General features: G+C 34.4%; 107 protein-coding genes and 1 riboswitch (1 of these 108 running past the window's edge). Of the genes, 37 read left to right on the forward strand and 70 right to left on the reverse strand.

The features are described 5' to 3' along the window. Positions 1-107: 107 nt before the first annotated feature. The 11 genes from LY01_RS05085 to LY01_RS05135 all read right to left on the reverse strand — a co-directional run bounded on the left by LY01_RS05085 (position 108) and on the right by LY01_RS05135 (position 9032). On the reverse strand, positions 108-548 hold the full coding sequence (locus LY01_RS05085; protein ID WP_104514758.1) for a hypothetical protein: 441 nt from the start codon (positions 546-548) through the stop codon (positions 108-110). Between the two features lie 232 nt (positions 549-780). Beyond that, positions 781-1662, reverse strand: coding sequence for a macro domain-containing protein (locus LY01_RS15360; RefSeq protein ID WP_317044684.1), 882 nt, complete (start codon positions 1660-1662; stop codon positions 781-783). A gap of 256 nt (positions 1663-1918) precedes the next feature. Beyond that, a complete protein-coding gene (locus tag LY01_RS05095) occupies positions 1919-2338 on the reverse strand; it encodes a DUF3592 domain-containing protein (RefSeq protein WP_104514759.1) in 420 nt (139 codons plus the stop codon). Between the two features lie 197 nt (positions 2339-2535). Continuing rightward, positions 2536-3213: a DUF4145 domain-containing protein gene (locus LY01_RS05100; RefSeq protein WP_104514760.1), complete on the reverse strand. Its 678-nt coding sequence runs from the start codon at positions 3211-3213 to the stop codon at positions 2536-2538. Between the two features lie 604 nt (positions 3214-3817). After that, entirely contained in the window at positions 3818-4480 is a 663-nt protein-coding gene (locus tag LY01_RS05105) for a hypothetical protein (protein WP_104514761.1), read from the reverse strand. A 151-nt stretch (positions 4481-4631) separates the two neighbouring features. After that, positions 4632-4937, reverse strand: a complete 306-nt coding sequence (locus tag LY01_RS05110) for a hypothetical protein (protein WP_104514762.1) — start codon at positions 4935-4937, stop codon at positions 4632-4634. Between the two features lies 1 nt (position 4938). Then, the gene (locus LY01_RS05115) at positions 4939-5190 is read right to left on the reverse strand and encodes a hypothetical protein (protein WP_104514763.1); all 252 of its coding nucleotides are present in this window, start codon (positions 5188-5190) and stop codon (positions 4939-4941) included. Between the two features lie 316 nt (positions 5191-5506). Next, positions 5507-6832 carry a cryptochrome/photolyase family protein gene (locus LY01_RS05120; protein WP_104514764.1) on the reverse strand — a complete coding sequence of 442 codons (1326 nt, stop codon included), beginning with the start codon at positions 6830-6832 and terminating at the stop codon, positions 5507-5509. A gap of 7 nt (positions 6833-6839) precedes the next feature. Further along, entirely contained in the window at positions 6840-7535 is a 696-nt protein-coding gene (locus tag LY01_RS05125) for an SDR family NAD(P)-dependent oxidoreductase (protein WP_104514765.1), read from the reverse strand. Positions 7536-7586: 51 nt separating this feature from the next. Then, positions 7587-8054: an SRPBCC family protein gene (locus LY01_RS05130; RefSeq protein ID WP_104514766.1), complete on the reverse strand. Its 468-nt coding sequence runs from the start codon at positions 8052-8054 to the stop codon at positions 7587-7589. A gap of 225 nt (positions 8055-8279) precedes the next feature. Next, positions 8280-9032, reverse strand: coding sequence for a hypothetical protein (locus LY01_RS05135; RefSeq protein WP_104514767.1), 753 nt, complete (start codon positions 9030-9032; stop codon positions 8280-8282). A 120-nt stretch (positions 9033-9152) separates the two neighbouring features. On the opposite strand from LY01_RS05135, the gene LY01_RS05140 reads away from it, so the two are divergent. Together LY01_RS05140 and LY01_RS05145 are read left to right on the forward strand one after the other, a co-directional pair. Next, on the forward strand, positions 9153-9338 hold the full coding sequence (locus tag LY01_RS05140) for a CsbD family protein (RefSeq protein ID WP_104514768.1): 186 nt from the start codon (positions 9153-9155) through the stop codon (positions 9336-9338). Between the two features lie 7 nt (positions 9339-9345). Further along, entirely contained in the window at positions 9346-9633 is a 288-nt protein-coding gene (locus tag LY01_RS05145) for a 4a-hydroxytetrahydrobiopterin dehydratase (RefSeq protein ID WP_104514769.1), read from the forward strand. Between the two features lie 72 nt (positions 9634-9705). Here the strand turns inward: LY01_RS05145 and LY01_RS05150 are convergent, their stop codons facing one another. From LY01_RS05150 to LY01_RS05180, 7 genes are all read right to left on the reverse strand, one after another. Then, complete coding sequence (locus tag LY01_RS05150) at positions 9706-10332, reverse strand: hypothetical protein (protein WP_104514770.1); 627 nt, start codon at positions 10330-10332, stop codon at positions 9706-9708. Beyond that, a complete protein-coding gene (locus tag LY01_RS05155; RefSeq protein ID WP_104514771.1) occupies positions 10329-10652 on the reverse strand; it encodes a translation initiation factor in 324 nt (107 codons plus the stop codon). Before LY01_RS05155 ends, LY01_RS05150 begins: the two co-directional genes overlap by 4 nt. A gap of 39 nt (positions 10653-10691) precedes the next feature. Beyond that, positions 10692-11243 carry a mechanosensitive ion channel family protein gene (locus LY01_RS05160; RefSeq protein ID WP_104514772.1) on the reverse strand — a complete coding sequence of 184 codons (552 nt, stop codon included), beginning with the start codon at positions 11241-11243 and terminating at the stop codon, positions 10692-10694. Further along, positions 11240-12157: a septum formation inhibitor Maf gene (locus LY01_RS05165; RefSeq protein ID WP_211289277.1), complete on the reverse strand. Its 918-nt coding sequence runs from the start codon at positions 12155-12157 to the stop codon at positions 11240-11242. Before LY01_RS05165 ends, LY01_RS05160 begins: the two co-directional genes overlap by 4 nt. Before the next feature lie 102 nt (positions 12158-12259). Then, positions 12260-14260 carry an excinuclease ABC subunit UvrB gene (gene uvrB, locus LY01_RS05170; RefSeq protein WP_104514773.1) on the reverse strand — a complete coding sequence of 667 codons (2001 nt, stop codon included), beginning with the start codon at positions 14258-14260 and terminating at the stop codon, positions 12260-12262. Between the two features lie 71 nt (positions 14261-14331). Continuing rightward, positions 14332-17322 (reverse strand): T9SS type B sorting domain-containing protein, encoded by a 2991-nt coding sequence (locus LY01_RS05175; protein WP_104514774.1) that lies wholly within the window; start codon positions 17320-17322, stop codon positions 14332-14334. 146 nt (positions 17323-17468) lie between these two features. Further along, the gene (locus tag LY01_RS05180; protein ID WP_104514775.1) at positions 17469-18530 is read right to left on the reverse strand and encodes a branched-chain amino acid aminotransferase; all 1062 of its coding nucleotides are present in this window, start codon (positions 18528-18530) and stop codon (positions 17469-17471) included. A 246-nt stretch (positions 18531-18776) separates the two neighbouring features. On the opposite strand from LY01_RS05180, the gene LY01_RS05185 reads away from it, so the two are divergent. The 3 genes from LY01_RS05185 to LY01_RS05195 all read left to right on the forward strand — a co-directional run bounded on the left by LY01_RS05185 (position 18777) and on the right by LY01_RS05195 (position 21569). After that, positions 18777-19331 carry a DUF4920 domain-containing protein gene (locus LY01_RS05185; RefSeq protein WP_104514776.1) on the forward strand — a complete coding sequence of 185 codons (555 nt, stop codon included), beginning with the start codon at positions 18777-18779 and terminating at the stop codon, positions 19329-19331. After that, on the forward strand, positions 19332-20015 hold the full coding sequence (gene mnmD, locus LY01_RS05190) for a tRNA (5-methylaminomethyl-2-thiouridine)(34)-methyltransferase MnmD (protein ID WP_104514777.1): 684 nt from the start codon (positions 19332-19334) through the stop codon (positions 20013-20015). A gap of 96 nt (positions 20016-20111) precedes the next feature. Then, positions 20112-21569, forward strand: coding sequence for an aminoacyl-histidine dipeptidase (locus LY01_RS05195; protein ID WP_104514778.1), 1458 nt, complete (start codon positions 20112-20114; stop codon positions 21567-21569). Between the two features lie 170 nt (positions 21570-21739). Here LY01_RS05195 and folE read toward each other — a convergent pair whose 3' ends face one another. Together folE and LY01_RS05205 are read right to left on the reverse strand one after the other, a co-directional pair. Continuing rightward, complete coding sequence (gene folE / locus LY01_RS05200; protein ID WP_104515187.1) at positions 21740-22402, reverse strand: GTP cyclohydrolase I FolE; 663 nt, start codon at positions 22400-22402, stop codon at positions 21740-21742. Then, on the reverse strand, positions 22395-22799 hold the full coding sequence (locus LY01_RS05205) for a MerC domain-containing protein (protein ID WP_104514779.1): 405 nt from the start codon (positions 22797-22799) through the stop codon (positions 22395-22397). Before LY01_RS05205 ends, folE begins: the two co-directional genes overlap by 8 nt. Positions 22800-22882: 83 nt before the next feature. Between LY01_RS05205 and LY01_RS05210 the strand changes: the two genes are divergently transcribed. Further along, positions 22883-23263, forward strand: coding sequence for a Fur family transcriptional regulator (locus tag LY01_RS05210; protein WP_104514780.1), 381 nt, complete (start codon positions 22883-22885; stop codon positions 23261-23263). 27 nt (positions 23264-23290) lie between these two features. On the opposite strand, the gene LY01_RS05215 is transcribed toward LY01_RS05210, so the two are convergent. The 3 genes from LY01_RS05215 to LY01_RS05225 are packed head-to-tail and all read right to left on the reverse strand — an operon-like array spanning position 23291 to position 26252. Beyond that, positions 23291-24052: an ABC transporter ATP-binding protein gene (locus LY01_RS05215; RefSeq protein ID WP_104514781.1), complete on the reverse strand. Its 762-nt coding sequence runs from the start codon at positions 24050-24052 to the stop codon at positions 23291-23293. After that, the gene (locus LY01_RS05220; protein WP_245890639.1) at positions 24052-25059 is read right to left on the reverse strand and encodes an iron ABC transporter permease; all 1008 of its coding nucleotides are present in this window, start codon (positions 25057-25059) and stop codon (positions 24052-24054) included. The genes LY01_RS05215 and LY01_RS05220 overlap by 1 nt, the downstream gene beginning before the upstream one ends. 41 nt (positions 25060-25100) lie before the next feature. Continuing rightward, a complete protein-coding gene (locus LY01_RS05225) occupies positions 25101-26252 on the reverse strand; it encodes an ABC transporter substrate-binding protein (RefSeq protein WP_104514782.1) in 1152 nt (383 codons plus the stop codon). 111 nt (positions 26253-26363) lie between these two features. Continuing rightward, positions 26364-26584: riboswitch (cobalamin riboswitch) on the forward strand. Between the two features lie 141 nt (positions 26585-26725). On the opposite strand from LY01_RS05225, the gene LY01_RS05230 reads away from it, so the two are divergent. Then, entirely contained in the window at positions 26726-28684 is a 1959-nt protein-coding gene (locus LY01_RS05230; protein ID WP_104515189.1) for a TonB-dependent receptor plug domain-containing protein, read from the forward strand. Between the two features lie 76 nt (positions 28685-28760). Here LY01_RS05230 and LY01_RS05235 read toward each other — a convergent pair whose 3' ends face one another. From LY01_RS05235 to LY01_RS05245, 3 genes are read right to left on the reverse strand one after another with little or no spacing between them, the layout of a single operon-like run. Next, positions 28761-29708 (reverse strand): alpha/beta hydrolase, encoded by a 948-nt coding sequence (locus tag LY01_RS05235; protein ID WP_104514783.1) that lies wholly within the window; start codon positions 29706-29708, stop codon positions 28761-28763. Between the two features lie 6 nt (positions 29709-29714). Beyond that, positions 29715-30341 carry a response regulator transcription factor gene (locus LY01_RS05240; protein ID WP_104514784.1) on the reverse strand — a complete coding sequence of 209 codons (627 nt, stop codon included), beginning with the start codon at positions 30339-30341 and terminating at the stop codon, positions 29715-29717. After that, a complete protein-coding gene (locus tag LY01_RS05245) occupies positions 30338-32101 on the reverse strand; it encodes an ATP-binding protein (RefSeq protein WP_104514785.1) in 1764 nt (587 codons plus the stop codon). Before LY01_RS05245 ends, LY01_RS05240 begins: the two co-directional genes overlap by 4 nt. A gap of 177 nt (positions 32102-32278) precedes the next feature. Between LY01_RS05245 and LY01_RS05250 the strand changes: the two genes are divergently transcribed. Beyond that, positions 32279-34300: a dipeptidyl-peptidase 3 family protein gene (locus tag LY01_RS05250; RefSeq protein WP_104514786.1), complete on the forward strand. Its 2022-nt coding sequence runs from the start codon at positions 32279-32281 to the stop codon at positions 34298-34300. Positions 34301-34369: 69 nt separating this feature from the next. Here the strand turns inward: LY01_RS05250 and LY01_RS05255 are convergent, their stop codons facing one another. Then, positions 34370-34591: a hypothetical protein gene (locus LY01_RS05255; protein WP_317044685.1), complete on the reverse strand. Its 222-nt coding sequence runs from the start codon at positions 34589-34591 to the stop codon at positions 34370-34372. 54 nt (positions 34592-34645) lie between these two features. Between LY01_RS05255 and LY01_RS05260 the strand changes: the two genes are divergently transcribed. Continuing rightward, positions 34646-35038: a pyrophosphohydrolase domain-containing protein gene (locus LY01_RS05260; protein ID WP_104514787.1), complete on the forward strand. Its 393-nt coding sequence runs from the start codon at positions 34646-34648 to the stop codon at positions 35036-35038. A 108-nt stretch (positions 35039-35146) separates the two neighbouring features. On the opposite strand, the gene LY01_RS05265 is transcribed toward LY01_RS05260, so the two are convergent. From LY01_RS05265 to clpB, 5 genes are all read right to left on the reverse strand, one after another. After that, a complete protein-coding gene (locus LY01_RS05265) occupies positions 35147-39883 on the reverse strand; it encodes a T9SS type B sorting domain-containing protein (RefSeq protein ID WP_104514788.1) in 4737 nt (1578 codons plus the stop codon). Between the two features lie 118 nt (positions 39884-40001). Next, positions 40002-40712 carry an SAM-dependent methyltransferase gene (locus LY01_RS05270; protein WP_104514789.1) on the reverse strand — a complete coding sequence of 237 codons (711 nt, stop codon included), beginning with the start codon at positions 40710-40712 and terminating at the stop codon, positions 40002-40004. A 57-nt stretch (positions 40713-40769) separates the two neighbouring features. Then, the gene (locus tag LY01_RS05275) at positions 40770-42113 is read right to left on the reverse strand and encodes an exonuclease domain-containing protein (RefSeq protein WP_104514790.1); all 1344 of its coding nucleotides are present in this window, start codon (positions 42111-42113) and stop codon (positions 40770-40772) included. Positions 42114-42218: 105 nt separating this feature from the next. Then, positions 42219-43997 (reverse strand): AMP-dependent synthetase/ligase, encoded by a 1779-nt coding sequence (locus tag LY01_RS05280; RefSeq protein ID WP_104515191.1) that lies wholly within the window; start codon positions 43995-43997, stop codon positions 42219-42221. Between the two features lie 646 nt (positions 43998-44643). Next, positions 44644-47250, reverse strand: a complete 2607-nt coding sequence (gene clpB / locus LY01_RS05285) for an ATP-dependent chaperone ClpB (protein WP_104514791.1) — start codon at positions 47248-47250, stop codon at positions 44644-44646. 232 nt (positions 47251-47482) lie between these two features. Here clpB and ytxJ point away from each other — a divergent pair, with 232 nt between their 5' ends. From ytxJ to katG, 4 genes are all read left to right on the forward strand, one after another. Beyond that, entirely contained in the window at positions 47483-47890 is a 408-nt protein-coding gene (ytxJ, locus tag LY01_RS05290; RefSeq protein ID WP_104514792.1) for a bacillithiol system redox-active protein YtxJ, read from the forward strand. Between the two features lie 4 nt (positions 47891-47894). Next, a complete protein-coding gene (locus LY01_RS05295) occupies positions 47895-48722 on the forward strand; it encodes a M48 family metallopeptidase (protein WP_104514793.1) in 828 nt (275 codons plus the stop codon). Positions 48723-48799: 77 nt separating this feature from the next. Beyond that, positions 48800-50149 (forward strand): MFS transporter, encoded by a 1350-nt coding sequence (locus LY01_RS05300; RefSeq protein ID WP_104514794.1) that lies wholly within the window; start codon positions 48800-48802, stop codon positions 50147-50149. Between the two features lie 132 nt (positions 50150-50281). Then, a complete protein-coding gene (katG, locus tag LY01_RS05305; RefSeq protein WP_104514795.1) occupies positions 50282-52519 on the forward strand; it encodes a catalase/peroxidase HPI in 2238 nt (745 codons plus the stop codon). A gap of 83 nt (positions 52520-52602) precedes the next feature. Here katG and LY01_RS05310 read toward each other — a convergent pair whose 3' ends face one another. Genes LY01_RS05310 through LY01_RS05325 form a run of 4 tightly spaced genes read right to left on the reverse strand, consistent with a single transcriptional unit; the run spans position 52603 to position 55542 of the window. Continuing rightward, positions 52603-53331 (reverse strand): head GIN domain-containing protein, encoded by a 729-nt coding sequence (locus tag LY01_RS05310; RefSeq protein ID WP_104514796.1) that lies wholly within the window; start codon positions 53329-53331, stop codon positions 52603-52605. Positions 53332-53364: 33 nt separating this feature from the next. After that, positions 53365-54468: a DUF4097 family beta strand repeat-containing protein gene (locus LY01_RS05315; RefSeq protein WP_104514797.1), complete on the reverse strand. Its 1104-nt coding sequence runs from the start codon at positions 54466-54468 to the stop codon at positions 53365-53367. Then, positions 54452-55063 (reverse strand): hypothetical protein, encoded by a 612-nt coding sequence (locus tag LY01_RS05320; RefSeq protein WP_104514798.1) that lies wholly within the window; start codon positions 55061-55063, stop codon positions 54452-54454. The genes LY01_RS05315 and LY01_RS05320 overlap by 17 nt, the downstream gene beginning before the upstream one ends. Next, a complete protein-coding gene (locus tag LY01_RS05325) occupies positions 55060-55542 on the reverse strand; it encodes an RNA polymerase sigma factor (protein ID WP_104515192.1) in 483 nt (160 codons plus the stop codon). Before LY01_RS05325 ends, LY01_RS05320 begins: the two co-directional genes overlap by 4 nt. 340 nt (positions 55543-55882) lie before the next feature. Here LY01_RS05325 and lon point away from each other — a divergent pair, with 340 nt between their 5' ends. After that, positions 55883-58339, forward strand: coding sequence for an endopeptidase La (gene lon / locus LY01_RS05330; RefSeq protein WP_104515193.1), 2457 nt, complete (start codon positions 55883-55885; stop codon positions 58337-58339). Between the two features lie 117 nt (positions 58340-58456). Beyond that, entirely contained in the window at positions 58457-58933 is a 477-nt protein-coding gene (locus LY01_RS05335) for a hypothetical protein (RefSeq protein WP_104514799.1), read from the forward strand. A gap of 163 nt (positions 58934-59096) precedes the next feature. On the opposite strand, the gene LY01_RS05340 is transcribed toward LY01_RS05335, so the two are convergent. Both LY01_RS05340 and LY01_RS05345 read right to left on the reverse strand, forming a co-directional pair. Next, a complete protein-coding gene (locus LY01_RS05340; protein WP_104514800.1) occupies positions 59097-59801 on the reverse strand; it encodes a hypothetical protein in 705 nt (234 codons plus the stop codon). 99 nt (positions 59802-59900) lie between these two features. Beyond that, on the reverse strand, positions 59901-60335 hold the full coding sequence (locus LY01_RS05345) for a hypothetical protein (RefSeq protein WP_104514801.1): 435 nt from the start codon (positions 60333-60335) through the stop codon (positions 59901-59903). 233 nt (positions 60336-60568) lie between these two features. On the opposite strand from LY01_RS05345, the gene LY01_RS05350 reads away from it, so the two are divergent. Further along, entirely contained in the window at positions 60569-62413 is a 1845-nt protein-coding gene (locus LY01_RS05350) for a hypothetical protein (RefSeq protein ID WP_104514802.1), read from the forward strand. A 108-nt stretch (positions 62414-62521) separates the two neighbouring features. Here LY01_RS05350 and LY01_RS15385 read toward each other — a convergent pair whose 3' ends face one another. The 8 genes from LY01_RS15385 to LY01_RS05385 form a co-directional block, all read right to left on the reverse strand. Next, the gene (locus LY01_RS15385) at positions 62522-62605 is read right to left on the reverse strand and encodes a DUF2905 family protein (RefSeq protein WP_394340828.1); all 84 of its coding nucleotides are present in this window, start codon (positions 62603-62605) and stop codon (positions 62522-62524) included. Between the two features lie 113 nt (positions 62606-62718). Further along, on the reverse strand, positions 62719-64554 hold the full coding sequence (locus LY01_RS05355; protein WP_104514803.1) for an ABC transporter ATP-binding protein: 1836 nt from the start codon (positions 64552-64554) through the stop codon (positions 62719-62721). An 87-nt stretch (positions 64555-64641) separates the two neighbouring features. Next, a complete protein-coding gene (locus LY01_RS05360; protein ID WP_104514804.1) occupies positions 64642-65541 on the reverse strand; it encodes an aldo/keto reductase in 900 nt (299 codons plus the stop codon). A 70-nt stretch (positions 65542-65611) separates the two neighbouring features. Then, on the reverse strand, positions 65612-66133 hold the full coding sequence (locus tag LY01_RS05365; protein ID WP_104514805.1) for a hypothetical protein: 522 nt from the start codon (positions 66131-66133) through the stop codon (positions 65612-65614). A gap of 121 nt (positions 66134-66254) precedes the next feature. Next, positions 66255-66974: a 3-ketoacyl-ACP reductase gene (locus LY01_RS05370; protein ID WP_104514806.1), complete on the reverse strand. Its 720-nt coding sequence runs from the start codon at positions 66972-66974 to the stop codon at positions 66255-66257. A 217-nt stretch (positions 66975-67191) separates the two neighbouring features. Further along, complete coding sequence (locus LY01_RS05375; RefSeq protein WP_104514807.1) at positions 67192-69036, reverse strand: hypothetical protein; 1845 nt, start codon at positions 69034-69036, stop codon at positions 67192-67194. A 229-nt stretch (positions 69037-69265) separates the two neighbouring features. Beyond that, complete coding sequence (locus tag LY01_RS05380) at positions 69266-69646, reverse strand: DUF6122 family protein (protein WP_104514808.1); 381 nt, start codon at positions 69644-69646, stop codon at positions 69266-69268. Between the two features lie 47 nt (positions 69647-69693). Next, positions 69694-70215 carry a hypothetical protein gene (locus LY01_RS05385; protein WP_104514809.1) on the reverse strand — a complete coding sequence of 174 codons (522 nt, stop codon included), beginning with the start codon at positions 70213-70215 and terminating at the stop codon, positions 69694-69696. A 460-nt stretch (positions 70216-70675) separates the two neighbouring features. On the opposite strand from LY01_RS05385, the gene LY01_RS05390 reads away from it, so the two are divergent. Continuing rightward, positions 70676-71515 (forward strand): oxidoreductase, encoded by an 840-nt coding sequence (locus LY01_RS05390; protein WP_104514810.1) that lies wholly within the window; start codon positions 70676-70678, stop codon positions 71513-71515. Between the two features lie 89 nt (positions 71516-71604). Beyond that, positions 71605-72582, forward strand: coding sequence for a polysaccharide lyase family 7 protein (locus LY01_RS05395; RefSeq protein ID WP_104514811.1), 978 nt, complete (start codon positions 71605-71607; stop codon positions 72580-72582). Positions 72583-72627: 45 nt separating this feature from the next. On the opposite strand, the gene LY01_RS05400 is transcribed toward LY01_RS05395, so the two are convergent. Next, positions 72628-74058, reverse strand: coding sequence for a hypothetical protein (locus LY01_RS05400; protein ID WP_104514812.1), 1431 nt, complete (start codon positions 74056-74058; stop codon positions 72628-72630). 162 nt (positions 74059-74220) lie between these two features. Continuing rightward, positions 74221-76110, reverse strand: coding sequence for a molecular chaperone DnaK (gene dnaK / locus LY01_RS05405; RefSeq protein WP_104514813.1), 1890 nt, complete (start codon positions 76108-76110; stop codon positions 74221-74223). Positions 76111-76448: 338 nt separating this feature from the next. Here dnaK and LY01_RS05410 point away from each other — a divergent pair, with 338 nt between their 5' ends. Then, on the forward strand, positions 76449-77897 hold the full coding sequence (locus LY01_RS05410) for an L-serine ammonia-lyase (RefSeq protein WP_104514814.1): 1449 nt from the start codon (positions 76449-76451) through the stop codon (positions 77895-77897). A 115-nt stretch (positions 77898-78012) separates the two neighbouring features. On the opposite strand, the gene LY01_RS15095 is transcribed toward LY01_RS05410, so the two are convergent. Beyond that, positions 78013-78162, reverse strand: coding sequence for a hypothetical protein (locus LY01_RS15095; protein WP_170034525.1), 150 nt, complete (start codon positions 78160-78162; stop codon positions 78013-78015). Positions 78163-78242: 80 nt separating this feature from the next. On the opposite strand from LY01_RS15095, the gene LY01_RS05415 reads away from it, so the two are divergent. From LY01_RS05415 to LY01_RS05440, 6 genes are all read left to right on the forward strand, one after another. Continuing rightward, complete coding sequence (locus LY01_RS05415) at positions 78243-78560, forward strand: hypothetical protein (protein ID WP_104514815.1); 318 nt, start codon at positions 78243-78245, stop codon at positions 78558-78560. Between the two features lie 106 nt (positions 78561-78666). Further along, positions 78667-79173, forward strand: coding sequence for a PH domain-containing protein (locus tag LY01_RS05420; protein WP_104514816.1), 507 nt, complete (start codon positions 78667-78669; stop codon positions 79171-79173). Then, positions 79166-80734 carry a PH domain-containing protein gene (locus LY01_RS05425; RefSeq protein WP_104514817.1) on the forward strand — a complete coding sequence of 523 codons (1569 nt, stop codon included), beginning with the start codon at positions 79166-79168 and terminating at the stop codon, positions 80732-80734. Before LY01_RS05420 ends, LY01_RS05425 begins: the two co-directional genes overlap by 8 nt. A gap of 194 nt (positions 80735-80928) precedes the next feature. Beyond that, positions 80929-81393, forward strand: coding sequence for a MarR family winged helix-turn-helix transcriptional regulator (locus tag LY01_RS05430; RefSeq protein ID WP_104514818.1), 465 nt, complete (start codon positions 80929-80931; stop codon positions 81391-81393). A 6-nt stretch (positions 81394-81399) separates the two neighbouring features. Continuing rightward, positions 81400-82032, forward strand: a complete 633-nt coding sequence (locus LY01_RS05435) for an NAD(P)H-dependent oxidoreductase (RefSeq protein WP_104514819.1) — start codon at positions 81400-81402, stop codon at positions 82030-82032. 6 nt (positions 82033-82038) lie between these two features. After that, positions 82039-82845 (forward strand): type 1 glutamine amidotransferase domain-containing protein, encoded by an 807-nt coding sequence (locus LY01_RS05440; RefSeq protein WP_245890640.1) that lies wholly within the window; start codon positions 82039-82041, stop codon positions 82843-82845. 72 nt (positions 82846-82917) lie between these two features. On the opposite strand, the gene LY01_RS05445 is transcribed toward LY01_RS05440, so the two are convergent. The 9 genes from LY01_RS05445 to LY01_RS05485 all read right to left on the reverse strand — a co-directional run bounded on the left by LY01_RS05445 (position 82918) and on the right by LY01_RS05485 (position 89780). Next, the gene (locus LY01_RS05445) at positions 82918-83544 is read right to left on the reverse strand and encodes a hypothetical protein (protein ID WP_104514820.1); all 627 of its coding nucleotides are present in this window, start codon (positions 83542-83544) and stop codon (positions 82918-82920) included. 34 nt (positions 83545-83578) lie between these two features. After that, the gene (locus LY01_RS05450) at positions 83579-84031 is read right to left on the reverse strand and encodes a hypothetical protein (RefSeq protein WP_104514821.1); all 453 of its coding nucleotides are present in this window, start codon (positions 84029-84031) and stop codon (positions 83579-83581) included. Then, on the reverse strand, positions 84028-84591 hold the full coding sequence (locus tag LY01_RS05455) for a hypothetical protein (RefSeq protein ID WP_104514822.1): 564 nt from the start codon (positions 84589-84591) through the stop codon (positions 84028-84030). Before LY01_RS05455 ends, LY01_RS05450 begins: the two co-directional genes overlap by 4 nt. 422 nt (positions 84592-85013) lie before the next feature. Beyond that, a complete protein-coding gene (locus LY01_RS05460; protein WP_104514823.1) occupies positions 85014-85580 on the reverse strand; it encodes a PsbP-related protein in 567 nt (188 codons plus the stop codon). 90 nt (positions 85581-85670) lie between these two features. After that, positions 85671-86858, reverse strand: coding sequence for a BaiN/RdsA family NAD(P)/FAD-dependent oxidoreductase (locus LY01_RS05465; protein WP_104514824.1), 1188 nt, complete (start codon positions 86856-86858; stop codon positions 85671-85673). A gap of 29 nt (positions 86859-86887) precedes the next feature. Continuing rightward, positions 86888-87112: a hypothetical protein gene (locus LY01_RS05470; RefSeq protein WP_104514825.1), complete on the reverse strand. Its 225-nt coding sequence runs from the start codon at positions 87110-87112 to the stop codon at positions 86888-86890. A gap of 102 nt (positions 87113-87214) precedes the next feature. Beyond that, the gene (locus LY01_RS05475; RefSeq protein ID WP_104514826.1) at positions 87215-87886 is read right to left on the reverse strand and encodes an RluA family pseudouridine synthase; all 672 of its coding nucleotides are present in this window, start codon (positions 87884-87886) and stop codon (positions 87215-87217) included. A 160-nt stretch (positions 87887-88046) separates the two neighbouring features. Continuing rightward, positions 88047-88997, reverse strand: coding sequence for an isopenicillin N synthase family dioxygenase (locus LY01_RS05480; protein ID WP_104514827.1), 951 nt, complete (start codon positions 88995-88997; stop codon positions 88047-88049). Between the two features lie 24 nt (positions 88998-89021). After that, positions 89022-89780 carry a phosphatase PAP2 family protein gene (locus tag LY01_RS05485; RefSeq protein WP_104514828.1) on the reverse strand — a complete coding sequence of 253 codons (759 nt, stop codon included), beginning with the start codon at positions 89778-89780 and terminating at the stop codon, positions 89022-89024. 107 nt (positions 89781-89887) lie between these two features. Between LY01_RS05485 and LY01_RS05490 the strand changes: the two genes are divergently transcribed. Genes LY01_RS05490 through LY01_RS05525 form a run of 8 tightly spaced genes read left to right on the forward strand, consistent with a single transcriptional unit; the run spans position 89888 to position 96930 of the window. Then, the gene (locus LY01_RS05490) at positions 89888-91888 is read left to right on the forward strand and encodes an alpha-ketoacid dehydrogenase subunit alpha/beta (RefSeq protein ID WP_104514829.1); all 2001 of its coding nucleotides are present in this window, start codon (positions 89888-89890) and stop codon (positions 91886-91888) included. 25 nt (positions 91889-91913) lie between these two features. After that, the gene (locus tag LY01_RS05495; protein WP_146080369.1) at positions 91914-92165 is read left to right on the forward strand and encodes a hypothetical protein; all 252 of its coding nucleotides are present in this window, start codon (positions 91914-91916) and stop codon (positions 92163-92165) included. A 34-nt stretch (positions 92166-92199) separates the two neighbouring features. Beyond that, positions 92200-93309, forward strand: a complete 1110-nt coding sequence (locus LY01_RS05500) for an NAD(P)/FAD-dependent oxidoreductase (protein ID WP_104514831.1) — start codon at positions 92200-92202, stop codon at positions 93307-93309. Continuing rightward, the gene (locus LY01_RS05505; RefSeq protein WP_104514832.1) at positions 93293-94012 is read left to right on the forward strand and encodes a methyltransferase domain-containing protein; all 720 of its coding nucleotides are present in this window, start codon (positions 93293-93295) and stop codon (positions 94010-94012) included. The genes LY01_RS05500 and LY01_RS05505 overlap by 17 nt, the downstream gene beginning before the upstream one ends. After that, on the forward strand, positions 94013-95065 hold the full coding sequence (locus LY01_RS05510; RefSeq protein WP_104514833.1) for a type III polyketide synthase: 1053 nt from the start codon (positions 94013-94015) through the stop codon (positions 95063-95065). Further along, positions 95059-95841, forward strand: coding sequence for an SDR family oxidoreductase (locus LY01_RS05515; protein ID WP_104514834.1), 783 nt, complete (start codon positions 95059-95061; stop codon positions 95839-95841). The genes LY01_RS05510 and LY01_RS05515 overlap by 7 nt, the downstream gene beginning before the upstream one ends. Positions 95842-95863: 22 nt before the next feature. Further along, positions 95864-96454, forward strand: coding sequence for a DUF6985 domain-containing protein (locus tag LY01_RS05520; protein ID WP_245890641.1), 591 nt, complete (start codon positions 95864-95866; stop codon positions 96452-96454). A gap of 35 nt (positions 96455-96489) precedes the next feature. Further along, a complete protein-coding gene (locus LY01_RS05525; RefSeq protein ID WP_104514835.1) occupies positions 96490-96930 on the forward strand; it encodes a 3-hydroxyacyl-ACP dehydratase FabZ family protein in 441 nt (146 codons plus the stop codon). A 50-nt stretch (positions 96931-96980) separates the two neighbouring features. Here the strand turns inward: LY01_RS05525 and LY01_RS05530 are convergent, their stop codons facing one another. Both LY01_RS05530 and LY01_RS05535 read right to left on the reverse strand, forming a co-directional pair. Next, positions 96981-97907: a DUF547 domain-containing protein gene (locus LY01_RS05530; protein ID WP_245890642.1), complete on the reverse strand. Its 927-nt coding sequence runs from the start codon at positions 97905-97907 to the stop codon at positions 96981-96983. A gap of 11 nt (positions 97908-97918) precedes the next feature. Then, a complete protein-coding gene (locus LY01_RS05535) occupies positions 97919-99184 on the reverse strand; it encodes a POTRA domain-containing protein (RefSeq protein WP_104514836.1) in 1266 nt (421 codons plus the stop codon). A 184-nt stretch (positions 99185-99368) separates the two neighbouring features. On the opposite strand from LY01_RS05535, the gene LY01_RS05540 reads away from it, so the two are divergent. The 3 genes from LY01_RS05540 (at position 99369) to LY01_RS05550 (ending at position 103631) form a co-directional block, all read left to right on the forward strand. After that, complete coding sequence (locus tag LY01_RS05540; RefSeq protein ID WP_104514837.1) at positions 99369-100655, forward strand: beta-ketoacyl-[acyl-carrier-protein] synthase family protein; 1287 nt, start codon at positions 99369-99371, stop codon at positions 100653-100655. 135 nt (positions 100656-100790) lie between these two features. Continuing rightward, positions 100791-101039 (forward strand): acyl carrier protein, encoded by a 249-nt coding sequence (locus LY01_RS05545; protein WP_104514838.1) that lies wholly within the window; start codon positions 100791-100793, stop codon positions 101037-101039. A gap of 27 nt (positions 101040-101066) precedes the next feature. Further along, positions 101067-103631 (forward strand): phosphoenolpyruvate carboxylase, encoded by a 2565-nt coding sequence (locus LY01_RS05550; protein ID WP_104514839.1) that lies wholly within the window; start codon positions 101067-101069, stop codon positions 103629-103631. Positions 103632-103760: 129 nt separating this feature from the next. Here the strand turns inward: LY01_RS05550 and LY01_RS05555 are convergent, their stop codons facing one another. From LY01_RS05555 to LY01_RS05570, 4 genes are all read right to left on the reverse strand, one after another. Beyond that, entirely contained in the window at positions 103761-104054 is a 294-nt protein-coding gene (locus LY01_RS05555) for a hypothetical protein (RefSeq protein ID WP_104514840.1), read from the reverse strand. 109 nt (positions 104055-104163) lie between these two features. Continuing rightward, a complete protein-coding gene (locus LY01_RS05560; RefSeq protein WP_104514841.1) occupies positions 104164-105129 on the reverse strand; it encodes a TerC family protein in 966 nt (321 codons plus the stop codon). A 75-nt stretch (positions 105130-105204) separates the two neighbouring features. After that, positions 105205-105606 (reverse strand): hypothetical protein, encoded by a 402-nt coding sequence (locus LY01_RS05565; RefSeq protein ID WP_104514842.1) that lies wholly within the window; start codon positions 105604-105606, stop codon positions 105205-105207. 1 nt (position 105607) lies between these two features. After that, on the reverse strand, positions 105608-105913 hold the full coding sequence (locus LY01_RS05570; RefSeq protein ID WP_104514843.1) for an HPF/RaiA family ribosome-associated protein: 306 nt from the start codon (positions 105911-105913) through the stop codon (positions 105608-105610). A gap of 232 nt (positions 105914-106145) precedes the next feature. Here LY01_RS05570 and LY01_RS05575 point away from each other — a divergent pair, with 232 nt between their 5' ends. Further along, positions 106146-106700, forward strand: a complete 555-nt coding sequence (locus LY01_RS05575) for a DUF4251 domain-containing protein (protein ID WP_104514844.1) — start codon at positions 106146-106148, stop codon at positions 106698-106700. 15 nt (positions 106701-106715) lie between these two features. On the opposite strand, the gene LY01_RS05580 is transcribed toward LY01_RS05575, so the two are convergent. From LY01_RS05580 to LY01_RS05605, 6 genes are all read right to left on the reverse strand, one after another. Next, positions 106716-108449 carry an efflux RND transporter periplasmic adaptor subunit gene (locus LY01_RS05580; protein ID WP_104514845.1) on the reverse strand — a complete coding sequence of 578 codons (1734 nt, stop codon included), beginning with the start codon at positions 108447-108449 and terminating at the stop codon, positions 106716-106718. Between the two features lie 5 nt (positions 108450-108454). Further along, entirely contained in the window at positions 108455-110959 is a 2505-nt protein-coding gene (locus LY01_RS05585; protein WP_104514846.1) for a heavy metal translocating P-type ATPase, read from the reverse strand. A gap of 52 nt (positions 110960-111011) precedes the next feature. Continuing rightward, the gene (locus tag LY01_RS05590) at positions 111012-111563 is read right to left on the reverse strand and encodes a DUF3347 domain-containing protein (RefSeq protein WP_245890643.1); all 552 of its coding nucleotides are present in this window, start codon (positions 111561-111563) and stop codon (positions 111012-111014) included. An 86-nt stretch (positions 111564-111649) separates the two neighbouring features. Next, complete coding sequence (locus LY01_RS05595; protein ID WP_104514848.1) at positions 111650-112216, reverse strand: helix-turn-helix domain-containing protein; 567 nt, start codon at positions 112214-112216, stop codon at positions 111650-111652. 3 nt (positions 112217-112219) lie between these two features. After that, entirely contained in the window at positions 112220-113437 is a 1218-nt protein-coding gene (locus LY01_RS05600) for a TolC family protein (protein ID WP_104514849.1), read from the reverse strand. After that, on the reverse strand, positions 113427-115343 hold the 3' portion of the coding sequence (locus LY01_RS05605; protein WP_104514850.1) for an efflux RND transporter permease subunit. The gene runs 1842 nt beyond the window's last position; 1917 of the gene's 3759 nt are visible here — the last part of the coding sequence; its start codon lies off the right edge, out of view — the gene reads right to left on this strand; its stop codon occupies positions 113427-113429. Before LY01_RS05605 ends, LY01_RS05600 begins: the two co-directional genes overlap by 11 nt.

The following is a 115343-nucleotide window of genomic DNA, read 5'->3' on the forward strand; positions in this document are numbered from 1 at the left end:
ATAGCAAAATCAGGATTAATATACGATGACGGATATAGAAGTGTACTTGTTAGAAATTAAGTGAAATTCGCTTGTTTTTTACCACAGTTCTTTGTTGGCAAATCGTTTTATTTCCAAATTTTCCACCATTTTTTATTTCCACTATTCGTTCGTTCTTTGGTCAAGTCAATATTAACAGAAATTTTCTCTTCAACTTCCCATATTTTAGTTTTGTCAATATCAACTGATAAATCATCAAGAAATTTTTCCGCTTCAATTTTTTTTCGAGTTTCGTCAGTCAGCCCTTTTTGAGGAACGCTTATTATCCGTTTATCCTCTTGTTCAATTCTTTTAATCCAAGAAACGATTTCGTTTTCAGTCTTTTTATTATAAGAACTGGTTGTGGATTCGTCAATCTCCAAATTTTCGTTTAACATAAAATAGTCGACAATATGTATAGAAAAGAATAGATTTTGTGATTTATCAAAGTAAAACATTTCGGATTGCTTATTCTGAGGTAATGACAGAGAAACTCCAACCCAATTTATTATTCTATTTCTTTTATTCATTCTCTATTCGATGTTCTGATAAATGTTTGCCAACGGTCTCGTATATGAAACGTAGCGTGTAAAAAGACGCTAATTTTTCAGATTATGTACGAGCCGAATTTTTAAATTTTTCTTTTTATCTTTATTTATCTAAAAGCCAAATTTAAAAATTTGGCGTTCTTCACAAATACACACAAACCTTTCGGAAAGCCTATATTAGCTATGTTTTATATACATTGTTGTACCCAGTGCTTTATTCGAAATCATAAACTGTTGTCCTAATTTCGTGAGCAATTAGTTCATCATTAATAATCTCCTCAATTTTTGTCCATTCTCCGCCAGCAAGTCCGCAACCAATTCTTGGCATATGAACATTCGCATTTTCTACTTGAGCAAATTCACGTACTCTTTCCAAACATTCACGAACAAAAGGATAACGAATAGGCGGAAGTCCGTCATTATTTTTTCTGATTTTATGCTGTGCAATCATATTTGCAATCCACAAACCGTTTGATACTTTAACAAATTGAACATTACCTAATTTAAACTCCTTTTCGTTTGAATATTCATCTCTTCTAGTCAGTCTTTGATATTCGACAATATTGCTTTCTTCTCCGATTTTTGCTTTATACCATTTTCGATATTCGTTTTCAGGTTCTTTCCATTTTTTTGTAATTGCCATTACAAATCCTTTTCCCCAACCTCCAATATCATTACAAATATGAGTTATTATCTTTGTGTTCTCGTCAATCGGACTTGTTGCGTCTCCTTTTCTGTATTCTATTGGCATTAATTCTATTTTTATAAAATCCGTATTCAAAGATTTTGTATCAATTGAAAGACTAAATCCATTATAGGCTGGATTGTTTTTGTCAGAATTTGGTATTATCCTTTGTTCAACTTCGTCTGCATTTAATGGATAGCAATAGTATCCTTTTGGTTTGGAGTTAAGCGGTTTACTTACCAAAACTTTTTCTCCTTTAAGAAGTATTGCTTTTTCTCCACCAGTATAAGGTGCCATAAAATGAGTTAAATATGTAATTTCAACATCATTCATTGCTTGAAAAACTTCTCCTCCTTTTGGATAAGAATTTTCAGTTCCAAATATCTTATTTGCCAGACTTTTAATGTTCATTCTGATGTTTTCTCGCATTGGGTACAACGATCTTGCTATGAAAAGTACGGGAGCAAACTAGCGTTTACTTTCCACCAAGCACATAGCAAAATCCAAAAGATTTTGCGGACTTCATAAAAATACGCAAATCTTTCGATTAAGCCGAAAACCCGTATTGTTTATAGGTTTTGTTGTCATTAGTGGTTTCCGTTCTCATTGGCACATTTCGATTAGGTTTTGATTGGATTTCCGAAAGTACTTTTCGCGACACTTTTACTCATATTTTATTAATCAACCAGATAATACCAATTCCAGAAAATAAAAAGCCGCCGATTATAAAAATCATAGGAAAGTATGTTTTCCAAAATTCACTGTCTATCATTATTTCGTATTCGTTGTCTTTTTTTAAGTAAATTATGTCAATCGGTTGATTAATCTTATTTGGGCTGGCACTGGAGTCCAATTTTTTAGTCGTTTCAATTCCGTTTTTGTCCGTAAACATTACAATCGGAAAGTGATAAATGTGAGATTCTCCATCAGCGTCTTTACTCCGTTCCTCTACGAAGTCGATTATTTTAGCTTTTGTTTTAATTCCGCTCGTTTGGATTTTACGATTTGAATTTCGAATGTAAAATCCAGCGTATAAAAATCCGCCACCAACTATTAAAAAGACAATTGCTCCAATTAAGTTTTCCATTCGGTTTCTTGGTGTGTCGAAATTACCTGAATATTGTTAAAATGTTTTTTCACCATTAATGACAACGTGTTTGTATATGGTTTGTTGCGTGGTTAAGCACATAATTTAGCAAATAAAAACCGAATAGAAAATCCGCGAGGATTTTCGTAAGTAGGCTAGAACTAGCAATAAATTATATACGGTGTTGCCAATAGTACTTATATGCTATTTCTTGTCATAAAGTCAATAACACTTTGTAACATTAATTCAACTTGTTCTTTTGTGTATTCGCCATATTTTCCGTGAGCAGCCTTATTCCTTAAATCTAACCACGCAGTTACATTCTTTTGGTCAAGTTTATTATATATAGTTGCTTTTGTTAATTCAGCGTTTAACAAGTCCGCTTTCTTTGGGATTTGTTTTCCACCTTTTTCAGACGTAATATCAATTCCATTTTTCGTGCATAACTGTCTTAAATGCTCTTCTAAAACGCTTCCAATCATAACCGCAGAAGCATCTTTATAATTTTCGTTCAGTAAATGTTCAGCCATTTCAATAAAATCAGTAAAGATTTCGGCTGTTACTAAACCTCGAATAGTATTCAGCCAACCTTGTTCAATTTCTGTTTTTATTGATGTTAATATTCCTCTTCCTGCTTTAGCATCGTATGGTGTTGCCCTATTGCAACTATTTGTGAAATTTTCGTAATATGGATGGTCTTTATCGAATAAATTTAGAATAAAAGATAAAGATGCATTCTTGAAAGCATTGAATTGTTCGTTGTCAACATAAGATGTCGAAAATGAACCAGTTCCTCTTCTTTCAGTTCTTAAAACATTATCAGCCAATTCAATCAATTGGTTTATTCTTATATTCAATCTTTCTTGTGTGTTCATTTTTTTGGTATTATTGGCAACGGGCAAAGGTATAAGGCGTGTGAGGCGTTTTGCTTTAGATCCCTATGTTAGAGATGTTAATTTAGGATTTTAAAGATAAACTAATTTTGAATTATACAGCCTCACAGGTAGCCTTTAAAACGCCTGATACGCTTTATGCTTTGTTCACGCCAGTTATTTGTGGCAGCATGACAAAAGCAAGTATGCACCGGATTTAAGACGAGGCGTTTTACACCTTTGCCCGTTCAGGCCAATTAGTAGTTTGGGAGTCTTAAAATTGTTAATTTGTTTATCCTAGAGATTGCTTTATATTTTTCATGGCTATGGAGTAGAGTAATTTTAGTTCGCAATAGGAACAAATTAAAATTTTATAGCGTAGAACTACGGCCGCAGGTAATTGGCCTGAACGGTTGAGCTATGAACAGTACGGGAGCAAACTGGCGTTTGCTTTTCGCTACGCACATAGCTAAATCTTTTGGTTTTCTTTTTACTTTGTCCCGCTAAAAAGCAAAATCCCAAAGATTTTGCGGACTTTATAAAAATACACAAACCCTGCGACTAAGCCCAAAGCCCGAATTGTTTATAGGTTGTGTTGCCATTAGTTTTATTTAGGAACAGTTCTTAAATAATTATAAAAAAGCTCTTCCATTCCGCCATTTAATCTAATCCTTAATAGGTTATTCCTATTTAATTCAACTGCCTTAATCAGACAATTGTCAAACAGTTCTTTTAACTTTTCAATGTTTATAAGAGTGGTATAATGCTCACGTCCATTATTACTTAAAGTTGAGAAATTTCCGTCCCAAACTCTGGATGATTCTTGATAAACTTCATCGATGTCATCTTCATCATTTGAATATCTAAAAATAAAGTTCGGTTGATTTTCGTATTTTGCTTTTGAAACTAAACTGACATTGTGAATTAGTCCATTGCGTAAAGCTGGTAGAATTTTAAGAATATTATCATCGGATTCCTTTTCCGCTAATAATATTAAACATCGTTTAATTCCATTGGTAAAGTTAGTGCTCAAATCGGTTCTGTTATAACAAATTCCTAATTGGTCAAGAGCGGATAATATTGCCATAATTGGCACTAAATTTTTCGTCCTTGTATTATGAGTTGTATGTTGTATTGCCTCATATAGAAAAGAAAGCGTAGACCTTATTTGACAATCAATTAATTGATAAGACATAGAATAACGGTCAAGATGTAATTCTATAATTTCCTGCTCAGAAAGCTCCGTAATATGTTTAGTTGGATGGTTCATTTAAATTAATGGCAACGTGTTTGTATATGGTTTGTTGCGTGATTTAAGCACTAAATTTAGCAAATAAAAACCGAATAGAAAATCCGCGAGGATTTTCGTAAGTAGGCTAGAACTAGCAATAAATTATATACGGTGTTGTAGCACGTTTTTATTATTCAAATTTCCTTTTATTTCCGCAATTCGCACATAGTTTTGCTTTTGGTGTTCTGTATGGTTTTCCACAATTTTCACAATCAGGTCCAATTTGTTCAAGCGAGTGATGCATAATCGCATTCGGTTCAATTTCTCCAAATTCAGTCAAATTATTATAGTATTCTAATAATTCTTTAAATCTCTCTTTTCTATCCGCTTTTGCTATTTTAAATCCGTTAGAGTATAATTCGGAAGCGATTGCAAACTCATTTTTATCCAACATTGGAATGTCCATTTTACATCTCCAGCAATATTTAATTTCCATCTTATTCGATTTTTCTATTTTCTAAAACAAATTCATCGAACAGTCTTTGTTCATTCTGCTTTTCAGTCGATATTTCAGATAATTTTAAATCACTCATTCCTCTTGGTGAATAGAAAAATGTTTTCCATATCGGTCTATGTTTAATAAATATATCTTTTCCTCCAAACTCATCGTGAGTAAAGATTCCAATCCAGAATTTCGAGACTATTAAAATTCCGATTATTAATATTATTATTCCTGTCTTTCTTTTCAATTCGTGAGTTTTCTCAAATGTGCTACAACGGTTATATATAAGCAATTTACTAAAAAACCATTAACTAACCCTACCATATGGGGTGTATATGAGAACTTTTTTGTGAAATTTTATGTATTGCGGTTTTAGGTGTATATAAGAACTTTTTATTATTAAACGTTTAATAACGGCTAGAGTTTCTTTCATTTCTAGACCTAAAAAAGACCAACGCATCTGGTTGGTCTTATAGGTGTGTGTTATGGTATAATAGGGTGGTTTGCGGTTTTGCTTTCGCGCAAGCGGTATTCTTATAATAGTGTATGGTGTGGTGATGGGCTTATTGAGAAACGGCTTCTTTATAGGTTTTTAAACAGCGCTCTCTAGCTTCTTTATGGTCTACCATCATCTCTGGATAACTATCGGTGCCGTACTCTGGTACGTATTCTTTTATGTAGTTGCGCTCTTTGTCAAATTTATCTTTTTGGGTAATGGGATTAAAGATTCTAAAATAGGGCGCAGCATCTACACCGCTGCCTGCTGCCCACTGCCAGTTGCCCACGTTACTGGAGAGGTCATAATCGAGTAGTTTTTCGGCAAAATAGGTCTCGCCCCAGCGCCAGTCTATTAAGAGGTGTTTTATTAAAAAACTTGCTACTAGCATGCGTACACGGTTGTGCATGTGGCCGGTGGTGTTTAATTCTCGCATACCTGCGTCTACTAGGGCATAACCTGTGGTGCCGGTTTTCCATTTTTCAAATTCGTCCTCATTATTGCGCCACTCGATGCGGTCGTATTTTGATTTAAAGGCTTGGTCTTTGGTATGTGGGAAATGGTAGAGTATCTGCATGAAGAATTCTCTCCATATCAACTCGCTTAGGAATGTCTTGTTATTTGCATGGTCTGCCTTGCGCACCATTTTACGCACACTTACTATACCAAATCTTAGGTAAATACCCAGTCTAGAGGTTCCGTTTTCTATGGCTGGATAGTTTCTAGTATTCTCGTATTCTTCTATAAGTGTAGGTGTGACGGTATAGGCTGATATTTCTATACTGGATTTTTTGAATCCTATGTCGCTAAGAGACAGGTTGGGCAACCTGCTGTTTTTGATACAGTTATCTAGGTAGTCGTGGGTGTAATAAAATTTTTGATGCTCGCCGCTACCGTGGTCTTTTCTAAAATGTTCTAGCCACTTATTTTTATAGGGTGTGTAAACGACATAGGGATTACCGTCTGCCTTTGTGATCTCGTCTTTTTCATAAATAACTTGATCTTTAAAGGTTTTAAAATCTACATTATGTTGTGCCAGCAGTTGATCTATTTCTAGATCGCGTTCTAGAGCATAGGGCTCATAATCATGGTTAGTAAACACGGTGTCTACTTGATAGTCTTTAAGTAATTGCGTCCATATTTTTTTAGGTGTTCCATAGAGCATGGCTATAGAACTGTCGTGTTCTTCTTGCAGTTGTGAGCGCATGCGCTGCAGTTGCTCATGGATAAAGGTAACGCGTGCGTCGTCTTCTGGTAATTTATCTAGAATATCACTGTCAAATATGAATAGGGGCAGGACAGGAAGATCACTTTTAAGTGCTTCTAGAAGTCCTACATTATCATCGAGTCTTAAATCTCTACGCAGCCAAAATATGTTTACCTTTTTACTCATCGTTTATTTATCCTAAATTTAAAGACCCCTTACCGCCATTAACACCTATCACCTGGCCGGTAATCCAGCCCTCGTTTTGATTCAATAAAAATACGGCAAGGCTTGCAATATCTTCTGGTGTACCGACACGTTTAAGTGGGTGCATGTCGCCCATTTTTTCTTTTTTGGCATCGTTATTTAAGAGTCGGCCAGCGAGTGGTGTGTCTACTAGTGACGGTGCGATAACGTTTACTCTTACCGTAGGAGCATACTCTGCCGCTAGTGCGCGAGCATATCCTTCTATAGCACCTTTTGCAGCGGCTACACTGGTATGAAAAGGCATTCCTGTACTTACTGCAACGGTAGAGAAATAGACTATACTGCTGGTACCGTTTTTAGTCAATAAAGGTAAAACCGTTCTGGTGGCTTTTATTAAGGAGAAGAAATTGATCTCCATATCTTCTTCAAAATGTGATTGCTTCAACATTTTAAAGGGTTTTAGATTAATGCTACCAGGGCAGTACACAAAACCATCTAGAGATTCTGGCAGTAAACTGGTGTCTAATTCTTCTGTAAGTGCATCAAATGGAATGTGTGTCACACTATCTGGTAAATTTTCATTTTCTCTAGAGGCTACGTACACGTTATTTCCTTCATGAAGGTGTTGTACGATGGCGTTTCCTATTCCATGGCTACCGCCTATAAGTAGTATATTTTTTGACATTTTTGTACTTTTATTTTGTTCTTACTATATTAGTAGAGACTTTAAAATCTCTTATTTTTCTTTAAATGCACCGAAGTGTTTGATGAGTGCGCTTTCGCGAAAGCGGAATATTTCTTCCAACTTTTTCTTAACTAATGGCGTCCCTAATTTACCTAATAGACCGAATGGCAAGCGGTAGTGAATTAAATCTTCCATGAGTGTGCCGCCTTCTATCTCTGTAATAAAATGCTTGTGGTGCCAGGTGGCATAGGGACCGTACATTTGCTCGTCCACAAAAAACTTGCCTTCTTCTACTTGTGTGATGTGAGTCACCCAGTTGGTTTTATAAAAGGGTAGTGGTTTTATAGAGTATTCTATAAGCTGTCCAGGATACATACCTCTTTCTGTACCGTACTGCACGACCATATCCAGTTCTGGTGGTGTGAGTAGTTTCAGGTTATTTGCATCTGTTAGAAATTCCCATGCCTTATCTATGGAGATGGGTAATTTTTGCTGCGAAGAAAATTGGATTAATTTCAAGTTGTTTTGTTTAAGGTATAAAGGTAACTCTTAAACAAAAGATTTAGAATAAAGACTTGTTAAATTCTGTGCCAACTTTAATAATGACTATAATAATAACCGTATTTCATGTTTTTATATAATTATAGAAAACGTAAAACCCTTTTAAAACCTAGTGTTATTAGGTAATAAAAGGGTTTAAAAAGAGTATTTAAAGAGTTTTAAAAATAGGAGTAGCACCAGCGTCTAGTCGTCATCGCGCCACTCGCCACTGCTGTATTCTTTACCTATAGCTATTTTTACACCTACATTAAAGATAAGGTTAGAGGCATTTAATTTTTTCAATAAATTGGGTTGTATAGGTGCGGTAGAACTGTCATCTCTATAAGAATAGGCGATAGGGTCACCTAGTGTTGTGTTGTACTGTGGCGAGAAGAATAGTTGCACACTGCGACGGAAATAGTAATTGAATCGCAAACCTCCTTCTAGATAAGCACTAGATGAGGACGAGTTCTCGCTGTCACTAGAAAATACTTGTGTATTACCTATACCTATTTGTGAGACGCTGTTCTCTGGACTGTTTAAAAAGGCAACTCCACCTTTTACAAAGGCATCAAATTGAAATCTGCCCTGAGTATAAGAATAGGTAGGACCTATGGCTATAGAAGTATTGGTCCAGTTGTTTGCCGTGGCTGCTGTACGATCGTCTGTCTGAAAATCTAGATAACCGAATTCATTATACTGGTGTCTTAAGGAAATACCTAGTCCTAGATGCTTGTTGGTATAATACAGATATTCTGCTCCTATATTAAGTCCCGATCTAGCGACATCTCCATAATCTGAAAGAGGTTGTGTAACACCTAGATCTATGACTAGATTGTTTCTAGGGACTTCCCTTAAATGTACGGCATCTTTAAAGGGTTCTGTTTTAAGTGAGTCTACTTGTGCCACAGCAGTGGCAGCGACTAATGATACTATTAATAGGCTGATCTTTTTCATGGTTTAAATATAAGAGTTATGTGGGTATTTAAGAATTCTTTAGTGCAGGATTAAGATATTTTTGGCGAGACGCTCAAGGATGTGTCTGTATCTTTAGTTAAATCAATAAAAAACAACGTTATGAGCGACAAGGAACTAGAAGGAAAATGGGATCAGACAAAAGGAAAAGCCAAAGAAGAATTCGGTAAACTCACTAACGATAAATCTAAAGAGGCTGAAGGAAAGACTGATCAAATAAAAGGTAAAATAGAAGAAGGAATAGGTGAGGCTAAAAGGAAAATAAAAAATACCTTTGACGATAAATAATACAGCAATGGAAAAATTAACTGAAGCACAAGTAGAAAAGCATTTAGAGAACGTAGAAGGATGGGATTATTATGATGATGCGATCCACACTACCTTTGAATTTGACAATTTTATGGACTGCTTTTCTGTAATGACGCGCATCGCGTTAGAAGCAGAAAAAATGGAGCATCATCCAGACTGGCACAACACTTATGGTACCCTAGAGATTACTCTAAGTACTCATGATGTTAACGGTCTTACAGAAAATGACTTTAAACTTGCTGCTGCCATTGAGCACATAGTAGGTGATGAGTAAGGTATAACACCTTAAAAAATTAAAACTCCTTAATCGATCGTGATTAAGGAGTTTTTTTATGGGGTACTAAGTTTATAAGTATGGAATAATTAGTAAAACAATTGTTATTTTAGATTTAGGATAAAATAAAGTCCAACTGCAAGCATCGACATTTTTATAATCATCAAAATGATGAAGCCATTTTTCTTCCCATTTATGAATAATAGGATTTTCTTGATCTAATAAATGGTATTTAGTCTCTAAAAAGACACTATTAATCTCTTTATTAGTCATACGAAGTGAACCATTTACCGTATACCAATCCAGAAAAGTACATGAATAGTGTGATTGATTGACAGTATCGATACTTTCTATATATTCTGATTTTTCAAAATAAGGGCTTGAAAAATAATTAGATTGATATCCTTTCTGTTTTCCTTCTAGATACAGGCAGTTAGAGCTAGCATTATATTTCGATCCAAGGAATTCCTGCTCAATTAAAAGGTTTCCTTTAATTTGATTTCTAATTAAATTTAATTCTTGGGACTCCATCTTATAAGGAAGCTCTTTACTGATAGCTTTTAGTAGATTTATTTTGCCTAATTCTTCGGTAGAAAATTTAGCGATATCCTCATCATTATTGTCAAAAGAAAAGAAGCAAATATCCATATCGTCTATTTGTTCTTTAAACAAATGATCTAACTTTTCAATATTTATCACCCACCGACACGTTTTACTTTAAAGCCTTTTTCTTTGAGCATTTCCATAATGCGATCGCGGTAATCACCTTGTATGATAATCTGGTCGTTTTTAAAACTACCGCCTACACCTAGCTGTGTTTTAAGTTCTTTGGCTAGAATTTTAAAGTCGGCAGTGGCGCCAGTATAACCAGCTATTACGGTATTTACTTTTCCTTTACGTTTTTCAAACTTACATTCTAAAGGATCTTCTTGTAACCAGATGTTGCTCTTTTCTGGTTTTTCTTCTTCTTTAAAATCATGTTCTGGGAAAAGGTTTTTTAATTGATCGCTTAAATCCATAAGGTACTTTATATCGCAAATTTAATAAGTAAATTCTATTTAAACAGTTCTATCTACACTATCATCGGTAATGTCAAAAACAGAACCTTTTTTATCTTGTAAGATAGAAACTCCTTTTTGTAACAATAAGTTATTAGGGTAGGTGATTAACTCGCCCTCGTCTGTTTCTAATAAGGTGTAAAAACCTTTTATATCGCTTATTACTGCGGTAACTGGCAAGTCTTTATCATGTATGCGTATGCGATCTCCTATTCTATAAGGAAACGTAAAGTAAAGAATAAAACTGGCAGTTATGTTGCTCAAAATACTCCAGTTTGCAAAGAGTGCCACACCTACCACGGCAAATGTAGAACCTAGTGCGACAAAAAAGCCTTTTGTATTAAATCCCCATATGAGAATAATAGCAATTACACATATGGTCCAGATTATATAACCGGTGTATCTTTTTAAATACTGCTTGCGCAATTCTGATCGATGAATTTTTTGAGACAGCTTTGCAGCACTCCATATAATCAACCGGTGAATTATAAACGTACCTATTAAGAAAGAAACGGTTAATATTACTTCTGGCTTTGAAAAATATTCTTTCATATTCCTAGACTATCTCTCAAAACAGCATCTTTGTTTGCGTTTTTACCCCAGTAAGCAGATTTAATGGACTTCTTTAAAGTACCTGTAGAAACCATAGGTGTAGATCCATCTTTATAACGATCCATCCAGGATAGTATGCGGTAAGGAGATGTCTTTTCTGTTTTGAAAGCAATTGTTCTACCTAGATCTGTAAACTTAACACTGTATAAAAAGCCATCTTCCATCTCGCTTAATTTTGCTACAGCGTCATACGGTTTTGTCTCTACATGTTTAAGTCTTAAAAATTCTGTACTAGGTATGATTTTATTCGCACCAGTAGGCATAGCCTGAGGATCTAGTCTTAACTGCGCAGCGATTTGATTTTCTGTCATGACGTTTTCTATCTCAAAATCATCATTTCCTTCACTTTGAAAATAGGAGTGAAGGATCACCTCATATTCATCACCATCTTGATTCATTTGCATATAAGTCTGTCCGCACCATTCTTGAATGCTGCTGGCTACTTTAATAGCATTGTCTTTTTTATCTAGAGGTAAAAAAGTACTGCTCATAATGTGATAAGGATAGATACCAGTATTAAAATCACGAGTGGCATTGAATTTAAGAACAGGTCTGTTAGAGTCGTTTGCTTGGTCTGCCTTTACCTGGTCTTTTTTATCAAAAGATTCCGTTACAAAAATCATTACCGCAGTTCCTTCTCTCATCTCTCCATATCTAGCCTGACTAAGATCATAACTAGAAATCTCTGCTTCACCACTGTACCAATAATCCTTAAATTCTTGAGTAAGTTCTCTGTTTTCTAGAGTTTCTAGAGGGTCTTCACCTATAATAGTTTTTCCATTACTTTCTACATGGACCTTAGTATCACAAGAAAGTATAGTAAGAGCGACGGCACAAATTAAAAAATATTTCATAGCTATAATTTTATACAAATGTAATTTTTATGATTTTGATATGTATTATAAAATTCTCTAAACAAGGCAAATAAATAAGCAATAAATAGAAGAATCTAATGATTAGGCAGTTTTTACTTTCTCTTGCATCATTTTGATCTGATCTCTCAGTTTTGCAGCTTCCATAAAATCCAATTCTTTTGCCGCCTTTTCCATCATCTTACGAGTTTCTCTTATTTTCTTTTCTAGTTGTGCTTTAGAAAGGTATTCTGCTTCTTCCTCTGCCGCTTTAAGAGATAGCGTTTCTTCTATGGCATAGGTCGCAGCATTCTTGCGGTACAATGCTGTTTCTAGCTTTTTCTTTATCGCGGTAGGTTTTAAACCATTTGCCTCATTATATGCAATTTGCTTAGAACGACGGTATTCTGTCTGGTCTATGGTTTTTTGCATGCTCTCGGTAATTTTATCGGCATATAGAATAGCGAGTCCATTCACATTACGTGCTGCACGACCTATAGTTTGAGTAAGAGAACGTTGGTTACGTAAAAAACCTTCTTTATCTGCATCTAGAATAGCTACTAGAGATACTTCAGGTAAATCCAGTCCTTCTCTCAATAAGTTTACACCTATAAGGACATCAAAAACCCCACGACGCAAGTCAGATAATATCTCTACACGTTCTAATGTATCTACATCACTATGAATATAGCGACATCTTACATTAATGCGTGTTAGGTATTTGGTGAGTTCTTCGGCCATGCGTTTTGTAAGCGTTGTGATAAGAACACGTTCATCACGTTCTTCTCGCAATCTTATTTCTTCTACTAGGTCGTCTATTTGATTCTGGCTAGGACGTACTTCTATTATAGGATCTAATAAACCTGTAGGTCTTATAATTTGTTCTACGACTACACCATCACTTTGTGCCAATTCATAATCTGCAGGAGTAGCGCTTACATATACTACTTGATTTTGTAGAGCTTCAAATTCTTCAAATTTTAATGGACGGTTATCCATGGCTGCTGGTAATCTAAAACCGTAATCGACTAGATTTTCTTTACGTGATCTATCACCACCATACATAGCGCCCACTTGTGGCACACTCACGTGACTCTCATCTATAATCATTAAATAATCATCTGGAAAGAAGTCTAATAAACAAAATGGTCTTGTACCAGGTAAACGACCGTCTAGATAACGACTGTAGTTCTCAATACCAGAACAATAGCCTAGCTCTCTTATCATCTCTAAGTCAAATTCTGTACGTTCTTCTAGTCTTTTTGCTTCTAGAGGTTTTCCTATTTCTTTAAAATAGTCGGTCTGTTTTACCAGATCTTCTTGAATGGAATGTATGGCGCCTTGCAGTATGTCTGGAGAAGTCACAAACATGTTTGCCGGATAGATGGTAATTTGGTCAAATTTTTCAAGAACTCTACCGTCTACAGGATTAAAACGTTCTATATCTTCTATCTCGTCTCCAAAAAAGTGGATTCTAAAACAAGTATCTGCATAACTAGGGTACACATCTAGTGTATCACCATTAATTCTAAAATTACCACGGTTAAACTCTGCAGTGGTTCTAGAATACAGCGACTGTACCAGTTTGTGCAACAATGCCGTTCTCGCAATAACCTCGTCTTTTTTTATTCTAACAACGTTTTTCTGGAATTCTACTGGGTTACCAATACCATAAAGACAAGAAACAGATGCCACAACTATAATGTCACGACGTCCAGAAAGTAGGGAAGAGGTAGTGCTTAATCGCATTTTTTCTATCTCTTCATTGATAGAAAGATCTTTCTCGATATAGGTACCACTAGAAGGAATAAAAGCTTCTGGCTGATAATAATCATAGTAGGATACAAAATATTCTACGGCATTATCAGGAAAAAAATCTTTAAACTCTGAATATAATTGAGCCGCCAGCGTTTTATTATGACATAGGACTAGGGTAGGTTTCCGTACTTCTTGAATCACGTTTGCAGCCGTAAACGTTTTACCACTACCGGTAACACCTAATAGGGTTTGAAATTTCTCATTAGCCTCTATGCCTTCCACTAATTGTTTAATGGCTTGCGGTTGATCTCCCGTAGGAGAAAACTCTGATACAATATTAAAATCCATGAATTGTAAAAATAAGATTTTTGTAATTCCGCTTTCGCGAAAGCGAGGTTAAAATAACTACAATGATTAGTTTATCTTTTTAGAGAGAAATGTCCCTTAAAGCTGCGACCGTCGATAAGCTCCACACGATACCAGTAATCTGAACTAGGTAAAGGGTTGCCATTATAAGTTCCATCCCAACCAGGACCTACTGGGCTGAGTTGTTTGAGCAGTTTACCAAATCGATTAAAAATGAATATCTGTGCATCTGGCTCTGTGACTATAGCGGTTACCTGCCAGTAATCGTTAAAACCATCTTGATTAGGAGTAAAAAATGGTGGTGCTGCAATTATAGTAGCTGGCGCAGTTATTAAATCACAACCGTTTTTATCCCTTACATAAACGGTATAAAATCCAGGTAGTAAATCTGTAAAAACATTACTGTCTTGATAAAAGAAATTATCAATACTGTACTCAAAAGGACCGTCACCTATTGCCGTAATTTCTATACGGTTAGAACGTAAAGTGAATTGCTCTATCTCTACATCTATAATTTGCGTAAGTAAGTAGTTAGTAACCGTGGTAGAAGAGGTGTCGTCACAGCCATTACTATCGGTTGCAACAACCGTATAAATACCTTCTTCAGAGACGTTAATACTAGCTGTAGTCTCACCAGTATTCCATAAATAACTAGAAAATCCTGCTGTGGCAGTAATAGTCACTTGGTCAGAAATACATTTAAATAAATCTGGAGTGGTCTGGACGATAGGTTTAGGAAAGACCTCTATGTTTAATGGTTGCACATCATAACAAGTTATTAAATCATTATTCTCTAATCGTACCCATAATACTTCTTGCGGTAAAGTGTTGGTATACCTACTATCAATCGGATTTACATCCATTTGAGCATCTAACTGAGAACTGTGAAAGGTGGTAGTAAGATTACCCAATTGTGTGTTTTCTATGGTATTTACTAATGTGGATAGGTCAAATACTTCTATGAGATCTCTAGAAGAATCGTCACAAATAGTAAAGTCTTCTAAAACAGGAATACTAGGTTGTGATACAACTTGAAGATCAAAAGAAGCGGTAGCGTCACAAGTAGTATTTGTATTATTTTCATATCGTATAAATATCTCTTCTCCATTTATAGTATTGTCATACGGCGAGTTGATGGGATTTTGATTAAGATCTGCATCATTTTGAGATAGAAAAAAGCTGTAGTTAAATAGGCTAGTATCCTGACTGCCTAAACCTTGAATAGCTGCTGCTTCTAGATCAAAAGACTCGGTACCATCGTTACTATAATCGTCACACAAGATCAAATCATTTACTGTCGTAGGAACAGGTAGAGCTGCAATTCTCACTTGAAAAGGAGTGGTAACATAGCAACCATTTGAAACCTTATTATCGATACGAACATAATAATCTCCACTAGATAGGATATCGTTATCAGATAGGGCATTAAAATCTTCGTTTGCATCTGCGATACTGGAATGAATGGTAACATCATATGTGCTGAGACTTTGAGAGCCTATTGCTTGCGTCCTTACTGTTGTAAAATCTATGGGAGCAAAGTCGTCATTAGATATATCATCACACAACTCTATATCGTTAACCGTTTGTATAACCGGAGTATCTACTATTATTACTGTTCTGGTAGCATTAAAAACCTCTGCAGGCGTGGTGATAATTAGATTAACGGTATAACTGCCTGCTGTGGCATAAATATGTGTAGGGTTAATTTGTGTGGACGTATTATTAAGAGCGCTAGCTGGATCACCAAAATCCCATAAAACAGAATTGTTAGGGCAGGTAGCAATATCGTCTGCAATGAATTGAGTAGGAGCTGTGCTACAACCTTCTACTACAGAAAAAGAAGGGTTGAAAAAGGCATTGTAAAAAGGTGGTAGCCCTTCATTTCCTGTAGTGCCAGGAGTCAAGGCAAGACCATCGTAAACAAAATTGCTCGCAGCACCTATACCGTTAGGGTTATTAATAACCGCTAACCATGGTTCTTCATCTCTAGTGTAATATATCTTTTTATCAGGAGCAATTTGTAGAGCGCCACGCATGGTGTCATCTCTAGAGTCATTTATATTACTTTCATAAATTGTTAATGGGTTATCTTCAAAATTAACAGCAGTTGTATCGTATTGAAGTAGTAGTCTTTCTGCCGCTACTAATCCGCTTCCTAATGTGTTGAGATCTACATAGACTAGTCTAGAGTCTAGAGAGAATTCTGTTCCATAGGCTTGGTATCCTGCTGGGAAATTTAATCTAGTAGGATTAGTAACTCTTCCTGTAGCGTTATCAAAGTTAAAAAGCCAGGCACCAACACCAGATTCAAAAGTAATATTAGGATTTACATAATTTTGAGTCATCATAGCTACTTTACTACCATCTGGTGATACTCTTAAGTAACCACGTTTATCTGTAGTTCTAGTAGCAGTGCTTTGCGATAATACCGTTGCCGATAAGTCTATACCACTAGGAGTTAATTTAAATGCGTAAAACTGATCAAAACTACCGCTACCAGAAATACGCTCTGCATAGGTGACAATCCATGCGTCCAGACCATTTGAAGAAACAGCTGCAAATAATTTTTCTGATCCATCAGCTAACAAAGGAATGTTTTTTTGAGAAGCAATTACATCTCCAGATCCATTATCTAGATTCATATCTACAACAGAGTAATATAGACCTGTTCTTGAACTTCCAGCATTAAAATTGAGTATAGAGATGGTAAAGATGTAATAAAGGTCAGGACTATTGGGTAAAGGAATAACAATGGCAGACTGTGTACTGGATGGATCTCCAAACAATCCATTACCATTAGGCATGACTGTATGATTGCTATTCCATACCGTAATACCGTCTGTATAGAATAATAGAGCACCACAAGCGTCTGATATTGCAGAGCAGCCTTCTATCGTATCCAATACACCAACATTGTTAGGAATGGCAGTACCGCCATTGAAATCAATACTTGCGTTAGATCCAAAGAACCACCAATTAGCCTGATTTTGAGAATAGCAAAGTGTCGTTATTAAAAGACTAATGAGAACAAGTAGTTTTTTCAACTTTATAATAATTAAACAGTTGGTGTATAGTAAAGTGAAAGATACAAAATCTTATTAGGTAGCATATTAAGCTCTAGTAAAATAATTACTAACAAAAAATGCTCACTTTTAAAAGTGAGCATTTAAGTAATGATGTAGTAAATGTATTAGATTTTTACTCTCCAGCCATGTTGATCTTCAGCACGGTTGTATTGTATATCTTTTAATGCACCCATTAATAAAGTTGCATAAGAACTTTCTAGTGTAGGAAGTTCAAATTTAAAGTCTTCATGTTTGTAACCTTTGATAGGTACAATTACAGCAGCTGTTCCAGTTCCAAAAATTTCTTTAAGGCTACCATCATTTGCAGCAGCAGTTAGTTCTTTTACAGACACTCTTCTTTCTTCAACGGTAATACCGTGGTCTTTTGCCATTTGCATAATGCTTCTACGCGTTACACCGTTAAGAATACGGTCATTGTTAGGAGCAGTGAGTAATTTGTCACCTATTCTTACAAAAATATTCATCGTACCAGCTTCTTCTAGATATTCATGAGAAGCAGCGTCTGTCCATATAATTTGTTGGTATCCTTCTTCTAGAGCAAGGTTGTTAGGATAGAAACTTGCTGCATAGTTACCAGCAGCCTTTGCATATCCCACACCACCGTCTGCAGCCCTAGAGAATTCTGAAGCGATTATAACACGCACATCACCTTTATAGTAAGCAAATGCAGGTGACATAATGATCATAAACTTATACTCTGTACCTGGTGCAGCAGCAACTCCGTTTTCACTAGCTATCATAAATGGTCTTAGGTATAAAGAAAGTCCTTCTCCATATCTTACCCATTCTTTATCTAGGTTTACAAGCTTTTTAAGCCCTTCCATGAATACCTCTTTAGGTACTTCTGGCATAGCAAGTCGCTTTGCACTTTCATTAAAACGTATCCAGTTATCTTCTGGTCTAAAAAGAAATACATCTCCTTCACCATCTTTAAAGGCTTTCATACCTTCAAAAATAGCCTGACCGTAGTGAAATACTTTACAACTAGGCTCTACTTGAATAGGACCATAAGGTTTAATCTCAGCAGTATGCCATTCTCCATCGCGCCATGTACATTCCAGCATGTGATCTGTAAAGGTTTTTCCAAAGGTTAAATTGCTAAAATCTATCGAGTTGATTTTAGATTCCTTTACCTTATCTATAACGATTTCGTGAGTCTTTGTCATGGTGGTTTTATTATTTTTGCAAATATACTTGAATAGTGCATCGAAATTATGTCAATGAATTCTTAAATTTGTACTAATTGTAAACAATTTTATACAGATATCTGTAGGATTTACTTAATTATACGTTTAAGTATCTATAAAGATTTATTTTAAGTTGTCCTTATAAAGAAATTGAATTTTGATCTAATGGCTTGTATATTAGGTTAATAATCACAACCCAAACCTAACTATTAAAACTATAACCACATGAAAAAGTTAATTATTGGAATTTTTGCATTGTCTCTATTGGTAGCATGTAAAGAACAAAAAAATGTAGAAGAAGACATGCCAGCTGTAAATGATGAGCAAGTTCAAGAAATGGCTTATCTCGATTATGGAGCAAAGATCACAGATAAAGATGCAATCGATGCGATGGAGTTAAGAAGGATTTATGATGGTATGACTGTAGGAGATACTACTTCTGTAAAAGTAAAAGGTATGATTGCAGACGTATGTGTAAAGAAGGGATGCTGGATTAAATTACCGGTAGGTGACCAGGCTGCGACTGTAAAATTTAAAGACTATAGTTTCTTTTTACCTAAAAATGGTAAAGGAAAAGAGGTGATCTTGAGTGGTAAGGCCTATAAGAACATTACACCAGTAGAAGAATTACGTCATTATGCTGAAGATGCTGGGAAATCTAAAGAAGAAATAGCAGCTATCACAGAAGAAGAAGTTACGTTAAGCTTTGTAGCAGATGGAGCACTTGTTGAGAAATTTGACAATCCAGATGTAGAAGAAGCAGCAAATACAGAAGAATAAATGAAACGTGAGATCATGACTACAGACGATGGATCAAAAACGATTCATATGCCCGATCTCAATGAACAATATCATTCTAGACATGGCGCCTTACAAGAGGCGCTTCATGTTTTTATAGATACTGGTTTAGAGCATTTTTTAGAGGTCTCGCTTTCGCGAAAGCGTAATTTTCAACAAAATCCTATTAAGATTCTAGAATATGGTTTTGGAACTGGTCTTAATGCCATGGTCACTGCATTGCATGATTCTAAAACACCGATAGTGTATACAGCGGTAGAGGCATATCCAGTTAATGATGAAGAGGTAAAAGCCATGGACTATGGTAAATTACTAGGTAATGAAGAGATGTATGAAGATATACATCAATGCAGCTGGGAAGAACGTCATCAAATTAGCAATCACTTTTCCTTAACAAAGCAGCAAAAAACTTTTGAGCAAATAGCAGATCAAGATTCTTATGATTTGATCTTTTTTGACGCCTTTGGACCTAGTACCCAACCAGAATTATGGACTGTAGATATATTTACAGCCGCTTATAATGCTTTAAAAAGTAATGGAGTTCTCACTACCTATTGTGCAGCAGGACAAGTGAGGCGCAACATGCAATCGGTAGGTTTTATAGTAGAACGTTTACCAGGACCGCCAGGAAAAAGAGAGATGTTAAGAGCTACTAAGAGTCTATAATTCTAGTAGTAATTTATAAATCAACAATCATTTAGCAAATAGTTAGGGCAACAACTTCTTAAGTAGCTTTACATTTGCAAAAAATCATACATTTTTATGTCTAAAGAAGTAAGAGAACAAGAACCACAGGTATTATGGAATCATTTTGCAGATTTAAATGCTGTACCGAGACCTTCTAAGAAGGAAGAGCGTGTACGTGCTTTTATGGTACATTTTGCAAAACAACATGATCTTATGGTTATGGAAGACGCTATAGGTAATGTGATCATTAAAAAAGCTGCTACTCCTGGAATGGAAGATCGCAAGAGTATCATCATGCAGTCGCATCTGGATATGGTACATCAAAAGAATAACGACACAGACTTTGATTTCTTAATAGAAGGAATAGACATGTTTGTAGATGGAGATATTATCAAAGCGCGTGGTACTACACTAGGTGCAGATAATGGTATAGGTGTGGCGGCAATTATGGCTGTACTTTCTTCTAGCGATATTGCACATCCTGCGATAGAGGCTTTGTTTACTATAGATGAAGAAACAGGAATGACCGGTGCTAAAGAATTAGATAAAAACATTCTTACTTCTAAAATATTATTAAATCTAGATACAGAAGAAGATGACGAGATAGACATAGGTTGTGCAGGTGGTGTAGACATTACTGCAACAAAGAGTTACTCTACTAGCGATTTAGATGCTTCTTACTTATCAAAGAAAATTACTGTAAAAGGTCTTAATGGTGGTCATAGTGGTATGGACATTATAAAAGGTTTAGGTAACGCAAATAAGATGATTGCGAGACTTCTAGATGCGATGCAAAAGAAAGGTGCAGTTCATTTTCAATCTATTAAAGGTGGTAGTTTAAGAAACGCTATTCCTAGAGAGGCAGTAACAGTAGTGAGTTTTTTAGAGAACGATTTAAACACTATGCTTAATGCATTTCAATCTTGTAAAGAAGCAATTCTAGACGAGTATAAATCTCTAGAAGCAAATATTACTATTTCTTTTGAAGACGCTCCTAATGCAGCTGTGTTAACTCAAGAAGATAGTCGCACACTAGTATATACACTATTAGGAATTCATAATGGTGTGTACCGCATGAGTCCAGATATAGACGGACTAGTAGAAACATCTAATAATCTAGCGCGTGTAACCTTAGAAGATTCAAAATTACAGATAGCCTGTCTTACAAGATCGTCTGTAGATAGTTCTAAGGAAGATCTTGCTAGTAGTATAGTTGCTGTAATGGAACTAGCACAAATGACGACTAAGCTATCTGGTCATTATCCAGGATGGCAGCCTAATGCAAACAGTGCGGTTTTAGATATCGCAAAAGCAAAATATAACGAGCTTTTTAATCATGAGCCTAGAGTAGTAGCCTGTCACGCAGGACTAGAATGTGGTCTTTTAGGAGAGCGTTACCCTGGTCTAGACATGATATCATTCGGTCCTAACATAAGAGGAGCACACAGTCCAGATGAGCGTGTAGAGATTAAATCTGTTCAGAAATTCTGGAAATTCCTTCTAGAAATTTTAAAAGAGATCCCAAAAGCATAATTTGCTTAGATAGTACTAAAAGCCCTTGAGAAATCAAGGGTTTTTTTCATGGATTGAATCTACCTAATTAAAGATTCAATTGGTAACTAGCACTTACAACAAGTGCTAGTTCACTTCTAGGGAGAAGTCATGATATTAAAAAAACAACAAAGTTTGGATAGATCTAGATGTTAAGTAGATGGCTGATCAATAATATTTAAAAAATCAGCTCTATATTGTTTTTTTTCAAAACAGCCGCCATATACTAGGGTAGTGGTAGTGCTATTTTTATCTTTAATTCCTCTAGAAGAAACGCATAAATGCTTTGCACTTATCATAACGATTACATCTTCTGTATCTAGAGATTCTTGCAAGTCCTTAAGGATTTGCATGGATAATCTTTCTTGTACTTGTGGACGTCTCGCATAATAATCTACCAGTCTATTAATTTTGGACAAGCCTATAACTTTATTCTTAGGAACATAAGCCACATGTGCAAATCCAGTTATGGGTAAAAAATGATGCTCACAAGCAGAATCAATATTAATGTTTTGATCTACAAGCATTTTATTATAGCCATATTTATTTTCAAATACGGAGAGTTGAGGTTTATTTTCAGGGTTTAAACCAGAGAACAATTCCTTTACATACATTTTGGCAACTCGATAGGGTGTACCTGATAAACTATCATCAGATAAATCAAGACCCAGTTCTTTCATTATTTCGCTAAAATGATACTCTATGGTTTTTATCTTTTCCGCATCTGTTTTGTCAAATGCAGTAGGTAACATAGGTGTATCTGTATTATGCGATATATGATTATCACCTATTAATTCTATTTCTTTTTCATCCATTTTTAATACAACATTTATCATCCTGACATTGACAATATTTCAAATTATATATATGTAATACAGCCAGTACAGTAGCAGTTATGTAGGTTATAGTTTCTGGTATGGAGAATGCTTCTATTTTTTCATTTCCTATAAGTAACAATAGAACACACCAATTTGCCCATAAAAGTGGTTTCATGATTTTTCTATTTGTATTTTTAGTAGCATGATATATAGAAAAAAAAGATATAATAATAAATAAATAATCCAAGTTGGACCACCAGATAGGTTTAGAAATACCCTGACTCATTGCAGCGGCATGTGATAAGAATAACAGTGGGGTAATAGCGCAATGTATAACACATAACATACTCACTGCAGCACCTACTATGTCTGGCTTTGGTAATAATAATCTCATATAGTCATTCTCGTTAATGCAACCGAGTTGCAAATATAGAATGTTTATTTGTTAATGCAACTTAGTTGTAATAAATTTGTATTATGGGAATTATAAGAAAAACAGTATCTATAGATTTATTGCTTAATGAATTTGAGCAAGAATCTAATGCCATATCTGCGGTAGACTTAATTAAACGTTTAGATAAACAGATTAATAAAACGACTATTTATAGAGTTTTAGATAAGCTAGAAGATGATGGTGTATTACACTCCTTTTTAGGTTTTGATGGTGTGAAATGGTATGCAAAATGTAAAGGTTGTACAAAATCTGTTCACAAAGATTTCCATCCTCATTTTCAATGTTTGAGTTGTGGTACAGTAGACTGTCTTAATATTCATGTAAATATTCCAGAAATACCTAATCGCGAGGTTTTATTCTCACAGTTATTAATTCAAGGTAAGTGTGAAGCGTGCGCTGCTTAAGATTATGAAAAAATAATCTTCTTAAAATTAGCTATCAAATTTAAATTGGACGATTCCGTTTTCAAAAGCCACATGTTTTGAGGGGAAAATTTCTTGTAGTTTATTAGATTTTACAAAGTCACTTATCGTCTCATGTGCGATAGATCCTTTATGTATACTAACGATCTCGTCGCACAAAGACATTGCTAGTTGTATCTCATGCGTGGCATAAATAATAGTTTTACCATGCTCATGACAGTAATCTCTCAATTGCAACAGTAAATCTGCCTTATGATTGATATCTAGATGGCTGGTAGGCTCGTCCATGAGAATGTACTCCGTATCTTGAACTATGGCACGCGCTATTAAAACTCGTTGTAACTGTCCATCACTCAAAGTGCCTGCCTTGCGATTTTCCAATTGTTTTAAATCAAAACTTTCTAGAGCTTCATTGATTACTTCGTGATCTTCAGCGGCTAGTTTACCTATATAGTTGGTATAAGGAGCGCGACTTAATTCTAATAACTCTCTGACACTTAAAAAATGACTGAACGATCGCTCTGTTAGTACTACAGATATGAATTTAGATCGTTCTACTGCCGTATAATCGTTCCAGTTTTTATTCTCAATAAAGACATTTCCATTGATGAGGTGTTGCCCACTTGCCATGGCTCTCAATAGGGTCGATTTACCAGAACCGTTAGTTCCTATGATGGATATAAATTTCGCTTTCGCGAAAGCGAGATCGCCATCAAAAGCAGCAACAACGCAATGACCATAACCTACCTGTATGTTTTCTAGTCTTATCATTAGAAGTGTAAATTACGTTTTCTCATAATCAACCAGATAATGAGTGGTGCTCCCAGTAATGATGTCACTGCATTGATAGGTAAGGAGTAATTTGAAAATGGCAATTGTGATACTAAATCACAGAAAAGTAGGAGCGTGGCACCTAATAAAACAACCGTTGGGATTAATATTTTGTGATTTACCGTAGGTAAAATAAGTCGTGATAAATGCGGTACAGCTAGTCCTATAAAAGCGATAGGACCTGCATATGCGGTAATACTACCAGCAAGAATACTTGTGATGATTATAATTATCCATCTTGTTTTTTTAATGTTAATCCCTAAACTAAGCGCATAACTCTCACCTAATAAGAGCGCATTTAATGGTTTAATAATCCAGATTAATAATATTAAAGCAAGAAAAAACAATAAAATGATGATCCATAAATCGGCCCAGTTGATATTACCTAGACTACCCATGGACCAGAATACATATCTTTTTAATTGTTCACTAGAACTGAAATAACTTAAAATACCTACCACAGCGCTGCTCAAACTTCCTACCATTAAACCTACGATTAATAATCCCATGGTATCTTTAATTCTTAGCGACATGAGAATGATTAACAATAGAACAACAAGACTTCCTACCACACTTGCAGTAATGATTCCAAAACCAGAAATTGCGCCTATTCCTAATGCCGTTGCTCCCATGATAACAAGAGCAACACCTAGTCCTGCACCACTAGAAATACCGAGAACAAAAGGACCAGCCAGCGGATTCCTAAACAAGGTTTGCATCAATAAACCTGCGATAGCAAGTCCAGCACCGGTTAAAATAGCCATGATGGCACGAGGTAATCGCAGTTCTGTAATGATATAACGAACTGTCTTGCCGGTTTGTGGATTTTCTAGACCAAACAACGCATCCATCACTTGATGAGGTTTTATATAAACCGTACCTAGACATATGTCTGCAATGAAGAAGACTAGTAGTAAAATGCTCAGTATGAAAAATTGTTTTTTCAATGAATGAAAGGAATAGATTTTTTGCTAATCGAACTGTAAATTTAGTCTTCTAGTGGTTTAAAGAAATACAATTCATGGTCTAATTGTAAATCGGGATGTAAAATCTTAACGAGATCTTTTAAAACTAGATCTGGTCGCATGCTAGCTTCTTCGTAATAGGTAACGCCACCTTTGGCACCTACGGTAAGCGCATGGGTATAAACTTGTTTGTTCTTAAAAGATTCAAAAAGGCCGTATGATTTATTATCTGCTAGCATTTTTGAATAACTAGAATATTGTCCAGGTGCAATCCAGTAGCTAGCCTCGCGGCCATCTGTAAGTACTTTTTCTAGTGGATAGGCTAGTGAGCCGCTTCCTGCTGTCTCTTTATATATGTAGTTTGCGCCAGCATCATTTAAGATTTTTGCCTGCCAAGAATCTCCATATGGTAAATACCATTGATCTTTCCACGTTGCACCACTCAAAACTTGTGGTTTATCTTCGGTTTTTACTAATTCTAGAGTCTTTAAATATTCTTTTTCTATAGAATTAAAAATACTGTCTGCCTCTTTTTCTTTACCGTATAAAACACCAAAAAGCTTGATCCACTCTGCTTTACCTAGTGGATGTTCTTCCACCCATTCTCCATTATACATAACTGGTACGCCAGCTTCTTGTATTTTTTGATACGTAGGATTACTGTCGTCTATACTAAATCCCATAACCATATCTGGTTCTAGAATTATAGTTGCCTCTACATTTATAAGTTGATTAGTACCTAATTCTTCTACATGACCGCTGTCTATTAAAGACCTAACTTCTGGCGAGCTTATATAATCACTAGATGGGAAACCTATAAGTGATTTTTCTTCTCCTAACAATACTAGTGGTGGTATGTGAGTGGTAGAGGTAAGGACTATTTTTTTTACAGGTATTTGAATAGTTCTAGGAATATCTGCTGGAGGAGTAGACTCTATAGTTTTTTTATTGACTAGTTTAAAAGTATAATTAACAGCACTTTCTGGCCATGGATTCATAATAGTTACATAATAACCAGAGCTGGTATTTTTAATTTGAAAACCATGAGCATATTTAATGTCTATTTGTTGATATTCAGTAATATCATCAATTGGTATTACCGTTTTTCCCACTTCTTTTTTACAAGATTGTAAAATAAAAACGAATAAAATTAAGTATATCAGTGGCTGTTTCATAGGTTTCAAAAGTACCAATTCTAATAGAACTAAGGTGAGATGTTTTCAATAAGGTATAAAAATATTGATCAATTCAATAATCTAACTTGATTAAAATAGTATTTTCGCGGCTTGAAATATGGTTTTTAAGCTGGAAGAAAGTTACGCTTTCGCGAAAGCAAAAAATTAAAAGGGAATCTAGTGCAATTCTAGAACTGTTCCCGCAACTGTAATCAAAACGTCTTTTTAAAAAAGGCGTCTTATAAATTTTATAAGATAAAATCAATACAGTCACTGAGCAAGGCTTGGGAAGACGATTTTATTTTGGAGTCAGGAGACCTGCCATTTTTCAAATCAATTATTGTTCATCTTCGGGATAGAGATAGCGATGGGTTTTTTATGTCAGGTCGAGCGCAGTCGAGACCTTTTGCGTGTGTTATATCGCGGTTTATAGAACTCTTCAAAATTCCTTTCCTGAGCCTAAAAACCTAAAAATGAAAAAACAAATCATCGCTCTAAGCGCAATGATCGCAGTAGCTGTGTCGGGAAATGCACAAGTAGATTCTACTGCAACAAAGCTGGATCAAGTTATTGTAACAGCATCTTCAAAATTTGATTTACAACGCAAAGACAGCGGTAAACCAGTAATTAAAATCACAAGAGCAGACATAGAAGCGCAACGTGCTGCTAACATCGCAGACCTTCTTAACCAGTATGCTGGTATAGAAATTAATGGTTCTAGAAGTAATGCTGGTCAAAACCAGAGTTACTTTGTAAGAGGTGGTAACAGCCGTCAGGTAGCTTTTTTAATTGATGGCGCTCAGGTTAATGATCCAAGTAATATTAATGGAGAATTTGACCTAAGACTAGTAGATATAGACCAAATAGAAGAAATTGAGATTTTAAAAGGTGCTGCAAGTACACTTTATGGTGCAAACGCAAGTACAGCGGTAATCAATATTAAATTACGTAAAGCACCAGAATCTGGTGTACGTGTGAGTGTTGCTTCTTTTATAGGAACAAATAAAAGTAGAGAACAAGCTAATAATGGACCTGATGAGTACAACAACAGTGTGCAACTACAAGGAAGTACTAAAAGTGGTTTTACTTACGGTGCTGGTTTAAATCATCAAAGTACAAACGGTCTTAGTGCAGCAGAAAGTGCTGATGATAATGTACAGTTTGAGGCAGACGAATTTAACCGCATTAACCTGATAGGTAGAGTAGGTTATGATAATAACAAGAACTTAAAAGTGAGTAGTTACCTATCATTTGATGAGTACGTTGCAGAATTTGACAACGGTGCTTTTACCGATGGAGATAACGAGACGTACAGCCGCCAGGTAAGATGGGGAACTAATGCCAACTGGAAATATTCTGATAAAGGAGAGATCGTTTATAACGGTGTAACTACTGCAACTCGCAGAGATACTAGAAGTGGTTTTCCTTCTTTATATAATGCAAATGGAATCTCAATAGACTTATATAACAAGTATACGTTTCAATTAACAGAAGAATCTAGCTTAAAAACTATTTTAGGTTTTAACTTTAAGAATGAGACGTATGAAGATTTTAGTATCCCATTCGGTAGTACAGAATTTGCACAAAATGCAGATAAGGATAATGTAAACTTCCAGATTTATGATCCTTATTTTAACGTGGTTTATTTAAGCGGTACTGGATTTAACGTTAATGCAGGTGCACGTTATAATTCACATAGTAACTATGATGGAAAGTTAGTTTATAACATTAACCCATCGTATAGATTTAATCTTGGTGACAATACCTTGAAAGCTTATGCTAGTTATAGTACTGCTTATATCACACCATCTTTGTTCCAACTGTATGCTAACGGATTCGGTAATGAGGAGTTAGAGCCAGAAGAAAACAAAACTCTAGAAGCAGGAATTTCTTGGAGTAAGAATTCTTCTAGTTTAGGTGTTACTGTTTTTCAACGTGAAGAAGATAATCTAGTACAATTTGTAACTGTAGATCCAGTTAACTTTATCTCTCAATACCAGAATGTAGAAGAAGAACTTACTGCAAGAGGTGTAGAGGTTATGGGACAAACGGTTTTATTTGATAAAGTAAACCTTACAGCAAACTATACATTTACAGAAAGAGAAAACGTACCACAATTGAGACGTATTCCTAAGCATAAGGTAAATGCTAGTGCTAGAGTAGAGGTGTTAAAACGTGCGTTTTTAACAGCAAGATACCAGTACAATCACCAGCGTGCAGATGCATTCTTTGATTTGAATACTTTTAGTACTCAAAATGTAGAATTAAAAAGTTATCAATTAGTGGATCTAGACGCTACTTATAAATTGAACAGTAAAGATGTTACTTTCTTTGCAAGTGTTTCTAATTTACTAGATGAAGATTATCAAGAGGCAGTAGGATTCCAGACTAGAGGTAGAACTTACAAAGTAGGTGTACGTTTAGGATTCTAAAAATTCAATACTTATAAATTGAAAAGGCTGCTCGATAGAGCAGCCTTTTTTGTTTTATTATATTTTCACAAGCATTTTATTTCAATAAAAATACCAATGGAATAGCGGCACGACGCTGCCAGTCTTTTTCGTTATGTATGTGACCTTCAAATTTCCTGTAAAGTAAGTCCTCGTCTGTATAACCTAGATCTTTAAACATATCATTTACTCGTAGTTGATAGGGCTCATAATTATAATCTAGCGTTTTAGTACCGTGATCAAAATAGATTTTATGGCTACCAGCTTGCGGAACAGATGTAGGTAATTCCTTGATAAAAGCTTCTCCTAGAAGTGGTACAGGCCAGTGTGTACTTACACAACCTATTTTTCCATATACTTCTGGATATTTGATCATGGCATAAAGTGATATTAATCCACCCATAGAGCTACCCATTATAGCGGTATCCTCTGGTTTTGTAGAGGTTTGAAAATTCTCGTTTACAAATGGTCTTAGCTCATTGGTTAAGAATTTTAAATAATCATCACTGTATAATTTATCATATCCAGTGTTCTTTTTTAGTTCCGCTTTCGCGAAAGCGGACTCTGTCAACTCACCAGGTAACTGTGGCATGTATTCACTAAAACGTTTTTTATTGGTATTCCATGCAGTAACCACGATAGTAGGTTGTATAGCCTGTGCCGTAGTTAGAGAATCCATTTTTTGATCCATTTCCCAAGCAACACCGGTGTAAGCAGTTTCTTTGTTAAAGACGTTCTGTCCATCGTGCATATAGAGAACTTGGTATTTGACACCTTTTTGTGGATAACCTTCAGGAAGCCATATTTCTACATTGCGATTATCTACAAAGTTGGATTTAAAATCGTTGTAATATAAAATGGTATCGTTTTGTATTGCTGTGTCAAAACGAGTCATTTGAACTGTTTGCTTTGCATTAGGTTCAAAAACATTAGTTGGAGAATTGTTTTTACAACTTAAAAATAAGGCAACTGTTGTTAAAATAGAAATAAAGAAAGTTGTTTTCATAATTGGTTAATTTGAGTGGCCGTGTTGCTCTTGTGCATACTGTTGTAATTCTCCTTTACCAGATAATCCTAATTTCTGGATCATGTTCTTTCTATGCTTGTTAACTGTACTTATGGCGGTACCGCGTTCTTCTGCTATGTCCTGACTGGATAAACCTCTGGCAATGGAAATAAGAATGTCTCGCTCACTTCTGGACAGTATATTCTTTTTTACTTTAAAAGATTTGATTTCTTCTAGCTGTGCGGTCATGTGTTCATCAAAGTAAACTTTACCTTCATAAACGTCTTTTACAGCCTGTCTTAAATGGATTAGCGGACTGCTTTTAAGTGCATACCCATCTGCACCAGCGTCTAACATGTCTTTTATAGCACCAGTATTGTCAAACATGCTTAGGGCTATAACCTTAGTAGTTGGCCTTAATTTTTTGATGGCTTTGCACAATTCTATACCATTCATGTCTGGCATGCTTATATCGGTAAGAACCACATCTGGTAATGAATTTTCTATGCGCTGCATCATCTCTGTACCATTACTAGTAGCGTATAAAACTCTAATAATAGGATCTTGTTCTAAAAATAATTTGAGACCATCACTTAGGGAAATGTGATCTTCCGCAATAGCTACTGTAATCATACTAGGGGAATTTCTATACTTATGGTGCAACCACCTTTTTCTATGTTAGAGTCTACTGTAAATGTACCATTCATGTCATTTACTCTCTTTTTTATATTATCAAGACCCATGCCAATTTTCAAGACTTTATTAGGGTCAAAACCTTTACCGTTATCTTCTACCATGATATCCAGTATGTTATCATAACCAGTAATATTTATACTAGCCTCTGTAGCATGAGCATGTTTCATGATGTTGTTAATCAATTCTTGAATAATTCTGAATAAATAGAGTTCTGTAGAGTTGCTTAGACTGCCTTTTAATCCACTGTGAATTACTTCTACGTCTAGATCACCAGATTTATTGATTTTATGAGCTAGATCTTTTAAACTACTTATCCAGCCGTCTTCACTTAATACCCTACTGTTTTGCGTGTGTGATAGGGTACGTACTTTTAAATAAGTATCATTAAGAATGTGATGAGCATTTTCAAGTATAGATCTAGAGTCATTATCTAGCGTGCGTTCTTTTACATTTTCAATAGAAACTCTTATGGCAGTAAGAGAGCTACCTAGGTCGTCATGTAAATCTGACGCTATTTTGAGACGTTCTTTTTCTTGTCCAGCGATCATAGCATCTATACTAGCCAGTTCTTGATCTCTCATTAATTTAAGTTCCTTTTGTTCTTGAGCTAGTTTTCTAGCTACCATTATCTTTTTAGTCTTATAAAAATTTAAAAGAAAATATCCTGCGGTACCTAATGCCATGGTGAGTAGGAATAGCAACATATATATGCGCGATTCACTTTTAGAATTTTCAGCTTCTAATTCGGCATTGAGTAGTTCTTTTTCGGCAGTTTCATATTTTGTCTGTAATTCATTTAACTGACTCGTATTTTGTGATGCAGATAATGTGTCGTTAGCGGCTAGGTGTCTAAAATAATAATCTGTAGCTTCTTTATACATCTCATTATTAGTTAATATATCTGCCTTGTTACGTAATATTAAAATACGTAATTGATAATCAGATAAGTCTTGTGCCATTATCTCGGCTTCATTAATGTTTTCTAATGCTGCTGTATGATTTTCTAAAGCTGACTTTAACATAGCCATGTTATTAATGCGCTGCGCAATATAAAGCGTGTCTAATGTTTTTCTAGCCCTTTTAAGATTACGTTCAAAATAATAGATTGTAGAATCGTATCTGCCTTGAAAATAATGAATAGTACCTATGTTATTTTCTATACTTAATAATTCATCTTCTAAATTATTTTTTTCAGCAATACGCTGCATTTGATAATTATATTTAAGAGAGAGTTCATAATCTTCTCCTACTAACTCTTTATAAAATGAGTTATTTATACAGTCTATTTTAAATTTAGGATTATCTAACTTATCAGCTATATTGCAATTCTCTTCAATTAATGAAGGTGCTGCGGTACTATATTCTGAAACGGTATTTGCAATCCGTATCATATAATCGTTTGCATTATAGATTACCATTGTTCTTGCAAACTGTTTAAGTTCTTTTACTTCAAGAAAAGCTTTATATGCTTCTACAGATTTATTTTCTCTAAATTTTATAATACCATCATTAAGAAGGTAGCTAGCTCGATCTTTTTTAGAAAGAGAAGATAAATCATATTCGTCTAATGCTTTTCTCGCTTTTACAGTTTCACCTTTATCGAGCATGGTAAGCATGTCATTAAAAGAGACTAATTCTTGTGAAAATAGTGATGTACAACTCCATAATAGAGTTAATAAAAATAAGGAGAATCTCATATCAGGTATTAGGGTAAGTACAATATAACCTTTTTATATCAAAGGTTAAAAATACGGATACTATTATGAGATGTTATTAATGAAACCGGAGTTTTTCATCTGTTCAAGGAAAAAACAATCCGGATCAAAATCGTATTTTTGAGATAATCATATAAATCCTTTAAACTCAATATATTCATGAAATATCTTAAAATTGCTGGTTGCATATTTGCTGCCTCTCTTACGTTTTCTTGTCAAGAGAAAATAGAAAAGAAACAAGAAACGGTTAAAACTGAAAAAGTAATAGATTTCAATTACAATGTCACAGAATTTGCTGACATAGGTGTTTTACGTTATCAAATACCAGGTTGGGAAGAACTCACTTTAAAACAACAAAAATTAGTCTATTACCTAACTCAAGCAGGTTTAAGTGGTAGAGATATTACTTGGGATCAAAATTATCGTAACAATTTAGTTATAAGAAAAGGTTTAGAAAGTATCTATACCAATTATAAAGGTGATAAAACAACTGAAGAATGGCAACAATTTGAAACCTACTTAAAACGCATATGGTTTGCAAATGGTATTCATCACCATTATAGTATGGATAAGATGAAACCAGAATTTTCTAAAGAATTTTTAGTTACTTTATTGAGAGATCAAAGTCTAATTATGCCATCTGAAGCAGTAGATGTCATGTTTAACGATAAGGATTCTAAAAAAGTAGTTCTTGATAAAGACAAAGATATTGTACTCGAGAGTGCGGTTAATTTTTATGAACCAGGAATTACAACTGAAGAGGCTATAGCATTTTATAAAAGCCAACCAGTTGATAAAGAGACACCAGTAGAAATAGGATTGAACTCTAGATTGATTAGAAAAGAGGGCAAATTAATGTCAGACGTTTATAAGAGTGGTGGTCTGTACGGTGCTGCAATTGATCAAATCATTCACTACCTAAAACTAGCACAAGGCGTTGCAGAAACGGAGCAACAAGAAAAAGCTCTAGGTTTATTAATTGAATATTATCAAACTGGTGATCTAGAAAAGTGGGACGAATATTCTATTGCATGGAGCACAAGTACAGAAGGTGCTGTGGACTGGATCAACGGTTTTATAGAAGTCTATAACGACCCTATCGCTTATAAAGGTAGCTATGAAACAATCGTACAGATAAAGGATTTTGAAATGTCACGCCAGATGAATGTCTTGAGTGAAAACGCACAATGGTTTGAAGATAATTCACCACTTATGCAAGAGCATAAAAAACCTAAAGTAACTGGAGTAAGCTATAAAACGGTAAATGTAGCAGGTGAGGCAGGAGACGCTAGTCCAGCGACACCTATAGGAGTGAATTTACCTAATAATACGTGGATACGATCTGTACACGGTAGTAAATCAGTTTCTCTTGGTAATATTATTGGTGCTTATGGTAACGCAGGTGGTTCTGGCAGATTAGATGAGTTTGCACACGATGAGAAAGAAATAGAACTTGAGAAAAAATACGGTGCCAAAGCTGATAAATTACACACAGCTCTTCATGAAGTGGTAGGGCATGCAAGTGGTCAGATTAACCCTGGAGTAGGAACGCCTAAAGAAACATTAGGTAGTTATAAATCTACAATAGAAGAAGGTCGTGCAGATCTTTTTGGGCTTTATTACCTTATGGACCCTAAGTTAGAGGAACTAGGCCTTGTCGACGACTGGAAAAATTACGGTATGGCTGCTTATGACGGTTATATAAGAAACGGTATGTTATCTCAGCTCGTACGTTTAGAATTAGGGCAGGATGTAGAAGAAGCCCACATGCGTAACAGACAATGGGTGAGTGCCTGGGTTTATGAAAAAGGTAAAGAGGATAATGTAATTGAAAAAGTGGTAAAGGACGGTAAAACTTATTATGATATTAAGGATTACGATAAATTGAGAGAGCTTTTTGGCCAACTTTTAAAAGAAACACAACGCATTACTAGCGAGGGTGATTTTAAAGCTGGACAGGCACTAGTAGAGAACTATGGTGTAAAAGTAGATCAAGATATTCATAAAGAAGTGCTAGAGAGAAACAGTAAGTTCAAAGCTCCAGCTTATAGAGGTTTTGTAAACCCTGTTATCGTTCCTACTATGGATGGTGATTCTATATCAGGTTTTTCTATTGAACAACCTAAAAGCTTTGAAGAACAAATGCTTATGTACTCAAAGAATTATGGCCATTTAGATTAAGAAATTTATAATTCCGCTTTCGCGAAAGCGAAATCACAAAAAGCACTAGAAGAGATTCTGGTGCTTTTTTTATTTCTGTAAACCAAATTTTATGGCAACGAGAAGTAAAATAAAAGCTATAAAGCCTATAAGTATCCAGAATACGCCTTTGTAATTTTTCTTATGTAATTTTTTATCTTTTAAATACATAAAAGAAATAATAACTACAAAAACTAAGAAAAAGCCTATTCCAAAATTAATCTGTCCACTACTGAACATAGGATCTTTTAAAACTAATGGCAATGCACTCATAGAAAACTTATTTTTACAAAATTACAAACCAATACTAGCAAATACACCATAGATATGAAGAAACAAATAGAAAGTGTCCATAAATTTCACACCGCTTTTAAATTAGGTAAGAATAGTAAACCGGTTGCTCACATCACAGAACGTAGAAATAAGTTGCGATATGAGTTGATGAAAGAAGAAAATGAGGAATATCTAGAAGCAGCACAAAATGATGATCTCGTAGAGGTTGCAGACGCTTTAGGAGACATGCTTTATATTCTATGCGGTACAATTATAGAACATGGAATGCAAGATGTCATAGAAGACGTGTTTGATGAAATACAACGATCTAATATGTCTAAGTTAGGAGAAAATGGTTTGCCTATTTATCGAGAAGATGGTAAGGTTCTAAAAGGGCCCACTTATTCAAAGCCTAATTTTGATAAGATTTTAAAGAATTTTATGTAAAAAATTTAAAATAGAGTAGTGTAAGTGGCTTCTTATTTTGAGAAACCATTATAAATAAAAAGCGAGCTATTTTAAATAGCTCGCTTTTGTAATTTATGATAAGTGTGTTTATCGTTTCAGGGCAAAATGGCCTTTAAAACTACGTCCATCACTTAATTCTACTAAGTACCAGTAATCACTAGATGGCATAGGAGTACCATTATAATTACCATCCCATCCTGCACCGGTAGGGCTTACTTGTTTTAATAATTTACCGTATCGGTCAAATATATAGATAGTAGCATCTGGTATAGTTTCTACAGCTATTACTTGCCATGTGTCGTGGTATCCATCTTGGTTAGGAGTAAAGTAAGGTGGTCCACCTATGATTACGGCATCCATCGATACTGTTCCACAACCGTTTTTATCTCTTACAAAAATGGTATAGAAACCAGGATAAAGGTTATTAAATCGCTGACTGTCTTGATATACAAAGTTGTCTAGAGAGAATTCATAATCACCACTTCCTGTTACAATAGCAGTAAGAGTGTTTGTGTTTACCTCAAACTGTCCTACATCTATACGCTCTATTACAGCTACATCAGACTCTACTACTGTAATTGTTGCTGTACTATCACATCCATCTGCATTAGTTACCGTCACTGTATAATCACCACCACTAGCAACGTCTATAGTTCTAGATGTAGCTCCAGTAGACCATAAGTAACTAGAGAATCCTGCACCTGCATCTATATTTTCTGCAACACCAGCACAAATAGTATAAGGACCTTGATCTGCAATAACTGGTCTAGCAAATACTTCTATTAAGAAACTAGAAACGTCATAACAATCAGTATTTGATGTGTTTTCAATTCTAGCATAGATTGTTTGAGATCTAGAAGTGTTTGTATAAGGAAAGGTTAATGCGTTCACATCGTTGTCAGCATCTGCCTGACTAACGTGGTATGTAACATCAAAGTCGGTAGTACTTTGTCCATTATAAATGGCAGCATCTTGAGAGCTGAAATCAAACTCTTCAAAGCCATCATTACTCACGTCATCACAACCTACTATATCTGCACCGATTCCGGCTGTAGGCTCCACACTTACTGTAAGAGTAAAGCTTGTGAAATCAGCACAAACTGGGTTTATAGCAGACTCTATTCTTACAAAAATAGTTTCTGGTGTAGTAGTGCTACTAGCATACATAGTAGGTAGCGCAGCAGTATTCATATCTGCATCGTTTTGTGATGGGTGGAAAGTGATATTGAAATCATTTGGATTCTGACCATCTAATACTTGACTATTTGCAAGACTTAGGTCAAATACTTCACTACCATCATTACCTGGATCGTCACAAGTAATCATATCTGCAACAGTATTAGCTGTTGGAGTAGGGCTTATAACAAATTGGAATGTCGTTGTACTGTAACACATGTCATTATCTGCATTATCTACTCTAGCAAATAAGTTAGGTGTAGAACTAGTTACGGCATAAGGACTTGCTAGAGGTGAAACGTTATTATCGGCATCTGCTTGAGTTGCGTGATAAGTTACATTAAAACTAGTGTTGGTCTGTCCGTTTAAAATTTCTGCATCAAACTGAGATAAGTTAACGTCTTCAGTTCCATCATTAGAAATGTCATCACATACTATTATGTCTGCAGGTGTACCAGCTAGTGGTAATGGATCTACAAAAATGTCAAACATTTCTGTATCATAACATCCGGTATTACTGTTAGTTTGTATTCTCACAAATAAAGTAGTAGAACCACTATTGTAAATAGTAGTTAATGGTGTGGCACCACCTACACTTCCTAAATCAGCATCTACTTGAGATGTAAAGTACTCTATTGTAAAGTTAGTAGCAGTTTGTGTACCTAATACTTCAGCATCTTTAGTACTAAGATCAAAGTCTTCTAATCCATCGTTAGTCATATCATCACATAATCTGTATTCAGTTACAGGGTTTGCTATAGCTTGCGCGTCTAGAATAATATTGATAGGTGTTGTGCTAGCACAAGTCATGTTATCACTATTATCAACTCTTACAAAAACAGTTGTTGTTCCTAAATTTACGGTGTAAGCTGTGGTGATTTCTGCAGTGTCATTATCAGCATCTGCTTGAGTTGGGTGATAAGAAATTACAAAGTTAGGAGAGGTCTGTCCATTTAATACCGCGGTATCAAATTGTGTAAGATCTATATCTTCAGTACCGTCGTTAGTTTCATCATCACAAAGAACTAAATCTGCAACTGTGTTTGCCACTGGTAAATCATCTACAATAAGATCAAATGTTGTTGTATCAAAACAGCTTGTGTTTATTACGTTCTCAATACGTACATACATCGTCTGGCCAGCACTACTGTACATGTCATTAACTGCAGTTGCTCCTCCCACAGTACCTAAATCAGCATCTGCTTGGGAAGTAAAGTATTCTATGTTGAAATCTGCAGCTGCTTGAGTTAACAGTATTTCAGGATTTCTAGTAACAAGGTCAAATACTTCAGAATTGTTATTTGAAATGTCATCACATAATCTATAAGTAGCTATAGGATTTGCTACAGGTTGTGTATCTAGTCTTAATTCAAACGACGTTGTATCAAAACAAGGTTCATTATTTAAATTATCTATTCGTACAAACAAAGTAGTTGTAGCAGTCAGGTCATATGAATTAGGTAGATCATTAGCACCTGTATCAGCATCTGCTTGTGAGATGTGGTACGTTATTACATAATCAGGATCTGTTTGAGTTCCTAAAACTTCGGCATCAAAATCTGAAAGTGTTATAATTTCAGAGTTGTCATTTGCAGCATCACAAACGGCGATATCCATAACAGCGTTTGCAGTAGGAGTAGACCATATAAAAAGATCTACTTCTGTGGTAGATGTACAACCACCTGGGCTGTTGTCTTGCAACCTTATAAAAATAGTCTCCATATTAGGAGTTGTGTTAGTATAAGAAGTTGGGTTCATAATAGGATTTGAAGCAGTACTTGCATCTGCAGCAGTCACATGATAAGAGATAGTAAATGCAGTTGCTGGTAATCCATTCAGAACTTCAGTTTCGGTAGTTGTTAAATCAAATGTTGATATACCATCATTATCGTCATCACAAACGACTAAATCTGTAGGTCTAGTAGCACCAGACCCTGAAGCTACTATAACATCAAAGAATCCTGTATCAAAGCAAAGACTTGAAGTAGCATTTTCTTCATTTGTGATCCTTACATAAACTGTTGTAGTACCGACAGGGAAATCATATGGCATTGTAATGCTCGATACATTATTATCTGCAGCATTTTGTGATAAGAAATACTCGATCATAAAATTAGGATCTATCTGGGTATCTAAAACCTCTGGAGATTCAGCAATTGTTAAATCTCTAGTTTCTATACCGTCACCATCACTATCACATAAAAATACATCTGCTACAGGATTTGCTATAGGATTTGCATAAATAGTTATGTCTTGAGAGGCTGTAAATCTAAAACCACCATTACGTACAACTAAGGTAACTGTATAAACTCCTGGAGCAGGAAAAGTATGAATAGGGTTAAGAACTGTACTAGTCGGTGAACCATCACCAAAATTCCAAGTTACTGTAGAAGTAGGACAAAAGTCGGCTGTAGATGCTTCAAATTGAATAGGTGTTTGATCACAAAAGTTAACCTGATTGATAGAGGCGCCGCCACTACCACCACCAGCAACAGATTCATATGAGTTAAAAGAAGGTTCAAAGAAGGAAGTTATAAAAGGAGGTAACCCTTCTCTTGAATTATTATTTAAAGGAATTCCATCGTCAATATAATTTGCAGCAGCACCAACTGAATCTGGAGATCTTATCACACCTAACCAAGGTTGACAAGCACGAGCATGATAAATTTTACCATCTATACCTAATTGTAATGCTCCTCTTTCACTATTATTTGCTCCATTTGCAGCAAAAACGAATGGAGTAGAGTTCCATCCACCTCCACTATTTATATTATATTGAAGAATTTCTCTATTAACGGATGTACTACATCCATTTCCGCCAGAAGCAGAATTAGCATTTAGATAAATTAATTGAGAATCAGGTGAAAACTCTGCACCATAAAAATGGTCAATAATATTGCTAGAAGTGGTAAGAGCAACAGGATTACTAACTACACCAGTGGCTGTGTCAAAATCAGTAAGATATGCTGTTCCAGCTGGTTCTACAGATGTGTTAGCAATTTTACTCCCATCTGGTGATAATCTTATATAACCACGAGCATCTGTAAGTGAAGATGTTACTGGAAGTGTAGAATCTACACCTCTAGAAGCAAGTATAATACCGCCGGCGGCAGGATAAGCACTATATTCTCCACCGTTTTCAAATGTCACGATCCAATAGAAAGTCCCATTATCACTTAATGTTGCGGTTACTTTTTCTTGAGTATCAGCTTGTATAAGAATATCTCTACGACCTGCGATAACGTCACCTAGTCCACCATTTAATGTCATGTCTACAATACTGTACCTTAATCCAGCAAAAGAACTTATAGTAATAACAAAATAACGGTCTGCAACACCTAAATCAGGAATAATTATGGCAGACTGTGCACTAGATCCATTTCCAGATAGTCCAGTACCATTAGCCATAGCTACACCGTTTCTATTCCATATAGTTTGCCCATCTGAATACATTTGAAGAATTCCACATTCGTCTGAGATGGTACTACAACCTTCGGCTGTGGCAAGGCTACCGGCAGGAGCTGCTACAGGTGCTCCAGAATTAAAATCTACACTAGCATTATCTCCAAAAAACCACCAGGCGGCTTCTAACTGTCCAAATGACAATATGGGAATCGATAAAAAGAATAAGAGGAAAAGTTTTTTCATGGCTTTATAGTTTTGAGAGCCGTAAAATAGTCATTTTTTTCCAATTCTATAAAATCACAATAAAATAGTTAAATTGATAAATATTTAACATTAAATTTTTAAAGGAAAAGTAATTTTCCTATCCTTGTATTATATAGATGGCCGGTCTCTTATGTAGATCTGGAATTTGTTTTTTCCATAAATCTACAGTTAATGTCTTAATGAACTCTGTAGGTAAACTTATATCACATGCTATGCATATTTTAGTCCTACTATTTAAAGAGACTAAAAGTTCTTCAATCATTTTATTATTGCGATAAGGAGTTTCTATAAAAGATTGCGATTGATTATTTTTAATAGAAAAATTTTCTAAATCTTTTAATTTTTTACGTCTTTCTTGCTTATCAATAGGTAAGTAACCGTTAAAGGCAAAATTTTGACCATTTAGACCACTAGACATCATAGCCATAAGTATGGAACTAGGGCCTACAAGGGGTTGTACTCTTATCCCTTTTTCATGAGCTATTGCAATCACGTCTGCACCTGGGTCTGCAATTCCAGGTACACCAGCTTCACTCATTAACCCCATATCTTTACCTTCTAGACAGGGTTGTAAGAATGCTGGTAACTCGCTAGATTCCGTAAACTTGTTGATAGTAGAAAAACTCAAAGTAGGTTGCGCCTTTGCTGGATGTATACTTTTTATAAATCTTCTTGCCGTTTTTTCATTTTCAACTATATAATCATCCACCATTTCAACTACTTTTTTTACTGATAATGGTAGTACCTCTAGAGGGCTTATGTCGCCTAATGTTACTGGGATAAGAAACAATCTTCCTTTTGCTTGCATGGCTTTTAATTGTATTGTGTTATTGTTGTGGATCTCGCTTTCGCGAAAGCGTAACTATTATAAATCTATAATTTGATATATCTTTTTATGGCGTATGTAACTAGCTACAAGATGTAAAACCTGGCCATGATCTTCTATAGGAGTCAAGAGACTTTTTAACATTTTAATGTCCGTCATTTGTATTCTTAAGTTTACAAACGCATAACCAGTGACTCTACCATTTTCTATCAGTATGACACTGCGCTCACTAGCTTCACGACCTTTATCAACTAATATTTTATTGGTAGCTTTAAGACTATAGGTTGTGATAATTTCATTTACTGTTTCATTAAGTAGGTCTAGGGACTCTGTAACTGCAGTATTTTGATGAATGCTTAGACTAGCATCATTGTGTGGTAATTTTCTAAATTTTACTGATGTACCGTATTTTTTTTCTAATTTTTCTAAAAAACTATAACCAGATCTAGAAGAAGAAAAGGTGATGATGTGATTAGGATCTTTAACAACTGATTTTACAAAAAAACGAGGTGTTTGATTTGTATCGTAATATATATAAAGACCGTGAGAAAAGTTATTTCTTTTAATTCTTCCATTGAGTGCAGGCGTGTGTTTTCTTATCTCAATATGTTCTTTTAAGATAGAGATCATCTCGCTACCGGTTTTTTCAAAAGTAATTTCGGCAACCTTTTTTTGAATCTCTTTTGATTTTTTATTAGAACCAGTAAATAGTTGAGTGACGCGCTTTTTTATGTTTTTGCTCTTGCTGATAAATATTATAGTACCGTTTACATCATACACATAGAATACACCTGTAGCTGCTGGTAATTGGTCTACTATTGCTTTAAGGTTAGGTTCTATTTTTAAAGGCTTAAAATGTTTTAAGCTTTTTGAAATAATTTCTTTATTAATATCCTTTTGTAATAACAACTTGAACAGTTTTACTGTTGCTAGTGCATCACCAGTAGCACGGTGTCTATCTGTTAATGGTATACCTAATGATCTGGTTAGCTTACCTAAGTTATAACTATCCTGGTCTGGCAATAGGCTTTGTGCCAACTCTACAGTGCAAAGTGTAGGGCGTTCAAATTCATAACCTAATCTATCAAATTCTAACCTGAGCATGCGGTGATCAAATCCTGCATTATGTGCAACTAGGGTAGTACCTTCTGTAATTTCTATGATTCTTTTTGCAACTTCATAAAACTTAGGCGCACGTTTTAACATGGCATTATTGATACCAGTTAATTTTACTACAAAAGGTTGTATTTCTTTTTCTGGATTAACTAGACTAGCAAATTGATCAATAATTTCATGACCATCAAATTTATAGATGGCTACTTCTGTAATGCCTTCTTCATTATATTTTCCTCCAGTGGTTTCTACATCTACTATTGCGTACAAATATTCTGTTTTAAAAGATAGAATTATCTAGTTATTTGAGTGTGTAAGCTAATAAAAAAAGCCATGTAACAAACATGGCTTTTACTTTTTTTATAATAAGATTTATTAAATCTTAGAGCCGTAGATTTTTGTGTAAAGATCTTGATAGCGTGCTTTAATATTTCTACGTTTTAATTTTAAAGTAGGGGTAAGGTGCTCTGCCTCGATAGTCCATTCTTCTGGAGTTAGTTCAAAGGTTTTAACGCGTTCCCACTTACCAAATTGTTTATTATGGTGCTCTATTTCTCTTTGAAATCTAGCAATTACTTGTTCATTTTTACAAAGATCTTCTATGCTTGTAAATGAAATGTTTTTGCGCTTTGCCCAGTCTTTAAGGAAATCAAAATTAGGCTGTATAAAGGCCGCAGGCATTTTTTCACCTTCACCTATTACCATAATTTGTTCTATAAAACGGCTTTGTTTCATGGTATTTTCTATAACCTGTGGTGCGACATATTTACCACCAGATGTTTTAAACATCTCTTTTTTACGGTCTGTTATTTTAAGGAATCCTTCAGCGTCTATTTCTCCTATATCACCAGTACGGAAATAACCATCATCATCAATAGCTTCTTTAGTTTTCTCATCGTCCTTATAATAACCTAGCATGCGCTGTGGTCCGTTGATGATTATCTCACCATCTTCGGCAATTTTAACATCGGTATTAGGCAGCATTTTACCTACGGTCCCTATTTTAAAACCTCCATTACGTAAATCGTTTACTGATATTACAGGACTGGTTTCTGTTAATCCATATCCTTCCATAACTGGCACGCCAGCAGCATTAAATACTCTTGCTAGTCTAGGTTGCAAAGCAGCACTACCACTAGCTATGGCTAGTAGGTTACCACCTAGTGCTTCTTTCCATTTTGAGAAGATTAATTTTTTTGCAAGACCTAATTTACGTTCATACCACCATCCATTTGCTCCGTAAGGTTCCCATTCTAGACCTAAATCTACAGCCCAAAAGAACAATTTCTTTTTAATCCCTGTTAAATCCGTACCCTTTGCGATAATCTTGTCATATACCTTTTCTAATAATCGAGGTACAGCACTCATTACTTCTGGTTTTACTTCTTTAAGATTATCAGATATCTTATCAATAGATTCTGCAAAATAGATTCCTGTACCGGTATAGATATACATATATTGTAACATGCGTTCATATATATGACAAACCGGTAGGAAGCTCAAAGATTTTGAAATTCCGATTTCTATAGGTAAACGACTAGAACTGTGCATCGCATTACTAGCAATGTTCTCATGAGATAACATAACACCTTTAGGACGTCCAGTTGTACCAGATGTATATATTAAGGTAGCTAGATCTTCTATCTTAATAGTAGCCATTATTTCTTCCAGCTCTGACTGATTGCTGTCATCTTTACCTAATTCTTTTATTTCTTCCCAACTTTTACAACCAGGGATGTCGTCAAATGAATATACTTCTATTAAAGAAGCAACTTCATTTTTAATGTTCATGACTTTATCATAAACTTCTTTATCAGAAACAAATACGTATTTTGATTCACTATGATTTAAGACATAAGCATAATCTGTTTCTGAAATAGTAGGATACACTGGTACGTCTTGCGCACCTGTTTGCATAATACCTATATCCATAATATTCCACTCGGTTCTATTTGTAGTAGAAATAAGTGCAATTTTATCATTCTTTTGTATTCCTAACCTTAATAAACCTCTTGAAATCGAGTTAGCTTGCTCGACAAAAGATGCCGTTGAAGTTTTAACCCATACACCATTAACTTTAGAAACTAGAGAATCTTCACGTGGATATAATTCTAGTTGATAATGGGGGAAATCGAAAAGTCTTTTATATTGCATGTTGTCCATTTAGATTTTTATACGGCTTAAATATAAGAAATAGGCTGCTTATTAAAATGATAAAAAAACAAATAAATTATCACGATTAATGTAATTATAGGCTCTTAGGGCTAGTCTTTTTAGTGAGTTTGTGAATTTTCCACATGTTTGTAGTCTCAATTAATAATATGGTCTAGACATAAGTTGTATGCTTAAAATATTTTTAAATTATTCCTCTAATCTATAGTTTTAATAAGCTGTAGAAGGTAAATAGTGATTTTTAATACCTTGATTAACAATAATGAAGGTGATAATTTTCAATGTACTATTTGATATTAAATAGGTAGCTGATTATTTAATAAAATTAATTTTAATTATAGAATTTTTTCCTAAAAATACCGATGAACAACAAATATTTTATGATGAACTATCTATGAAAGAAGCATGGTACGATAGATTAAAAAAATTAATTTGAATCACTCAATAATAACATTAATTAACCATATTACCTGGTTCATTTCTCACTACAGGCGACAAATTTATTATGTTAAGAATAGTTTTCCTGGCTTAAAAATTGACTTTTTTAATTAATATCTCTATAAAAAAAACCACCTAAATCTTTCATTTAAGAATAGGTGGCCATTATTATAAAATGCACTATCGAATTTTAAACTTCTACAGAATCTGTTTGATTCCTGAAGACCAATTCCTTCTCAAAAGCATCTACCAAAACGATACTGTCTGAAGCTATTTTTCCAGATAAAATCTCCTTAGAAAGTTCATTAAGCACTTCTTTTTGGATGACGCGTTTTACTGGTCTTGCACCATACTGTGGATCATAACCTTTTTTAGCTAGCAGTTCGATCGCTTGATCTGTGGCATCAATTATAATTCCTTGTTGTGCAAGAAGTTTGCTAACGCCTTTAAATTGTAAGCCTACAATTTCCTTTATTTCTTCCTTATTTAAAGGTGTAAACATGACAATATCATCGATACGGTTTATAAACTCTGGACGTACACGTTGTTTAAGAACAGCGAGTACCTCGTTTTTTGTAGAATCTATTAAGCTTTCTATTTCTCCATTAAAATTCTCAAATTTTTGTTGGATAATATCAGCACCCATGTTAGATGTCATGATAATAATCGTGTTTTTAAAATCTGCAACACGTCCTTTATTATCAGTTAATCTTCCTTCATCTAGAACTTGTAGTAATATATTAAAGGTATCAGGATGTGCTTTTTCTATTTCATCTAGTAATACCACGCTATAAGGTTTTCTTCTTACCGCTTCAGTAAGTTGTCCACCCTCGTCATAACCTACATATCCTGGAGGTGCACCTACTAGACGGCTCACACTATGTCTTTCTTGATATTCACTCATATCGATACGAGTCATAGAATTCTCATCGTTAAATAAATACTCTGCAAGTGCTTTGGCTAGTTCTGTTTTTCCTACTCCTGTAGTACCTAAAAATAAAAAGGACCCTACCGGTTTTTTCTGATCTTGTAGACCAGCGCGACTTCTTCTTACAGCGTCACTTACCGCTTGTATAGCCTCACTTTGTCCTACTACACGTTCATGAAGTTCTTCTTCTAGCTTGAGAAGTTTCTCTCTATCACTTTGTAACATTTTAGTTACAGGAATACCAGTCCACTTGGCTATTACTTCAGCAATATCTTCATAAGTAACCTCTTCTTGTATGAGGTTATTAGAATTGTCATTTGCTTCCATTGCAGCTTGTAATCGGTCTAATTCTTCTTGAGCTTGTTTGATTTTACCATATCTCAACTCTGCCACTTTACCGTAGTCACCATCACGCTCTGCACGGTCGGCCTCTAGTTTAAAGTTTTCTATGTCCGTTTTTGCATTCTGAATATTATCAACGACACTTTTTTCATTCTCCCATTGCGCATTAAGTTCGTTACGAGATTCTTTAAGGTTTGCCACCTCAGATCGTAAGTTCTTTAATTTTGCTTCGTCATTTTCTCTTTTAATAGCCTCGATTTCTATCTCTAGTTGCATGATTTTACGATCGAGTACATCCAGTTCTTCTGGCTTAGAGTTAATTTCCATACGCAGTTTTGCTGCAGCCTCGTCCATTAAATCAATAGCCTTATCTGGCAAGAATCTATTAGTAATATAACGTTGTGATAATTCTACAGCACCTATTATAGCCTCGTCTTTTATTTGAACTTTGTGGTGCGTTTCATACTTATCTTTAATACCTCGCAGTATAGAAATAGCACTTTCTGTATCAGGCTCATCTACCACTACTTTTTGAAAACGTCTTTCTAAAGCTTTATCCTTTTCAAAATATTTTTGATATTCATCTAGTGTAGTGGCACCTATTGCACGCAACTCACCACGAGCTAGGGCAGGTTTTAAAATGTTAGCAGCATCCATAGCACCTTCACCGCCACCAGCACCTACTAGGGTATGAATTTCGTCTATAAATAATACGACATTTCCAGCACTGCTAGTTACTTCTTTAATTACCGCTTTTAAACGTTCTTCAAATTCTCCTTTATATTTTGCACCAGCTATAAGTGCTCCCATATCTAGAGAAAATATTTGTTTATCCTTAAGGTTGTCTGGTACGTCACCAGCCACTATACGGTGAGCGAGACCTTCGGCTATTGCGGTTTTACCTACTCCAGGTTCTCCTACTAGCATAGGGTTGTTTTTTGTACGTCTAGATAATATTTGAAGAATGCGACGTATTTCTTCATCACGTCCTATAACAGGATCTAGTTTGCCTTGATCTGCTAGCTGATTTAAGTTTTTTGCATACTTATTAAGGCTGTTGTACGTTTCTTCGGCACTTTGAGAATCTACTTTATTACCATTTCTTAATTCTTCAATTGCCATTTCTAGATTCTTTTTAGAAATACCTTGATCTTTAAGAATCTGTGCAGTTTTTGATTTACCGTCAAACATGGAGATCAATAAGTGTTCTATACTTACATAATCGTCGCCCATTTTAGTAGCGAGCGTCATAGATGCATTTAAAACACGATTCGTTTCTCTAGATAGTTGGAGCTCTCCACCTTCTACTTTAGGTAACGACGTAATTTGACTTTTAAGTAGTTGTATAATTAGGTCTAAATTCACATTCAGTTTTTTGAATAAAAACGGCAAGACATTCTCGTCTACCATAGTTATCGCAAGTAATAAATGTACGTTCTCAATTTGTTGTTGTCCGTACTCTTGTACAAGTTGCTGTGCTTGCTGCAAAGCCTCTTGGGATTTTATAGTTAATTTATTTGGATTCATATATATTGTTTTAGATGTATTATGTTATGTTGGGTAGTAGTCAATTCTTATACCTTTTTCATAAATTGACATTTAGACAGATTTATATTACATTTTAACAGACATTATGACGTGTTTATAAAAGCATTGTGAGATTTTATGACGCTATAACCTATCTTTGTATCTTAGATTATAATAAGGAGTAGAGCAGGTCTTTATTCCGCTTTCGCGAAAGCGATAAAATCAATAGCATATGGGATTTATGGACAAGCTGTTTAAATCACAGCGAGATATAGCAAAAGAAGAGATGGATGGTATTCAATGGGATACATTAGAATCCATTGATCAGTTGGATAATATTATCAAAAATTCTAGTATCAAACCCAAAGTAATCTTTAAGCACAGCACAAGATGTGGTATTTCTAGAATGGTTTTTAACCAGTTTCAAAAAGGGTATGAAAGTAACGATGACAATGTGACTTATTACTTGCTAGACCTATTATCGTATAGAGATGTAAGCAACGCCGTAGCTCAAAAATTAAATGTGGTACATCAATCACCGCAAGTAATTATTATTTTTAATAAAGAAGTGGTGCATACGGAATCTCACCATGGTATTGATATTAAAAAAGTTCAACAAATTGTAAGTAGTAAAAATTAGAAATATGAAAAAGACTACCATTATTTTAGCACTCACTGCGACATTGTTCCTTTCTTCTTGTGCTACAAATGTATTCACTGGTAAAAAGACATTAAAGCCTATAGGAAATGATCGTCTTTTCCCGATGGCATTTTCTCAATATGATGAATTCCTTGATGAAAATAAGGTAATTACAGGTACATCAGATTCTAAAATGATCGCAACCGTAGGTAGTAAAATTAAAACTGCTGCCCAAAGATGGTTAAATGCAATAGGTCATCCTGAGTATTTAGATGGTTATGAATGGGAATATAATTTGGTTAATGATCCTGCAGTAAATGCATGGGCTATGCCAGGTGGAAAAATAGTTTTTTACACAGGTATTTTACCTATCTGTCAAGATGAAACAGGTGTTGCTATAGTTATGGGGCATGAAGTAGCACACGCACTAGCTAACCATGGTGGACAACGTATGAGTGCTGCTCAATGGCAATCCATCATAGGTACTGGAGTAGCTGTTGGATCACAAGCCGCAGGTCTAGAGTCGGGAACTCAGAATTTAATTAATCAAGCTTATGGTGTAGGATCTCAAGTGGGTGGTATGTTACCATTTTCTAGATCTCATGAGACAGAGGCAGATAAAATAGGACTGTATCTAGCTGCGATGGCTGGTTATAACCCAGATGAAGGTGCTCTTTTATGGGAACGTATGAAAGCAAATAGTGGAGGACAGTCTACTCCTCAAATATTAAGTACACATCCATCTAACGATAGTCGTATTGCTAACCTTAGAGAACTTGCTCCACTTGCAAAAGCAGAGGCAGCAAAATATGGTGTAACTTCATTTAAATAATAAGTTTAATCTATACATAATGTATAGTTAATTTAATAATCATACTTTTAAAGGGTTCTTAATAGAACCCTTTTTTTATGAAACAAATTTTACCTCGAGGCTCTAAAAAATTATTGAATGCATGGGCATTCTATGATTGGGCTAACTCAGTTTACTCTCTAGTAATCAATAGTGCTATCTTCCCTATATTCTATGCTTATATAAGTATGAAAGCATATGAAGAAGGAAAAGTCCCAGAAATACTCAAGGACGTTAATAATGAGTCTATAATAATAGTTACTACAGCTATTGCTTTTTTAATAGTTAGTATTATATCACCCATTTTATCTGGAATAGCCGACTACTCTGGTAAGAAAAAACGTTTTCTTCAATTCTTTTGTTATCTAGGTGCATTGAGTTGTATCGGTCTATCACTATTCAGTTTTGATTATTTGTGGCTCAGTTTACTGGTTTATATGCTTGCCTTGATAGGTTTTTGGGGTAGTCTAGTATTTTATAATTCTTACTTACCAGACATCGCTTTTCCAGAACAGCAAGATTCTATAAGTGCCAAAGGTTTTTCCATGGGTTATATAGGTAGTGTTATACTCCTTATTATATGTCTTGTTTTAATAGAAGGTGGTTTTTATCCAAAAGACGGATTACTGTGTGAAACTTCCTTAGAAAATTATGTTTTCAATTTAGATCCTGTGCAACTATCTTTTATTCTAGTAGGATTATGGTGGATGGGGTTTGCGCAATATACCTATAGATATTTGCCTTTAGGAACTAAAAAGGATAGTACCCAAGTAAAGAACATTTTTACTAATGGTTTTCAAGAACTGAAGAAGATATGGAGTAATCTTTCTGAAGACCTACAAATGAAGCGCTACTTAGGAGCATTTTTCATATACAGCATGGCAGTACAAACAGTTATGCTAGTCGCTACTTATTTTGGTACAGAAGAAGTAGAGTGGGAAGAAGATGGGGCAACCATGGGATTAATAATCAGTATACTTCTCATACAGTTAGTGGCTATATTAGGAGCAGGGTTAGCTAGTAAGCTTTCGCGAAAGCTAGGTAACATCAAAACTCTAATCGTCATCAATATCTTATGGGCGGTTATCTGTATTTATGGTTATTTTGTGGTATCACCTTTACAGTTTTATATAACGGCTGGTTTTGTAGGTCTTGTAATGGGGTCTATACAATCCTTATCTAGAAGTACGTATTCAAAAATGATTCCTGATGGTAATCCTGATACGGCTTCTTATTTTAGTTTTTACGACGTCGCAGAAAAAATAGGTATCGTTATAGGGATGCTCATATTTGCTATAGTAGGTGAATTAAGCGGTTCTATGAGAGAACCTATATTATTCTTAATAGTTTTCTTTATATTGGGAATCATATTACTAGCTAGAGTACCTAAAATCAAAATTAAACAATAGATTTAAACTACTATAAAATAATACATGATAAGTTTTGCTTATAGTAGATTTGATTTTAACAGTTGTAATCTTAATAAACACTTTTAGAATTAAAATATATTTGAACCATCTAATTAATAAAACACGGTAGTTATGAGTGATAATAATTCAAAAGTCTGGGATATAAACGATTCTCAAGATATTTCAAAATGTCCATTTATGGGCGGTGGTGCAACTAGTACTGCTGGACAAGGAACAAAAAATAATGATTGGTGGCCTAACCAATTAAGATTAAATGTTCTGCGTCAAAGCGCTACAAAATCAGATCCTATGGATCCAGATTTTGATTATGCAGCAGCATTTAAAAGCCTCGATATAGACGCTTTGAGAAAAGATTTAACTCATTTAATGACCGATTCTCAAGACTGGTGGCCTGCAGATTATGGACACTACGGTGGATTATTCGTTAGAATGGCATGGCACAGTGCTGGTACTTATAGAGTAGGTGATGGTCGTGGTGGCGCAAGTATAGGTAATCAACGTTTTGCTCCTTTAAATAGCTGGCCAGATAACGGTAACCTAGATAAAGCAAGATTATTATTATGGCCACTTAAACAGAAATACGGTAAAAGTATCTCATGGGCAGACCTTATGATCCTTGCAGGTAATGTTGCTATGGAATCTATGGGATTAAAGAAATTAGGTTTTGCAGGTGGTCGTGTAGATGCATTTGAACCAGAACAAGATGTTTATTGGGGTAGTGAGACTACATGGTTAGGTAATGAAGAGAGATATGAAGATGGTGAGTTAGAAGGATTATTAGGAGCCTCTCACATGGGATTGATCTATGTGAATCCAGAAGGACCTAATGGGAATCCTGATGCGGTAGGTAGCGCACATGATATAAGAGAAACTTTTGGCCGTATGGCAATGAATGATTATGAAACTGTAGCACTTGTTGCAGGTGGTCATACATTTGGAAAAGCACACGGTGCAGCAGATCCAGAAAAATACACTGGAGCAGAACCTGCTGGTGCTAAGATTGAAGAAATGAGTACGGGATGGAACAGTTCTTATGGTACTGGTCATGGAGATGATACCATTACTAGTGGTCTAGAAGGAGCATGGACACCTAACCCAGATAAGTGGGATCACGATTACTTCAGAGTATTATTAGATTACGATTGGGAATTAACTAAAAGTCCTGCAGGTGCTCACCAGTGGAAACCTACTGCTGCTTCTAATGCAGACCAGGCTCCTATGGCTGGTGACGCTTCAAAACGTCAGGATCTTATGATGTCTACAGCAGATATTGCTCTTAAGACTGATCCAGAATACTTGAGAATTTCTAAGCACTTTAGAGATAATCCAGAAGAATTTGAAGATGCTTTTGCAAAAGCGTGGTTTAAATTAACTCACAGAGATATGGGACCATCTTCTAGATATTTAGGTGATCATGTACCAGAAAAAGAAGAATTATGGCAAGATCCTATTCCTGCTGTAAATCATGAATTAGTAAATGAAGAAGATCTTTCATCCTTAAAAGATCAAATTCTTAGTTCTGGACTATCGGTTAACGAGATGGTTGCAACAGCATGGGCTAGTGCATCTACTTATAGAGATAGTGATAAACGTGGTGGAGCAAATGGTGGTCGTATAAGATTATCACCACAAAATCAGTGGGAATCAAACAATCCAGTAAGATTAAGAAAAGTACTTGATGTTCTAGCTGATATTCAAGAAGCATTTAATGCATCTCAAACTGGAAACAAACAAGTTTCCATGGCAGACCTTATCGTACTTGCAGGTAACGCAGGTGTAGAAAAAGCTGCAAAAGACGCTGGGCACGATATCACTGTACCATTTACAGCTGGTAGAGGAGACGCTACACAAGAACAAACAGATGTAGAATCTTTCACTTATTTAGAACCTCGTGCAGATGGTTTTAGAAACTACATCAACAGCTCGCAAAAAAATGCTGGTGAAGATTTATTAGTGGACAAAGCTAGTTTGTTAGGACTATCTGTTCCAGAAATGACTGTTTTAATAGGTGGATTAAGAGCAATGGATGCTAATTATGATCAGTCTAACTACGGTGTGTTTACCGATACACCTGGACAGTTAACAAACGATTACTTTGTCAATGTGTTAGATCTTAGTACGACATGGAAGTCTAAGTCATCTTCAGATTTATTATTTGAAGGTCGCAATCGCAAGACCGGTGATTTAAAATGGACTGGTACTCGTGTAGATCTTATCTTCGGTTCTAACACAGAGTTAAGAGCTATTGCAGAGGTTTATGCAAGTAGTGATAGTAAAACAAAAATGGTTCATGACTTTGTAAAAGCATGGAATAAAGTAATGAATGCAGATCGTTTTGATGTAAAATAAACATCAGTATTTGGATAAAACAAAATCCCCAAATCATTAATTTGATTTGGGGATTTTTATTATATATAATTTAATCTATAATATTAGATCTTTGTAATATCACCGCTACCCAACACACTTTTTTTAACTGAGCTAGTAGAGCCTTTATACATTAAATCACCAGAACCTACTATGGACGCTTTAAGTTCGCCACCTGTGCAGTAAACAGATACGTCACCGCTACCAGCAATAGAGGCATCTACATTGTTGGCTTTTAAATTTAATGCGTCGATATCACCGCTACCAGCAACATTAGCATCTAGGTATTCTGCACGGCCTTTTAATGTAACATCACCGCTACCAGCTATATTTACTTCTAAATTTTCTGATTCTACTTGTGCAGTGATATCACCGCTACCTGCAACAGATATATCCATATTTCTAGATTTTAAATTCATATGGCTCGTGATATCTCCACTTCCAGCCATACTTAATGCGTTGATAGACTCTACATTTACAGTCACATTAATGCCTTTACGTGTACTGTAGTTAGTACCATCTTTAAGACCTATTTCTAGTTTATTACCTTTAACCTCGATCTCTATATATTCCATAATATTAGATTCGGCCTCTACGGTTATGGTACCTTCTTTTCCTTCTACAAGGATAATATCGATACTACTTTTACCAGATATCTTATCATAGTCAGAAGTATTAAAGGTTTTTGTAATTACTTCTCCGTTTCCTTTAATTCGTTTATTGCTTCCCCACCATTGAGCATTTGCACTATTAAATCCTAAAATGGCTACTAGAAGTATGATGATATGTTTCATGTTATTGTTATTAAGTTAGTTGTTGTTTTATTTTTAGTTTTTTCTAAGACTTACACCACCAAAGCTTGATCTTATATTGATTACAGACGTAGCGTTTTTATCTTTATGATAACCAGATTTTTGCTTTTCGGTGCTATTATTTTCTGAGTCGGTAACCGTTAAATCGTCTGATAGTTTAATACTCGCAAACTCTGTGTCTATGTCAAATTTAAAAGCTGCCTCTGGATGAAAATTGACTTTAATGTTTGTGTATTCACTTTTAATGACCGCATCTTTAAAATTAGGACTCAATTCTTCAATAGTTATCGATCCAAAATCAGTTACCAGGTTAACACTTTCTTTAATATGTCCTAATTTGATAGTAGAATAATCGCCTCTACCTACTAGCTTTATAACATCTTGAGACTGTATAGTTGAGAAATCACCATTAAATTTAATGTTTTTAACATTATCAAACTTTGCCTTAGTATAATCACCACTGTAATCTACTCTTTCAGCACCATGTAGTTCAAAACCGCTGAAGTCAGCTCTAATCGTTCCCGATTTCATGTAATCGATATGAGAGTTTTTAGTATAGTCAAAGCTAAGTTCGTTATCACTCGCTAGTAGCTGTCCTATATCAAGTCTACCAAAATCACACTGGATTTTTGCATGACCTAACAATCTATCTATGGAAACAGAACCATAATCGTTGCTTATATCTACCGCGGCAGTCACTGGCATTCTAATGATATAATCTATTTTCATATTAGAGCTACTATTAGAATTACTACCTCCCATAAGCGTGCTCCACAAACTACTACTGTTGTTATTCTTCTTACGACTTGCATCAGTTCTTGCACTCACAATGGACGATGTTGCACTAAAATCAACATCTATACCTTTGAGCTGTTCTATAACTTTTTGCTCATTATTACCACTTACTTCCACATTAATATCTATGGAAACAGTGGGCTTGTCCCATGTAGTAATGGTTATGTTACCGAACTCGTTTTGAATATCTACCATACAGTTTTTATTAACTGTAAAGGTTTTACTCAATTTTTTAGTCTTGGTGTATTTTCCATAGCCAGGACCGGCTATAAGCATCGCTGGTAATAAAAACAGCAGTACACTAAGTTTATATATATGTTTCATCTTCTTGTTCTTTTAAATTTTTCAGTTGTTCTATTTGCTCCAGAGCAGTTTCTAATAAATCGATTCTATTTTGAAAATTCTGTATCATAGCAGCGATAACGGTTTTACTATCATTGTTAGTAGCAAAGTCTGCTTCTATCGTTTTATAATCCAGTTCTAATCTTGCCAGTGCTGTTTTAGTTGCTGTAACAATACGAGCAGCTTCTGGCGATTGTTCTTTATTTAATCTTTCTAGTTCTTCATTTATAGTACTCGTAAAAAAGTCTTGCGCTTGTGCCATTTCTGGTGACACGCTAGACAGTCCATTATCTACAGGGCTAGAAGGAACCAGGTTTAAACCTGTAAAACCTAATAAAATTGCTAGTCCAGCCACTAGCGACCATTTAAACCAGGAGTTCATTTTTATAACCTCGTTACCTTCATGATCTCCATCATTATCTTCAGTAGCAATAGGTATAATCGAATCGTCTACTTCTTCATGATTATCGTTGCAAGCTTCTTCTAGCTTATCAAAAAATCTATTTCTATGGCCACTAGGTAGTGATTCTGTATTAAAATCTTGATCTGCAAACCATTCTTCCATGTTCTTTTTCATATCAGTTGCATTTTATTTCTCAGGCTTTCTTTTGCTCTAGAGATGGTAGTTCTACACATCGCATTAGAAATTCCCATAATCTCACTTATCTCTTCATTATCCATTCCTTCTATAAGGCTTAGGGTTAGAACCTGTCTGTAATTATCCTTTAAAAGTTTCATTACTTCCAGTACTTTTTTGGCAGTCATACCAGCAGCTTCCATATCTATTTGTTCGTCTGCTTTGTTTTCCATTTCATAGGCTACATCGTCATAATCTACTTTAGGCATTTTATTTTCCTTTTTCAATTGTGTAAGGCTGTTGTTCACTACTATTCTTTTTAACCAGCTGCCAAAGGTTGCCTCTCGGTTCCATTGTTTCATCTTAGCAAACGCAGTTATCATGCTATCTTGCATAATATCTTCGGCAAGTGCGGTGTCTTTTACGATTCTCAATGCGACATGATACATACCATTTGCATACTGATCATAAACGCGCATTTGTGCCTTGCGATCGCCTCGTTCACAGAGGTTATAAAGTTCTATTTCGGTTGTTTTTAAGATCACTTGGTTAGTGTTACGCTTTAAAGATGCAATTTATTCTAGCATGTTACACTTCATGGCAAGGATTTTGAAAAATTATTCATCCAGCACTTGGTGTAAAATGAGTAAAGCCATCATTCTAGATACTATAATAGTAGTTTAATAGTTTGATAATCTGTTTTTTAAAGGTTGTAATTCCGCTTTCGCGAAAGCGAATTTATAATAAACATCGTGCTCAAATTAATTTTAAAAAATAAAAGCCAACAGTCTATATGACATTGTGGCGACTGAAAAAGATATGTTCAAACCAAAGAAATTTTCGATAGACAACTTGTCACTTCAAGAATTTGATCAAGATGCGGAATTTATTCCCCTATTGAGCAGCGAGGACGAGGAAGAAATGAATAAGGAAAGCGTGCCAGAGACCTTACCTATATTACCATTGCGTAATATGGTTCTGTTTCCAGGTGTAGTAATTCCTATTACAGCAGGGCGCGATCGCTCTATTAAATTATTACAGGACGCAAACAAAAAAGGTATTGCGATAGGTGTAGTTGCACAAAAGAATGAAGAGATAGAAGAGCCTTCTTTTGAAGACTTGCATAAAACAGGTGTCGTTGCAAAAATCTTAAAGACTTTTAAGATGCCAGACGGTAATACTACGGTTATTATTCAAGGTAAAAAACGCTTTGAAATGGGCGAGATCGTCACAGAGCAGCCTTTTATAACTGCTATAGCAAACGATGTCCCTGATGTAAGACCGGTAAAGGAAGATGTTGAGTTTAGGGCAATTATTGAAAAGATAAAAGAACTAGCCTTAGAGATTATTAAAGAAAGTCCTAACATACCTACAGAGGCGTCGTTTGCGATTAAGAATATCGAGTCAGATTCTTTCTTAGTGAATTTTGTGTCTTCTAACATGAATCTTAAGGTAGAGGAGAAGCAAAAAATTCTAGAGATCAATGATCTTAAAGAAAGAGCGCTAGAGACTTTGCGTTTTATGAATATCGAACGTCAGAAATTAGAGCTTAAAAACGATATACAGTCTAAAGTACAGACAGATATCAATAAGCAACAACGTGAGTATTTCTTGCACCAGCAAATGAAAACCATTCAGGACGAATTAGGTGGTGGTGTTTCTTCACATCAAGAGGTAGATGAAATGCGCCAGCGTGCTAAGAAAAAGAAATGGGACGATAAGGTAAAGGAACATTTTGAGAAAGAACTAGCAAAGATGCAACGTATGAATCCGCAAGTGGCGGAATATTCTATACAGCGCAATTACCTAGATCTTATTCTTGATTTACCATGGAACGTGTTTTCAAAGGACAACTTTGACCTTAAACGCGCAATGAAAATTTTAGATCGTGATCATTATGGTCTTGAAGAGGTGAAAAAACGTATTATAGAATATCTAGCGGTTTTAAAATTGCGTAATGATATGAAATCTCCTATTCTATGTCTTTATGGACCTCCTGGTGTAGGTAAAACGTCTCTAGGTAAATCTGTTGCAGAGGCACTAGGACGTGAGTATGTACGTATCTCACTTGGTGGATTGCGTGATGAGGCAGAAATACGCGGACATCGTAAAACCTATATAGGAGCGATGCCAGGACGTATTATTCAATCTATAAAGAAGGCAAAAACCTCTAATCCTGTTTTTGTACTGGATGAGATTGATAAATTAAGCAACTCGCATAATGGAGATCCTTCTAGTGCGATGCTAGAAGTACTGGATCCAGAGCAAAACAGTGCTTTTTATGACAACTTCCTAGAAATGGGATTTGATTTAAGTAAGGTAATGTTTATAGCAACGAGTAACAGTTTAAATACCATACAGCCTGCATTGCGCGACCGTATGGAGATTATAAATGTTACTGGTTATACGATAGAAGAAAAGGTAGAAATAGGAAAGCAACACTTACTACCTAAGCAATTAAAAGAACACGGACTGGATAAGTCGCATCTTAAAATCGCAAAACCACAAATAGAAAAAGTAGTAGAAGGTTATACGCGTGAAAGTGGTGTAAGATCGCTCGATAAACAACTTGCAAAAATGGTGCGTTATGCTGCCAAAAGTATTGCAATGGAAGAAGAGTACGATCTCAAAGTGACTAATGAAACGGTTATTAAAGTATTAGGCGCTCCTAAAATGGAACGTGATAAATATGAGAATAATGATGTGGCTGGTGTGGTAACTGGACTGGCATGGACTAGAGTAGGTGGTGATATTCTATTTATCGAGTCTATACTATCTAAAGGTAAAGGTAACTTAACTATAACTGGTAATATAGGTAAGGTGATGAAGGAAAGTGCTACTATAGCAATGGAATACATCAAAGCAAATGCCGATGAGTTAGGTATCGATAGTTCTATTTTTAATAATTATAACGTTCACATACATGTACCAGAAGGTGCTACTCCTAAAGATGGACCTAGTGCTGGTGTAACGATGTTAACGTCTCTAGTATCTTTATTTACACAGCGTAAAGTAAAGAAAAGTCTTGCGATGACTGGAGAGATCACTTTAAGAGGTAAAGTACTGCCAGTAGGTGGTATTAAAGAAAAGATTCTTGCTGCAAAGCGTGCTAGAATTAAAGAAATCCTTCTTTGTGAGCAAAATCGTAGAGACATAGAAGAAATTAATGCTGATTACTTAAAAGGCCTTACTTTCCATTATGTAAGCGACATGAGTAATGTTCTAGAACTGGCTCTTACTAAGCAAAAAGTAAAAAATGCAAAGAAGTTGAGTTAGAACTCAAAATCTAAATATCAAAAAGCTCGAGATGTTGTTCTCGAGCTTTTTTTGTGTAAAACATTTTTGTGAATACTGTGATTTGTTTACTTTAGCATCCAACCAAAAAATATTTACATGAAAATTAAATTTTTATTATTGACCGCTTTATTTACATTATTGATCAGTTGTGATTCTGACGATGGAGCGAATTCTAATAGTTTTCAAGAAGTACTTCAGGTATCAATCGATGGTATCGATGTACCAGTATCTAGTTATACAGCTATTAGAACTACCGTTGTAGGTAGAAATATTCTTAATATATCACTTTCCCTAGCAAATGGAGGAACAATGACCGTTAATGTAGAAGGATCTAGTGTTGCTGGAATTTATGATTTAGCTTTAGCTAGTAGTTATAGTATTGAGTATTTTCCAACAAGTGCTGGTGGCTCTAATGCAACTGGTGTTATATCTGGTGAGATTGATATTATTTCACATGATATGACTAATAAAACTATAGAAGTTGAATTTGATGAAACAGTATCTGGTTTTGCAGGTCAATCTGCTAGTTTTGATATAATTGGTATGATTTCGGTACCGTATACGGATATATAAAATCATAATTTTTATTTGTATCAAAAAGCTCGAGATGTTGTTCTCGAGCTTTTTTTTGTTTTAATTTATAATAGTATAAGATCATTATCTAGATTCATAAAAAAAGGAACAGTTCAACCTGTTCCTTTTTTCTATTAATATTAGTTCAATAACTAAGTACGGTTCACTTCACTTTTTCAATACTAAAACTTGTAGATATAGAAGAACCTGTCCCACCAGTATTAGAACGTAAAAGAATCCCATCATAATCAGATGAGGATACCGAGGAATCATAGGTGCCTATAATTCTAAATCTATATACATGTGTGCTGTCTAAATCTATGTAATTTGCTATACCATAACTTTCTTGTCTAGCACTAGCAAACTCATCTGACAGTATATCTCTATGTTTAAACGTACGTCTTAAAACCCATCGATTATCGGTATTATCCCACATGCCTATGAGTATATCAAGATCTGTAGATGTACCAGTAAATCCACCTATGTCAAAATCCATTTCGACTTTATAAGTTCCGTTAGATACTGGTGTATATAAACTAGTAGAAGTATCATATTCATCAAAAAGATCTACTAATTCTTCATTTAGATTAATATCATAAAAAGTCTGGTCTTGATCTAGCTCGAGATTAGAACCTAAAAAACCGATAAATCTCAAACCAGGCGTGTCTTTATTAATCGCTGCATTTATTAAGGTTCCATCAGGTAAAGAATGTACTGGTAAAGTAAGTGACTTTGTATTTGTTAACTCTCTTACCCTTAAACCACCGTCTATATCAACTTCTTTAGTAGGTGATGTAGTATTGATTCCTACTTGTGCAAAAACAGGAAGTATAAATAAAAGAAGTGCTACGGTAATGATATTTTTCATGCTTTGAGATAATTCTAAGGTTAACCAATTTCAGTTACAATAGTAAAATTCAATCAACACAGAAGTATCACAATAATATAAATTTATCGTCCTCGGTTGTTACAGCTTACTATAATCCACCACCAACTTAGTATACCATTTGGCTAGATCTTTGGCAATAGCCTTATGATTGTTGACTAGTTCTGTAGCGAATCTAGAATTTGATTTTTCTTTTAAGGAAGGGTTTGCAGTTAAATATCCCTGAAATTTACCAGCATCATCTACAATTTTAGGTGCTTTATTAGAAACCGTATTCCATGGAGATAATGGATTGTTATCGTCTCCATAATTATTTAAATCATTCCAGATAGATGTATTGCTAAAACTACTTCCATAATCTCCAAAGGCATTCCAAATGGATTTACTATCAAAACGAGAGCAGTCCAGACAGCCTAGATACTCTGTATAATCTGCGCCTCCATAGATATGTAGGTTTTGTGATGTAACAAATGAGCTTGTTGTAATGAGTAGAAGTAGAGTTATTATTTTATTCATAATTCTTTAGAGTAATAGGTAAAAGAACAAAAATAGCTTTTATGATCTTACCATAAATTAAATCAACATTATATACATTTTAAGGAAACATTAATATATAAATTTTTAAAATTCAAAATAACTTCATTTTTCTAGGTAACAAAACTTCGATAGTAGGAACACTTAGGTATTATAACCTGGTGGAATCCGAAAAACCAACATTAAAAGAGTAGGAAGTCTAAAACTTATTAATCATGAAAAAAACATTTTTAAAACAATTGTTCTTTGCATTAGTCATTGCCTTTTCTTTTACCTCTTGTGAGAAAGATGAAGCCCTCATAGATAATTCGGAGAACGCAATTACAACCAATTTATCTAAAAATTCTCGTTTAAACGAAATTGATGAGAAATTAGCCGATTATGTTAGAGAATATAACGGGAGATTTCTTGAGGTCAATTTCATAGGTAGAATAATAAATGAAAACAACGATCCTATAAGTGGAGCAAGGGTAACATTAGGAAATCAAGTACAAGTAACAGATCAGAATGGTATCGTAAGCTTTATAGATGTTGAAGTACAGGAGAATTTTGCATATGCCCGTGCTTTTGCAAACGGTTATATAGATGGTTCTCGTGTAATGATACCTGATGTTAGTGTAGGGAGCCAAAATAACTTTACCATCAAACTTTTTAAATTTAATGAAGTAGCGAGTTTCGACGCAGACCAAGGTGGAAGAACAAGATTTGAAACTGAAATAGGGGAAGGATCTATTACTTTCAGACCGGGATTTACTGATGAATTTGGTAACCAATACCACGGTGATGTTGCCGTAAGTATGAATTACTTAGATCCGCTTAATCCAGATACGGCAAACACAATGCCTGGAGATTTATATGGTTTAACTGAAAATTTTGATCAAGTAGCTCTAGGGTCTTATGGTATGTTAGAGGTAGAATTAAGAGGATCATCTGGTGAGAAATTACAGATTATTGCCCCTGCAAGATTAAAAATGCCTATACATCCTGATCAATTAGCTACTGCTGCAAGTACGGTACCTATGTGGTCTTTTAATGAACATGCAGGTGTTTGGTATGAAGAAGCTGTAGCATATAAAAATGGAAGTCATTATGTGTCAGATGTACCACATTTCTCTTTTTGGAATTGTGATGCACCGTTCCCTGTTATTGATTTTTCAGCCACTGTTATTGATGCAGCAACATTAAATCCATTATCAGGATTGAGTGTTGAAATCACATATAATGGGTTTTCGCGATATGGAACAACAAATTCTAGTGGAATAGTAAGTGGTAAATTACCTTCTAATCAACCGATGACTATTTCCATATGGGATGTTTGTGGGAACTTAGTATATTCTGGTGCTTTAGGACCATTTGCTACTACAACAAATATTACTATTCCTGTAACTATAAATCCTGTACAAATATTTACCTTATCAGGAACCGTAGACGATTGTATCCCAGCACCAGTAACTAATGGTTACCTAACCCTTACTAATGCTACAACAGGTCAGTTTATTGCAACAATATCTGTTACAGCAGGTACCTATAGTTATACAGGTATAGGTTGTGTGTTACCTGTTAATATTACTATTACTGCAGTAGATTTTTCAACAGCGCAAGGTTCAACAACTACAACAACGGTAAACCCAGGAGCAAATACTCAAAACATATCAATTTGTGGAGGTCTTGCTAATGAGTATATACGTTACCGTATTAATGGAGGTGCCTGGCAGTATGATTTAGTACAACCTAATGGTGGTATAAGAGCTGGTACTTATATTTTAGCGCAGGCAACTAATAGTACAAGTGGTACAATTATATTTAGTAACACGGCGACATTGGGTACTGGGTATCCATTTGGTACAGGTACTAACAGCATGTTTATAGAACGTCTAGGCGATATAGATGGTATAAATCAAAATGCAACTATGGCTCTTGCTACTCCTATGACTTTTGATCTGGTAGCTGTTGGAGCACTTGGAGCGTATATATCTATAGATTTTAATGGTAACTATGTAGATAATAACGGTGTTCAAAAGACTATTCAAGGTGAATCTCGTATTTACAGAGATTATTAATATCACGTTTTACATGTATGATTTCACTTAAGAGAAATCATACTTAAATTAACATGAGGCTTAAAGATGTAAATCAATTACATCTTTAAGCCTTTTTTTTAATCCATTTTATGAATTGTAATTTGTTAGGATTAAACTATTCAAAATACCGGTGGTCAATGGTAAGTAGAATGTAAATCTATTAAAAGACACGTTAAGTGTGTAGCTAATAAATTTTATTCATGATTATGTAACTTTATATCTATCTTTAATTATAATACCATTCTAACTTATATATTAAATACAAAGTTTTAAAAGTAAAATATTTACTGATATCCTGCGGCTTGTAAATTAAACAGTTTTTCATATAAATGGGGTTGTGCCATCAGTTCTTCATGGGTACCTATTTCTGCAACCACACCATCTTCTAGAACTAGTATTCTATCTGCCATTCTAACGGTAGAAAAACGGTGAGATATAATGATACTGGTCTTTCCTTTAGTAAGTCCTATAAAGCGTTCAAAAACGTCGTATTCTGCTTGTGCGTCTAGTGCACTGGTAGGCTCGTCGAGTACAATAACATCTGCATCTTTCATGTAGGCACGGGCTAGTGCTACTTTTTGCCATTGTCCGCCGCTTAGTTCTTGTCCTTTGGCAAATCTACGTCCTAGTTGTTGATCTATTCCACCCTTCATAACTGCCACTACCTGGTCTGCAAGACTGCGCTGTGCTGCGTCAGTAATCATAACATCGTTATTTAACTCGTCGATATTACCTACGGCGATGTTCTCACGCAAGCTAAATTCATACTTAAAGAAGTCTTGAAAAATGACACCAAAGCGTTTTCTAAACTCTTGTTTATTAAACTTAGAAATATTAATTCCATCTAATAAAATCTCTCCTTGAGTAGGCTCGTAAAACCTCAATATCAATTTAATAAGTGTTGTTTTACCGGCACCATTCTGACCTACAAAGGCTATTTTTTCACCTACTTTAATCTTAAAACTTATTCCTTTAAGAACCTCTATATCACTACCAGCATAGCCAAAATGTACATTTCTAATCTCAAACCCTTCTTTAATGACCTCTGGAATAGGAGTGTAGTTAGTTGCCTCGTCAGTGATTTCTATATCTAGAAAGTCAAAGTAGTCTCTCAAATAAAGCGAACTCTCTGATATAGCAGTAAAACGAGAGAAGAAACCTTGTAAATTATTACGCAATCTGTTAAAAGATCCAGATAAGAAGGTAAGTTCTCCTATACTAAGAACTCCTGTGATTACTTTAAAAATTATGAATATATAAGCTCCATAATAAGATAGAATACCTATAATATTAAACAGCGATCCATAGATACTTTGTTTAATAGATAGCTTTTTATTGATCTCATAATAATCACCAGATAATCTATTAAACCTAGCTGCGATATAATCGGTAAGCCCAAAGAGTTTTACCTCTTTTGCTGTTTGATTATTAGCTCCTATAAAACGTAAGTAATCCAGTTCACGACGCTCGGCAGTCCAGCTACGTGCTACAGAGTATCTATGCGAGCTGTATTTTGCCTCATTAATAAATGAAGGTATAATACTTAGGACCAATAAGATAATCAATAACGGCTCAAAGTAAATCAAACCAGCAATTAAGGATGTTATAGAGATAATACTTTGTACCTGACTCAAAGAAGCACTCATTAAACCTACACGACCGCTAGTTTGCTGTCTTGCACGTTCTAACTTGTCATAAAAATCTGGATCTTCTAACTGTTCTAGAGTCAGCTCGTTAGTTTTTCTTATAATTTTTTCTGACGAAGCGTTAGAATATAAATCACCTATTAATCCATCGGTTAAGTTAATTAATCTATTGAGCAAGTCTGCTGCTATGGCAACTACTAGCTCTATAATCACATATTTCCAGAGCAAGTCTAGATTTTGATATTCCAGCGATATTTGTAAAATAACCTCGTCTATAATCAATTTACCTACCCATAATAGAACTACCGGACTAATTGCGGTGAGTAATCTAGCGGTAAAATTGGTTATAAACAGTTTAGGACTCACTCTCCAGATTTCTTTAAAAAATCTAGGTAGTGTCTTCAATGCGCTGAAGGAGAATGTTTTTCCTTTTTTACTTTGTTCTTTTATGGATGCAGGTACTCTTCTCGCCACGATGTAGTTTTAGAACACAAAGGTACGTTACAAGGATTTGTTTTGTGGTGTTCTCGCTTTCGCGAAAGCGGAATTATCAACCGTTTATTATGGCAATTCTTTTCCTAAAGCAGCTATATAAATCTGGAACCATTGCTCTAAAGTCATTTCCATATCTAACGAACGTACAGCTGTTTTAATACGCTCGATTTTACCAGTTCCTATAACAGGAATTATGTTAGAAGGGTGTTTTAAAAGCCACTGATAGATTACTTTATCTATATTAGGCTCATGTAATTCTTTAGCTACTTTTTTAATAGCGTTAAGAACACGAGTTCCTTTTTCTGTCTTAGGAAATAGTAATTCACCACCGGCAAGTGGTGACCAGGACATAGGTTTTATCTTCTTAGAGATAAGATAATCGAGATTTTGATTTTCAAAATGCTCTAGACAATAGGGCGATATTTCTATCTGGTTAGTTACTAGAGGAGCAGTAGTGTAGGCCTGTAATGATTCTAGTTGTTGGGGCAAGAAATTAGAAACTCCATAATGCAAAACCTTACCACTAGATGTTAAATGGTCAAAAGTTCTTGCCACTTCTTCTGGATTAAAAAAGGGTGATGGTCTATGTAATAAAAGTACATCTATATAGTCTGTATTTAGATTTTTAAGAGATTGTTCTACCTGAGAGATGATGTAACTGGCGCTGTAATCATAATATTTTACCTCACGATTTGGAAACTTATCAGATGTTAATTTGATCCCACATTTAGTAATCAACTGCATACTATCACGTATTGATGGTTCTAGCTGTAGTGCTTTACCAAAGGCAGCCTCACATTCATAATTTCCATAAATATCTGCATGATCAAATGTGGTGACTCCTATTTCTATAGATTCTTTAAGAAAAGACAGTAATTCTTGATCGCTTTTATTCCAATCTAGAAGTCTCCATATCCCTAAAACTATTCTTGATATTTCTAAATCGCTATTTAAGGATGCTTTTATGTGATTTTATTTCAAAGTTATGGTTATATATGATGTAGTTCTATTTTGAGAAATTACAATTTAAGTAAGACTATCGTACTCCTTTTACTTTAAGATCTATGTAAACTTCTTGTGTACCATGAAATTCTGTTTGGTAATCTATATCTATCGCATACTTGATGTTGTATAGTGCTAATACCTTATCTAGATCTTCTTTTTTACTTTTTGCCACTTTCAAACGTTGTAAATAATTAATGAAAGTCGATACTGCCATACCCATAGGAGCAAAGCTTACAGCAATAAATATTAAAGGAATAGTAGAGATAACACCATGACTAAATATATGGTTGCCTATAAAATAACCAGCGGCTATAATAATAAAACCTATCAATAAATAAACAACTGTATAAGAATAAGTGAGTAAACGTTTTCTTTTTAATTGATCGTATTCTAGATTTATTTGCTTCAGTTTTTCTTCAAATAGATTACCTAGTAGAATTTTAGAGCATGTTTTATTAAAAGCAGGCTTGCGAGAGGTAAGACCACATACTAAGCCTAGTTTAAAATCACTTTTTTTATGCTCACATAGATCGCAATGTCTGGTTAGTTCCATAGATATAGATGTGTTTATTTGAGACTGAAATAATTAAGAAGAAAATCCAACAGCATACCATTAATAAAGCCAGTTAAATTACAACATATCGTAAATCTAACTGGCTATTTCTATATTAAAATTATGGATTTGTAGACCAAAGCGCTGCACTTTTAAGCATGGCTCTTCTAGGTAGTTTTAATCCTGCGATAATTAACTCTGCAAAGTCTTCTGGTTGTAAAACACTGTCCTCAGAATCTTTAGTAGCGATTCCTAAATCTATAGACATGTCAGACGCGATAGTACTAGGTGTTAACGTACAAACTCTAATATTGTTTTTACGTACTTCTTTCATTAATGATTCTGACATACCGATTACAGCAAACTTTGATGCAGAATATGCAGACGTAGTTGCATTACCATTTAACCCTGCAGTAGAAGATACATTGATAATTTCTCCTTCATTTTGATCGATTAAATAAGGTAGTACTTCTTTAGTAACGTAATACATTCCCATCACGTTAGTTTGCATAATTTGTGTCCATTGATCTACAGGCATATCGTTTAATGTACCAAATGCCGCTATACCAGCATTATTTACTAATATATCTATAGAACCTAGAGTATCAACTAGTGTTTTTACACTCGTTTTAACCTCTTCATAATTGCTCACATCAAAAACGGCATATGTCGCTTTTACTCCTAATTTTTCAATCTCGGCAACAGTTGCCTTTAAAGCCTCTTCATTTCTACCAGTGATCGCAACATCTACACCTTCTTGTGCAAACGCTAGAGCTGTAGCTTTTCCTAGACCACGGCTTCCACCTGTTATGATTGCTTTTTTACCTTTTAAATCTTGCATTTATTTAGTTTTTGAATATGTGTTTATGTGGTGAAAGCTAGACTAAATAGAATTTGTAAATCATTCCTTACATATCTCTAAATCGTATAACTTCAAGTAGCTAAATTATAGATTTTGAATGAATCTTTTGCCCTTTTTTACGCTAATGATTTGTAAAATTTAGGTGAAATAAAAGAATTGAATTTTATGACTTGTTGCTGTTTTTAAAAGTGTAGGATTATTTGCTTAATGCTTTCAATATTCTATCTTCATTAATAACAATATCTCTAAACAATACATGAGGGAATTCATTGTATTTAGAACTTTTGAAAGCATCTGCAATATTAGAAAGGGTTGATGCGGTTATTAAAGAAAGATTCATTTCTGTATCCATCTCACAATCAGTAACAAAATCATCACTAAATTCTGGAGCTATGAGTAGTATTTTAACTATCCTCAATTCATTTTTTAGAGCTAGATTTTGATAAGATTTTAGCTGTCTAGAAACCGTACTGAATTTATTGTACCCTTTTTCTTTACTGGTCTTACATTCAACTATAATAATTTCTTTATTACCTAAATTCAACAAGATATCCATCATGTCTTTTTTAGTATTCAAACTATTTTTTAAAGTTTCATCTACATTAAAACCTATGCTATGTAAAATTGTTTTAGTTAATTCTTCAAACTTAATACCTAGTTCACTTTCTTTGATCGTTATACCATTATCCTTAAGTAAGTTAAGATTTCTGTAGGCTACGTTTTCAAAATTTTCTAAAAATAAATTTTCAACATCTTTATAGTGTTCAAGAATATTTAATATATCATCACCGCGTTGTTTAATTCCATTTTCTTTAATGAACTTTGTTAAATCAGACTTATTGATTAGATCTAAAATATCTCTTGGCTTTATGTTGTAGTCTAGTAAAAAATCTGCCTTTAGAACATATTCATCTTGAAGCTCAAATTGTTCTCTGATATCCTTGTTAAGTTTAGGTAGTGATATGTTCAATTCAGTTAGCATTTTATCAAAACCATCTAATGATATACCAACCTTTTCATCTCGTTCTACGTTTTCAAAATGATGTATAAGGCTCTGGATTTTATCATCTAGAGTACTACCTTTTAAGTTAGGAATATTCAAACCCTTTTCACAAAGTTCATTTAAAGTTTTCTTTCTCTCAGTTAAAGTGCTTCCTTGTTTGTAAATGTGTTCTAATAATAAACTAGTAAAAGAAACACCTTCTTTTATTATTTCCTCAATTTTCTGAGAGTAGGAGAGTTTTCTGTCTATGTTATGTTCTCTACCTATCTGATTAATTATAGGTTCTCGTAATAGTTTAAGAGTTCTTCTATAAAATTTTTCAGCAACTTCTTTTTTTCTGACTCCTCGTAACATTCTAACCATTTCATCAGCTACGTAAATCGTATTTTCTTTATTAGAATAAAAGATAACACCTATATTTTTCAGGCCCTTTATAATGTCTTGAATATCAATTTTCTTAATTGGTAAGATAGAATAATTAATAAGCTTTACTTCTTCTTGAGATAAACCTAATTGTTCAGATAGAGTAATCATAATCGACAACTCATCTGATGTTATTTTTGCATCTCGATTATTCTCTATATCATTATGATAAGCTGTTTTTAAACAAGATTTATAAATTTTATAATCACGTTTTCTAAAGTTACTTAATTCAGATTTATCATTTTCAAAATCAGCATTAAGAGATTTAATTTTACTTTTTAAGTGTTTTACTTCTGTGTCATATAACCTAGATAACCAGTCTTGTTTCATGATACAATTACCGTCTCTTATAATTATATCTATTAAAATATCTAATTGTGAGGTTATCTCTTGAAATTCACTTTTGATATGATCTTGAAACTCCATTTCAGTTAAAGCAAAAATTTTAGAAATATTTTGATTGTCCACTGATTTCAATCCCTTATCTGAGGAACTTAATATTCTATCAATTTGTTTAGCGTTCTTAGGTGATTTTGATATAATGTTATCTATTATTTTTATAAATGAATTCTTTTCTATGGAACCAAGTTTATCTAAGATTTTTTCTAATTTCATAATATCAATTTATTAAATAGGTTTTTGGTTTATCAATAATTGAAAAACAATAAATCAATACTAAGTAAAATGTAAATATTTAGGTTACGGATTCCCGTAATACGGTAAAAATAAAATTGTTATACTATCTTAAATTACGGAATAAGTGCGTTCTATATGGTGTGATAATCTCATGTTGTTAGATTTAAATTCCGCTTTCGCGAAAGCGGAACAGACAATAGAAAATAATTTATAACCAGCTAGAGATGCCTTTTAAAAGCTCTATTGCTGGTGATGCTGCCATACAGTCTGCACAATGGTTATACATGAAAAGGCAATCTATTAAATCTGTCACCATGTGAAATAATAATCCTATACCTATGATTTTAAATGGTTTCTTGAAAAAAAGTAAGCCTATGTAAATTAAAATGGCATAATAGGAGTGTAGTGGATGGTAGTTAATACTGCATCTGTGGGCTTCAAATACTGGTGAGGCTAGCAAATGGTCTAGATCTACTAACATAGTGGCTAGTAGAATTATATAGGTTTTTTTCCATTCTTTTTTAAAAAACACAATAGCTATGGCTAGTGGAAAGAAGATGTGTAAAAAGTAATGGACAAAGGTTTGCATTAAGATAGATGTATGGATAACTTAAGGTAGTACTTAGTTATAAGTATTTACTTTAATTCTTTCTTAAGATCGTCCATTTCTAGAACGTATGGATCTGTACCTAGCATGATAAAATCTACTCTTAGGGTGAAAAGGATGTCTTTTTGAGTCTTATCTTCCAATACTAATAATCCCTCAAAACCTGGCTGGCCTAGTTTAAAAACAGTTTTTGATTTATAGAGTAACTCTACGTATTTAACTTTTTTCCAATTGATGTTATATGATTTTGCGCTAGTGATTATAGCGTCATAATCTTCTTTAAGTAATTTGTTATAGCCTTCTCTTTTTAGTGATTTTACTATGGCCTTATTTTTATCTGACATGCGTAACTCTGGAGCATCGGCAGCTTTTCTTAATAGTTCTATGGCTACCATATGTTCTTTAAAGATGGTATATGTAAAAGCATTTTTTTTGGCAATTTGTTTTGTCATTTCTTCCATTTGCGCTTTCATCGCAGTAATGGTCTCATTTTGAGCAATACTTAATTGAAAAAAAAGAAAAAGGAGTAGTGTGGCTGTTAATTTGTTCATGTGCTATGCTTAGAATAATCTATTACAGTTTCAAAGATATACATACTATCATTTTAAATGGGTATAATATCGTTTTTTGAATAGGTAGTAGAATTCAAATTTTAATAAAACTAGTGTAGTTAGTGATAGCTTATGGATGATTATTTAAAGTAACTCATTAGTATTAGTTTACTTATTTATAACGAAGTCGTGAATAATAGCTTTAAAATTAATATTTTCTGTTTACACTTTAAATTTACACTGAAAATTGTTGAAATAGATAGATTTCTTTTCTCTTGTGGATAATGGGATGGTTTTCAAAGTGTATTATAATTCAAAAAAGGGACAAATAATTTAAACCATCTATTTTAAAGATTATGTTAACTTTAAAAGGGTAAGAACAACCAGATTTTCAGATTATGTTTTAGTAAATTTGCAGATAGAGAATGTATAGTTTTCATTATTTCATTAAAATAAATTTATGAGTACAGAGAAAAAAGTATGGTTTATTACTGGTGTATCATCAGGGTTAGGTAAACAATTAGCTAAAGAAGTATTATCACAAGGACAAATAGTAGTAGGGACTTTTAGAAAGCAAGAACAAGTTGAAGCTTTTAATAATGAAAATCCAGGTAACTCTTTTGGTGTACTTGTAGATGTAGCTTCTACACAAATGATCGTGGACGGTGTTAAAACTATACTTGATAAATTTGGTAAGATCGATGTTGTTGTAAATAATGCTGGTTATGGTATTATGGGTAGTATCGAAGAAATTTCTGACGAAGAAGTAAGAAGACAATTTGAAGTTAACGTTTTTGGTGTATTAACTACTATTAGAGAAATATTACCGGCTATGCGTAAACAACGTTCTGGTCATATTATTAACGTTACTTCTATTGCAGGACGTATAGGTTCTCAAGGTTTAGGTATCTACAACGGTTCTAAATTTGCACTAGAAGGAATAGGAGAGGCGCTTGCAGCAGAATTAAAGCCACTTAACATCAAAGTAACAAACGTAGAGCCAGGTCCATTTAGAACAGAGTGGGCAGGAAGTTCTGCAGCTTATGATAATACAAAAATCGAAGATTACGAAAGCACAGTAGGTGAGCGTATCAGAAGTTTACAAGAATTAAGCGGTAACCAGCCTGGTGATCCTGCAAAAGCTGCAAACGCGATCTATAAACTAGCACAACTAGAAGAGGCTCCAGTGCATTTACCATTAGGTAAAATAGCTTATGAAGTTTTTGGAAAAGTAAACAACGGATTAATCGAAGAGCTAGCTAAATTTGAAGATTTAGGTAAGCCATGTGATTTTGAATAAGTTTATGTAATTCATTTATATCATATAAAAACCGCCTAAGAGGCGGTTTTTTTGTTTACAATTGTAATACTTTAATTAATTCTTCTTTTATGATGTCTCTTTTTAATAGAAAATATATAATCAACTGTATATCTATTAGCTTTTGTGCGGCATTGATTTATGGATGTTCTACTGGAAAAAGTTCAGTGAACAATAATGAAAGCACAACAGCATCTTACAATTTAAATCCAAATCTCACTCCTTCAGAAAACTTTGATTTATCTCATTGGAAAATTACTTTATCATCAGGAGAAGAGAAAAACGTAGAAGAAATTAATAATGGATTTACATTAGATAATCAATTCTATACAGACTCTAAAGATGGTGGTATGGTCTTTAAAAATTATCCTAAAGGAGCAGGGACAACGGTAAATTCTACTTATTCTAGAGTGGAATTACGCGAGATGTTGCGTGGAAAAAATTCTAGTATCGATACCAAAGGTATTAATTCAAATAATTGGGTTTTTAGTTCTTCTACCAAAGAAAATCAAGAAATAGCTGGAGCTGTAGATGGTGTTTTAAGAGCTACTTTAAAAATCAATAGAGTTACAGAAACTTCTGGTAGTCCAGATCAAGTGGGTAGGATTATCATAGGACAAATTCATGCCAGTGATGACGAGCCTATCCGTCTATATTATCACAAACAGCCAGATCATAGAAAAGGAGCTATTTATTTTGCCCATGAACCACGTAATAGACCAGATATTTATGAAAATATGTTAGGCAATTATGTGAGTGAAAAAGGAAGTACCGCTGGAAAATACAACGGTTCTAGTAGCCCTAGTAATGGAATTGCTCTTAACGAAGAGTTTTCTTATAGAATAGAGGTAAAAGGTAATCTGTTAAAAGTAGATCTTTTTGATGAAAGTGGTAAAAACATATCTTCTAAAGAAATAGACATGTCTACAAGCGGTTTTGCAAATGACTGGTTGTACTTTAAAGCAGGTATCTATTCTGCAAATAAAAAAGTATTGAGCTCTTCTGACTATGAGCAGGCTACTTTTTATAAGTTAGAGGCGAATCATTAATTAATTTAATTGATCAATTTTAAGGAATACGTTACGTTTTGAATATCATTTAGTTTCAATTATTTCATATTTACTTTTCTTGTAACCTATAAATTGTTTGTCATCATTTAATTCAATTTTATCATATTTGGTTTTTGTCATTAAGGTACCATTAGCATCAAATAATAATATTTTTTTTCCTTTTCTCATTAGGTAATGATTGTTGAGAAAAGAGATGTTTTTAAACTCAAATTCTGTTAACCAGCCTAACTTTGAGTCATACAAAGCATATTTATCCTTTTTGTTTACAATGTATCTTACCTCTCTATAATTAGTGTCTACGTCCAATACTACATTTTGACAAATTGATTCATATTTAGGTTCTAGAATAGTTTCAATTTTATCAGTTATTCGCAAAACTCCCCATTTTTCACCAAACTTGTTTTGAATTATTAACTCATCTTCCTTAAAAGTTTGTGATTGAGGAATATTGATGGAATCAAACGTGGTTTCTTTCCAAGTATTAAGATTTATTAAAGTAGATTTATTATCCTTTATTCCTACCGTAAAAGTTTTATTTGCTCCTATAATTTCAGAGTAGTCTCCGGTCATTTTTTTATAATTACTAAAGGAATAATAACTTCTAAGTTGATTATTAATTGTTAAAAACCCATCAACGTATCGTTGTACATAATTCGATGGATTAAAAATCTCCAACCCTTCAAATTCTCCAACTAGTTTAAAATTATTATCAAACATTGATTTTTTAGAGTTCTCTTTTTCAGCAACTATACAATTATTAAACATTGTCACTTTTTTGAAGTCAAAGGGGACCAAAGTATCATTGGAGCTATTGATAATGCCTACCTTGTTTTGATTTTTAAGAATGACAATATTCTTGTTTATAAATTGAACTTTATCATAAACTATGTTTTTATAAAGTGAGATGTCTACCAAGTTTTCTCTAACTTTATTATAAGTCAATTTTACTTTATCATAAAGTTCATGGTAAAATGGTTTCTCATTTACAATTCGATAAACAACATATCCATTATTTTTTTTACTGTAACCATCATCTTTTACCATCAATGTATATCTAGGTGGATAGTCAGATTTGCTAGGAGTAGGATCAAGAATAACGTAGTTTTCTAGATCTTCCAAATTTTCTTTTACTACCTTTTTGTTTACAAATTTTATAGAATAACAATAGATCTGGGAATCTTTTATTTCATAGACTCGTTTCCAACTAGATCGTGGCTTTAAATAGGCAATAGTGCTAATAGATACATCTTCATCAGTGACAACTTTTTTAAATAAAGGAAAGATATGAGTACTTAAAGTATCTCTGGTTTTATTATAGATACCTTCAACCAGTAAATTATACATTTTTAAATCTGTCGATTTTAAATTTTCTATAGATTGGTATTCCTTCAAATCTTGTGAAAAAGATATTTTGATAGCAAGAAAACAGAACAGGAAGAAAAACTTGAATTTCATTTGTTTTTTTACAATTTACAATAAAAATTAGAATCAAACTATTCTACACAGCTATAGATACTTTTAACTAATTTAAATAAAAAAATCCCTAAACCGTTGGTTTAGGGATTTTAAATATTAACTGTTTACTGTCACTGCGACTGTAAACTAAATAAGCATTGCTTACTTTACTTCTTCAAAGTCTACGTCTTCTACATCACTAGTGTCATCAGCAGCTGCGCCAGCGTCACCTGCAGGTTGTCCACCTTCTTGTTGCGCTTTAGCCATTTCTTCACTAACACCAGCCCAAACTTGGTTTAATTTTTCCATAGCAGGATCAATTACAGTAAGTTCTTTAGTTTCAAAAGCTACTTTTAATTCGTTAAGAGCTTCTTCAATTGGAGCTTTTTTATCAGCTGGAATCTTCTCACCAAATTCCTCAAGTTGAGTTTCCGTTTGGAAAATCAATTGATCTGCAGCGTTAAGTTTGTCAGCTGTTTCTTTTGCTTTTGCATCAGCATCAGCATTTGCAGCAGCATCTTGCTTCATTTTCTCGATTTCTTCTTCAGACAGTCCAGAAGAAGCCTCGATACGGATATCTTGTTTCTTACCAGTTGCTTTATCTTCAGCACTTACTTTAATAATACCGTTTGCATCGATGTCAAAGGTTACTTCAATTTGTGGAGTACCTCTTCTCGCTGGTGCGATATCAGATAAGTGGAATCTACCGATAGTATTGTTATCGTTTGCCATAGCACGCTCACCTTGGATTACGTGAATCTCAACACTTGGTTGATTATCTGCAGCAGTAGAGAATACCTGAGATTTTTTAGTTGGGATAGTTGTGTTAGACTCAATTAATTTAGTCATAACACCACCCATAGTCTCGATACCTAAAGAAAGTGGAGTAACATCAAGTAAAAGAACGTCTTTTACATCACCAGTTAATACACCACCTTGGATAGCAGCACCTACAGCAACAACTTCATCAGGATTTACTCCTTTTGATGGCTTCTTACCGAAAAATTTCTCTACAGCTTCTTGCACAGCAGGAATACGAGTAGAACCACCTACAAGAATAATCTCATCGATATCACCTGTAGAAAGACCTGCGTTTTTCAATGCAGTTTTACATGGCTCGATAGTTCTTTTTACTAAGTCAGAAATTAATTGCTCAAAAGCAGACTTTGTAAGAGTTTTCACAAGGTGCTTAGGTCCTGAAGCAGTAGCAGTTACATAAGGTAAGTTAACCTCAGTTTGTGCACTAGAAGAAAGCTCAATTTTAGCTTTTTCTGCAGCTTCTTTAAGACGTTGTAAAGCCATTGGGTCCTGACGTAAATCAATACCTTCAGCAGCGTTAAAATCGTCAGCTAACCAGTTAATGATTTTTTGATCAACATCATCACCACCTAGGTGAGTATCACCATCTGTAGCAAGTACTTCAAATACACCGTCACCTAATTCTAGGATAGATACATCATGTGTACCACCACCAAAATCAAATACTACGATTTTTTGATCTGTATCTTTTTTATCTAATCCATAAGCTAGTGCCGCAGCAGTAGGCTCATTAATAATACGCTCAACTTTAAGACCAGCGATCTCACCAGCTTCTTTAGTTGCCTGACGTTGAGAATCGTTAAAGTATGCAGGTACAGTAATTACTGCTCCAGTTACTTCTTGTCCTAAATAATCTTCAGCAGTTTTCTTCATTTTTTGAAGAATCATTGCACTTAATTCTTGTGGAGTATAAAGACGACCATCGATATCAACACGTGGTGTATCATTGTCTCCTTTTACTACAGAGTAAGGTACATATCCAGTTTCTTTAGAAGATTCACTGAATTTGTTACCCATAAAACGCTTGATAGATGCAACCGTTTTAGTTGGGTTAGTTACTGCTTGTCTTTTTGCAGGATCTCCTACTTTAATTTCACCACCTTCTACAAAGGCGATTACAGATGGAGTTGTTCTTTTTCCTTCTGCATTAGGTATTACTACAGGCTCGCTTCCTTCCATTACGGATACACAACTGTTAGTTGTACCTAAGTCTATTCCTATTATTTTACTCATTATAAATGTATTTTAATTTTTAGTTTCAATTTTTATTATGCTTTCCTTAAGTCAATGTTTGTGCCATGACATAAGTAGTGACATGATGTCATTTCTGTATGACATATTGATTTAATTTATGTTTTATAAAATGTGGTATGTGTGTTACGCTTTCGCGAAAGCGGACAAAACCAAAGTTCTCCTTATTTATTGAGCTAAATATGGCAGTAAAATACTGTCTTACAATGGCAGTCGTACTGATGAATTATTAATTTTAAAGTGTTGTAATCACTATTTAATAATTAAAGTGTCTATAACCTACATTATGTTTACTTTTACCCAGCAAATTTGGAAAAAGAATGTCACAAAGTACCCCAGTAAAAATAGAAGCTATAAGTGTATTTGATATGCTCAAAATAGGTGTAGGACCTTCCAGTTCTCACACGCTAGGACCATGGAGAGCGGCACGTAACTTTTTAGGAAAACTGAAGGATAAAAATAGATTGCATCTAGTTAAAGAAATAGAAGTAGACTTGTACGGTTCTCTATCTCTTACTGGTAAAGGTCATGCTACTGACCTAGCTTGTATTTTAGGATTAACAAATGCAGACCCTCAAACTTGTGACATAGATGAGATACCACAAATAGTAGATTATATTACAAATCAAAAATTATTGCAACTGGACGGTGTGCACTTAATTAATTTTGATCCTAAGACTCAAATACATTTTCACCGTAAATTTTTACCATATCATCCCAACGGCTTTAGATTTAAGGCTACCTTAAATACCGGCAAAGTCGTTTTTGAAACTTACTATAGTATAGGTGGTGGTTTCTTTGTTCAAAAAGAACGTAAAAGATCTGCTCGTAAAGTAGCCCTTTTTGAATGTTTTCCTAGACCTATTTCTAAGGCGACAGAATTACTAGCATATTGCGAGCGAGAAAACAAATCTGTTTCTCAAATAGTTCTTGAAAACGAAGAATACCTACACGATCCAGTAGACATCGATCAAAGACTTAAAGAAATTTGGGACGTGATGCTCGATTCCATGTACACAGGTTGTCATACAGAAGGTGTTTTACCAGGTGGTCTTAATGTGAGAAGAAGAGCATATGACACCCATGATCGATTACAGAAAGGAAAACCGTATTCTAATAAAGAAGAATGGATAGAAGCTATACGTAATACTGAGGTTAAATTTAGAGAAATTTTAAAATGGGTTTCTTGTTTTGCACTAGCTGTAAATGAAGTAAATGCATCTTTAGGTCGTGTGGTAACTGCTCCTACTAATGGTAGTGCCGGTGTTATACCTGCTGTAATCATGTATTACATGACCATAGAAAATCACGATGCAGATTTTAACGACGTAAAGAAATTCTTATTAGTCGCAGGAGAAATAGGAGCGTTGTTTAAAAAAGGAGCGACCATAAGTGCTGCTATGGGTGGTTGCCAGGCAGAAATAGGTGTGAGTAGCGCCATGGCTGCAGGTGCGTTAACTGAGCTTATGGGTGGCTCGCCAGCACAAGTACTTATGGCTAGTGAAATAGCTATGGAACATCATTTAGGTCTTACTTGTGATCCTATAGGTGGATTAGTTCAAATACCTTGTATAGAACGTAATGCCATGGGAGCAATTAAAGCAATTAATGCTTGTGAAATGGCTCTCGATGCAGATGCTAAAAATGCTAAAGTACCGCTAGACAAAGTGATAGATACCATGTGGCAAACTGCTCTAGATATGAATACTAAGTATAAAGAAACTAGTGAAGGTGGTCTGGCAGTGAATGTGGCACTATCTGATTGTTAAAATCGCTTTTTGTTTATATAGATTTTATAATAAAGCTGATAATTATACAAATTGTTTGTTGATCCTTTTGAAAAACACTTAAATTATATGATCAAAAAACAACCATTTAACATTTCTATAGAGTTTGTACTTGTGGTATAAAATTTTTACAAATAGTAAACGTAGAAAAAACAGCAATTACTACTACAGATTCTGAATACAGAAGTTTCTTTCTATTAGGGAATTTATATTCAAAATCTTCTCCTAATGGAGATTTTAAAGTCATAATTGACGATATAAAGTCTATATACCTTAATATTAGGTGATAAAGGAGTTTTAAGTATCGGTGCTAATGGTTACAAATAGTTGCGAGTATTTAAGGATAAACCTTCTCAAGTATTTTTCTATCAGGTAAAAGGTGGAAATGTAGAAGAGGTTTATGGCGGTTCCGCTTTCGCGAAAGCGGAAAAATTCCAGCTAGATTCTTTAAAACCAATTAAAACGAGGTTGTTACCTATATTTATAACGCCATATATAGGTTATGATATAGGCCAGGTAGGTATAGAAAATCAAAATAGTTCTAAGTTTTATAACAGTTATGGTGGCCTTTTTACTTCACAGGTTTCTTATTTCCATGGAAAAGATGGAGGCAGATTGCAATTAAGTCTTATACTTTCTAAATAATTATAGAGCCATTTATGTAAATAAAACTAAAATCTACCGTTTTTGTATTCTTTAATTATGATGGTAAACGTAACAAACAGTACATTTATACCACTAATATAGTATGATGACTAACGACCAAGTTCTAGCCGCTGGCTTGCCTAACATAGAGGATACTGATTTTCAAAAACACCCTAAAAGGTTTTTGAACAAAAAACTGATTGCAACTTTGCTCTTTTTTGTACCATCTCTTGCTGGTGTAATTATACCTTTTTTCACTACCAGTGAACATCCATGGGTATGGAAAACTACTGGTGGCATTTGGCTAGTAGCATTAATTGTTACTATTTTTCTTGCTTATAAAGGATACTTTGTAAGAGGTTATGTACTTAGAGAACAAGATATTACTTATAAAAAAGGCTGGCTGTTTCATAGTCAGATTACGGTACCATTTAATAGAATACAACATACCGAGATCAATCATGGTCCTATAGACCGCATGTTTAAATTGTGTCAACTGGATATTTTTACTGCTGGTGGTAGCTCTAGTGATTTAAGTATAAGTGGTCTAGACCCAGAAGATGCTGCAAAATTAAAGGAGTATATCTCAGGTAAATTATCGCACTATGCTTAATTTATCGACACCACAAAGACAAAGTAAGAAGATCATAGCCTTTTACCTTTTTAAAAGTATAAAAGGACTTTTATTTTATTTCTTATTTGCAGCCATAGGTACTAGGTCTATGGGAGAAGAAGCGTGGTACATCATCGCATTAATTTCTTTTGTAGCGATTATGTCACTAGTATCTCCTGTAATTAAGTATATCTATTTTACTTTTCACCTAGAGAGTGACGAGTTGATTATACAAAAAGGACTTATTCAAAAAGAGCGTAAAGCAATACCTCTAGAACGTATACAATCCATTAATATCACACAAAATGTTGTGCAACGTATTCTAGGTATCGTTTCTCTAGAAGTCGATACTGCAGGATCTAAAGCCAAAGAATTAGAGATACCTGGATTAGATCGAGAATTTGCAAGCCAATTTAAAGAGTTATTACAAGAACGTAAAGAAGAAATAGTAGAAGTTTTTAATGTAGAAACAGAATCTGCCATTGTTGACAATGATCTAGAATCTAATACGGAATTTAACGATACAACCGCAAATACAATTAAAAAAGAAACAACCTATAAAAAGCTAAAGGACCAGATAGAAACACCTATTCTTAAACTAGGTTTAATGGATCTTCTCAAAGTAGGTATAACACAAAATCATTTAAAAAGTGGAGGCCTAGCCATAGGGGTTGTATTCGGTAGTTGGTACAATATTAAGGAGATTCTAGAAGAGTATTTTGGCGACTGGTTAGAGCAGTTTTCTTTTGAAAATGTTATTTCTGGAACGAGTATAGGTCTGGCAGTTGCTGCCATTGTTGCATTTTTGTTTTTCTCTGTAATTATAAGTTTGATACTAGCAATTAATAAGTATTGGAATTTTAGCATGGTAAAAAAAGGTGCCGATCTAGAAATTGAAATGGGGTTATTAAATAAAAAGGAGATCAAAATACCATTAAGTAAAGTTCAGATCTTAGAGTTTCATTCTAATCCGTTGAGAAAATTATTAGGTTTTCAAACGGCACAAATATTTCAAGCACAGTCTACTAATGATAAACTAAGCCATGTGTCTGTTCCTGCATGTACGGTGGCACATCAAAAGGTTCTACAGCACTTAATATTTAAACAACCGGTCGAAGAAACTGAAATTGAGTTGATTTGCAATCCATGGTCTCATGCGCGGCTACGTTTTTATATACTCTCCATTTTTATAATACCTAGTGTAGGAACTGCCATTTATTTTGAGCAATACTTAGCTATCATTCCTTTGTTATTATTCATGATTCTATTGATCTGTATGGCATTTATGTACGGTAAAAAAAGCAAGATTGTTAAGGACGATGATTTTGTGGTATTTAAAAAAGGATGGCTTTTCCCTAAAACTATTATCTCACCTATTTTTAAAACACAGGCTGTAGAAAAATGGCGCAGTGTATTTCTTAAACGTAGGAGAGAGGCTCATTTTAAATTACATACAGCAGCTGGTACAAGAGGGTTGCGTTATTTCAAAGAAGATCAATTAAATACATTGATTAATACTGTTAACAATCAGGTGATTTGCAGTGAACAGAAATGGATGTAGATATATAATTCCTTTCTTAGATTATAATTTTTATAATTCCGCTTTCGCGAAAGCGGAACTCCTATATGCATTTTTAATAGTAATTAGATTTGAGGTGTTTTCTAATTTTATCTTCTCAAAACTTTCACATTTATTAAACATTTGTATCTACAAACATATAGTACTTTTGTATCGTGCACGACACAAATTACAAAATGAACAAAGAAGAGCAATTGAAATTGAGCAGTCAGGTTTGTTTCCCGATATATTCTGTGTCGAGACTACTGACTAAGGCTTACAAACCGTACTTAGATAGAATGGGGATTACTTATCCTCAATATCTTGTATTACTCGTTCTTTGGGAAAATGATAGTGTGACTGTAAATGAAATTACATCAAAATTATATCTCAATACAAACACGGTATCTCCTCTATTAAAGAGGATGGAAGCAGCACATTTAATAGAACGTAAACGATCTAAAAGTGACGAGCGTAGTGTTCTTATTGAATTGACATTAAAGGGTAAAGAACTTAAAACCATCGCCAGTGAGGTGCCAGATAAATTATTGCAAGTGTTACTAACGACTAATGTGCAATTACCAGATATTATGACTTTAAAAGAAACTCTGGAAGAGTGGATAGAAGTTTTAAGTGAACAAAAAAATAAAGAAAATAAATAAATTAATATGGAATTATTAGAACGTCTACAGTGGAGATATGCTGCAAAAGCTATGAATGGTAAAAAAGTACCACAGGACAAAATGGATAGAATTCTAGAAGCAGCTAGACTAGCAGCTACTTCTAGTGGTTTACAACCTTTTGAGATTTTTGTGATTAAAAGTCAAGAGATAAAGGAAAAAATACGCCCTATCGCATGGAATCAGTCTGTGGTAACAGATTGTTCTGATTTATTAGTGTTTGCTGCATGGGATAAGTATACAGAAGATCGTATCAACTACATGTTTGACCTAGTTAATGAAAAGAGAGGTTTTAAAAATGAAGGTTGGGAAAATTACCGCCAACAATTGTTAGGTATTTATCCACAACAAGCTGACGAGGTTAGTTTTAACCATGCTGCAAAACAAGCTTATATTGCTTTTACGCACGCTATGATTGCTGCTGCATTTGAAGAAGTAGATGCGACACCTATGGAAGGTTTTGATGCAGATGCTGTAGACGAAATTTTAGGATTGAGAGAAAAAGGATTGAGAAGTACGGTATTACTACCTATAGGTTACAGAAACGAGTCTGAAGACTGGTTAGTTAATCTTGAGAAAGTAAGAAGAAGTACAGAGGAATTAGTCACAGTAATTGATTAAGGAAAATTGAAGAAGTTTAAAAATATAGCTATCGCTTTTGTTCTATTTGCATCATTAGGTTGTAGTGAGAAGAAAGAAAATAAGGCTGAAACAGCTGAATTAGAAAATAATAGTAAAATTAAAAAAGAAAATAAGATGAAAGTATTATTTGTTTTAACATCGCACGATAAATTAGGAGATACAGGAAAGAAAACCGGTTTCTGGGTAGAAGAGTTTGCAGGACCATATTATACTTTAAAAGATAAAGGAGTAGAAATTACTCTTGCTACACCTAATGGTGGACAAGCGCCTATCGACCCTTCTAGTGCATCACCAGATGCTGCTACTGAGTTTACAGAAAGATTTGATAAGGATGAGGAAGCTCAAAAACTTATCAATACAACACACAAATTAACTGACGTTAATGCTGCTGATTATGACGCAGTATTCTATCCAGGTGGACATGGTCCATTATGGGATCTTGCAAACGATGCAACTTCTATAAGCTTAATTGAGACGTTTAATAGTCAGGATAAACCAGTAGGATTTGTATGTCACGCACCTGCAGCATTGAAAAGTGTTAAGGGAACTGATGGTAATCCGCTAGTTAAAGGTAGAAAAGTTACAGGATTTACAAATTCTGAAGAAGATGCGGTACAATTAACTGATGTAGTGCCTTTCTTAGTAGAAGATATGCTTCAGGAAAATGGCGGTATTTATTCTAAAGGAGATGACTGGTCTGAGTATGCATTACAAGATGGTAATTTAATTACAGGTCAAAACCCTGCATCATCTGTACTAGTTGCAGAAAAATTATTTGCTGCGGTTAAATAATTCTATTTATATAAATTTAAAAAGGGCTTATTTCTATTAAGAGGTAAGCCCTTTTTTTATATCTTAAATTTTCTATAAATCAATGTAGTAAACAGATTCTAGAAATAACTTTTCAGCGATTTCTTGATTTTTATCGTCCTTTAATTCTTTTAGAACACCAGCTATTTTAACTCGATTCTCTGGTAGTTTTTGAGATCCTTTTATATGAGCGATTAAGAAAGTAATATCAGATTCTTGATCTCTTATTTCATACACATCATATCGGTCCATGATAGGAATCATGGTAAACGTTGTAACGCTGCCGGTCATAATAGGTACCATTATAAAACCGTTAAAATCATTTTTAGACTCCGTTAATTTGGGGATACCAGTAATGATGGTGTTTTCAGCTTTAATACCAGTAGATTGTACCTGTGATGGTAGAAATTCCTGTGGCTTATACTTCAAATATGTTTCTTTAAGATTCTCATCTAGTTTAGAAAGTACTTCTGCTTTTTGTGTCTTGTCCAGTTGTGCTAGTGATAATTCTAAAAATAGAATCATTTGTTGTTGGTCATTAAAAAGCCCACCAACTTTTCCTAGTTCGGCTTTAGAAATAATACCGTCGTCTGCTCTAGTGAGTATGTTATAAAATCGACCACCATTATCAAGTATAGAAATAGCATCATTTGGGTTTTTAAAAGGTTCTATTTTTTTCATAATACTGTTAATTTTATAGGTTAGAAAGAACTATTTATTGTGAGTTTTTATTCTTTTTAAATACCTTTTCTTTAATAGATTTTATTTTCTTTTTGGCCTTTTTTCTCTTAGAAAAAGCATTTGAAATAGCCATAGTTGTTAATAACGCGATAAAAGCAATAGTACCTAATGCACCACCATAACCATTAAAGAAATTTCCTTTATTAATGTATATCACACTGAAGAGAATACCGGCAAGAGCGAGACGTAAATAACTACCTTTAGAATGTGAGGCAACCATACCTATAAATGAAGTACCTATAAAAACTATAGGTATACTCTTTGATAAATATTCATTTAAAACATCAGGGAAAATATAAAAAAACAAACCTACTATTAATGCTAACAGTGCAGATGCTCTTACTGCGCCTTGCTTTAAATGTTCATTTACATAATAGGTAAGAACAGATCCTAATATACCGACTAGTACTATGATTACATAATTCATATCGATAACCAGTTTAATAAATATATGACTACCACACCCAAAAAGGCAATCGAACCTAGTTTGCCACCTATACCTAAGAATAGATTCTTAGAAAGCATAAAAAAGACACCTGTTAGTACACCAGCAGTAACTATAAAACCTACAGATGGTGATATTTCTACACTGGACATACCTACAAATGCACCACAATAAATAGCTGCAGGTAATTTTTTTAAGTAATCTGATTTTTTGTTTAATGCAGGTATAAATGATGCTGTGGTTCCTGTAATCCCTGCTGCAAGTACACTGCCTAAATCTCCATAAACATTAAGGGAATAACAAATTAGTGCACCTATGGGAACCCAAATAACTACAGATATTTTTTCATAAGAATGATCTTCATGATGCAAGTCTAAATACCGGTACCCAAAGAATATTGTGAGAGCGATAAGAAGTACAGAGGTAACTATTAGAAAATTATTAGATTCATAATTCTCTTTTAAGGTCATTAACAAGAAGGTAATCTGCATTATAAAAACAGTTATTACCATAAAGAATCTAATGGCCTTATGTCTCTTCATGAGCTGTATTTAGTTTAAATTCTAAACAAATTTAAAGCAAAATAGGAGAGAAGCCGGCAGAATAGAAGACTAGTTCTAGACTTTTTTAAAATTTAAAATTCTTACAGATATTTTACTTTGGAAAATTCTCTTTTTCTATCGCAATGCGATCTGTATAATAAATAAGTGTTTCACTTTTCTTTTAGCGGCTATTCATTCATTCATTTTCAGAATTGAAAGCATTATTACTTCCCAAACCATTTATAATGTTAGTAGTTATATTTTAAATATTCTTGTTACTAAGGGTGTTTCTATATCTCGCTTTCGCGAAAGCGGAATCTTAAATATCACTTTTAAAAATTATGAACTTTAAAACAATAAAAGCTCTCTTAACCTATTACAGTCAGAGAGCCTTTATAATTATAACGGACGTAATATAAAGATTAATCGATGTTAAAACTATTTTCTATAATTCTAAATCCTTGAGAATTCTTTTGATGATCTTCTAAAGCCTCTTGAGTTAATATTGCGTAAGAACTACCTTGATTAGTAAACGCTATAATCTTACCTTGATGTTTTAAACCCATAGTGGTAAATTCAAAGGATGAAGTACGTGATTTAATAGTGCTAAATTCATCGTCTTCTATAGGATCAAAATTTAAATTGTTTATAAAACTATTCAATTTTAATTCTTCTATATTCATATCTATCATAAGGTCATGGTCTAGTATGTAATCAAAGGAAACTATAGTCATAAGTCCGCTAGAATTAAGGCCTTTTTTTTCTACTGCCATATAATAAATACCTTCTTCAATAAGCTCTTCATCGGTTACATGCCAGTCTTCTGGATAACTGAAAGAGAAACCATTACCTTGATATTTACTTTTATTTACACTACCGTCATCTGTACTAGTGGTCGCGTGGTTTTCAATATTTACTGTAGTATCGGTTGCATTTTTACAAGAGGTTATTAAAAGAAACGCAAGTAAAAAAGTCAGAGAAGTTTTCATAAGGTTGGTTTAGGTTAGTTGGAAATAAAGTTATTGTATTTTAAGATTTAAAAATAAAGGAAACTATGATTAATTACCTAGTTATTGCTTCTAATTGATTTGATTAAGATGTCTTGCTAGAAAAACACCTGTACTAGAACATGCCTGCAGTAGATAGCCACCAGTAGGGGCGTCCCAATCTATCATCTCACCTATACAATATTGATTAGGTAGGATTTTAAGTTCATAATTTTCTGTTAGGGCCTCTCTATCGACACCACCTACGGTAGATATAGATTCTTCTATAGATGCGGTATTGATTATCTCTAAAGGAAATTGTTTTATATGACTAGCTAGAATTTCCTTATCAAGGTACGATTCTTTTGATAGATAGAATTTTAATAAGTCTATTTGTGGAGCACTTAATTTGAGCTCTTTCTTTAATATGTCCTTTGTTGTTCTATAATTAGACAATTTAATTTTTGAAATTACTTTTTCTAAGGATAAGGATGGTTTAAAATCTATAAATATAGTAGCTGTAGAATGAGTTATCAATTGCTGTCTTATTTGAGGGCTAAGACCATAAATGGCGTTACCTTCTAGACCAAATTTAGTAATAACAGCTTCTCCTTTCTGGACTACATCGTTACAGCAAATAGCTATATTTTTTAAAGGTGTACCTTCATTTAATTCTATAAATTTAGAATTCCAATTAATGTTAAAACCACAATTAGACGCCTGAAAAGGTTGAATGTCTATCGATTGACCTTGAAATGTAGATAGCCAGTCACCAGTAGAGCCAGTTACACTCCAGCTGGCACCGCCTAGAGCAAAAATGGTATAATCTGTTTCTACCTCAGTGTCGTTGATGATAGGATTATTATTAGCGTCCCAACCACTGAAAATATGCTCATATTTAAACAAGACACCTTTCTTTTTAAGATGATTTAATATAGAATTCAGAACTTGAATAGGCTTTATTCCATCTTCAGGGTAGACTCTTTTACTACTGCCTACATAAGTAGCAATACCTATTTGTTCTAACCAGTTTCTAAAATCTTGATTTGTAAAATGAAGTAAGGCAGTAGATAGAAAATTATTAGGTGTGTATCTATTGATTAATTTTTCTATAGATTCTGAATGCGTTAAGTTAAAACCACCTTTTCCGGCAACTAAAAATTTGCGGCCAGACGTTTTGTTTTTCTCATAGATAGTAGTAGAAAACTTTTCCTTATCTAGAAAAGCAGCCAGCAAAAATGCTGATGGACCACCACCTATAATAGCAACTGATTTTTTCATGAAACAAAAGTAATTATAAGAATCTTGTATTATTCTATGATTTCATAATCAATACTTAGTTTGCGCAACGCTCGCAATGCCGATCCTGAATTCTTATCACTAACCTCAATATCTACGGCATCACCTTCTAACAATATATCAGTAAGCTCATTTGCAAGAGATTCACTTATACCTGAAGAAATTTCTACTATACACCTAGCTATATCTCTTTTATTAGGTCGTTGATCGTCGCAAGAGAGTAAGTTCAATTTCATAATTAGTATTTAGTATTGCAATATACTAGAGTTCATATAGCTCTATACTACACTGTATATGAAAATAGCTGTATTCCACAATTTAAAAAAGATGCTTAAAGTTTATTTTATAGTTTTAAAATCCCAAAAAGCATTTTTAGGCATGGAGGCTTCTACCGTTTTATTCTCTTTTGTATTTAAATCTTGATAGGTTAATTTCCAGGCGTGTAAACACACTGATAGGTCCTCATATTTTTGATCAGATCCATATTTTTCATCTCCTATAATAGGGCAACCTATATGTGATAACTGTGCTCGTATTTGATGGAATCTACCTGTTCTAGGCTTTACCTCTAATAGGTAACCATATTTATTCTGTCCTAGAATTTGATATGATAGTGTTGCGTCTTGAGCGTTTTTAGTTTTAGTAGACACTATATCTGCTCTTTTTTCTAGCCGATTCTTTACTAAAAAGTGTTGTAAGTTTTGTTTGGTTTTAGGTGGTTTATTACTGACTATAGCTAGGTATGTTTTTTGAACTCTACGACTACTAAAAAGCTCATTAAAAGCAACTAGCACACTCTTTTTCTTAGCAAAAACAAGTACACCACTAGTCACGCGGTCTAATCTGTGAACGACACCCACATAAGGTTTCTTCTTTTTCTTAACTATATAATCATGTACTTGATTTTCTACAGTAAGAGATTCAAAAGGACTTTTTTCGGTTATCAGCCCTGCAGCCTTATTTACAACTATAAAGTCGTTGTTTTCATGTACGATTTCTAAAAGAGCCATGCGGTCATTTTATTTTCAACGTTTAGTGTAGTGATAATGCTACTTTGGTTATGGATATCAGTTCTATTTATAATTCCGCTTTCGCAAAAGCGAGATCATCACATAAAAAAGTCCATTAAAATTTACGTTTAATGGACTTCTATTATAAAATTAAAAGAATTTATTTCTTAATCAAACCTATCTCTACAAGACGCTGGTGCAAGAAATCTCCTGCAGTAATGTCATCATATTGTTTAGGATTATCCTCACTCACACACTCTTCTAGACAGTCCAGTTTCATATCACTACGTGGATGTAAGAAAAACGGAATAGAGTAACGGCTAGTGTGCCATAAATCACGAGGCGGATTTACCACACGGTGAATAGTAGAACGCAATTTGTTATTAGTATGACGTTGCAACATGTCACCTACATTAATAACTAGCTCGTCTTCCTTTGCAATAGCATCGATCCACTCACCATCACGACTCTGTACTTGTAAACCTGGTGCACTAGCACCCATTAATAAAGTAATAAGATTGATATCTCCATGTGCACCAGCTCTTACCGCATTTTCTGGCTCGCTGGTAATAGGTGGATAATGAATAGGTCTAAGAATAGAATTTCCATTACTTGCCCAGTGGTCAAAGTATTTTTCATCCAGACCTATGTGTAAAGAAAGTGCTCTTAAAACATAAATACCAGTTTTTTCTAGCATTCTATAAGCATCCATTCCTGTTTTATTAAAGTCAGGAAGTTCTTCTACGATCACGTTATCAGGATAATTATCTTCTATATCTACATCTGGAGCAACCTCTTGTCCAAAATGCCAGAATTCTTTTAAATCTCCTTCTTTTTTGCCTTTGGCATGTTCCTTACCGAAAGATACATAACCACGCTGTCCACCTAATTCTTCACGCTCATAACCTAATTTAGTAGGTTTAGGTAGTTGAAAAAATTTCTCTACCTCTTTATAAAGTTGTTCAACAAGCTCGTCAGATAAAAAATGGTTCTTAAGTGCGACAAAACCTATTTCTTCATAGGCATTACCTATTTCTTTAATAAATTTTTCTTTTCTCTTAGGATCTTCACTTAGAAAATCTGCTAGATCTACGCTAGGGATATTAATCATGGTACTAATTATATTTATTATTTTCTAAAATCTCAATGATGTAGCCAGTAATAACTCATTACGAGTGTACAAAGGTGCAATATTTAATTGCACTTGAGATTCATTCAATTTACTTTTATTTTTAAAGATAACACTCTTTATCAAAGGATGCAGCCAGTAAGCTATTTTTGTTGATAAAATTCCTATTCCAGCTCCTGCTGCCACGTCGCTCAGCCAGTGTTTATCATTATAAATTCTCAAAAAACCAGTACTTGCAGCTATAGTATAACCGGCAATACTGTACCAGGGTGATACATGTCCATATTCTTGGTGTAAAAACTCTGCAGCCATGAATGATATAGCAGTATGCCCAGATGGAAAACTACTTTGTGACTTACCGCTAGGTCGTCTTATATTAGTATTATTCTTAATAAGATTTACAGACGAATATAAAAATAGAGTAGACGTACCTAGAATAACCGTTTTATTTAACATGTTGTTACGTCCTTTAATACCAGCTAGATCGAGACCATAAACTGCTGCAATAGGTACAAAAAGAGTGTAATCATCTATGTCTATCTTGGTACCATCTGGTTGAAGAGTTGTTCTTAAATCTTGATCCCACTTTTTAATAGGATCGTTTTTAATGCCTATTACACCATAAGTAATAAGTCCTGCAGGTATAAATAGAGATTGGTACTTAAATTTCACATCTTTATTTATATAAATAGAGTCAGCAGGTTGTTGTTGTCCATAACACATTATAGCACAAAATAGAACTAAGAATAAAAAAGGTAGCTTCATTAAAACAACAATTGTTAATACAAAGTTAGTAAATGAAAGCTTGTAACTAACTATAACGTTAAAGTAAGACGATAGATTATCTTACATTTGATTTACAGTCCACAATAATGATAGACACAAATCACACAAATTTAGATCAGCTTTATAAGAATACCCTAGATAAAGAGGTACTTATAGGATTATATAAGAAAATGTTACTTCCTCGATTAATAGAGGAGAAGATGTTGATTCTATTACGTCAAGGTCGCATTTCAAAATGGTTTTCGGGCATAGGTCAGGAAGCTATTTCTATAGGCGTAACAGCTGCTATGCATAAAGAAGAATATATTTTACCTATGCATAGAAATCTTGGGGTTTTTACCACAAGAGAGATTCCGTTATGGAAACTCTTTGCGCAATGGCAAGGTAAAGCAGACGGTTTTACAAAAGGTCGTGACCGTAGTTTTCATTTTGGCACACAAGACTATAACATAGTCGGTATGATTTCACATCTAGGACCACAACTAGGTGTTGCAGACGGTATTGCACTAGCTCAAAAACTAAATAATACTGGTAGAGCAACAGCCGTTTTTACTGGAGAAGGCGGTACGAGTGAAGGTGATTTTCACGAAGCACTTAATGTGGCCAGTGTATGGAATTTACCAGTTCTTTTCTGTATAGAAAATAATGGCTATGGTCTTAGTACACCTACTACAGAACAGTACAATTGTGAAAACCTAGCAGACCGTGCATTGGGCTATGGAATGGAATCTCATATTATAGACGGTAATAATATTATAGAGGTCTACACAAAAATAGCTGCTATTCTTAAGGATATTCGTGAGAATCCGCATCCTGTATTGATAGAATTTAAAACTTTTAGAAGACGTGGACATGAAGAGGCTAGTGGTACTAAATATGTACCAGATGAATTATTAAAATATTGGGAACAACGTGATCCATTAACACGTTTTGAGCAGTATTTGTTAGAAAACAACATCATCACTAGCGATAATGTGTTAGAATGGAGTGAAGAAATTAAAAAAGAAATTAATGATGGTTTAGATACCGCTTCCGCGAAAGCGTTACCTAAAACAACACCGGAACAAGAACTGTCAGACGTTTTTAAATCCCACCATTTTGAATCTGTAGCACCTGATAATTCTACTCAAAATTTACGATTAGTAGACGCTATAAAAGATGGACTTGATGCTTCAATGGCAAAGTATGATAACTTAGTCATCATGGGACAAGATGTTGCAGAATATGGAGGTGTCTTTAAAATAACTGATGGTTTTGTAGCAAAATATGGTCGTGAGCGAGTGAGAAATACACCTATATGTGAAAGTGCCATTGTTGAGGCTGGTATGGGACTAAGTATAGCAGGAATGAAGGCTGTGGTAGAAATGCAGTTTGCCGATTTTGTAAGTAGTGGATTTAATCCTATTGTTAACTACTTAGCAAAATCATATTACCGCTGGAATCAGCAGGCAGATGTAGTAGTAAGAATGCCATGTGGAGCAGGTGTAGGAGCAGGACCTTTTCACTCTCAATCTAATGAAGCATGGTTTTACACTGTACCAGGTCTTAAAATAGTATATCCATCTTCTCCTGCAGATGCAAAGGGATTATTAATAGCGTCTATAGAAGATCCTAATCCGGTTTTATTCTTTGAACATAAAGCACTTTACAGATCGGTATATGATGACGTCCCAAATGGATATTATAATATAGAGTTAGGAAAAGCGTTAACTATACGAAGTGGAGAACAAGCAACTATCATAACATTTGGTGCAGGAGTACATTGGGCAAAGCAGTTAATCGATGAAGAAAAATTAGATATAGATCTTATTGATCTTAGAACATTACTACCTATTGATAATGAAAGTATTATAACCTCTGTAAAGAAAACAGGTAAAGTTCTCGTTCTTACCGAAGATAACCTGACAGGTAGCGTAGCGAGTGACATTGCTGCATTTATTAGTGAAGAATGTTTTGAGTTTTTAGACGCTCCAGTCATGAGATTAGGTAGTATAGATACACCGATACCATTTGAAAAAGGACTTGAAGATAATTACCTACCTAAAAATAAATTGAAAGAAAAATTAAAAAAACTGTTAAATTATTAACTTTAGGCTAATAAAAATTATATTTTTGAATGCCCCTTACGAACCTAATCAACAACATATTATGAAATTTATGGATGAGGCGGACAACTTCCGCTATGTACTATGGGCACTTACGATCATATTTGCCTTTTTAGTGTTTTTTGGACCTAACCCAGAAGGTGGTAGTTTAATGCCGACAGCGGTTACTTTATTTTCTTTATTCTCTTCTTTACTGGTTATTTATTTAATCTTAAAGTTTGTACAGAAAAGAAGATACAGAGATAATGATTCAAATTAACATTTGATTTACTTCTAGCCGTTATCTTTGGATAGTGGATAAAGAATACGATATTATAATTGCCGGTGGTGGACTTTCAGGTCTGACAGCGGCAATTTTGTTTTCCAAAAACTATAAAGTTCTATGTATTGATCCAGATAGTTACCCTAGACACAAGATGTGTGGTGAATATTTGAGTAATGAGGTCATGGATTTTTTACGTACTCTAGATATAGACCTGGATCAAGAAACATCTATTAACCTAGAACAATTAAACTTTACTACCACAGATTCTAAACAAATTAAATGCAATTTACCGCAAGGTGGCAAAGGCATTTCTAGGTATCACTTAGATCATTTACTTTTTAAAAAAGCGTGTCTTAAAGCTACCTTTATTGAAGATAAAGTGCTTGATAGTAATATTAATAAGGATACATTTACCGTAACCACTTCTAGAGATCAATTTACTTGTAAACAGTTTATTATGGCTACTGGTAAACGCTCTATACTAGATAAAAAGCTAGAACGCGATTTTATGAAATATAAATCGCCATGGTTAGCTGTAAAAATGCACTATCAATATGATATGCCAGATAATCTCGTAGAACTACACAACTTTAAAGGTGGCTATGCAGGTATTTCAAAGGTTGAAAACGGTCATGTAAATCTTTGCTATTTAGCAAGTTATAAGTCTTTTAAAGAACATAAAAATGTAGCAGATTTTAATACTGCAGTGTTATCAAAGAATAAACATTTGGCCTCATTTTTAGACAATGCGACTCCTGTTTGGGAACAGCCTATAACTATATCCCAAATATCTTTTGAAAAAAAACTAGCCGTTGAGCGTCACATACTTATGTTAGGAGATACTGCTGGTTTAATACATCCGCTTTGTGGTAATGGAATGGCTATGGCCATACATAGTGCACAAATAGCATTTAAAAGTCTAGAACCATTTCTTCGTAATCAGATATCGAGAGACCAATCATTATCAGATTATTCACAAGAATGGAATAAAACATTCAGTAAGCGATTATGGATAGGACGACTATTGCAAGGTATTCTTTTAAATAAAACGTATACATCCCTAGGACTCTGGTTTCTAAGTAAACTGCCTTTTTTACTGCCTATAATTATTAAAAAAACACATGGGAAACCTATCTAATATAAAATACAGACCTAACCATCGCAATACAGATCCAGAATGGATGGATGACCCTAATCTAGATCAGGTCACATTACAACATGCGGTAGATGATATTAATACAGTAAATCGATTACTCAATGGCTTTAATTTTACTTTAAAAGCAATTAAAAAAGAACTACAAAAATACCCTAACAAAGCACTAACCATTGTAGACGCAGGCTGTGGTGACGGTGAGATGTTGCGATTTTTAGAAAAGAATTTGAAACAAGAAAACATCTCTTTTCTAGGTCTCGATTTTGCAGCTCGTTCTATTGAAAAAGCTAGATTAAAGAGTGAAGGTTTATCAAGATTACGCTTTCGCGAAAGCGATATTCTTAAAATAAACCCATCTGATTTAAAATGTGATATTTTAATAAGCTCCTTAACGATGCATCATTTTGATGATAATGAGATTGTTACCTTCTTGACTAAATTTAAAGAAATTACAAGTAAATCAATCATAATCAACGACTTGCATAGACATAAACTTGCATTTCTATTTTTTAAATATTTAAGCCCTATTTTTATAAGGCATGAGATTTCAAAACATGATGGCCTAATAAGTATCGCATCTGGTTTTAAGGTTAGAGACTTTAAAAAATATGCTAAAGCTATAGGCGTTAAAAATGACCGATTGACATGGAAGTGGTCGTTCCGATATATATGGATTATTCTAGTGTAGATGAGTGTAAAAATAAAAAGTGTAGCAACGGTAACACCGCAGTATTATAAAGAAACTAAGGATATTTTACCATTTGTAGAAGAATGGCTTTCTGGTCAGGAGGAGCGTTTAAGACGTAAAACTATTAAGATTTTTGAAGGTGCTGGTGTTGATAAACGTTATTCTATCATGGATCCTATAGAGGTATTTACAAGTACTTCTTTTCAAGATCGTAATGATATTTATAAAAGAGAAGTGGTACCACTAGCGCAAAAAGCGGTAGAAAAAGCACTAGAAAAAGCATCGTGGAAAGCTCAAGAGCTGGATTATATCATAACTGTAAGTTGTACAGGTATAATGATACCGTCTATAGATGCTTATTTAATCAACTCTATGGGAATGCGACAAGATATTGTGCGTTTACCAGTAACAGAAATGGGCTGTGTTGCAGGAATATCTGGTTTAATCTATGCAGAGAATTTTTTAAGAGCAAATTCTGGTAAAAAAGCTGCAGTAATAGCAGTAGAAGCACCTACGGCTACGTTTCAATTAGGAGATTTTTCTATGGCAAACATGGTTAGTGCGGCTATATTTGGCGATGGATGTGCCTGTGTTTTACTATCTTCTTGTGATGAGGATAGTGGACCAGTGATAAAAGGACATGAAATGTACCATTTTCCAGATGCTACACATATGATGGGTTTTGACCTAGTGAATAGTGGTTTACAAATGGTGCTCGATAAATCTGTACCGGATACTATTGCTAACCATTTCCCAAAAATCATACATCCGTTTTTAGAGAAAAACGGATTAGAAATAAAAGATATAGATCATTTAATTTTTCACCCTGGAGGTAAAAAGATAGTACAAACTGTTGAAGGATTGTTCTCTGATTTAGGAAAGAATATCGACGACACAAAAGAGGTTTTACGTCTTTATGGAAACATGAGTAGTGCAACGGTACTATTTGTTTTAGAACGCTTTATGAGTCGTAACATAAAGAAAGACTCTAAGGGATTAATGTTAAGCTTCGGACCTGGGTTTACGGCACAAAGAATACTTTTAGAATGGTAAAAGACTTTGAAAATAGATATGGTTTAGTTTTAGGCGGCAGTAGTGGTTTAGGATATGCCAGCGCTTTAAAACTTGCCCAACATGGAATGAATCTCATCATATTTTATCGTGCTTCTAGAATGCAGGCAGTAGCTATTGAAGCCAAATTTGAAACATTAAGATCTTACGGTATCGAGTTACTTACAGTAAATAGTGATGCCACAAGAGAAGATAAATTAGAAGAGAATACAGCAAAAATTATTGAATTTCTCAAAGGACAAAAAATTAGTGTCTTGTTACACAGTATCTCTAAAGGCAATTTAAAACCTCTTACTGGTGAGCAAACGTTAACTACTAGTGACTTTCAGCAAACCATCCATTCTATGGGAATAAGTCTCTACAGCTGGACCAAAGCTTTATTTGATGCGCAATTATTTGCACAACCTGCAAAAATTTTAAGTTTTACTAGTGAAGGTAGCACAAGGCCAATGAGATCATATGCAGCTGTTAGTGCAGCAAAGGCAACCCTAGAAGCTATAAATAGGAGTATAGCTATAGAATTAGCTCCATTTAAAATCTCTTCTAATTGCATACAAGCTGGTGTTACCGACACGTTGAGTTTGAGCATGATTCCTATGTACGAAGAATTGAAAGCAGCTAGCTTAAAAAGGAATCCGCATCAAGAATTAACTACTCCAGAGCGTGTTGCAAATGTGGTGTATTTGATGAGTAGAGAAGAGGCGAGCTGGATAACTGGTACAATTGTAAAAGTGGATGGCGGTGAGAGTTTACAGTGATTTTAATTAAAATCTATATTGAATGACAACGATCAAAAGTGAAATAATAGGTGTTTTAAGACAGAATGATGAGTTTGATGATTGGTGGGAAAGTGAATTAATTGAGATTCCATTTTTTGACAATAAGAAACTAAAAATTACATTCACTGATCTAAATCCTAGTCAAGATCTTACTTTCATACAAGACGCAGATATTGCGCTTCGTAGTTTTTTAGAAAAACGAGTTACAAATCGTTTAACTATTAGCGACGCGATATTCAAAAATTGTATGGATTTTTTAAAAGCAGTCGAATATGATGAAGCAGATAAAATGCTTTGGGATATTCAATATAAAGAGGAGATATGGAATTTCGTTTATCCAGAGAATATTTATGTCTCTAGAAGTGAAGCAGATATTTATATTAACGCTATCTGTGAATGTGAGTGGGAACATGAACATGGACTTCAACTAGTATTCTTTAAAGGTATAAAACTAACTAGAGTGAGTAGTCAAGACGGTCACTTAACTGAATCAGAAGCCTACAATATTAATGAAAACGAATTAATAGGCCCAAATTCTAAAACAAAGGGTGTTTCGAAACCAAATACCTGGTGGAAAAAATTTTGGACATAAATTATTTAAATCACTTGTAATTTTAATTAATAAAAATGCTTCTCAACCCTTTAGAAAAAATAGTAGCCAATTTACCCTATGGTGATGGGTTCAAATTTGTAGATCAATTACTTGAATTAGATGAGGATAGTGTGATTGGTATTTACCGCTTTCGCGAAAGCGAATATTTCTACAAGCATCATTTTAAAGACCAACCAGTAACGCCAGGTGTCATACTTATAGAATGTATGGCTCAAATAGGACTAGCATGTTTAGGTAGTTACTTGATGCGTGATAAGGATAGTAAACCACAGTTTGTGTTTACAGAAAATCACATTAACTTTTTAAACACTGTTTTACCAGAAACTACGGTTATTGTAAGTGCAAAAAAAGACTACTTTCGATTTGGAAAACTGAAAGTAGTCGTTCAAATGATGGACGAAAATGAAAATAAAATCGCCGAAGGATGGATGAGTGGTATGATATTGACAGAATAAACATCTTTAATTAATGTTCTTACCATCTATTTCATAGCTCATATCCAAGCTTACTTATTCAAATTCCAGTTATAATCCATGTAACGCACACGAGCGTCTGCATTAATTTTTACTTTGCTGTACTTATTAAGAAAGTCAACGATATCACCCTCTTGTGTAAAATCTTTTTTAAACCATTTAAAGATATTTGATATCTCAACACGATCTGCTGTAATAGAATTACGTTTAGAATCATTAACAAATTGAACAGCTAGTTGATGGAGCTGACTATCTACTTTATCTGCAACAAAAGCCTCATTCATTAGAGGTGGACAAGAGAACGATGCACAATTAATACCGAAATGAATACGAGGATCATCCATTTTTCTTAATATTTGATGTTCTATCTCTTCTAGATTGATCCATTTATCACCTATTTGCCAGAAACGTTGTTCCCATGGGTTTTTAATATCCTTGATACTTTCTGTAGGGTAATTTCTTAAGATTAAATCTATAGTCATTGCATTATAAGCATTCATATAATAAGCTAGTAGATCATTTTTAGTCCATGAATCTTCTGGCGCGTTGTTTTTAATAAGAACTATGTAAGAGCTTAATTTTTTACGTTCTTTTTTTAAACCTGCATAATCTACGTGACCATCGTCGGTAACATATTTTTTAAGTAGTTGATCAAAGCTACTATGATCTATAGTTGTACTAGTTTCTATAGCTGGAACAGGTGCTTGAATTACTGTTTCTTCCATAGACTTCTCTTCCTTAGGCTCTTGCAGACTATTCTCAGTTATTTTAGGAACTTCAAGATGAATGGATGGCGTTTTTTTAACAGCTTCCATCAAAGCAGGTTGTGATACAGCAACCTCATTAGACATCGGTACTGACACCTCCTTAGACTTAGGATGTTCTTCAGCTATTTTTTTTTGTGAATTACACGATGTTATAAATAAAACAACGGTAAGTAATGCAAGTAAATTTCTCATAATTGTAATTTTTAAAAGTATTGACCTATTCCGAATACGAAGCCGTTAGTAGCGTTATTACCTACACCAAAGCCGTAATCAAAACGTATGACAGCGTTAAAGATACGTTTATGAATAAAACGTATTCCCAAACCTGGGTTAATTTTGAGCGTACTTCCATCGACTAGGTCATCAAGACCACCATTAGGCTTGCGCCAGGTTCCAGCATCTATAAAAGTGTTACTTTGTAGTACAAACCAGTCTTTTTCATATAGCGTGTGACGGTATTCTGTATTAAGAGTAATTTCTGCTGTACCGCGACCTGCGCTATTTCCTGCGCCTCTTATATTAATTTGATTATCTAGAGCAAAAGGAGCAAACCTTGACTCATTAAAAGAAGCGTAGGCTAGCTTTAATCTATTTGCCCAGTTTCCTTTCTTTCCCACTTTTTGAAAGTATTGGAAATCGGTTTGCGCAATAAGTTCATCTTTTAATAAACCTTCTCCACCAGTAATTAACTCTAGGCTTGTAAAGTTCCTATAACCAGATGTGTATTGATAATCTATCTCAAGGTGGTTGTTCTCGTACTCTCCTAAAACGCTCCATTTTTTGGCACTAAGTTCTTGTGGTACCTCGCTAGTAATGATACCATCTAGGTAACTATATTCTTGGTCAGAATATCGTACACCTAATTGAAAATTATTATGAAAATCTAATTCATATAAGGCATAAACTTCAGCACTTTGATTATCAAATCTATAGTTTACTGTATTATCATTATCAAAGAATATAGGTTCTCTTAAAACGTTGTTTTGATAATTAACACCTATACCTAGTTTGTTAGTAAACAAGTAAGGAGCTTCCCAAAAGGCACCGTAAGAATCAAAAATATTACGCCCATAATAACCACCTATCAATTGATTTTCTCCAAATAAGTTGAACTCAAATAATGATAATCTAAAAGCAAAACTCTCATCATTTGCTTGAGATGCTCGCACACCAGGGATAATAGTAAAATTCTCTACTATCTCATAAGTAAGAATGTATTGAGCAGGATCATTTTTATCTAGCGTGAATGTGGCCTTTGCCACACCAGGTAATCTATTCAGTCGTTCTACATCTGTAGCAACCTGAAAAGGATCATAAACATTACCTGCTTTTACTTTAACTAACCTTTTAAGAAAAGATTCTTTAGTCCTTTTTAAACCTGTAAACTCTACACTTTTTACAATGATATCTTGGGCACTTAAAATACCTGTGAATAAAATAAAAAGGAAAAATGTAATGTTTTTAAACATATTATTACTTGTTGATTGATATAGCAAAATTACCTTGTTATGTACTTATAAAGTTCAAAAGAATCATAATTATCATCACAGAAGTATAAAACTAACGGGATAAAATTGTGAACTATTGACCATTTGCATTGCTATTGTTAAAATGCTTATTCATAAATAATAGATTATGTAATTTAGTAAAATTATGAATGCACATAATAAGAATAGAGTAGTAATAACAGGAATGGGAATTGTAGCACCTAATGCTGTTGGGGTTCCCGCTTTCGAGAAAGCGTTACAAGAACAAACCTCTGGAATACGATTTGATCCACAACTAGCCGATTTAAACTTTGGGTGTCAAGTATCAGGAACGCCACAAATTACAGAAGAATTATTAGCTGAAAACTTTACAAACTTACAATTGAGAGGCTTAAAAGCAACCGGATTAGTCTATGGTGTGATAGCTGGTAAAGAAGCTTTTAAAGATGCAGGTCTAGAAATAGCTGGTCTTGATGTCGCCATGAAGGATATGGGAATCATATTCGGTACTGGGCAAAGTGGAGGCGAGAAATTTAGAGAAGCCATACTATTAATAGATCAAAAGAAAGTGCGTAGGTTAGGAAGTACCAGTGTTATACAGACCATGACTAGCGGTATAAGCGCCTGGCTTGCCGGAGAATTAGGCTGCGGTAACCTAGTAACAAGCAACTCGAGTGCGTGTTGTACTGGTACCGAAGCTTTTTTAATGGGATATGAGCGCATAGCAGCTGGTAAAGCAACACAAATGTTAGTCGGTTCTACCAGTGATTCTGGACCTTATATCTGGGGTGGTTTTGATGCCATGCGTATTTTACCTACTAAGTATAATGAAACTCCAGAAAAGGCGAGTAGACCCATATCTTGCGATGCTGCTGGATTTGTGCCAGGATCAGGTGCAGGTGCGTTTATTTTAGAAAGTCTAGAGAGTGCTTTAAAACGTGGTGCAAAAATATACGGAGAAGTTCTAGGAGGTGCTTTAAATTCTGGTGGACATCGTGGAGACGGCTCTATGACAGCGCCTAATGGACAGGCAGTTCAAGACTGTATAAAATTAGCTTTAAAAGATGCCCAAATTAAACCGCAAGAAATTGATGCTATAAATGGGCACCTTACTGCAACCTCTAAAGATGCTTTTGAAGTGAAAAATTGGTCTGTAGCTTTAAATAGAAAAGGAGAAAACTTTCCTCTTATTAATACCTTTAAATCTTATGTAGGTCACTGTCTTGCTGCAGCTGGTAGTATAGAACTGGTGGGTACAGTATTACAATTAAAGAATAACGTAGTTTATGGAAACAGTAATATCACCTCTTTGCATCCCGATATAACGGATGTAGTAGATTCTAATTGTATACCTAATCAAATGGTAAATAGAGATTTAAAAATTGTTGCCAAAGCTAGTTTTGGTTTCGGAGATGTAAATGCTTGTGTTATTCTCAAAGAATACAGGGATTAACTACATTATCCTCACAAAAAATATCAGTTTTCAGTTTCCTTATGTAATCTCATTATATATAGTTAAACTGACCTATATAGACTTCTTTAATTCAACTTTTGATAGTATTTTTAGAGAAGTTATGAAAATATAAACATGCAAGAGAAAGAAATTGAACAACAGCTTTTTAAAATAGTAAAAGTGTATTTACCACAAGATGTAGAATCTACTGCCATAGAGCTAGATAGTCATTTAATGCAAGATCTAGGAATTAACAGTGCGCATCTAGTAGATATAGCGCTAGATGTGGAAGATGCTTTTGATATTATGCTAGATGAAAAAGATATGGAAGAAATGCAAACGGTTAAGGACGCCATACAAATAGTCAAAGCAAAAACAGCTTAATCAATTTTCTCATTAAAAATAAGACCTATGTCTAGATTACCTAAAATAGAAAGATTTAAAAACGAAGTAGAATCTAAATACCAGATTTTCAATGGTATTTTCATGACACTACCATTTGATCAAATCTCTAATACGGGAGGTTTATTGCCTCTTTTTCATGAATTATGTGTAAAGGGATATGAAAAAGGAAAAAACCCAACAGAAATAGTTCAGTATTTCTTTGATAAATACTTAAGAGATAGTAGTGATGAAGAGCGACAGTCTATGCTTTTTAAATTTATACAGTACATAGAACGCCAGGTTGTACTATTTGATGCGATAGAAGATGCTGCATTTGGTAAAGTAAATAATCTGGATGGTCGCGGTTCTCTACGTAGTGTAAAGGACGAGGCCGTTGCCTTAAACAAGACCGAAGAACTTGCAGCCTATCTTAAAGAGTTTAAAGTAAGACCGGTATTAACAGCGCACCCTACACAGTTTTATCCTGGTTCTGTATTAGGTATTATTAATGATCTAGGTGTCGCTATTAAGGCAAATGAGATTCAAGAAGTGAAATTATTGCTTTCTCAGCTAGGTAAAACTCCATTCTTTAAAACAGAAAAACCTACACCATTTGACGAGGCGATAAGTTTAATATGGTATCTAGAAAATGTGTTTTATCATGCTATGGGTAATATTTATGATTACCTAAAAACGCATATTAAAAATCCACAAGAATTTAAAAATCAAATAGTTGAAATAGGTTTCTGGCCTGGTGGTGATAGGGATGGTAATCCATTTGTAACCACAGATATTACACTAGATGTAGCAAAGAGGCTACGTGCAACTATTTTTAGAAACTATTACCGCGATGTAAGAAAACTGCGTAGAAGACTAACTTTTAAAGGTGTAGAAGAGCAACTTACTTCCATAGAAGGAATGTGCTATCGAGCTATTTTTGATGTAGAAATTTTAGATTTTACAGCTTCAGATCTTATTGAGAAACTTAACAGTATCAGAACTATAGTTATAGAGCGTCATAACTCGCTGTTTTTAGATCAGATAGATAGTTTTATTCATAAAGTAGAACTATTTGGTTTCCATTTTGCAACCTTAGACATAAGACAAGATAGCAGTGCACATGACGCGGTTTTTGATGAGATTCTCGCTTTCGCGAAAGCGGAACTACCATCCAACTATAACGACTTATCTGAGGTAGAAAAGATCAACGTACTTGTAGAGGTAGAAGGAGCTCTAGATCCTAACGAATTTAAGGACGAGTACACCCAACGCACATTGAGTAGTATATATGCCATAAAACATATACAAAAACGCAATGGTGAAAAAGGCTGTAATCGCTACATCATTTCTAATACGCAAATGGCTTCTCATATTATGGAAGTCTATGCAATGTTGCGACTTTGTGATATGAAAGAGCCTAATATAGATGTGGTACCGTTATTTGAAACCGTGCCTGATCTAGTAAATGCACCTCATGTCATGAAATCGCTTTATGAAAATGAGAAATACCGTTCTCATGTTAAGAGACGTGGTGATACACAACATATTATGCTAGGTTTTAGTGATGGGACTAAAGATGGTGGTTATTTAATGGCAAATTGGGCCATCTATAAAGCAAAAGAAGAGCTGACCAGAGTATCTAGAATGTATGGAGTATCGATAGTATTCTTTGATGGTAGAGGTGGACCGCCAGCCCGTGGTGGTGGACAGACACATCAATTTTATGCTTCTATGGGAACAAAGATTGAAGCAAAACACATACAGTTAACCGTACAAGGACAAACCATTAGTTCAAAATTTGGTACACTAGAAAGTTGTCAATACAACCTAGAACAAATGATAAGTAGTGGTGTGAGCAATGCAGTTTATGCTAGTGATGCAAATGACTTCTCTGCTACAGACCAAGCTACAATGGATCAACTAGCAGAAACTAGTTATAAAACCTATACCGACTTTAAGGCGCACCCTCAATTTCTATCTTATTTAGAAAAAATGAGTACCTTAAAATATTACGCAAAAACTAATATAGGTAGTAGACCTAGTAAAAGAGCTGGTAGTACAGAATTAAGATTTAAGGATTTAAGAGCTATACCTTTTGTAGGATCTTGGAGTCAATTAAAACAAAACGTTCCTGGATTTTATGGAGTAGGTACAGCACTAGAATCTATGGAAAAAGCAGGCAATTGGGACGCTGCTCAATCTTTATATAATAACAATAAGTTTTTCCGTACATTATTGGATAATAGTATGATGAGTCTTACAAAGTCATTCTTTGGTTTAACTGCTTATATGGAGCATGATCCTATTTATGGAGAATTCTGGAAACTGATTTATGCAGAGTATGAACGTTCTAAAAAGTACATGCTTAAGATTTCTGGAATGACTGCTCTTATGGATAATGAAGTAGCAGGAAGAGCAAGTATACAGGCTAGAGAAAAAATAGTTTTACCGCTATTAACGATACAACAATACGCACTTAAAATGGTCCAAGATATACAGAATAATGAAGCATCTGGTAGTCTAGAGATTTATGAGCAAATGGTGACTAGATCTCTTTATGGGAATATAAACGCAAGTCGTAATTCTGCTTAAGGAACTGGTTGCATTCTAAATTATATAAATAAAATAGGAAGTCTTTCTTTAATTAAGATAGACTTCCTATAAGTTTTAAATACAACAGTAATACACATAAAATCCTTGAATTCACTTCAAGGATTTTTTTCATGCTGATAGTAAATTATGTTCCTCTACAAGTTCATTCATAAGTGTATCTACAGCGATACTTACCGACTTTTTAAAATTTAGAGATTCTATCTCACAAAACACGTTTTTGTTTGATAACGATACTTGAATCATCGCAACTTCTCTCGTTCTATTCTTGATATCAAACATTTTTTTATAGGTGATATCTATCCTACGTATTTTAGACTCTTCGTGTAGTACTTGTAATTTTTCGGTTGTAAATTTTTCTAACTTCTTGTTAGTAGGGACATGAACGTAGTTAAAATGAATCATTTTTCTTGGCTTTTATAATACCTACGTAAGAATTACAATCGCGGTTTTAAAAAAATAAGAAAAATAAGTAAACGACATGAAAAATAACAGTACGTCTACTTTTCTGTATTCAAGGATTCTTTTTGTTTTTTTTTTCTTGAGGAGTCGCAGGGTAGTAGATAGAAAACAAAGCCCCTACCAGTAACGACACAAATATTACTACAAGAGAGATCCATTCTGGTAAATGAATATAGTGAACAGATAACATTTTAAGTCCTACAAAGGCAAGTATAGCCACTAGACTGTAATGAATGTATTGAAATTTATCTAAAAGATTTGATAAGAAAAAGTACATACTACGTAATCCCATAATAGCAAGTATATTACTAGAAAAGACTAAAAAAGGATCCTTAGTGATGGCTAGAATAGCAGGAATAGAATCTAGGGCAAAAAGAATATCGGTAATTTCTATAACCACTAGCGCCAGAAATAATGGTGTCGCTATACGCTTACCCATTTTCTTAATAAAGAGCTGTTGTCCCTCTATACGATCTGTAACAGGGAAAAGTTTTTTAGCAAATTTATAGATCTTGGAAGTCTTAGGGTCAAATTCTTCTTCTTTACTACTCAACATAGAATAAGCAGTATAGAGTAGAAAACCACCAAAAATGTAGGTCATCCAGCTTATCTCGTTAATTAACGCAATACCGAATAGAATCATCAATGCTCTGAAAACTAATGCTCCTACAATTCCCCAAAATAACACACGATGCTGGTATTTTGTACTTATAGAAAATGATTTGAAAATTACCGCTATTACAAATATGTTATCTATACTCAGTGATAATTCTATAAGATAACCGGTTAGGTATTTAAGAGCGGCGTCTGCACCGCTTAATTGGTCAGGATTAGCGAGATAGCCAGCGTCATAAATAAAATAAATGACTGCTGTAAAAGCTAGTGCGATACCTACCCAAAGAGCCGTGAATTTTGACGCTTCTTTGGTACTTATAACATGTGCATTTCTATTAAATACAAATAGATCCAGTCCTAAAAAGATAGTTACTAAAACAATGAATGAAATCCAGACAATCATGTGGTGAGGTTTACGTAAACATAAAAAAATCCAGCTATAAAAGCTGGATTTTAAAAAGTAATTATATCTTAAAATTTAAGGAATATGGATGGATGAAGTATCTACATCAAAGAATTCTAAAATTTCATTATATAATTTGATTTCCTTTGCTCTCTTGCCTTCTATTGCTATAGGAAAGATAAGCATTTCTGGATCTTTTTGTAATACTTTAATAGCACCATCACAATCTATATTGCTATCGGTTCCATATTTATTCTCAAAGGTAGCATGATCAGTATGTATCAAATCTCTAACTCTTAGATTCATTACATCAGCAATTTCTGTCCACGTTGTACCTGCCACTTTATCCTTACTGACATCTATAGCCAGTAAATGCTTACCTGCAGAGCTTGCATAAGCAAAAATCTCTTTATGATTTTTCTGATTAGAATTATAAAACAATACTATTTGTTTAGGGCTTGTGGCTAGTGAGATCATATTAGGGATGTGTAATTATGGTTGCTTTTCTTTTTTCGCATTGTGTTTTAAGTTGGTTTACAACTTTATTTACCGACTCATGAAACGTTGCATGACTTTCTTCGGCAAAGAGTCGTGGGCCAGGAGCACTTAATCTTATCTCAGTGATCATTCCTGTCTCATCACTTGACGTGTTTTCTGTCTTATAAAAAACATCTGCTCGAGTAATCCAGTTGTATCGATCAAAAATGGTTTGTAATTTCTCTTTAGTATATTCTTCAAGTTCTGTACTTCCTGAAACGTGTTGGTAATTAAATTGAATGTTCATAATGTTGATTTTCAGATAAAGTTAATTCACAAATCTGCTATTACTTAGGGTTTTAATTAAATCTTAGTACAGCTTTAATAAAGTATTAAGCTTTGAAGAATTAATTGTTAATCTATAATTAATATTAATTAATCTAGTATATTAACTTAATAACTTTAACTATTCTTAAATAGATTCTTTAGGTTCTCGCTTTCGCGAAAGCGGAATTAAAAGCAACTTTATACACTATAAAATGAAAAAATATAAATATTTAATCCTCATTAGTATTTTAGTATTGATACTTTCTTCATGTAAATCTAGTTTTACAGAAGCAGATCGCACCAAACTTAAAGATCTACAAAACGAATTAATAAACAACAATCTCGTTTTTAAAGCAGATGCTGCCTTACCTTTTAACTCGCAGGCAGTTAATAATGCCATCAACGATATTCTTATACGTAATGGAAATAGTGCTAGCCGTATCAGTTTAAGTGGTGATAATTACACTCTTAAAATAGCAGGAGAGAAGGCTGTTTTTAATTTACCTTTTTATGGAGAACGTAGAACAGGTGGTGGTTATAATGATAACAATTCATTTGACTTTACTGGTGAAATAAAAAATGTGAGTCAATCCATAGTGGCAGACTCTAACTATATTTCTTATGAATTTGATATAAGAAATGACACAGAAAGCCTTAGTGTAGAACTTAAAATATTCTCTAGAGAGACAGCTCATTTAATTATCAATAGTTCACAACGTTCTTACATGAAGTACGATGGTCATTTAAGCATCGAGCCGATAGAATAAAGATCGCCTCAGTTTTTATTCATTTATTGTATAAATGACATCACCACAGGTTAACATATCTATACCATGATAAGGATTTTGCACAGCCGGTTCCATACTTAACCATATCGCCCCTTTATCTCCATTTACCATAGGACATTTTTGAATATAAAGAGGTTCACTTAGATCTTCTAGTTTCATGAAATATGTGATAAGATTCTGATTAAGAATAATGTACATATTTCTTTGCTCTTCTATATCTTTTATATCTATAATAGATGACAAGGTCTCAATAGCCTCTTTTACAGAGGTAGATTCTTTTTTATTCAGGTTATTTAATGAAATCGAACTCAATTTGCTTTGTATAGCTATAGCATGGGTGACTATGTTCTGACTATCCACTTTTATAAAAGCATTTTTAAGTTTTAAGTATTGTGGTAAAATGCTTTTTAGCGTTGTTTCCAATTCTTTGGTAATATTTGGTTGATCAGTATTGGCACTAAAGTTTTTATCTTTATTCATCATGGAATTCTTGCCTTGTAATTGTGCAGCTGCATCTACTGTAAATGCGCCATTAGTTACTATCGCATCACCATTTTCTAGACCATCAACCACCTGATAATTATCTCCAGATCTATTGCCTAGAGTAATTTCTCTCATTTCAAAAATAGGCTGGTTGGGACTCGTTTTTACATAAACTATCGATCGCTTTCCGGTCCATAAAACGGCACTAGCAGGTATTGTTACAGATTTAGACACCGTAGGAGTAGAAGAGGTTCTAATCTTACCAGTTACAAACATACCAGGTTTAAAAAAGCCTTCTTTATTTGCGATAGTAGCTCTTATAGTAACAGTTCTAGTATTAGTGTTTAAAATAGGATCTATAAAAGAAACTGTCGCATCATAATTCTTATTAGGGTTAGCATTTGTAGTAACAGCTATTTTTTGCCCTATCTTAAATTGCATAATTTGATTTTCATAAGCATCAAACTCTGCCCAGACACTATTTAAATTGCTTACTTTTAGAATAGGTTGCCCTTGTTTTACATAATCTCCTTCGTTTGCCATAACCTGAGCAACTGTACCTGATACCGTTGCATAAACAGGAAAGTTTTCTCTGACCTTTCCAGAAGTTTCAATGGCAGTGATTTGCTTTTCTGATAATTTCCAGTTTTTCAACTTATTTCTTACGGCATTATAAAGTGCCGGCTGACTTTCTTTTAAAGAGGCTGTTGTAATTAATTCTTGTTGCGCTGCTACTAGGTTAGGAGCATAAATAGTAGCTAGTAACTGTCCACGACTTACTTGGTATCCTTCATAACTTACATTTAAGCGTTCTATACGTCCATCAAAATAACTAGCCTGTACTGTATTGTTCTCTTCGTTAGTAGCAATTTTACCAGATAGGGAAATTGAGTTTGCATCCATATTACTAGAGCTGTTGCCTATTATTGTAGTTTGAATATTTGCCAGTGCCATTGCATTCTCTGTCATTTTAATCTCATTCATGGCTAGACCATTTTGGTTAGAGCTAGCTGGTATAAGATCCATAGCGCAAATAGGACAATCACCAGGTTCTGAAAGCATAATTTGAGGATGCATAGAACAGGTCCACATTTCTGTACCTTCATTTTCATGATTGTGTTGCTCTACTTGAGAAGTGTTGCTAACCTTATTTACGGACGCTACACTATCATTACCAAAAATGAGCCAACCTGCAAGTAATCCTACTATTGCAGCGATAATTATATATATAATGTTCTTATTCATAATTCTTAATTTATAGTCTTAGATCGCAATCTTAGAGCATTTGCAATAACAGACACAGAGCTAAAACTCATCGCTAGAGCTGCAATCATAGGTGATAATAGTAAACCGAAAAAAGGAAATAATACCCCAGCAGCAATAGGAATACCTAATGTATTGTATAATAAGGCAAAAAACAGATTTTGTTTAATGTTGCGCATTACCGCAGCACTTAGATTTTTAGCTTTTACAATACCGTGAAGATCTCCTTTTACTAGAGTTATCATCGCGCTTTCTATTGCTACATCAGTACCAGTTCCCATCGCAATACCTACATTACTTTTTGCTAGTGCTGGTGCGTCGTTGATACCATCACCTGCCATAGCAACTATATGGCCTTGCTGCTGTAGTTTTTCAACCTCTTTTAATTTATCTTCTGGTAGCATCCCTGCCTTAAACTGCGCTAGATGTAACTCTGTTGCAACAGCTTGTGCAGTTTCTTGATTATCACCAGTTAACATAATAACGTCTATTCCCTTATCTTGAAGTTCTTTTATGGCTTTGGCGCTAGATTCTTTGATCTTATCGGCTATCACAACATAGCCTTGTACTTCTTTATCTATAGCCAGATAGGAAACCGTTTTACCTTGTTTTTGAAATTGTTGCACCTCATTTTTCATTTCTGCAGAAACAGAAACTTGTGCATGTTCCATCAATTTAAAGTTACCCAGGGAAACTTGTTTTCCATCTACTATTCCTTCCACACCTTTACCAGTAACTGCACTGAAATCTTCCGTTTTGAATACATCTATTTCTTGCTGCTTTGCATATTTTACTGTCGCCGCAGCTAGTGGATGTTCACTAGAATTATTAATAGAAGCGATGATTTTGGTTAATTCGCTTTCGCGAAAGCGAGATCCAAAAACACCTATTTTCTCTACCGTAGGTTTACCTTCAGTAATAGTACCTGTTTTATCAATGATTAAGATATTTACCTTATCCATAATCTCAAGAGCTTCGGCATTTTTAATAAGTACTCCGTTTTGTGCTCCTTTACCTACACCTACCATAATAGACATAGGTGTTGCTAATCCTAACGCACATGGACAGGCGATTATTAAAACCGCAATAGCATTTACTAATGCAAAAACATAAGCTGGCTCTGGACCCCAAATGCTCCATACCACAAATGTGATTATGGATACTGCCACAACTATAGGTACAAAATAACTAGAAATAGTATCTGCTAATTTTTGAATAGGAGCACGGCTACGACTCGCGTCGTTTACCATATGTACTATCTGTGATAGAACCGTGTCTTTTCCTACCTTCTCGGCTTTCAATAAAAACGACTGATTTCCGTTAATCGTACCGCTATTTACTTGATCACCTACCGTTTTACTTACAGGAACAGGTTCTCCAGATATCATCGATTCATCTACGGTGGTATTACCTTCTATAATACTACCGTCCACTGGAATTTTATCGCCTGGTTTAACACGTAAAACATCTCCTTTTTCAATTTTATCTATAGAGACTTCTTGTTCTTTACCATCTATTACTCGTACTGCTTTATTAGGTGCGAGTTTGAGTAATTCTTTTACAGCAGTATTAGTTTTTCCATGAGCACGAGCTTCTAATAATTGGCCCATCAATACTAGGGTAAGAATAACCGTGGCAGCCTCAAAATAAACATGGACTGCACCTGATTCTGTCTTAAATTGAGCAGGAAAAAAATCTGGAATCAACATACCAAAAAGACTAAACAACCATGCTACACCAGCACCGATACCAACTAGTGTAAACATATTGAGATTCCAACTGATTATGCTGAGATAAGCGCGCTCAAAGAACATCCAGGTGGCATAGAAGACTACAGGCACCGATAAGACCAGTTGCACCCAATTCCACGATTTTTGATCCATTATATCGTACAATGGATTGTTAGGTATCATCTCACTCATCGCTATAATAAAAATAGGTAAGGTGAATCCTAGCGCTAACCAGAATTTATGAGCTAGTTTTTTATAAGTTTTCTCTTCTGCAGTAAGGTCTGGCTCCATAGGTACGAGATCCATACCACAGATAGGGCAGTCGCCAGTCTCATTCTCCACAACTTCTGGGTGCATAGGGCAGGTCCATTGCTCACTTGTTGTAGCATTAAGATTTTGCTCTTCTACTAGATCCATTCCACAAACTGGACAGTCGCCTGGTTGCTCATAGGTTTTATCACCTTCACAATGCATAGGACAGTAAAAAACACCTGTTCCATGACCATTTGTTGATTTCTTTTCTTCCTGTGAGTTTTCTACAGGTTGCTCACCTAATAAATGAATAGAGTAGTGGCTGCCTTCTTTTTGCATAGCAGCCTGCAAGTTTTCTATAGAAATTTCTTTATGAGATTCTAGAGTTGCTTCAGCTTTTTCTAAGTTTACAGAAGCCGTGGTAACACCTTCTATTTTAGAAAGTGTTTGTTCTACGTGATTGCGACAACCGTTGCAGGTCATGCCGTGTATGTGATAGGATTTTTTCATGAATTCAGTTTTATAAATGAATTACTGCGTTAGATTATTTTAATCTATTCCTTTACTTAATTTCTCTTTGTACTATACCACATTTAAGCATCTGACTGCCATAATATGGATTGCGTATTTCTTTACTATTACTGAGCCAATTAGTACCTCCATTATACATAGGACAGTGCTGCTCATAGAGAGGTTGCTCTGTACCAGTAATGGCAATCATATCTGTGATATTTTCACTTAATTCTTTAAAATACTCTCGTTGAGTTTTAATGTCTTTTTTAGAAATAAGGATAGCGTTTTTAATAGCCTTACTCAACACTTCTTTTAGTCCATCTTGCTTATTTTCAATACTAATAGAGTTATTGAAGTCATTTAATGAATTAGATAAGTATTCACTGTGAATAGTAGCTTTGTCTTTATCATCTTTTACTAAGGCGTCCTTCAAATTGAAGTAATTCTTTAAAATATTTTCTGAGCTTATATTTTTCTCTGGTGTAATCTCTTTACGCTCTGTTTCTACCGTTGCATTCTCTTCTGTTTTCTTGCAAGAAACAGTGAATATTAAGGTTGCTATAAGAGCTATTTTTACTAAGTTACTTTGTATTGTATTCAATTTATTTTCTTTTAAATAAGGTTCTAGATAAGAGTATAAAATTACCATGTTTACGAAGATTACTATATCATAATTATGGTTAGAATCTACATAATTTGGTCCAGTGGGTTTCTATCATTTTTTTGCAATTTCTTATAATCTGTAAGGCTCATACCGGTTTCTGATTTAAACTGACGGCTCAAATGGTTAGAATTACTATAATTAAGCAACTCACTTATCTCTGTAAAGTTATTTTCTTGTAGCTGTATCAACTCTTTCACCTTTTCCATTTTAAGTTTTATAAAGTATTTCTCGATCGTGATGTGTTCTTCACTAGAGAATAACTTACTTATTTTAGAATATTCTTTATTCAGCTTTTGTTCTAAAAACCTTGAAAGGGTAGAGTCTAACTGTAATGGTAGCTTTTTTAAAAGTTCTATTAATTCTTTTTTAATCTCTTCTACCAATTGTTTTTCTGGTGCGAGTAAAACCTCAAAACCGTTTTCTTCTATAACCTTAGTTATGCTTTTAAACTGCATCGAATCTGTTTCTTGATAGATGATAGAGCCTAATTCTATATGGAGCAGTTCTATACCTAATCGTCTTATATCGTTCTCTATTACTTTGATACAGCGATTACAAACCATGTTTTTGATGAATAACTTCTTTTCCATTGCTTAGTTCATTAAATAATTAATCACAGCAGATTGTACGTAATAGTTCTCTATCGCATTTACTTGCTCCATTTGAAATTTCAATTGTAATTCTTGAATATCGAGAACGTCTTTAAAATCTATAGTTCCAGTTTCATAGTTTTTAATGAGAATTTCTTCGGCATCTCGAGCTTGTTTCAGATTTTTATCTAGAGTTTCATAAGCTATACGGGCTTGGTTGCGTTGTGATCTAGCTCTAGCAAAAGCCGTATTTAATACATTTAAACGTTCTTGTTTCTCAAACTCTATTTCTTGCTGTCGCAATTCATTTTGCTTAGAAATGGACTTGTATCGTTTATTAAATATAGGAATAGAAACAGTAACCATAGGCATAAAAACATCTTTACCATTATCTACGATATTTAAATCTGCACGCTCGCTAACTGGCAAGTAATCAAAACCTACACCTATAGAAGGCAATCTCTCGCGCTTATTCAAAACTTCTGACTGTACCACAGATTCATATAGTTTGTCATACTTTAAAATTTCAGGATTCACATCTAAAGAACTATCTACTAGTTCTAAGTCTACTAGAGGCATGCTCATTACCTCAGTTATCTCTATAGTTTCTGTATCTTCTTTATTCAGTAAATTATTAAATAGCGACTGTGACGCTTTAAAATCTTCTTCAAGAATATCGATTTGTTGTTGTAATTCATTGATACGAATTTGTAGCCTCAATACATCTACAGCACTAGCTTTACCGACGGTTACAGATGTTAATGCTAGTTGCTCATATGCGTTTAAAAGCTGTATGTTTTTACCGAGTGCGGCTTGTTTTGCTCTTATGGAATACAGCTGGTAATAAGTCTGTGAGACAGATAGCGCCAGTTTACGCTTTGCAATAGTTATCTCCACATAATCAGCATCTGCTAGTGAGGTGGCATAGTTCTCTCTAGCGGTTATCGTGCCGAACCATGGCAACATCTGTTTCACACCTATACGTGCTCTTTGTGCACCGACACGTGTTTCCGTCTCGCTTACAAAATAGCCTAAACTTACCTCTGTATTAGGTATCCAGTCTGCCTCATTCACTTTCTCTTGCGATATATTATGTCGCATTTCAACGGCTTTTATTTCTAGATTATTAGCCTGTGCTTCTTTAATAAAAGTTTGTAATTGTTGCGCTTTCGCGAAAGCGGAAACCAAAAAAACATAAAAAACTATACTATTATATCTCATTTTTTGATCTTTTAAGTTGGTATTCTTTTTTCCAGCTATACAAAACCGGAACTAAAAAATAGGAGGTAACATCGATTATCATACCTCCAAAAATAGGGATGGCCATAGGTATCATAATATCGCTTCCTTTACCAGTAGAAGTAAGTACAGGCAGCAATGCGAGTATGGTCGTTACCGTGGTCATTAAGCATGGTCTGATGCGTTTACCTGCTGCAAGTAAGGTTGCGTTTCTTATTTCTTTTTTATCTGTAGGTTGCTCTTTATCAAATGTTTGTGTCAAATAAGTCGCCATAACCACACCGTCATCTGTTGCGATACCAAAAAGGGCAATAAATCCTACCCAAACGGCTACACTTAAGTGAATCGTTTTCATATTAAATAGATCGCGCATATTCTCACCGAAGAGGTTAAAGTTGAAAAACCAGTCCTGACCATACAACCATATCATGATAAAACCACCTGCAAAAGCTACGGCGATACCAGTAAACACCATAAGTGATGTAGCGACAGATTTAAACTGAAAATAAAGAATGATAAAGATTATAATTAGGGCTAGTGGCACCACAACAGCTAGTGTTTTCTCAGCCCTTAACTGATTCTCATAAGTACCAGTAAAACTATAACTTATACCTTGTGGCACGATAAGATCACCGCTAGCGATGTGTTTTTGAATCAGCTCTTGAGCATTTTCGACCACATCAACTTCGGCAAAATTGCTTAATTTATCAAAGAGTACATATCCTATCAAGAAAGTATCTTCACTCTTAATAACCTGTGGTCCTTGCTCATATCGTATTTCTACAAACTCACTCAATGGTACCGGACTGCCTTTATCTACAGGGACATAAATACCTTTTAAATCTTCTGGTGTGGTTCTCAATTCTCGAGGATAACGCACGCGCACCGCATAACGTTCTCGACCTTCTACCGTTTGTGTAAGTGGCATGCCACCGACAGCGACCTCTAGAATTTCTTGAACATCGCTCACTGATATACCATAACGGGCTAGTTGTTCTCTTTTTATATCGATGAGTAAATATGGTTTACCAACTATACGATCTGCAAAAACGGCTTGTTCCTTAACACCAGTGACTTGTTTTAGTATGCTCTCTAATTCTACGCCAAATTTTTCTATCGTTTTTAAATCAGGCCCTTTTACCTTAATTCCCATAGGAGCACGCATACCAGTTTGCAACATAATAAGTCGCGTCTCGATAGGTTGCAACTTAGGCGCAGAGGTTACACCAGGTAATTTAGTAACCTTGATAATCTCGTTCCATATATCGTCAGGATTATTGATTTCTGGTCGCCAGTTGCGGTAGTACTCACCATCTTCATCTTCTATAAGGTCTTCTCTTTGAGCTGTTGTTCTTAGAACTGCACGATAATAACTTGCTCCTTTATCAATAGGTCGATTAGGGTTGATAATCAGTTGGTTATTTTTAAGAACATAAAAACCATCTTCATTTACTCGGTAACGCTGTCGTTCACCCTGTGCATTACGCATAAACTCAGACTTGTACTGAATCATGTTCTCATACATAGAAAGCGGTGCAGGATCTAGTGCAGACTCTGTTCTACCAGATTTACCTACCACGGTTTCTATTTCGGGAATACTCGCTACAGCCATATCCAGTTGCTGTAATACACGTTTATTCTCTTCTACACCTGAATGAGGTAGGGAAGTAGGCATCAATAAAAAAGAGCCCTCATTAAGTGCTGGCATGAACTCCTTACTGGTATCACGCATTATCAAAATACCTAGCGTCAGTACGGTAAGTGGTATGATTAAAAACAATATTTTATTTGCGAGTGCCCATTTTAAAATACGTTCATAATACCTTCTTAACAAGGTAAAAGCTCCTAAAAGTCCAAAACAAATAAGAGAAACAAATACTAAATTGAG

It is taken from the genome of Nonlabens xylanidelens, from assembly GCF_002934445.1.
Lineage (GTDB): Bacteria > Bacteroidota > Bacteroidia > Flavobacteriales > Flavobacteriaceae > Nonlabens > Nonlabens xylanidelens.

Excerpts from the sequence above, each read along its gene's own strand:
- LY01_RS05280 (WP_104515191.1), bottom strand. The coding sequence starts at position 43,997 with ATGCAATATAAAAGACTTTTCGATTTCCCCCATTATCAACTAGAATTA.
- LY01_RS05225 (WP_104514782.1), bottom strand. The coding sequence starts at position 26,252 with ATGAAACAGCCACTGATATACTTAATTTTATTCGTTTTTATTTTACAA.
- LY01_RS05340 (WP_104514800.1), bottom strand. The coding sequence starts at position 59,801 with ATGAAAAATATCATTACCGTAGCACTTCTTTTATTTATACTTCCTGTT.
- LY01_RS05485 (WP_104514828.1), bottom strand. The coding sequence starts at position 89,780 with ATGAAGCTACCTTTTTTATTCTTAGTTCTATTTTGTGCTATAATGTGT.
- LY01_RS05320 (WP_104514798.1), bottom strand. The coding sequence starts at position 55,063 with ATGAAAAAGAACATGGAAGAATGGTTTGCAGATCAAGATTTTAATACA.
- LY01_RS05395 (WP_104514811.1), top strand. The coding sequence starts at position 71,605 with ATGATGTCTCTTTTTAATAGAAAATATATAATCAACTGTATATCTATT.
- LY01_RS05125 (WP_104514765.1), bottom strand. The coding sequence starts at position 7,535 with ATGTCAAAAAATATACTACTTATAGGCGGTAGCCATGGAATAGGAAAC.
- LY01_RS05480 (WP_104514827.1), bottom strand. The coding sequence starts at position 88,997 with ATGATTAATATCCCTAGCGTAGATCTAGCAGATTTTCTAAGTGAAGAT.
- LY01_RS05460 (WP_104514823.1), bottom strand. The coding sequence starts at position 85,580 with ATGAAAACTTCTCTGACTTTTTTACTTGCGTTTCTTTTAATAACCTCT.
- LY01_RS05110 (WP_104514762.1), bottom strand. The coding sequence starts at position 4,937 with ATGGAAATTAAATATTGCTGGAGATGTAAAATGGACATTCCAATGTTG.
- dnaK (WP_104514813.1), bottom strand. The coding sequence starts at position 76,110 with ATGAGTAAAATAATAGGAATAGACTTAGGTACAACTAACAGTTGTGTA.
- clpB (WP_104514791.1), bottom strand. The coding sequence starts at position 47,250 with ATGAATCCAAATAAATTAACTATAAAATCCCAAGAGGCTTTGCAGCAA.
- LY01_RS15095 (WP_170034525.1), bottom strand. The coding sequence starts at position 78,162 with ATGACTTTAAAATCTCCATTAGGAGAAGATTTTGAATATAAATTCCCT.
- LY01_RS05530 (WP_245890642.1), bottom strand. The coding sequence starts at position 97,907 with ATGAGAAATTTACTTGCATTACTTACCGTTGTTTTATTTATAACATCG.
- LY01_RS05455 (WP_104514822.1), bottom strand. The coding sequence starts at position 84,591 with ATGAAGAGACATAAGGCCATTAGATTCTTTATGGTAATAACTGTTTTT.
- katG (WP_104514795.1), top strand. The coding sequence starts at position 50,282 with ATGAGTGATAATAATTCAAAAGTCTGGGATATAAACGATTCTCAAGAT.
- LY01_RS05525 (WP_104514835.1), top strand. The coding sequence starts at position 96,490 with ATGCTTCTCAACCCTTTAGAAAAAATAGTAGCCAATTTACCCTATGGT.
- LY01_RS05295 (WP_104514793.1), top strand. The coding sequence starts at position 47,895 with ATGAAAAAGACTACCATTATTTTAGCACTCACTGCGACATTGTTCCTT.
- LY01_RS05345 (WP_104514801.1), bottom strand. The coding sequence starts at position 60,335 with ATGAATAAAATAATAACTCTACTTCTACTCATTACAACAAGCTCATTT.
- LY01_RS05185 (WP_104514776.1), top strand. The coding sequence starts at position 18,777 with ATGAAAAAGTTAATTATTGGAATTTTTGCATTGTCTCTATTGGTAGCA.
- LY01_RS05445 (WP_104514820.1), bottom strand. The coding sequence starts at position 83,544 with ATGAAAAAAATAGAACCTTTTAAAAACCCAAATGATGCTATTTCTATA.
- LY01_RS05435 (WP_104514819.1), top strand. The coding sequence starts at position 81,400 with ATGGAATTATTAGAACGTCTACAGTGGAGATATGCTGCAAAAGCTATG.
- LY01_RS05215 (WP_104514781.1), bottom strand. The coding sequence starts at position 24,052 with ATGATAAGACTAGAAAACATACAGGTAGGTTATGGTCATTGCGTTGTT.
- lon (WP_104515193.1), top strand. The coding sequence starts at position 55,883 with ATGTTCAAACCAAAGAAATTTTCGATAGACAACTTGTCACTTCAAGAA.
- LY01_RS15360 (WP_317044684.1), bottom strand. The coding sequence starts at position 1,662 with ATGAACATTAAAAGTCTGGCAAATAAGATATTTGGAACTGAAAATTCT.
- uvrB (WP_104514773.1), bottom strand. The coding sequence starts at position 14,260 with ATGGATTTTAATATTGTATCAGAGTTTTCTCCTACGGGAGATCAACCG.
- LY01_RS05475 (WP_104514826.1), bottom strand. The coding sequence starts at position 87,886 with ATGGCTCTTTTAGAAATCGTACATGAAAACAACGACTTTATAGTTGTA.
- LY01_RS05155 (WP_104514771.1), bottom strand. The coding sequence starts at position 10,652 with ATGGATTTAAGCGATCAATTAAAAAACCTTTTCCCAGAACATGATTTT.
- LY01_RS05250 (WP_104514786.1), top strand. The coding sequence starts at position 32,279 with ATGAAATATCTTAAAATTGCTGGTTGCATATTTGCTGCCTCTCTTACG.
- LY01_RS05095 (WP_104514759.1), bottom strand. The coding sequence starts at position 2,338 with ATGGAAAACTTAATTGGAGCAATTGTCTTTTTAATAGTTGGTGGCGGA.
- LY01_RS05135 (WP_104514767.1), bottom strand. The coding sequence starts at position 9,032 with ATGAAAAAGATCAGCCTATTAATAGTATCATTAGTCGCTGCCACTGCT.
- LY01_RS05145 (WP_104514769.1), top strand. The coding sequence starts at position 9,346 with ATGGAAAAATTAACTGAAGCACAAGTAGAAAAGCATTTAGAGAACGTA.
- LY01_RS05100 (WP_104514760.1), bottom strand. The coding sequence starts at position 3,213 with ATGAACACACAAGAAAGATTGAATATAAGAATAAACCAATTGATTGAA.
- LY01_RS05390 (WP_104514810.1), top strand. The coding sequence starts at position 70,676 with ATGAGTACAGAGAAAAAAGTATGGTTTATTACTGGTGTATCATCAGGG.
- LY01_RS05430 (WP_104514818.1), top strand. The coding sequence starts at position 80,929 with ATGAACAAAGAAGAGCAATTGAAATTGAGCAGTCAGGTTTGTTTCCCG.
- LY01_RS05510 (WP_104514833.1), top strand. The coding sequence starts at position 94,013 with ATGAGTGTAAAAATAAAAAGTGTAGCAACGGTAACACCGCAGTATTAT.
- LY01_RS05085 (WP_104514758.1), bottom strand. The coding sequence starts at position 548 with ATGAATAAAAGAAATAGAATAATAAATTGGGTTGGAGTTTCTCTGTCA.
- LY01_RS05270 (WP_104514789.1), bottom strand. The coding sequence starts at position 40,712 with ATGCAAGCAAAAGGAAGATTGTTTCTTATCCCAGTAACATTAGGCGAC.
- LY01_RS05385 (WP_104514809.1), bottom strand. The coding sequence starts at position 70,215 with ATGAACAAATTAACAGCCACACTACTCCTTTTTCTTTTTTTTCAATTA.
- LY01_RS05425 (WP_104514817.1), top strand. The coding sequence starts at position 79,166 with ATGCTTAATTTATCGACACCACAAAGACAAAGTAAGAAGATCATAGCC.
- LY01_RS05585 (WP_104514846.1), bottom strand. The coding sequence starts at position 110,959 with ATGAAAAAATCCTATCACATACACGGCATGACCTGCAACGGTTGTCGC.
- LY01_RS05265 (WP_104514788.1), bottom strand. The coding sequence starts at position 39,883 with ATGAAAAAACTTTTCCTCTTATTCTTTTTATCGATTCCCATATTGTCA.
- LY01_RS05240 (WP_104514784.1), bottom strand. The coding sequence starts at position 30,341 with ATGATTACAGTAGCTATTGCGGAAGATCACATTTCCCTAAGTGATGGT.
- LY01_RS05575 (WP_104514844.1), top strand. The coding sequence starts at position 106,146 with ATGAAAAAATATAAATATTTAATCCTCATTAGTATTTTAGTATTGATA.
- LY01_RS05450 (WP_104514821.1), bottom strand. The coding sequence starts at position 84,031 with ATGAATTATGTAATCATAGTACTAGTCGGTATATTAGGATCTGTTCTT.
- LY01_RS05375 (WP_104514807.1), bottom strand. The coding sequence starts at position 69,036 with ATGAAATTAGAAAAAATCTTAGATAAACTTGGTTCCATAGAAAAGAAT.
- LY01_RS05245 (WP_104514785.1), bottom strand. The coding sequence starts at position 32,101 with ATGAGATTCTCCTTATTTTTATTAACTCTATTATGGAGTTGTACATCA.
- LY01_RS05520 (WP_245890641.1), top strand. The coding sequence starts at position 95,864 with ATGACAACGATCAAAAGTGAAATAATAGGTGTTTTAAGACAGAATGAT.
- LY01_RS05420 (WP_104514816.1), top strand. The coding sequence starts at position 78,667 with ATGACTAACGACCAAGTTCTAGCCGCTGGCTTGCCTAACATAGAGGAT.
- LY01_RS05255 (WP_317044685.1), bottom strand. The coding sequence starts at position 34,591 with ATGAGTGCATTGCCATTAGTTTTAAAAGATCCTATGTTCAGTAGTGGA.
- LY01_RS05370 (WP_104514806.1), bottom strand. The coding sequence starts at position 66,974 with ATGCAAGATTTAAAAGGTAAAAAAGCAATCATAACAGGTGGAAGCCGT.
- LY01_RS05205 (WP_104514779.1), bottom strand. The coding sequence starts at position 22,799 with ATGAGATTATTATTACCAAAGCCAGACATAGTAGGTGCTGCAGTGAGT.
- LY01_RS05600 (WP_104514849.1), bottom strand. The coding sequence starts at position 113,437 with ATGAGATATAATAGTATAGTTTTTTATGTTTTTTTGGTTTCCGCTTTC.
- LY01_RS05180 (WP_104514775.1), bottom strand. The coding sequence starts at position 18,530 with ATGACAAAGACTCACGAAATCGTTATAGATAAGGTAAAGGAATCTAAA.
- LY01_RS05140 (WP_104514768.1), top strand. The coding sequence starts at position 9,153 with ATGAGCGACAAGGAACTAGAAGGAAAATGGGATCAGACAAAAGGAAAA.
- LY01_RS05365 (WP_104514805.1), bottom strand. The coding sequence starts at position 66,133 with ATGGAACTAACCAGACATTGCGATCTATGTGAGCATAAAAAAAGTGAT.
- LY01_RS05300 (WP_104514794.1), top strand. The coding sequence starts at position 48,800 with ATGAAACAAATTTTACCTCGAGGCTCTAAAAAATTATTGAATGCATGG.
- LY01_RS05210 (WP_104514780.1), top strand. The coding sequence starts at position 22,883 with ATGGGAATTATAAGAAAAACAGTATCTATAGATTTATTGCTTAATGAA.
- LY01_RS05165 (WP_211289277.1), bottom strand. The coding sequence starts at position 12,157 with ATGAAATATTTTTTAATTTGTGCCGTCGCTCTTACTATACTTTCTTGT.
- LY01_RS05325 (WP_104515192.1), bottom strand. The coding sequence starts at position 55,542 with ATGCGCGTTTATGATCAGTATGCAAATGGTATGTATCATGTCGCATTG.
- LY01_RS05505 (WP_104514832.1), top strand. The coding sequence starts at position 93,293 with ATGGGAAACCTATCTAATATAAAATACAGACCTAACCATCGCAATACA.
- LY01_RS05490 (WP_104514829.1), top strand. The coding sequence starts at position 89,888 with ATGATAGACACAAATCACACAAATTTAGATCAGCTTTATAAGAATACC.
- LY01_RS05160 (WP_104514772.1), bottom strand. The coding sequence starts at position 11,243 with ATGAAAGAATATTTTTCAAAGCCAGAAGTAATATTAACCGTTTCTTTC.
- LY01_RS05515 (WP_104514834.1), top strand. The coding sequence starts at position 95,059 with ATGGTAAAAGACTTTGAAAATAGATATGGTTTAGTTTTAGGCGGCAGT.
- LY01_RS05335 (WP_104514799.1), top strand. The coding sequence starts at position 58,457 with ATGAAAATTAAATTTTTATTATTGACCGCTTTATTTACATTATTGATC.
- LY01_RS05565 (WP_104514842.1), bottom strand. The coding sequence starts at position 105,606 with ATGATCTCACTAGCCACAAGCCCTAAACAAATAGTATTGTTTTATAAT.
- LY01_RS05315 (WP_104514797.1), bottom strand. The coding sequence starts at position 54,468 with ATGAAACATATATATAAACTTAGTGTACTGCTGTTTTTATTACCAGCG.
- LY01_RS05350 (WP_104514802.1), top strand. The coding sequence starts at position 60,569 with ATGAAAAAAACATTTTTAAAACAATTGTTCTTTGCATTAGTCATTGCC.
- LY01_RS05465 (WP_104514824.1), bottom strand. The coding sequence starts at position 86,858 with ATGAAAAAATCAGTTGCTATTATAGGTGGTGGTCCATCAGCATTTTTG.
- LY01_RS05595 (WP_104514848.1), bottom strand. The coding sequence starts at position 112,216 with ATGGAAAAGAAGTTATTCATCAAAAACATGGTTTGTAATCGCTGTATC.
- LY01_RS05560 (WP_104514841.1), bottom strand. The coding sequence starts at position 105,129 with ATGATTGTCTGGATTTCATTCATTGTTTTAGTAACTATCTTTTTAGGA.
- LY01_RS05570 (WP_104514843.1), bottom strand. The coding sequence starts at position 105,913 with ATGAACATTCAATTTAATTACCAACACGTTTCAGGAAGTACAGAACTT.
- LY01_RS05535 (WP_104514836.1), bottom strand. The coding sequence starts at position 99,184 with ATGTTTAAAAACATTACATTTTTCCTTTTTATTTTATTCACAGGTATT.
- LY01_RS05120 (WP_104514764.1), bottom strand. The coding sequence starts at position 6,832 with ATGAGTAAAAAGGTAAACATATTTTGGCTGCGTAGAGATTTAAGACTC.
- LY01_RS05380 (WP_104514808.1), bottom strand. The coding sequence starts at position 69,646 with ATGCAAACCTTTGTCCATTACTTTTTACACATCTTCTTTCCACTAGCC.
- LY01_RS05105 (WP_104514761.1), bottom strand. The coding sequence starts at position 4,480 with ATGAACCATCCAACTAAACATATTACGGAGCTTTCTGAGCAGGAAATT.
- LY01_RS05580 (WP_104514845.1), bottom strand. The coding sequence starts at position 108,449 with ATGAATAAGAACATTATATATATAATTATCGCTGCAATAGTAGGATTA.
- LY01_RS05310 (WP_104514796.1), bottom strand. The coding sequence starts at position 53,331 with ATGAAACATATCATCATACTTCTAGTAGCCATTTTAGGATTTAATAGT.
- LY01_RS05555 (WP_104514840.1), bottom strand. The coding sequence starts at position 104,054 with ATGATTCATTTTAACTACGTTCATGTCCCTACTAACAAGAAGTTAGAA.
- LY01_RS05400 (WP_104514812.1), bottom strand. The coding sequence starts at position 74,058 with ATGAAATTCAAGTTTTTCTTCCTGTTCTGTTTTCTTGCTATCAAAATA.
- LY01_RS05195 (WP_104514778.1), top strand. The coding sequence starts at position 20,112 with ATGTCTAAAGAAGTAAGAGAACAAGAACCACAGGTATTATGGAATCAT.
- LY01_RS05260 (WP_104514787.1), top strand. The coding sequence starts at position 34,646 with ATGAAGAAACAAATAGAAAGTGTCCATAAATTTCACACCGCTTTTAAA.
- LY01_RS05410 (WP_104514814.1), top strand. The coding sequence starts at position 76,449 with ATGTCACAAAGTACCCCAGTAAAAATAGAAGCTATAAGTGTATTTGAT.
- folE (WP_104515187.1), bottom strand. The coding sequence starts at position 22,402 with ATGGATGAAAAAGAAATAGAATTAATAGGTGATAATCATATATCGCAT.
- LY01_RS05230 (WP_104515189.1), top strand. The coding sequence starts at position 26,726 with ATGAAAAAACAAATCATCGCTCTAAGCGCAATGATCGCAGTAGCTGTG.
- ytxJ (WP_104514792.1), top strand. The coding sequence starts at position 47,483 with ATGGGATTTATGGACAAGCTGTTTAAATCACAGCGAGATATAGCAAAA.
- LY01_RS05545 (WP_104514838.1), top strand. The coding sequence starts at position 100,791 with ATGCAAGAGAAAGAAATTGAACAACAGCTTTTTAAAATAGTAAAAGTG.
- LY01_RS05540 (WP_104514837.1), top strand. The coding sequence starts at position 99,369 with ATGAATGCACATAATAAGAATAGAGTAGTAATAACAGGAATGGGAATT.
- mnmD (WP_104514777.1), top strand. The coding sequence starts at position 19,332 with ATGAAACGTGAGATCATGACTACAGACGATGGATCAAAAACGATTCAT.
- LY01_RS05470 (WP_104514825.1), bottom strand. The coding sequence starts at position 87,112 with ATGAAATTGAACTTACTCTCTTGCGACGATCAACGACCTAATAAAAGA.
- LY01_RS05550 (WP_104514839.1), top strand. The coding sequence starts at position 101,067 with ATGTCTAGATTACCTAAAATAGAAAGATTTAAAAACGAAGTAGAATCT.
- LY01_RS05235 (WP_104514783.1), bottom strand. The coding sequence starts at position 29,708 with ATGAAAACAACTTTCTTTATTTCTATTTTAACAACAGTTGCCTTATTT.